This window comes from Actinoplanes regularis (assembly GCF_900188005.1).
GTDB classification, from domain to species: Bacteria; Actinomycetota; Actinomycetes; order Mycobacteriales; family Micromonosporaceae; genus Actinoplanes; species Actinoplanes regularis.
Genome location: NZ_FZNR01000010.1, coordinates 167,615 through 282,957, shown reverse-complemented (window position 1 = coordinate 282,957; position 115,343 = coordinate 167,615). Strand labels below are relative to the sequence as shown.

103 protein-coding genes (2 of these 103 running past the window's edge) are annotated in these 115,343 nt (G+C 71.5%); 47 read left to right on the top strand and 56 right to left on the bottom strand.

Annotated features, from left to right (window positions below; all coding sequences use genetic code 11):
- Positions 1-256, bottom strand: partial view of a GNAT family N-acetyltransferase gene (locus CHC09_RS26020; protein WP_089295801.1) — the 5' portion only. It extends 155 nt beyond the left edge of the window; the window shows 256 of its 411 coding nt (coding positions 1-256); its start codon is at positions 254-256; the stop codon falls past the left edge of the window.
- Positions 257-359: 103 nt separating this feature from the next.
- On the opposite strand from CHC09_RS26020, the gene CHC09_RS26015 reads away from it, so the two are divergent.
- Positions 360-1,886, top strand: a complete 1,527-nt coding sequence (locus tag CHC09_RS26015) for a hypothetical protein (RefSeq protein ID WP_089295800.1) — start codon at positions 360-362, stop codon at positions 1,884-1,886.
- On the opposite strand, the gene CHC09_RS26010 is transcribed toward CHC09_RS26015, so the two are convergent.
- The 26 genes from CHC09_RS26010 to CHC09_RS25890 all read right to left on the bottom strand — a co-directional run bounded on the left by CHC09_RS26010 (position 1,840) and on the right by CHC09_RS25890 (position 34,884).
- Complete coding sequence (locus tag CHC09_RS26010) at positions 1,840-3,321, bottom strand: GGDEF domain-containing protein (protein WP_089295799.1); 1,482 nt, start codon at positions 3,319-3,321, stop codon at positions 1,840-1,842. The two genes, CHC09_RS26015 and CHC09_RS26010, sit on opposite strands and share 47 nt — an antisense overlap.
- A gap of 71 nt (positions 3,322-3,392) precedes the next feature.
- Complete coding sequence (locus CHC09_RS26005) at positions 3,393-4,115, bottom strand: ZIP family metal transporter (protein ID WP_089295798.1); 723 nt, start codon at positions 4,113-4,115, stop codon at positions 3,393-3,395.
- Positions 4,116-4,145: 30 nt separating this feature from the next.
- The gene (gene ppk2, locus CHC09_RS26000) at positions 4,146-4,982 is read right to left on the bottom strand and encodes a polyphosphate kinase 2 (RefSeq protein WP_089295797.1); all 837 of its coding nucleotides are present in this window, start codon (positions 4,980-4,982) and stop codon (positions 4,146-4,148) included.
- 265 nt (positions 4,983-5,247) lie between these two features.
- Positions 5,248-7,047 carry a hypothetical protein gene (locus tag CHC09_RS25995; RefSeq protein WP_089295796.1) on the bottom strand — a complete coding sequence of 600 codons (1,800 nt, stop codon included), beginning with the start codon at positions 7,045-7,047 and terminating at the stop codon, positions 5,248-5,250.
- A 26-nt stretch (positions 7,048-7,073) separates the two neighbouring features.
- Entirely contained in the window at positions 7,074-8,987 is a 1,914-nt protein-coding gene (locus CHC09_RS25990; RefSeq protein ID WP_089295795.1) for a hypothetical protein, read from the bottom strand.
- The gene (locus tag CHC09_RS25985; RefSeq protein ID WP_179277287.1) at positions 8,984-10,348 is read right to left on the bottom strand and encodes a phage tail protein; all 1,365 of its coding nucleotides are present in this window, start codon (positions 10,346-10,348) and stop codon (positions 8,984-8,986) included. The genes CHC09_RS25990 and CHC09_RS25985 overlap by 4 nt, the downstream gene beginning before the upstream one ends.
- Positions 10,345-11,289, bottom strand: coding sequence for a hypothetical protein (locus tag CHC09_RS25980; RefSeq protein ID WP_089295793.1), 945 nt, complete (start codon positions 11,287-11,289; stop codon positions 10,345-10,347). The genes CHC09_RS25985 and CHC09_RS25980 overlap by 4 nt, the downstream gene beginning before the upstream one ends.
- A complete protein-coding gene (locus CHC09_RS25975; RefSeq protein ID WP_089295792.1) occupies positions 11,286-12,074 on the bottom strand; it encodes a hypothetical protein in 789 nt (262 codons plus the stop codon). Before CHC09_RS25975 ends, CHC09_RS25980 begins: the two co-directional genes overlap by 4 nt.
- The gene (locus tag CHC09_RS25970) at positions 12,071-14,329 is read right to left on the bottom strand and encodes a baseplate J/gp47 family protein (protein WP_089295791.1); all 2,259 of its coding nucleotides are present in this window, start codon (positions 14,327-14,329) and stop codon (positions 12,071-12,073) included. The genes CHC09_RS25975 and CHC09_RS25970 overlap by 4 nt, the downstream gene beginning before the upstream one ends.
- Position 14,330: 1 nt before the next feature.
- Positions 14,331-18,623, bottom strand: a complete 4,293-nt coding sequence (locus CHC09_RS25965; protein ID WP_089295790.1) for a baseplate J/gp47 family protein — start codon at positions 18,621-18,623, stop codon at positions 14,331-14,333.
- Positions 18,620-19,057 carry a GPW/gp25 family protein gene (locus CHC09_RS25960; RefSeq protein WP_089295789.1) on the bottom strand — a complete coding sequence of 146 codons (438 nt, stop codon included), beginning with the start codon at positions 19,055-19,057 and terminating at the stop codon, positions 18,620-18,622. The genes CHC09_RS25965 and CHC09_RS25960 overlap by 4 nt, the downstream gene beginning before the upstream one ends.
- Position 19,058: 1 nt before the next feature.
- Entirely contained in the window at positions 19,059-19,337 is a 279-nt protein-coding gene (locus CHC09_RS25955) for a PAAR domain-containing protein (protein WP_089295788.1), read from the bottom strand.
- Between the two features lie 9 nt (positions 19,338-19,346).
- Positions 19,347-20,003, bottom strand: a complete 657-nt coding sequence (locus CHC09_RS25950) for a phage baseplate assembly protein V (RefSeq protein WP_089295787.1) — start codon at positions 20,001-20,003, stop codon at positions 19,347-19,349.
- A 9-nt stretch (positions 20,004-20,012) separates the two neighbouring features.
- Positions 20,013-21,239, bottom strand: coding sequence for a phage late control D family protein (locus CHC09_RS25945; protein ID WP_089295786.1), 1,227 nt, complete (start codon positions 21,237-21,239; stop codon positions 20,013-20,015).
- Complete coding sequence (locus CHC09_RS25940; protein ID WP_089295861.1) at positions 21,236-21,934, bottom strand: CIS tube protein; 699 nt, start codon at positions 21,932-21,934, stop codon at positions 21,236-21,238. Before CHC09_RS25940 ends, CHC09_RS25945 begins: the two co-directional genes overlap by 4 nt.
- On the bottom strand, positions 21,931-22,545 hold the full coding sequence (locus CHC09_RS25935) for a hypothetical protein (protein WP_089295785.1): 615 nt from the start codon (positions 22,543-22,545) through the stop codon (positions 21,931-21,933). Before CHC09_RS25935 ends, CHC09_RS25940 begins: the two co-directional genes overlap by 4 nt.
- 6 nt (positions 22,546-22,551) lie before the next feature.
- Positions 22,552-22,686 (bottom strand): DUF6760 family protein, encoded by a 135-nt coding sequence (locus CHC09_RS48495; protein WP_275407890.1) that lies wholly within the window; start codon positions 22,684-22,686, stop codon positions 22,552-22,554.
- 8 nt (positions 22,687-22,694) lie between these two features.
- Positions 22,695-23,054, bottom strand: a complete 360-nt coding sequence (locus tag CHC09_RS25930) for a hypothetical protein (RefSeq protein ID WP_203833194.1) — start codon at positions 23,052-23,054, stop codon at positions 22,695-22,697.
- 25 nt (positions 23,055-23,079) lie between these two features.
- Positions 23,080-23,523: a phage tail protein gene (locus CHC09_RS25925; protein ID WP_089295783.1), complete on the bottom strand. Its 444-nt coding sequence runs from the start codon at positions 23,521-23,523 to the stop codon at positions 23,080-23,082.
- 40 nt (positions 23,524-23,563) lie between these two features.
- On the bottom strand, positions 23,564-25,558 hold the full coding sequence (locus tag CHC09_RS25920; protein ID WP_089295782.1) for a phage tail sheath subtilisin-like domain-containing protein: 1,995 nt from the start codon (positions 25,556-25,558) through the stop codon (positions 23,564-23,566).
- 24 nt (positions 25,559-25,582) lie between these two features.
- Positions 25,583-26,491: a Pvc16 family protein gene (locus CHC09_RS25915; protein ID WP_089295781.1), complete on the bottom strand. Its 909-nt coding sequence runs from the start codon at positions 26,489-26,491 to the stop codon at positions 25,583-25,585.
- Positions 26,488-29,409: an eCIS core domain-containing protein gene (locus CHC09_RS25910; protein ID WP_089295780.1), complete on the bottom strand. Its 2,922-nt coding sequence runs from the start codon at positions 29,407-29,409 to the stop codon at positions 26,488-26,490. Before CHC09_RS25910 ends, CHC09_RS25915 begins: the two co-directional genes overlap by 4 nt.
- The gene (locus CHC09_RS25905; protein WP_143232545.1) at positions 29,406-31,331 is read right to left on the bottom strand and encodes an ATP-binding protein; all 1,926 of its coding nucleotides are present in this window, start codon (positions 31,329-31,331) and stop codon (positions 29,406-29,408) included. Before CHC09_RS25905 ends, CHC09_RS25910 begins: the two co-directional genes overlap by 4 nt.
- 186 nt (positions 31,332-31,517) lie before the next feature.
- Positions 31,518-32,180, bottom strand: coding sequence for a LuxR C-terminal-related transcriptional regulator (locus CHC09_RS25900; RefSeq protein WP_089295778.1), 663 nt, complete (start codon positions 32,178-32,180; stop codon positions 31,518-31,520).
- Positions 32,181-32,443: 263 nt separating this feature from the next.
- On the bottom strand, positions 32,444-33,346 hold the full coding sequence (locus tag CHC09_RS25895) for a hypothetical protein (RefSeq protein ID WP_089295777.1): 903 nt from the start codon (positions 33,344-33,346) through the stop codon (positions 32,444-32,446).
- 320 nt (positions 33,347-33,666) lie between these two features.
- The gene (locus tag CHC09_RS25890) at positions 33,667-34,884 is read right to left on the bottom strand and encodes an ROK family transcriptional regulator (RefSeq protein WP_089295776.1); all 1,218 of its coding nucleotides are present in this window, start codon (positions 34,882-34,884) and stop codon (positions 33,667-33,669) included.
- Positions 34,885-35,046: 162 nt separating this feature from the next.
- On the opposite strand from CHC09_RS25890, the gene CHC09_RS25885 reads away from it, so the two are divergent.
- Entirely contained in the window at positions 35,047-35,703 is a 657-nt protein-coding gene (locus tag CHC09_RS25885; RefSeq protein WP_203833195.1) for an RNA-guided endonuclease InsQ/TnpB family protein, read from the top strand.
- Here the strand turns inward: CHC09_RS25885 and CHC09_RS25880 are convergent.
- The 3 genes from CHC09_RS25880 to CHC09_RS25870 all read right to left on the bottom strand — a co-directional run bounded on the left by CHC09_RS25880 (position 35,700) and on the right by CHC09_RS25870 (position 39,014).
- Positions 35,700-36,539 (bottom strand): DUF6807 domain-containing protein, encoded by an 840-nt coding sequence (locus CHC09_RS25880; protein WP_089295775.1) that lies wholly within the window; start codon positions 36,537-36,539, stop codon positions 35,700-35,702. The two genes, CHC09_RS25885 and CHC09_RS25880, sit on opposite strands and share 4 nt — an antisense overlap.
- 53 nt (positions 36,540-36,592) lie before the next feature.
- On the bottom strand, positions 36,593-38,095 hold the full coding sequence (locus CHC09_RS25875) for a glycoside hydrolase family 43 protein (protein WP_089295774.1): 1,503 nt from the start codon (positions 38,093-38,095) through the stop codon (positions 36,593-36,595).
- 73 nt (positions 38,096-38,168) lie between these two features.
- Positions 38,169-39,014, bottom strand: coding sequence for a DUF6807 domain-containing protein (locus CHC09_RS25870; RefSeq protein WP_089295773.1), 846 nt, complete (start codon positions 39,012-39,014; stop codon positions 38,169-38,171).
- A 154-nt stretch (positions 39,015-39,168) separates the two neighbouring features.
- Here CHC09_RS25870 and CHC09_RS25865 point away from each other — a divergent pair, with 154 nt between their 5' ends.
- The 19 genes from CHC09_RS25865 to CHC09_RS25765 all read left to right on the top strand — a co-directional run bounded on the left by CHC09_RS25865 (position 39,169) and on the right by CHC09_RS25765 (position 60,777).
- Positions 39,169-40,491, top strand: a complete 1,323-nt coding sequence (locus tag CHC09_RS25865; RefSeq protein ID WP_203833196.1) for an ABC transporter substrate-binding protein — start codon at positions 39,169-39,171, stop codon at positions 40,489-40,491.
- Complete coding sequence (locus tag CHC09_RS25860) at positions 40,488-41,369, top strand: carbohydrate ABC transporter permease (RefSeq protein ID WP_089295772.1); 882 nt, start codon at positions 40,488-40,490, stop codon at positions 41,367-41,369. Before CHC09_RS25865 ends, CHC09_RS25860 begins: the two co-directional genes overlap by 4 nt.
- Before the next feature lie 10 nt (positions 41,370-41,379).
- Positions 41,380-42,240, top strand: coding sequence for a carbohydrate ABC transporter permease (locus tag CHC09_RS25855; RefSeq protein WP_179277285.1), 861 nt, complete (start codon positions 41,380-41,382; stop codon positions 42,238-42,240).
- 43 nt (positions 42,241-42,283) lie between these two features.
- Positions 42,284-43,660: a pectinesterase family protein gene (locus tag CHC09_RS25850; protein WP_089295770.1), complete on the top strand. Its 1,377-nt coding sequence runs from the start codon at positions 42,284-42,286 to the stop codon at positions 43,658-43,660.
- A 2-nt stretch (positions 43,661-43,662) separates the two neighbouring features.
- A complete protein-coding gene (locus tag CHC09_RS25845) occupies positions 43,663-45,069 on the top strand; it encodes an RICIN domain-containing protein (RefSeq protein WP_089295859.1) in 1,407 nt (468 codons plus the stop codon).
- Between the two features lie 816 nt (positions 45,070-45,885).
- Positions 45,886-47,013, top strand: coding sequence for a PLP-dependent cysteine synthase family protein (locus tag CHC09_RS25840; RefSeq protein WP_089295769.1), 1,128 nt, complete (start codon positions 45,886-45,888; stop codon positions 47,011-47,013).
- 56 nt (positions 47,014-47,069) lie between these two features.
- The gene (locus CHC09_RS25835) at positions 47,070-47,996 is read left to right on the top strand and encodes a metal ABC transporter substrate-binding protein (RefSeq protein ID WP_089295768.1); all 927 of its coding nucleotides are present in this window, start codon (positions 47,070-47,072) and stop codon (positions 47,994-47,996) included.
- A 1-nt stretch (position 47,997) separates the two neighbouring features.
- The gene (locus tag CHC09_RS25830) at positions 47,998-48,753 is read left to right on the top strand and encodes a metal ABC transporter ATP-binding protein (RefSeq protein ID WP_089295767.1); all 756 of its coding nucleotides are present in this window, start codon (positions 47,998-48,000) and stop codon (positions 48,751-48,753) included.
- Entirely contained in the window at positions 48,750-49,589 is an 840-nt protein-coding gene (locus CHC09_RS25825) for a metal ABC transporter permease (RefSeq protein ID WP_089295766.1), read from the top strand. Before CHC09_RS25830 ends, CHC09_RS25825 begins: the two co-directional genes overlap by 4 nt.
- Positions 49,590-49,620: 31 nt before the next feature.
- Positions 49,621-50,451, top strand: coding sequence for a metal ABC transporter permease (locus tag CHC09_RS25820; RefSeq protein ID WP_089295765.1), 831 nt, complete (start codon positions 49,621-49,623; stop codon positions 50,449-50,451).
- Between the two features lie 114 nt (positions 50,452-50,565).
- On the top strand, positions 50,566-51,573 hold the full coding sequence (locus CHC09_RS25815) for a terpene synthase family protein (RefSeq protein ID WP_143232543.1): 1,008 nt from the start codon (positions 50,566-50,568) through the stop codon (positions 51,571-51,573).
- 3 nt (positions 51,574-51,576) lie between these two features.
- Positions 51,577-52,107 (top strand): DUF309 domain-containing protein, encoded by a 531-nt coding sequence (locus CHC09_RS25810; RefSeq protein ID WP_218827173.1) that lies wholly within the window; start codon positions 51,577-51,579, stop codon positions 52,105-52,107.
- 940 nt (positions 52,108-53,047) lie between these two features.
- Positions 53,048-54,043, top strand: coding sequence for a cation diffusion facilitator family transporter (locus CHC09_RS25800; RefSeq protein ID WP_239138497.1), 996 nt, complete (start codon positions 53,048-53,050; stop codon positions 54,041-54,043).
- Between the two features lie 340 nt (positions 54,044-54,383).
- The gene (locus CHC09_RS25795) at positions 54,384-55,721 is read left to right on the top strand and encodes a YcaO-like family protein (protein WP_089295762.1); all 1,338 of its coding nucleotides are present in this window, start codon (positions 54,384-54,386) and stop codon (positions 55,719-55,721) included.
- 17 nt (positions 55,722-55,738) lie between these two features.
- Entirely contained in the window at positions 55,739-56,392 is a 654-nt protein-coding gene (locus tag CHC09_RS25790) for a TOMM precursor leader peptide-binding protein (RefSeq protein ID WP_179277284.1), read from the top strand.
- On the top strand, positions 56,389-58,032 hold the full coding sequence (locus CHC09_RS25785; RefSeq protein ID WP_089295760.1) for a nitroreductase family protein: 1,644 nt from the start codon (positions 56,389-56,391) through the stop codon (positions 58,030-58,032). The genes CHC09_RS25790 and CHC09_RS25785 overlap by 4 nt, the downstream gene beginning before the upstream one ends.
- On the top strand, positions 58,029-58,775 hold the full coding sequence (locus CHC09_RS25780; RefSeq protein ID WP_089295759.1) for a nitroreductase family protein: 747 nt from the start codon (positions 58,029-58,031) through the stop codon (positions 58,773-58,775). Before CHC09_RS25785 ends, CHC09_RS25780 begins: the two co-directional genes overlap by 4 nt.
- A gap of 468 nt (positions 58,776-59,243) precedes the next feature.
- On the top strand, positions 59,244-60,362 hold the full coding sequence (locus CHC09_RS25770; RefSeq protein ID WP_089295758.1) for a hypothetical protein: 1,119 nt from the start codon (positions 59,244-59,246) through the stop codon (positions 60,360-60,362).
- 202 nt (positions 60,363-60,564) lie between these two features.
- A complete protein-coding gene (locus CHC09_RS25765) occupies positions 60,565-60,777 on the top strand; it encodes a hypothetical protein (RefSeq protein ID WP_143232541.1) in 213 nt (70 codons plus the stop codon).
- A gap of 484 nt (positions 60,778-61,261) precedes the next feature.
- On the opposite strand, the gene CHC09_RS25755 is transcribed toward CHC09_RS25765, so the two are convergent.
- Positions 61,262-62,818 (bottom strand): pectate lyase family protein, encoded by a 1,557-nt coding sequence (locus CHC09_RS25755; protein WP_089295756.1) that lies wholly within the window; start codon positions 62,816-62,818, stop codon positions 61,262-61,264.
- A 125-nt stretch (positions 62,819-62,943) separates the two neighbouring features.
- Between CHC09_RS25755 and CHC09_RS25750 the strand changes: the two genes are divergently transcribed.
- On the top strand, positions 62,944-63,330 hold the full coding sequence (locus CHC09_RS25750) for a cupin domain-containing protein (protein WP_179277283.1): 387 nt from the start codon (positions 62,944-62,946) through the stop codon (positions 63,328-63,330).
- Positions 63,331-63,367: 37 nt separating this feature from the next.
- On the opposite strand, the gene CHC09_RS25745 is transcribed toward CHC09_RS25750, so the two are convergent.
- On the bottom strand, positions 63,368-63,667 hold the full coding sequence (locus CHC09_RS25745) for a helix-turn-helix domain-containing protein (RefSeq protein WP_089295754.1): 300 nt from the start codon (positions 63,665-63,667) through the stop codon (positions 63,368-63,370).
- Between the two features lie 65 nt (positions 63,668-63,732).
- On the opposite strand from CHC09_RS25745, the gene map reads away from it, so the two are divergent.
- The gene (gene map / locus CHC09_RS25740) at positions 63,733-64,551 is read left to right on the top strand and encodes a type I methionyl aminopeptidase (RefSeq protein WP_089295753.1); all 819 of its coding nucleotides are present in this window, start codon (positions 63,733-63,735) and stop codon (positions 64,549-64,551) included.
- Positions 64,552-64,662: 111 nt separating this feature from the next.
- Here the strand turns inward: map and CHC09_RS25735 are convergent, their stop codons facing one another.
- Both CHC09_RS25735 and CHC09_RS25730 read right to left on the bottom strand, forming a co-directional pair.
- Positions 64,663-65,229 carry a P-loop NTPase family protein gene (locus CHC09_RS25735; protein ID WP_239138498.1) on the bottom strand — a complete coding sequence of 189 codons (567 nt, stop codon included), beginning with the start codon at positions 65,227-65,229 and terminating at the stop codon, positions 64,663-64,665.
- Between the two features lie 103 nt (positions 65,230-65,332).
- The gene (locus tag CHC09_RS25730; RefSeq protein WP_089295752.1) at positions 65,333-66,253 is read right to left on the bottom strand and encodes an AraC family transcriptional regulator; all 921 of its coding nucleotides are present in this window, start codon (positions 66,251-66,253) and stop codon (positions 65,333-65,335) included.
- A gap of 92 nt (positions 66,254-66,345) precedes the next feature.
- Here CHC09_RS25730 and CHC09_RS25725 point away from each other — a divergent pair, with 92 nt between their 5' ends.
- Together CHC09_RS25725 and CHC09_RS25720 are read left to right on the top strand one after the other, a co-directional pair.
- Positions 66,346-67,167: an NADP-dependent oxidoreductase gene (locus CHC09_RS25725; RefSeq protein WP_307833941.1), complete on the top strand. Its 822-nt coding sequence runs from the start codon at positions 66,346-66,348 to the stop codon at positions 67,165-67,167.
- Positions 67,168-67,288: 121 nt separating this feature from the next.
- On the top strand, positions 67,289-68,476 hold the full coding sequence (locus tag CHC09_RS25720; protein WP_089295750.1) for an alpha/beta hydrolase family protein: 1,188 nt from the start codon (positions 67,289-67,291) through the stop codon (positions 68,474-68,476).
- Between the two features lie 10 nt (positions 68,477-68,486).
- On the opposite strand, the gene CHC09_RS25715 is transcribed toward CHC09_RS25720, so the two are convergent.
- A complete protein-coding gene (locus CHC09_RS25715) occupies positions 68,487-69,071 on the bottom strand; it encodes a hypothetical protein (RefSeq protein WP_089295749.1) in 585 nt (194 codons plus the stop codon).
- Between the two features lie 92 nt (positions 69,072-69,163).
- Complete coding sequence (locus CHC09_RS25710) at positions 69,164-69,760, bottom strand: TetR/AcrR family transcriptional regulator (protein ID WP_089295748.1); 597 nt, start codon at positions 69,758-69,760, stop codon at positions 69,164-69,166.
- An 86-nt stretch (positions 69,761-69,846) separates the two neighbouring features.
- Here CHC09_RS25710 and CHC09_RS25705 point away from each other — a divergent pair, with 86 nt between their 5' ends.
- Entirely contained in the window at positions 69,847-70,059 is a 213-nt protein-coding gene (locus tag CHC09_RS25705) for a hypothetical protein (RefSeq protein ID WP_089295747.1), read from the top strand.
- 86 nt (positions 70,060-70,145) lie between these two features.
- Here CHC09_RS25705 and CHC09_RS25700 read toward each other — a convergent pair whose 3' ends face one another.
- Positions 70,146-70,589 carry a hypothetical protein gene (locus CHC09_RS25700; RefSeq protein WP_143232539.1) on the bottom strand — a complete coding sequence of 148 codons (444 nt, stop codon included), beginning with the start codon at positions 70,587-70,589 and terminating at the stop codon, positions 70,146-70,148.
- Between the two features lie 361 nt (positions 70,590-70,950).
- On the opposite strand from CHC09_RS25700, the gene CHC09_RS25695 reads away from it, so the two are divergent.
- Both CHC09_RS25695 and CHC09_RS25690 read left to right on the top strand, forming a co-directional pair.
- Positions 70,951-71,976, top strand: a complete 1,026-nt coding sequence (locus tag CHC09_RS25695; RefSeq protein WP_089295745.1) for an alpha/beta fold hydrolase — start codon at positions 70,951-70,953, stop codon at positions 71,974-71,976.
- 81 nt (positions 71,977-72,057) lie between these two features.
- Positions 72,058-72,750, top strand: a complete 693-nt coding sequence (locus CHC09_RS25690; RefSeq protein WP_089295744.1) for a methyltransferase family protein — start codon at positions 72,058-72,060, stop codon at positions 72,748-72,750.
- Positions 72,751-72,763: 13 nt separating this feature from the next.
- Here CHC09_RS25690 and rox read toward each other — a convergent pair whose 3' ends face one another.
- The 11 genes from rox to CHC09_RS25635 all read right to left on the bottom strand — a co-directional run bounded on the left by rox (position 72,764) and on the right by CHC09_RS25635 (position 86,042).
- Complete coding sequence (gene rox / locus CHC09_RS25685; RefSeq protein WP_089295743.1) at positions 72,764-74,188, bottom strand: rifampin monooxygenase; 1,425 nt, start codon at positions 74,186-74,188, stop codon at positions 72,764-72,766.
- 133 nt (positions 74,189-74,321) lie between these two features.
- Positions 74,322-75,362 (bottom strand): LLM class flavin-dependent oxidoreductase, encoded by a 1,041-nt coding sequence (locus CHC09_RS25680; RefSeq protein WP_089295742.1) that lies wholly within the window; start codon positions 75,360-75,362, stop codon positions 74,322-74,324.
- A gap of 2 nt (positions 75,363-75,364) precedes the next feature.
- Positions 75,365-76,333, bottom strand: coding sequence for an aldo/keto reductase (locus CHC09_RS25675; protein WP_089295741.1), 969 nt, complete (start codon positions 76,331-76,333; stop codon positions 75,365-75,367).
- 11 nt (positions 76,334-76,344) lie between these two features.
- Complete coding sequence (locus CHC09_RS25670; protein ID WP_089295740.1) at positions 76,345-77,544, bottom strand: acyl-CoA dehydrogenase family protein; 1,200 nt, start codon at positions 77,542-77,544, stop codon at positions 76,345-76,347.
- Positions 77,545-77,596: 52 nt separating this feature from the next.
- The gene (locus CHC09_RS25665; protein WP_089295739.1) at positions 77,597-78,523 is read right to left on the bottom strand and encodes an LLM class flavin-dependent oxidoreductase; all 927 of its coding nucleotides are present in this window, start codon (positions 78,521-78,523) and stop codon (positions 77,597-77,599) included.
- Positions 78,524-78,596: 73 nt separating this feature from the next.
- Positions 78,597-79,805 (bottom strand): LLM class flavin-dependent oxidoreductase, encoded by a 1,209-nt coding sequence (locus CHC09_RS25660; RefSeq protein WP_089295738.1) that lies wholly within the window; start codon positions 79,803-79,805, stop codon positions 78,597-78,599.
- Positions 79,806-79,814: 9 nt separating this feature from the next.
- Entirely contained in the window at positions 79,815-81,473 is a 1,659-nt protein-coding gene (locus CHC09_RS25655; protein WP_089295737.1) for an ATP-binding cassette domain-containing protein, read from the bottom strand.
- Positions 81,470-82,288, bottom strand: a complete 819-nt coding sequence (locus CHC09_RS25650) for an ABC transporter permease (RefSeq protein WP_089295736.1) — start codon at positions 82,286-82,288, stop codon at positions 81,470-81,472. Before CHC09_RS25650 ends, CHC09_RS25655 begins: the two co-directional genes overlap by 4 nt.
- Positions 82,285-83,247 carry an ABC transporter permease gene (locus tag CHC09_RS25645; RefSeq protein ID WP_203833199.1) on the bottom strand — a complete coding sequence of 321 codons (963 nt, stop codon included), beginning with the start codon at positions 83,245-83,247 and terminating at the stop codon, positions 82,285-82,287. The genes CHC09_RS25650 and CHC09_RS25645 overlap by 4 nt, the downstream gene beginning before the upstream one ends.
- A complete protein-coding gene (locus tag CHC09_RS25640; RefSeq protein WP_089295734.1) occupies positions 83,244-84,962 on the bottom strand; it encodes an ABC transporter substrate-binding protein in 1,719 nt (572 codons plus the stop codon). The genes CHC09_RS25645 and CHC09_RS25640 overlap by 4 nt, the downstream gene beginning before the upstream one ends.
- A gap of 33 nt (positions 84,963-84,995) precedes the next feature.
- Positions 84,996-86,042, bottom strand: coding sequence for an LLM class flavin-dependent oxidoreductase (locus CHC09_RS25635; RefSeq protein ID WP_089295733.1), 1,047 nt, complete (start codon positions 86,040-86,042; stop codon positions 84,996-84,998).
- A 242-nt stretch (positions 86,043-86,284) separates the two neighbouring features.
- Between CHC09_RS25635 and CHC09_RS25630 the strand changes: the two genes are divergently transcribed.
- The 10 genes from CHC09_RS25630 to CHC09_RS25585 all read left to right on the top strand — a co-directional run bounded on the left by CHC09_RS25630 (position 86,285) and on the right by CHC09_RS25585 (position 96,559).
- A complete protein-coding gene (locus CHC09_RS25630) occupies positions 86,285-87,361 on the top strand; it encodes an ABC transporter substrate-binding protein (RefSeq protein WP_203833200.1) in 1,077 nt (358 codons plus the stop codon).
- Positions 87,362-87,368: 7 nt separating this feature from the next.
- Positions 87,369-88,187, top strand: a complete 819-nt coding sequence (locus CHC09_RS25625) for an ABC transporter ATP-binding protein (RefSeq protein WP_089295731.1) — start codon at positions 87,369-87,371, stop codon at positions 88,185-88,187.
- Positions 88,168-89,007: an ABC transporter permease gene (locus CHC09_RS25620; RefSeq protein WP_179277282.1), complete on the top strand. Its 840-nt coding sequence runs from the start codon at positions 88,168-88,170 to the stop codon at positions 89,005-89,007. Before CHC09_RS25625 ends, CHC09_RS25620 begins: the two co-directional genes overlap by 20 nt.
- On the top strand, positions 89,004-89,618 hold the full coding sequence (locus CHC09_RS25615; RefSeq protein WP_089295730.1) for a YcnI family copper-binding membrane protein: 615 nt from the start codon (positions 89,004-89,006) through the stop codon (positions 89,616-89,618). The genes CHC09_RS25620 and CHC09_RS25615 overlap by 4 nt, the downstream gene beginning before the upstream one ends.
- Before the next feature lie 3 nt (positions 89,619-89,621).
- Positions 89,622-91,076, top strand: coding sequence for a copper resistance CopC/CopD family protein (locus CHC09_RS25610; protein WP_089295729.1), 1,455 nt, complete (start codon positions 89,622-89,624; stop codon positions 91,074-91,076).
- Positions 91,077-91,090: 14 nt separating this feature from the next.
- Positions 91,091-91,951 carry a MetQ/NlpA family ABC transporter substrate-binding protein gene (locus CHC09_RS25605; RefSeq protein WP_089295728.1) on the top strand — a complete coding sequence of 287 codons (861 nt, stop codon included), beginning with the start codon at positions 91,091-91,093 and terminating at the stop codon, positions 91,949-91,951.
- Between the two features lie 2 nt (positions 91,952-91,953).
- Complete coding sequence (locus tag CHC09_RS25600; RefSeq protein ID WP_089295727.1) at positions 91,954-93,048, top strand: acyl-CoA dehydrogenase family protein; 1,095 nt, start codon at positions 91,954-91,956, stop codon at positions 93,046-93,048.
- Between the two features lie 163 nt (positions 93,049-93,211).
- Positions 93,212-94,375 carry an acyl-CoA dehydrogenase family protein gene (locus CHC09_RS25595; RefSeq protein ID WP_089295726.1) on the top strand — a complete coding sequence of 388 codons (1,164 nt, stop codon included), beginning with the start codon at positions 93,212-93,214 and terminating at the stop codon, positions 94,373-94,375.
- A 10-nt stretch (positions 94,376-94,385) separates the two neighbouring features.
- Positions 94,386-95,633, top strand: coding sequence for an acyl-CoA dehydrogenase family protein (locus CHC09_RS25590; RefSeq protein ID WP_089295725.1), 1,248 nt, complete (start codon positions 94,386-94,388; stop codon positions 95,631-95,633).
- Complete coding sequence (locus tag CHC09_RS25585) at positions 95,630-96,559, top strand: TauD/TfdA dioxygenase family protein (protein WP_089295724.1); 930 nt, start codon at positions 95,630-95,632, stop codon at positions 96,557-96,559. The genes CHC09_RS25590 and CHC09_RS25585 overlap by 4 nt, the downstream gene beginning before the upstream one ends.
- Positions 96,560-96,620: 61 nt before the next feature.
- Here CHC09_RS25585 and CHC09_RS25580 read toward each other — a convergent pair whose 3' ends face one another.
- The 3 genes from CHC09_RS25580 to CHC09_RS25570 form a co-directional block, all read right to left on the bottom strand.
- Positions 96,621-97,925 (bottom strand): NtaA/DmoA family FMN-dependent monooxygenase, encoded by a 1,305-nt coding sequence (locus CHC09_RS25580; RefSeq protein ID WP_179277281.1) that lies wholly within the window; start codon positions 97,923-97,925, stop codon positions 96,621-96,623.
- A gap of 11 nt (positions 97,926-97,936) precedes the next feature.
- On the bottom strand, positions 97,937-99,352 hold the full coding sequence (locus CHC09_RS25575; protein WP_089295723.1) for an NAD(P)-binding domain-containing protein: 1,416 nt from the start codon (positions 99,350-99,352) through the stop codon (positions 97,937-97,939).
- 103 nt (positions 99,353-99,455) lie between these two features.
- Positions 99,456-100,388: a LysR family transcriptional regulator gene (locus CHC09_RS25570; RefSeq protein ID WP_089295722.1), complete on the bottom strand. Its 933-nt coding sequence runs from the start codon at positions 100,386-100,388 to the stop codon at positions 99,456-99,458.
- Between the two features lie 232 nt (positions 100,389-100,620).
- Here CHC09_RS25570 and CHC09_RS25565 point away from each other — a divergent pair, with 232 nt between their 5' ends.
- Entirely contained in the window at positions 100,621-101,103 is a 483-nt protein-coding gene (locus CHC09_RS25565) for an NADPH-dependent FMN reductase (protein WP_089295721.1), read from the top strand.
- Here CHC09_RS25565 and CHC09_RS25560 read toward each other — a convergent pair.
- Complete coding sequence (locus tag CHC09_RS25560) at positions 101,096-101,725, bottom strand: HAD family hydrolase (protein WP_089295853.1); 630 nt, start codon at positions 101,723-101,725, stop codon at positions 101,096-101,098. The two genes, CHC09_RS25565 and CHC09_RS25560, sit on opposite strands and share 8 nt — an antisense overlap.
- Before the next feature lie 193 nt (positions 101,726-101,918).
- Between CHC09_RS25560 and CHC09_RS25555 the strand changes: the two genes are divergently transcribed.
- Complete coding sequence (locus tag CHC09_RS25555; RefSeq protein WP_239138499.1) at positions 101,919-102,335, top strand: hypothetical protein; 417 nt, start codon at positions 101,919-101,921, stop codon at positions 102,333-102,335.
- A 192-nt stretch (positions 102,336-102,527) separates the two neighbouring features.
- The gene (locus CHC09_RS25550) at positions 102,528-103,901 is read left to right on the top strand and encodes a S28 family serine protease (protein WP_089295720.1); all 1,374 of its coding nucleotides are present in this window, start codon (positions 102,528-102,530) and stop codon (positions 103,899-103,901) included.
- A 38-nt stretch (positions 103,902-103,939) separates the two neighbouring features.
- Here the strand turns inward: CHC09_RS25550 and CHC09_RS25545 are convergent, their stop codons facing one another.
- Positions 103,940-104,788, bottom strand: a complete 849-nt coding sequence (locus tag CHC09_RS25545) for a helix-turn-helix transcriptional regulator (RefSeq protein ID WP_089295719.1) — start codon at positions 104,786-104,788, stop codon at positions 103,940-103,942.
- Between the two features lie 87 nt (positions 104,789-104,875).
- Here CHC09_RS25545 and CHC09_RS25540 point away from each other — a divergent pair, with 87 nt between their 5' ends.
- Both CHC09_RS25540 and CHC09_RS25535 read left to right on the top strand, forming a co-directional pair.
- A complete protein-coding gene (locus CHC09_RS25540; RefSeq protein ID WP_089295718.1) occupies positions 104,876-105,637 on the top strand; it encodes an SDR family NAD(P)-dependent oxidoreductase in 762 nt (253 codons plus the stop codon).
- Between the two features lie 128 nt (positions 105,638-105,765).
- A complete protein-coding gene (locus CHC09_RS25535) occupies positions 105,766-107,349 on the top strand; it encodes a xylulokinase (RefSeq protein WP_239138501.1) in 1,584 nt (527 codons plus the stop codon).
- A 130-nt stretch (positions 107,350-107,479) separates the two neighbouring features.
- Here CHC09_RS25535 and CHC09_RS25530 read toward each other — a convergent pair whose 3' ends face one another.
- On the bottom strand, positions 107,480-108,064 hold the full coding sequence (locus CHC09_RS25530) for an RNA polymerase sigma factor (protein ID WP_089295851.1): 585 nt from the start codon (positions 108,062-108,064) through the stop codon (positions 107,480-107,482).
- A 59-nt stretch (positions 108,065-108,123) separates the two neighbouring features.
- Between CHC09_RS25530 and CHC09_RS25525 the strand changes: the two genes are divergently transcribed.
- The gene (locus CHC09_RS25525; RefSeq protein WP_179277280.1) at positions 108,124-109,635 is read left to right on the top strand and encodes a serine/threonine-protein kinase; all 1,512 of its coding nucleotides are present in this window, start codon (positions 108,124-108,126) and stop codon (positions 109,633-109,635) included.
- Positions 109,636-109,768: 133 nt separating this feature from the next.
- On the opposite strand, the gene CHC09_RS25520 is transcribed toward CHC09_RS25525, so the two are convergent.
- The gene (locus tag CHC09_RS25520; RefSeq protein WP_143232538.1) at positions 109,769-110,062 is read right to left on the bottom strand and encodes a helix-turn-helix domain-containing protein; all 294 of its coding nucleotides are present in this window, start codon (positions 110,060-110,062) and stop codon (positions 109,769-109,771) included.
- A gap of 242 nt (positions 110,063-110,304) precedes the next feature.
- Here CHC09_RS25520 and CHC09_RS25515 point away from each other — a divergent pair, with 242 nt between their 5' ends.
- The 3 genes from CHC09_RS25515 to CHC09_RS25505 all read left to right on the top strand — a co-directional run bounded on the left by CHC09_RS25515 (position 110,305) and on the right by CHC09_RS25505 (position 115,101).
- On the top strand, positions 110,305-110,526 hold the full coding sequence (locus tag CHC09_RS25515) for a hypothetical protein (protein ID WP_203833202.1): 222 nt from the start codon (positions 110,305-110,307) through the stop codon (positions 110,524-110,526).
- A gap of 232 nt (positions 110,527-110,758) precedes the next feature.
- Positions 110,759-112,744, top strand: coding sequence for a beta-1,3-glucanase family protein (locus tag CHC09_RS25510; protein WP_089295714.1), 1,986 nt, complete (start codon positions 110,759-110,761; stop codon positions 112,742-112,744).
- 149 nt (positions 112,745-112,893) lie between these two features.
- Positions 112,894-115,101, top strand: a complete 2,208-nt coding sequence (locus CHC09_RS25505; RefSeq protein ID WP_089295713.1) for a ricin-type beta-trefoil lectin domain protein — start codon at positions 112,894-112,896, stop codon at positions 115,099-115,101.
- Between the two features lie 66 nt (positions 115,102-115,167).
- On the opposite strand, the gene CHC09_RS25500 is transcribed toward CHC09_RS25505, so the two are convergent.
- On the bottom strand, positions 115,168-115,343 hold the end of the coding sequence (locus CHC09_RS25500) for a ketopantoate reductase family protein (protein WP_089295712.1). 769 nt of this gene lie beyond the right edge of the window; only the last 176 of its 945 coding nucleotides appear in the window; the start codon falls outside the window, past its right edge — the gene reads right to left on this strand; it ends in the stop codon at positions 115,168-115,170.

The following is a 115,343-nucleotide window of genomic DNA, read 5'->3' as shown; positions in this document are numbered from 1 at the left end:
TCCAGTACGTGACCTCGGTGTCGCCCTCGATCACGAAGCTGGCGACACTACCGACGAGCCGGCCATCGAGCGTGATGACGCGGTGGGTGACCTCGGGTGATGCCCTGATCCTCGCCATGTGGGCGTCGAAGGCGGCGCGATCGTCGGGATCCTTGTCGGTGAACGCCGCCATCCGGACCGACTCGGGATCCCGCGTCTGCTCGAACAGCGCGTCGAGGTCGGAATCGCCGATCGGCCGCAGCGTCACCTCAGCCACAAGCGCCTCCACACTGGTCCGGCATCCATCAGTGGGCGAACCTACCAACAGGGTCCGACATTCTGTGGAGCTCCAGCTTGACCAGCCACCTACGCTCGTTGCCGTGCAGCGGGATCTTGTTCTGAAGGGGCTGGCGGAGAACCCGGCAGTCCCGGTCGACGTGCTGACGCGCCTGCTATGTGACTGGCCGCACCCCGTCGTCGCGGGACTCCGGGCCCGTGCTGACCTGCCCGTGACGTTGCAGGAGCAGATGGCCGGGCACGAGTCGCGCCAGGTTCGGTCTGCCGTCGCCAGCCATGAGCCGTTGGACCCGGGGATCCGGGAGACGCTGCTCAGCGACCCGGACTGGCATGTTCGTACCTGGGCTTTCGCATCGCGCGAGCACCCGCTGCCGGAAGAGGCTCTGATCCGGGTGATGACGGACCTGCTGGACCTGCCGGACGACATGCCGTTCCTGGATCACGAGCTTTTCGAGGAGATGTTCTTCGCGGACCGGAACCGGATCCTGGTCGTGGCACGGCACCCTGACCCCCGGGTGCGCCGATTCGCGGTGCCCTACGCCGGGCGGAACCGTCTGCGGTTTCTGGTGACTGACCCGGACCCGCAGGTGGCGGCGGCGGCCGCCGCGTCGGTCGCGGAGCACGAGCGGCTCATGCAACCGGCCGACCTGCCGAAACAGCACTGCCACGCATTCTGGTGGGTCCTGCAGCGGCCGCTCTCCCAGGCGCTCGCGGAGCAGGTGGCCGCCTCGGGTGACGTCGAGGCCATCCAGTCCATCACCGTCAACCCGACGCTCCCGCCGAACCTCGTCGAGATTCTCGCTCGTCATCCGGATCCGGAGGTCCGGGACGGCATCGCCGCCCGCGCGGACCTGGACGCCGATCAGGTCGCGGCGTTCGTCGCCGATCCGGACCCGGCTGTTCGTGCCGTGGTCGCCGGACGTGCCGGACTCACCCGCGAGCAGATCGCCGCCCTCGCCGCCGACCCCGACGATGCTGTTCGAACGACGATCGCGACCTACGCGTACCTCTCCGAGGAGGAACGGGCGATCCTCGACGGCAACGCCGACCTGGCCCCGGACCGGGCCCCGCAGTGGGCGCGTTCGAAGAACCCGCGGCTTCGCCGCCGGGCCGCGCAGTGCCCGGACCTGCCTCCCGAACTCACCGATCTCCTCACCACCGACCCCGATGCGACGGTACGAACGAACCTGGCCCTGAATCACCCGGGCGCCCCGAGCGAGTTGTTACTGAGCTGCTTCCTCGACGACCGGCACCGAACCGAGCTGCTCGCCCGGCCACAGTTCCCGCGGACCGGCCTGTCCCGCTTCGCCGACCACGACGATCCGCGGGTACGACTTCTGGTCGCCCGCGACCCCGACCCGGATCCGATGGTGATCGGCCGCCTGACCGCCGACCCGGATCGACGCGTCCGCGAGGCGATGGCCCGCTCCCCGCACCTGCCCGCCGACCGGCTGACCGCCCTGCTCGACGACGCGGAACTGGCGGCCGACGCCGCCGCCAACCCTTCCCTCGACTGGGAACCGGTCATCGAGGCGTTGCGACAGACCGCACCTCACGGCACGGTCACGCAGGATGCAGGACGGCGTGACGACCAGGGCGAGTGGACTTGACCGCATACATCAGCGCGTCCGCGCGGCGCAGCACCGCGTCCACATCCAGGTCTTCCGGTGCCCGCATGCCGACGCCGACGCTCGCGCCGATGACGACCCGGTGGCCGGAGATCGTGAACGGGCGGGCGAGGCGGTCGGTCAGGCGGGCGCCGACCTCCTCGGCCTCCGCGCGGTCCGTGACGCCGGGCATGAGAACCGCGAACTCGTCGCCGCCGAGCCGCGCGACCAGGTCGCCCGTGCGGGTCTCGGCGCGCAGCACGTGGCCGACCTCGACGAGCAGGGCGTCGCCGACGGCGTGCCCGTGCTGGTCGTTGACCGGTTTGAAGCCGTCGAGGTCCAGGTAGAGCAGCGCGAGGGGACCGTCGAGGGCGTCCTCGGCGCGCTGCACGAACAGGGAGCGGTTCGCCAGCCCCGTCAGCGGGTCGTGGTAGGCGAGGTGGTGCAGTTCCTGCTCCCGGACGCGCAACTGCGCCACGACCCGGTGCAGGTCGCGGCTCAGCGCGGTGTTGTCCCGCAGCGCCACCATCTGGCGGATCAGGACCAGCAGGATCACCGTTCCGAGCAGGACGGCCAGGAACGCGGTCAGTTGCTCGCCCCGGGCCAGCAACTCGACCGCGGAAAGGACCGCGACGGCGAGCGGCACGTAGGGCAGCCACGGCAGGAACGGCGCGCTCTGCCCGGAGTCGCTGGGCCGGCCCGACGGGGCGCGGTGCGCCGCGAGGGCGACGAGGATGAACCCGGCCACCCAGCCGGTGTCGATCGGCGCGCCGCAGGTGTAGGTGCTGTGCTGGTTCAGATACGCGAACCCGAGATCGCCGACGCTCAAGGCGACCGCGGCGGCGAGCATCAGCGTCGCGGTCCTCCGGTGCCCCGCCGTCGCCCGAGGCAGCAGGATCAGCGCCACCGCGGCGAGGAGCACGTCGCTGAGCGGGTACGCCAGCGACACCGCCTTCGCCGCGGCCGTGAGGTTGCCGGCCTGGTACACGGCCTCCAGGACGAACACCCAGCTGAGAAAGAGCAGCGACCCGGCGATGATCAGCCCGTCCAGCACCACGCGCAGCAGGCCCCGGCGTACGCCCAGCACCGCGACCATGCCGGCGACGGCGGCCGGCACCATCGTCAGGAAGCCGAAGTCGCCAAGGTTGGGAAACGGCGCGATGCCCGCCCGGAACGTCACGTAGTACGCCCACACCGACTCGCCGAACGCCCAGCCGACCATGCCGACGGCAAGAACCGCCCAGCCGTATCGGGCCCGGCCGGCGCACCGGCGGGCGGCGCGGGCAGCGCTCGCCGCGGCGATCAGCGCGCAGAGGATCAGCATCCCGACGCTGAGGTTGGTCGCGGCCTGCGAGCCCGCGGGCAACAATCGCAGCGCGAAGAAGTGTGTGACCACCAGGCCCGCGCCGAGCAGCACCACACGTACCTGATGTGACATGGGCACACTGTCCGCGCGGCTGGTTGCCGGCGCGGTGCCGTCAGGGTGCGGGGCGGTTGCGCGGCGGCTGCTCAGAGCGCGGAGAGCCCCAGCGACGCGGCGAACCCGGCGACCACGAACGGGCCGGTGAGCAGCCCCTCCACCTCGTACGCCTCCGGCAGCATCGTGTTGGAGAGCATCGCCAGCAGCGCTCCGGCCGCGAACGCCTGCGCCAGCGCACCCGCCCGCCCGTGCGCCGGGTCGAGCAGCCCGTACCCGGCCGCGGCGGCCAGCGCCGACACGAGCACGACCGCTGACCACATCAGCAGGACCCGGCTCTGCCGCCACCTGGCCACCCGAAGGCCGGCCGAGGAGGCCATCCCCTCCGGCAGGTTGGAGAGCACGATCCCGGCGAACAGCGCGATGCTGACCTGGCCCTGCAGGACGGTGAGGCCGAGCACGAACGACTCGGGGATGCCGTCCAGCACCGAGCCGAGCACGATCGCCAGGGGCGAGCCGGCCGCCTGAGCGCCCGCGGAGTCCTTACGGTCACCGCCGCCGCGGCGGCTCAGCAGCCAGTCGCCGAGGGTGAAGAGCCCCGCGCCGATCAGTACGTACAGCCCGACAATGCCGACCGTCCGGGTCTTGAGCGCCTCGTCGATCAGCTCGAACGAGATCGAGCCGAGGAGCAGGCCGGTGCCGAGCGCCATCACCACCGCGATCAGCCGGCGTCCCGGGCGCAGCTGGTACGCGATGACGGCGCCGACCAGGAGTGCCGCGGAGCTCAGCGCGCCCCAGAGGAAGGCCTCAGCCATCGACGCTCCCTGTCGTACGGATGAGGGCAGTCAGGCGAGTTCGCCGAACGGCGTCGGAATGTAGCGTAGCGGCAGCTCCGGCTCCTGGTAGCCGTTCGCCTCCTGACGCCGGGGCAACTTGACGTCGCGCGGCTTGAGCGGCTCGTACGGGACCCGGCTCAGCAGGTGGCTGATGATGTTGAGACGGGCACGCTTCTTGTCGTCGGTGTTGGCGACGTACCACGGCGCCCAGTCGGTGTCGGTGCGGGCGAGCATCTCGTCCCTGGCCCGGGAGTAGTCGTACCAGTGCCGGTACGACTTGAGATCCATGTCGGACAGCTTCCACACCTTGCGCGGGTCGTCGATGCGGCTCTGCAGTCGCCGGGTCTGCTCCTGCTGGCTGACCTCCAGCCAGTACTTGAACAGCAGAATCCCGGAGTCCGTCATCGCCTTCTCCCACGAGGGGATGATCTCGATGAAGCGCTCGGTCTCCTCCGGGGTGCAGAATCCCATCACCCGCTCGACCCCGGCCCGGTTGTACCAGGACCGGTCGAAGATCACGACTTCGCCACCGGCCGGGAAGTGCGCCATGTACCGCTGCGCGTACATCTGGCTCTTCTCCCGCTCGGTCGGCGTGGGGAGCGCGACCACCCGGAACACCCGCGGGCTGACCCGCTCGGTGATCCGCCGGATCGTGCCGCCCTTGCCGGCGGTGTCCCGCCCCTCGAAGACGACACAGATCTTGGCGCCGGTGGCTTTGACCCACTCCTGCATCGCCACCAGCTCGCCGTGCAGATGCCGCATCTCCTTCTCGTACGGCCCGCTCTTCATTCTGATGGTGGTTCGTGACTTTTCGTCCTTGGCGTGGTGTTTTTCCTTCTTCGACATGGTGTTTGTTCTCCGGGTACGGGTTCAGGCTGTGCCGCGGTGCGGCAGCCACCCTCGTACTCTTCCCGAACTCCCGATGGCGGTGCCTCATCCGCGTGGAATGAGGGCGGAATCGCGACGGGCACCGCGCTCGGATCGCCGCGGGGCGGCGACAGATTCAATTTCCCCGGTACGACCGGTGGGGCGCTGTGGCCAGGCTCGAGCCGGGGTCCTGGCTCTGGGCTGAACCACGACACATCACCACCCAAGCCGTGCGGGCATCAGATCAGCCGATTCCGAAGATGAACATCGTGAACGTGAAGTCGCCGCCCTCGGTGCCGTTGCCGGACGGGAGGCCCGTCGGCTCACCGTCGAGGCGCCGGCCGCTCTCGGCCGCGGAGATCGCCGGGCGTCCGGTATCCGGCTGTGGGTCGCCGAAGGCCGTCACCCGGTACGAACCCGGCGGCATCACTCCGCCGACTCCCACGCCGGCGTACCGCCAGAACCCGACCGTGGCGCTGTCCAGGCTGAACTGTCCGGACACCGGTGTGGTGGTTCCGTCTACATTGACCAGGTTCACCAGCAGGCTGCTGGCCTCAGGCGGCGCCGACTCGAAGGTGGTGACGCTGTCGCCGGCGACGGCGCGGTCGAAGCCGATCCGGAAGCCGATCGGAAACTGGTTGACGTTGACCACGATCTCTTCGGACGGGTCCGTCAGCCGGGCCTCCGCGTCGGAGTCGAACGCAATGGTCACCTCTGTGATGCGCAACGGCGGCGGCGTCGCCTTGGGCACGGACACGACCAACAGGCGCGCCCCGCATGAGCCGGTGAAGCCCACCACCTGGTCCGGCTGCCGATTGCCGGCGAACGTCGCGCCGTCCAGGATCGCCGTCGCTGTGGAGTCCGCGACCACCTTGCCCTGCCCGCTGCGCTCCGGCCAGCTCTCGGCCAGCCACATGATCGAGTCCTCGGCGACCCGGTTCTGGACGATGTCGAGGACCTGGGACGTGACCTGCTGGACGGCAGCCGCGTCCGGGCCGTCGACGGACAGTGGCACCGTGCCGAGCACGCCCAGCCCGGTGGCGATCAGTTTGTCGACGGCGGCGGTGTTGCCGGCCATGAACGCCTCCACCAGGGCCGCTTCCGGCCCCTCCTGGTTGCGATTGATCCGGATCACCTCCATGCACCCCAGCGATCGCGGCGGGCAGAAGAAGCCGTAGTTGCCGAAGGACGCGAGGAAACGGCGGTTTGCCAGCTGGTCCACCGTCACCGCGCCGCGTCCGGTTACCGTGATGTCGGCCAGGACGACCCACGGCGAGCAGGCGCAGTCGGGGCACTGCCGGCTGCCGTGCTCCCGGATCGACGCGGTGCAGGCGACCGCCTCTTGGAGCCGGTCGTCGGCACTGCCGCCCGCCTGCTTGGTGTAGGCCGGGGGCAGGGCGTCGAGCAGGGCGAACGCCGCTCCCTCGGCGATCCGGCTGTACTCGCAGGCGGTCTCGTCGTCACATCCGCAGCCGCAGGACGCGGTCCGTACCGGCCGGGTCATCGCCTCGTCGTAGCGGACGGCCAGGTAGTACGTCGCCCCTGGGTCGCGCCGTTGCCGCACCGGCGCGCACCAGGGGTCGAGCGGGCCGCCGCCGGCGCCCGGTTCGCCGGCCCGTACGTCGACGGTGGTGGCCGTCTCCACCAGGATCTCGTCGCCGCCGGGCGCGAGCGCGTGGCCGGCGGTCACCTTGACCTGCCACGGCACCGGCCGGCCCGCGGTGTCCAGCGCCGGCGCCACGGTGAGGCCGCAATCCACGCCCCACCCGTGCAGCAGCCGGTTGTGGCGGCGCATCCGCTCGAGCACCCAGACCTGCGTGTCGGTCAGATCGCGCGGGCCAACCAGTTGCCCGGCGAACCACCGCGGGCGCTCGCGCGCGGCGGCGGAATCGCATCCGCCGCCACAGCCGCCGCTGCTGCCGCCACAGCCGCAGGCTGCCGGGTACAGCTTCGCAACCGCGCCGGACGATGTGCCCTCGCAGCCGCAGTCCCCGCTGCGCCGTACCGCTTCTCGCGCTGCCGTCATCGTCTTCTCCGTGGTCATCGCCGTCGTCCTTCGGGTCGGGCCGGTCAGAGTTGGTGGATCTCGGTCACGGCGAAGCCCCAGTGGGCCAGGCCGCCGGCCACGCCGTCGAACAGCGTCCGGCCCGCGGAGTTGATGGCGTGCAGGGTGGACAGCTGGTTCGGGACGGCGCCGGACCAGATGGTGAACAGGGTCTGCGAGTCCAGTCGGGTGCCGGTGAAGTCCGCGTCCAACAGCACCTGGGGATCCGCCTGCCCTATCGGCGACTCCGTCTGGATCGGCGGGGTGGCGCGGAGCTGGGCCAGGATCTCGCTGTTCGCGTCCCAATGGATCTCGCCGGCGATCGCGAAGGTGTAGCGTGCGCTCCCGTCGTCCAGCACTTCCTCCTCGCCCGGGAACAGTTCCAGCTCCCGCGGGCCGTACAGGAACTCGCCGTCGGGTGAGGCGGTCCAGGTCCTGAGCCAGGCCCGGGGAGCGGCGATCGCCTCGGCGGTCAGCGGGCGAGACACCACGACGATCACCGCGGGCCGTTCCTGGAACCTGAGCCGGAGCGCGGCGTTCTCCGGGGTGTCGTCGTTGAGCACCGATCCGCTCGGCGGCCAGATCTCCAGCAGGCGCGGTGGTTGCGGGGTCTCGGTGACCGGGCGGAGCACGACGTGCAGCTCGCCGCCGGCCGTGCCGTCGCCGCTGGGCAGGAACGGCGGTGGCCCGGGTACGGCGGACGGGTAGAGCGCGGACCCGAGGGCGGCGTGGTTGCTGCCGTCGGCGGTCAGGGCCCAAAGTTGTTCCCGCTGGGCCTGGTCCAGGCCGGTGGCGGCCAGATCGGCGTCCAGCGCCAGATGCGGGGGGTCGGCGGCCTGGATCGGGCCGCCGGCAACCGATCTCGCCATCACCACGATGAGCGTGGTGGACCTGATCCAGGCGTCATCGATCTCGACTCCGAAGGCGGCGCCGTCCCCGGGCACGGGTGCGGCGACGTGTTCCAGGGCACCGGGTGACCGGGTGACCGGCACGCGGCGGGCGAGCCTGGGTCCGAGCAGCCAGACGCCGAGCCACGTCTCCGGGTCGTCGAGTCCCTGCTCGGCCATGTCGTGGTCGAAGGCCAGTTCCAGCCGGTGGTTCTCGGCCAACTCGGCACGGCCGGTGCCGTCGCTGTCCGGCCATGGCCAGAGTGCGGTCACCCGGGGGGCGGCGGTCACCGGGGGCCGGCCGCAGCACTTGTCGACCCGCTCGGCGAGGCACAGGATCAGGTCGAGCAGTTGCCGGTTGGACCGGATCACCACCCGTGCCGAGGTGTCCAGCGAACTGTCGTCCGGCGTGCCGGCGAGATCGACCACCACCAGCGGGACGCAGTCCTGCTCGCGTTCGCAGCGCCGGGGATCGAGCAGGTCGAGCAGGGCATGCCGATCGACGCCCGGGGAGTCCGTGGGGTCGGCCGGAGCGAACAGCGCGGTGCAGACCTCCTCGGGCAGATGCTGCGGGCCCGGCAGGGTGCGGGTGACCGAGACCGCGAAGGCCTCCCGGGTCATGGACGCGATGCACGAGACCTCGTCCGCGCACTGCTCGGGCGGCATCGGCACCAGGTCGGTTCCGCACTCGTGAAAGCACAGGGATACCGCGACACTTCCCTCCGTCACCGGGTCGCCGGCCGGGCGTCCGCAGTCGTCGGTCAGCCGCGTCACATCCACCTCGACGTCGTCCGGGACGATCACGATCCGTCCCGCGCCGTCGACGGCCGCGCCGCTCCCGATGATCAGCGTGCCCTCGGGGGTCCGGGCCACCTCGAGCCCGCAGAGCACCCCCCGGCCCAGTCCGAGCCGGGCCAGGAGCTCACGCGAACGGCGGTGGTAGGACTGCTCGGCCTGCCAGTGCCGCACCTCCATCAGTTTGCGGGGAAAGAAGCGGTTGCGCTGCAGGGAATTCGACCGGCTGGGATACCCGTCGGCCAGTAGGTGGGTCATGGCAGGTCTCCAGTCGGTTCGCTGTCGTGGGCCGGGTGCTCAGGGGTGGCGGCCGGTAGGCGCGCGCCGCCGATGCGCTGTCCGGGGCCGTCGATGTGCGGGTGCCGGGCGGTGTCGTTCGGCAGCCCGCGGCGACGCGGGTCGGGTCCGGGCACGGTGCCGACGCCGACCCGGAGCGGGATGCGGGAGTCCTCGGTGGTCGCGCAGGTCCGCGCCAGGACGTGTGCCGGTCGTTCGCGCTGCACCACCCGGTCCACCGCGGCGATCTGGCCCGGCGTGCCTCCCGGCACGTGCACGCAGATCCGGTGCGCCGAGCGCGCGTGGACCGGCAAACCGGCGTCCGCACTATCGATCAGCATCGACGCGTCGAGTACGGCGTTGCGGTCCAGCACCGGCGGCCCCTGGTCGGCGGCGGCCAGGCCGGTGCTCAGCCCGAGCGCGCTGGTCCCGGGCCGCTGGTCCAGGCGCCAGACATGCTCTGCCGCCAGGGGCTCGACGATGTCCACGGCCAGCCCGGTCTCGCGCCGGACCTGGTCCAGCAGCCCGCGCCGGGTGCCTCGCCAGCCGTGCCGTTCCGCCGCCGTGGCCACCGTCTCCCGGCGGCCGGCCTCGTCCTCCGGCAGCTGCTCGGGATCGACCGCCACCCAGCGGGCCAGCCGGTCCAGCCAGGGCGCGTCCGCCCGGTCGGAGGTGGCCCACGGGTCCAGCAGGGCCGGGAGCTCGGTCAGGATCGACGAGGTCCGGGTGAGCTGATCCGCGAGCAGCCCCAGGTAGCGGCCGAGCAGGCCGTCGCCGCCGTCGGTCTCGCGGTCCGCCGTCCCGGACGCGAGCGCGGTGACCCGGCGGTAGACGACCGGCAGCTCCGTGACCGGTCCGTCGTCGCCGGTTGCGGCCTGCAGATCGCTGATCCTCGGCGTGGCGGCGCCGGTGCCGCCGAGCTCGACGGCCACCCACAGGGATCCGGCCGCCGGGCAGAGCACCCGCGCGTCCAGGGCGGACAGCGCGGCCGCGCGCCAGCGCCCGGGCGGGGTGGGTACGGCCCCCCGGTCGTCGTCCGCGCTGACCGGATCGGGCGGCGCCGGGACGCCGGATCCGGCCGTCGGATCGACGAGCAGCCAGATTCGCAGCCAGCACCCCGGCGGCAGCGGGTCGGCGATCCGCAGATGGACCGCCCGCCACCGGTCGGCCGAGGTGCTGTCGATCTCCGCACCCGACGGCGCGCCGGCCGGCACCATCGCGAACCCGTGCCGGGCGAGACCCGGTGCGGCGGAGGCGAGCCGGAGCGCCGCGCCGTCCACCTCGAGCCCGTCCAGGTGGGCGGTGGACCAGTCACCCCCGGACAGCCAGCGGCGCGCGCTCACGACTGCACTCCGATCCATTCGACGTACCACGCCCGGTCCGTGGTGAGCCGGTCGGCGAAGCCCGCGGCGGCGATCACATCCGGCGGGTTGACCGCGATCGCCGCGCCGGTCTGCTGGGCGGTGCCCGGGACCAGCGGCACGACCAACCGGAACCGCCCGGTCTCCGGCTGGTCGACGTACGGCGCGCCGTCGACCAGCGCCGCCCGGCCGGATGGCGACTGCCCGGCCGGCCACACGCGATCCCCGCACAGCCGGGCCAGGTAGACCGGGATGTCGCCGAAGCCGGCCTCGGCGGTGTCCACCTCGGCGGACACCGCCCAGCCCTGGCCGCTCGCCGTCGATTCCAGCGTCCACACGGTCTCGCCGGGCACGGTCGCACCGCACGCGGCGAACGGCGCCGGCGGCGGGTTGAGCAGTCTGCGCCGAGTCGGATCTGGCGGCGCCGCCAGGCGGCAGCCCTGAACCAGGACGTCGGCCAGCACCACGTCGAGGCCGGCCCGGATCGCCGGCGGATCGAGCCAGGCCACGGTCGGCACGTCCGACCGGCGGACCGAGCCCCGTGCGCCGCAGTCGCCGTCGCGGCTCTGCACGACGGCGTCGGCGTCCTCGGTCCAGCGCAGTGCCAGGACGAAGGGGACCGGGCCGCCCGACGGCCCGGCCGCGATCGGCGGTACCGGCACGGTGAGCGCCTGACCGGCGATCAGTTCCCGTCCGGCGGAGTCGATCGCGTACCCGGCCTCGAGCACCACCGCCGTTTCACCCCGTTCCGCGGCCACGGCCAGCCCGGACGCGATGCCCCAGCCGTGCAGCATGCGGTGGTGCAGCTGCCGCAGCTGGGACTCGAGCGTGTGCTGGGCGCCCAGGTCGGCGGCGGTCAGCAGTTGTCCGGCGAAGAACACCGGCCGGTCCGGGGAGGGCAGCGGGACCGCGGACGTCGTCATGACAGCTCCTGGGGTGACAACACGGGGCGGGACGCGCTCAGCAGAGCGATCCAGGACAGGCCGTGCGGGGCGGACGCGATCGGGCTGCTGCCGCCCGCGGCGGTGGCGCCGGCCGGGCGATGATGCCGGACGACCAGATCGAACCCGCCCGGGCCGAGCGCGCTCACCTCGACCGTGGTGAGCGTGACGGCCGCGCCGGCGGGTGGGCCCGCGGGCAGTGCCACCACGGCCGGGGCATCCTCCAGCCGGTGATCGGACAGGTCGGCGTGCGCCGTCCAGGTGAGTGCCGTGCCGGTCACCGGATCACCGCGGCGGACCGTCCCGGTGAACCAGCGTGCGGGCCCGGGTCGCCGCAGCCACCGGCGGTCGCCGTCGCCGCTGTGCACCCGCCGCTCCGGATCCACCGTCGCGAGCGGCACATCGAGGGGCCGCAGTCGCCCGTGCGGCCGCAGCCGGACCTGTGCGGCCGGCCCGTCCCCGCGGATCTCGAGGACGACGCTGAGCGCACCCGCCCGGCCCGCGATCGAGCAGCGGACGGCCGAGGCCAGCACCCCGATCCGCCCGCAGCGGTCGATCCCGGCGCCCGGGCTCACGGTCAGCTCGTCACCGAGCGCGGTCACCCGCAGACCCACGGCGCAGCCCCAGCTGCGGTGGGCGGCGATCTGGTGCTGGGCCAGCCGTACCGATGCCAGCCGGGGTGTGTCCCGCAGATCCCGGGCGAGCAGCCAGCCGCCGGGCACGGCTTCGAGGCGCTGCTCGCGGGCGCCCGCCGGCCGGCCGGTCACGACCCGCTCCCGGCCGGCCGCGGGGTGAACCGGATCGTGCCGGCCAGCGCGAGCTGGGTGCGGCCGATGGTGATGTCGCCGCAGCTACCCGGGTGGGGTTCGCAGGACAGCACCAGCCCGTCGACGTGGTCCACGCCCGGCACCTGGTCCAGCAACTGGAGCACCTCGCTGCGATGTACCGCACGGCCGAACGGCCACCCCCGGCCGCCGGGGCCGCCGGTCACCGGATGCAGGAAGCCGCGGATCGCCGCCTCCGCCGCGGTGGTGGTGGCGTCGGGGTCCGCACCGGGGACCAGGACCAGGGTGGCCTCGGCGCCGACGACCACGTAGTCCGGCCCGGTGACGAACACCCGGGTGCCGAGGGTCCGGGTCTTCTCCAGTTGCGCCCGGATCCGCGCGAGCAGCCCGGGTGCGGGCGCCGGGCGCGCGAGCGGTAGAGACGGGACGACCACCACGGTCACGCAGCCGGCGGCGCGCAGGCCCGGCAGCCGCGGGTCGACCTCGGGGAGGGCGCGGGCACGCCACAGGGCGGTCCCGGGAGTGGCGAGCGCGATCCGTTCCACGTCCGGGCCGGTCACCGCGCGCTCGGGCACGCCGAGCGCCCGGACCGTGGCCAGCGGGAGATCGTCGAGGCTGGCCGCCCCGGCGTCCCGCACCGCCTGCAGGATCACGTCGTGCACCCACAGCCGGCTCTCGGTCCGCGCGGCCAGCTCACCGACGTCCTCGGCGGGCTGATCCGGTGCCAACCCGTCCAGGAGGGTGGTCCGTACCGTGGCCGCCGCCGGTCCGGCCAGCGCGGCGGTCCGCTCGTCGTCCGGGACGGTCAGCGGCATCGGCGGCAGGACGGCGCCCACTCCCGGTGGGCACGCGGTCCCGGCGGCCAGGACGGTGGCGCCGGGTGCCGGTGTACGCCCGTGCCGGCCGTCGCCGAAGCGCACCGTGACGCCGTCGGGATCGAACGTGGCCGCCAGGTCGCGCGGTCCCGCCACGGCGAGGTCGGCCACCGCGCGCACCGGCAGAGCGGTGCCGTCGGGCTCGGTCACCCAGATCAGAGGTGCCGCGCCGCACCACATCGCGGGCAGCCGGAAGGCTTCGCCGGGGATCCCGGCCGCCACGCCCAGAACGGTCAGGCCGGCTACCAGCCGGCCCGGGTCGCCACCGGACGGCGGGGTCCAGCGCAGGACGTCCACCGCCGGGGGACCGCCGGTCGCCGCGGGTGGATCGAACCGGATGGCGGCGACGTCGCCGCTCGCGGTGACCACGAGGGAGACCACGGCCCGGGACGGCGCCGGCGGCGGCGCTCCGGCGATCACGGCGCCGGCCGGGACCGGCAGGGCCGACGAGTACGGGTGCGCGGCCACGGCGGTCGCGGCGTCGGGGTGGAGCGCGGCCAGGGCGGGCGGGGCATCGTGCCGGCCGCCGGTCAGGCGGCAGCGCAGCCAGGCGCGGGACCGGCCGGCCAGCACGCCCGTGGACTGGTCACCGAGGGTGGTCATGGTGAGGGCGGCCGGCAGCCGCAGCCGCACCCGGCCGGTACGGGTCAGCGCGGCCGTGTCGTCGTCGGCGTCGCCGTCCGCGAATTCCTGCCAGGCCGCGCCGTTCCACCATTCCCAGCCGGTGACCGCGCTGTGGTGCGCGCCGCCCGATGCGGTCTCAGGCGCGAGCAGCCCGCCCGCGGCCACGGCGAACAGGTCGAGCGGGCCGGGTGGACCGGCCGGCGGCAGGCCGAGCCCGAGCAGCAGGGCGGATCCGGGCCTGGGATCGTCGCCCAGCGGCGGGACCGTCCGGCCGGCGGCGAGGTCGTGTGTCAGGTCCGCGCAACCGGAGCGGTACCCGTCCGCGGCCGCGGACGGGGCCGCGGAGGCCAGGACGGTCAGCGTCACACCGGAGATCACCAGGCTCGAGGTGAGCGTCAGCGGGAGGTGCCGGCCGTGCCGGGTCCCGGTCAGCACCAGCCCGGCCGGCAGCACCGTCCCAGGATCCCCGGCCGCGGTCACCAGGCATCGGGCCGGCTGCGGTGGCCGCGGCGTGGAACCGGCCAGGGCCAGCAGGATCCGGCGTTCACGGTCGGTGACCGCACCGGAGCGGAAGCCGGCGGACTCGACCAGCCAGGCCAGCAGTTCCAGGACGGCGATCCCCGGGTCACTGACGTTCTGGTCCGTCCACCCGGGCGCGACCAGCGGCAGTTGCGCACGGCCCTGTCGGACGAGATCGTCCCAGCGCAGGGTGTCGATCAGCGGGGGCGGCAGGGTCATCTCAGGCTCCCATCCGCAGTACGAGACGGCCGGCGCAGACGACCTCGTCCGGGCCGATCGTGGCCGCGTCACCCACCGGCGTCCCGTCCCGGGTCAGCACCATGTCGCGCAGCGCGTCGACCCCGGCAACGGCCTCCAGCGCGCGGGCGGCGTCGGAGAGGTGGACGGCACGCCCGAGGTCCCAGCCGCGGCCGTCCGGCCCGCCGCGCAGCGGATGGAGGAACCGTTCCAGCGCGGCCAGGACGGCCTCGCGCACCGGTCCCGCCTCGCCCGCCCGGACCGGCAGCACGGTGACGTCCACCCCGACCGGCGTGTACACCGGCCCCTCCACCGTGACTCCGCCCGCGGCCACCAGTGGCGCCGCCGACGACACGGCGCCCCGCACCCGGGCCAGCAGCGCGGGCCCCGGCTGCGGCCGGTCCGTCCCGTCGCGCGGAACGATGATCACCCGTACGGCCCCGGGCAGGGCCCGGCCGAACCGGTCCCGGGCGCCGATGGCCCGGGCGCGGACCACGGCCGGGGACGCTTCGACGGCGATGGCCGCCACATCCCGCTCGGTCAGCGCCAGGCGGCGGTGCCGCAGCAGGGCCGGCCCCCGGGCCAGCACCCGGTCGAGGGTCTCGATGCCGGCGCCGCCGGTGGCGGGTTCGGGATTGCCGACCTCGCCCGCCACCGCCGAGCTCAGCAGTTGGGTGATGGTTCCGGAGCCGACGTTGCCGGTCGTGCCCTCGCAGATCCGGTAGGTCGTGAGCCGGACGTTGTCGCGGCCCTCGGGCAGCGGACGGCCGTGGCCGTTGCCGCCGAACCGGATCCGGCCCTGTGCCGGGTCGGCGACGAAGGCGCGGTCCGCCGGACCGGCCTGGCCCAGGGACCGGACCGGGCGCCAGCGCACCCACACCTCCCGCACCCGTCCCGAGCGGGGATCCCGGACGACGCGGGCGTCGCCGGCGTTGATGCCCTCGGCCTCCAGCGTGCGGGTGAGTACGTCGGCGTCGAGATCGGCCCGGTCGCCGTCCAGTTCACGGACCTCGAGCTCGGGGTCGCCGGCGAACGGGAAGCGCCGCGCGACCAGGACCTGCGCGGGCGATCCGTCACCGGACCCGAGCACCTCGTCGTGCAGGGTCTCGGCCTGGGCGACCTCCACCGCGTGCGCCGCCACCGAGTCGAGGGGGAGCGGGGCAACCGGCTGCTCCGGATCGAAGACGGCACGGATCCAGGTGCGCGGCGTTCCGAACCGGGACGGCGGCGCCGCTCGCATCTGCGACCCGGAATAGGCGCGTGACAACGGGTTGCGGCTGATCACGGTCCGGCCGGTCGCGCTCTCGACGTTCACCGGTTCCTGGCCCTGCAGGTCGGCCAGCACCAGCCGGTCGCCGGGGGTGAACCGCTGGGCCGCGCCCGCGCCGAGCAGCGTGATGGTCCGGCCGATGGCCCCGGTCACGGTGACCCCCGGCGTGCCCTCGGTTCCCGGCCAGAGCAAACCCACCACACCGGTACGCCGCAGGCCGTCGGTGCCGTCCTGGGACGGCAACCGTACCCACCCGCGGCCGTCGAAGCCCTCCCAGACCGGCCGCAGCGCGGAGGTGGGCTCCGATCCGCGGGTCAGCTGGAGGTAGAGGCCGATCCGATCGGCCGGCAGGTCGCCGTCCAGCCCGAGATAGACCGTGGGCGCGGTCTCGGCCATCGGCCGGAACGGGGTGGCGCCGGGACCGGGCCAGGTCACGTCCCGGGTCAGGTCTCGCCACTGGTGGTCGTCCTCGACCTTGACCGCCAGCGGCGCCCGGGCCGGCGAACGATGCTGGTAGAACACCTCGATCCGGTCGATCATCGGTGCCCGCGGCTCGACCACCGGCAGGAAGTTGAGCACTCCGGACGTGTCGGTCCAGCTCACCAGGCGCAGGTGGGCGTACGCCCCCTCGGACAGCCGGGCGCGCATCCACCGCCGTACGTCGCCGCCGATGTCCACCTCGGCGATGTCGTCCGGCACGGTGAAGCGCACCGAGCCGGAGTCCTGCAGTGACAGGACCTGGGTGTCACCCTCGGCGCCGAGCGGCCGCCAGCGCTCGCCGTCGTGGTACTCCCAGGCGATCCGCGGCGGATCGAGCTGCCGGGACAGATCCGGGGCCGCCGCCTTGACCAGGTCGGCGGGATTGAAGTTCTTGAGCTTGGTGAACGCGGTGGCCAGGCCCGTCTGTGCCTGCACGACGCTGTTCTTCGCGGAGGTCAGCTGACTCTGCACAGTGGTCAGGAAGGCGGCCGGGTTCTGGCTGAACACCGGCGGCAGGGCGCCGGCGGGTAGGAACGGCACGGCCGCGGCCAGCAAACCGTCCAGCGCCACATGAAGGGTGGACTCCGCGGCGGCGACCTCGGCGTCCGTCCCGCCCGTGATCGCGTTCTCCAGAGCCGCCCGGGGCCCGCTGAGCGTGGCGCCACCGGCCGCCAGCACCTCCGTGGCGTGCGCGATCGCGGCCAGCACCCGCGCCAGGTCGCGGGGGCTCGGGCCGATCGAGGTTCGGGCCTGGGTGGCGCCGGGTTTCGCGTTGGCGGCCGCGAGCGCCGCGTCGAGCTGCTGGACGGCGGCGGCGACCTGCGTCCAGACCGCGTGGTCGCGCGAGGCCGCGTCCCGCAACTGGCCGAGCGACGTCTGCACGGTGGCGCGCACCGATCCGTACCAGGCGGCCGGGTCCTGGGCGATCAGCGTGGGCAGCGGCTGGTTCAGTGCGGTCAGCGCGGCCGTCAGGCCGGACGCGATGGCGCCGGACTCCAGGGCGGTGATGATCTCGGCGAGCAGTTGCTGTGCCGCCTGGACCGATCCCTCCTGTTGGCCGGTCAGCTCGTCGGCCTTCTCGGCCGAGGTGCGCGGCCGTTCGACCACCAGCGTGACCCGAGTGCCGGGCCGCCGGGTGGCGCTCGCGCAGGCGAACATGAACGCGGCGCCCCGCGCCGGGGACGGTCCCAGCGGCGCGAAGGTGGTGGACAGGTCGGCAGCCCGCTGGTCGGCGATCGCCTTGTCCAGGGGCAGGCCACGGTTCACCGAGATGTCGATCACCGTTCCGGGATCGGCCAGCAGCGGATCGGTCAGCTCCTCGTCCGACGCGAACGCGGCCCGGTGCGGATCGTCCGTACCCGGTTGCGGTGCGGGCGGACTCGGCGGGCGGGCGTCCTTCAGGCTGATCCCGGCGCGGAACACGTGCCCGGTCAGCGTGGCGGGCAGCGGAACGGCGGGCTCGCCGAGGGCGACGTCGGCGCCGGACCTGGTGCCGGTGGTGCCGTCGAGCAGATGCCGGGTGAAGGCCGTCCCCGGCGCGTCCGGCCACCAGATCCGCAGCGAGGCGGTCGGTGACTGGTCACGGGAGCGCCGCACGCGCAGCCGCCGGTGCTCGTTCAACGCCCGCAGCCGCAGCCCGGACAGAGACGGCACCTGACCGGACCGGCTGGTCCCCGCCATGCCGAGCGGCATCGCGACCCGGCCACGGACCCAGTGAGTGGTGCGCCCGTCCAGGGTCAGCGGGACCGAGGCGGCGCAGGGCGCGACCAGGCGGATCGTTCCGGCGCGGGTGAGACCGGAGGTGCCATCGACGGAGTCGTCGTCCCCGGCCTGTTGGGCGGAGGGCGCGAAGCCGGCGAAGTCGCGCCAGGCGGCGCCGTCCCACCAGCTCCACCCCAGCCGCAGCGGCGCCGCTGCCGGTACCGCGACGCCGGTCTCGATCTCGACGACGGCGCGGCCGTCGAACGCGAGGAGCTCGTCGTGCCCGAGGTAGAGGTCACGGGTCACCGCCCGGGGGGAGCCGAACAGGGTGAACGGGCGGTGGGCGAGGTGGTCGGCCGAATGGTCCTGCTCGGCGTCCGCGCCGGGCACCACGCTGTGCACCTCGACGATCGTTGCCGGGCAGATCGCGACGTCCTGCTGGGTCTCGAACACGACCGGCGCGTCCCGGCCGTCGACCTTCGCCCCGATCCGGGTCCCGGCCGGGACCCGGGCGCCCCGCGTTCCGGGTACGGCGGTCAGCAGGATGTGCGTGCGGGCGCCCTGTGCCGGCAGCAGCGCCGCGCCCAGCATGTCCAGCAGCACAGCCTGCCGGTGGTCGGGCACCTGGGCCAGGCGGCGCTGCAACAGTTCCAGGAACCCAGCGAAGATGTCGCACAGGCCCTGTCCTGTCCCGCCCGGCGACAGCACCCATTCGGGCGTGAAACCGGTTCGGCCGCTGAGGATCCCGGCCAGGATGGCGGCACGGTCCCGGGTCAGCAGCAGATCCGACCCGTCCGGCAGCGGCGGGCCTGGCGTGGCGGTCATACCGGGCCTCCTTCGCGCAGGAAGAAGGGGTAGACCAGGTTGTAGAACGTGTTGGTGGACCGGATCCGGTAGCGGACCGTGATGTCCAGTCGGCCGGTCCTGCGCCCGGTCAGCTGGACGGCGACGTCGATCACGTCGATCCGCGGTTCCCACAGCACGAGCGAGGTCTGCACCCGGTGCCGGATCAGGGCGGCGGTCGTGGTCGAGACCGGCTCGAACAGGAAGTCCTCCAGCCCGGCACCGAAGTCGGGCCGCATCACCCGTTCGCCGCGCCCGGTCGCGAGGATCAGCAGGATCGACTGCCGTACCTTCTCCGCGCCGGAGTCGATGCCGAGTTCGCTGTCCGCGCCGAGCCGGACCGGCGCGGCCCAGCCCTGCCCGAGCACCCGGTCGTCGGCCGGGATCCCGGCCGTCCGGCCCGCGTCGACGCTCATCTCAGCCACCCACCACGACGGTGACCGCGCCGGTCACCACGGGCGCCCCGCAGCCGGCCATGTCGCCCATCCGCACGGCGGGCCGGCCGCCGATCAGCACGGTCGCGCTGCCCTTGGTGAACGGGGACGGCGGATGCGCGGCCGGCGGCGGGAACGCGCACGCGTGCATGTCACCCATCACGGCGGCGGGCATCCCGCCGATCAGTACCGTGGAGACCCCGGGTCCGGTGATGCTCCCCGGGTGCCCGGTGGTGTCGGAAACCCTTGCTGCGGGCGGCATGTGCGCTCCCTAGTTGATGGTGACCAGGTTGCCCTTGATCTGGCAGGTGGCATCCGCCTGGAGGCTGGCGGCGGCACCGGAGAGGTCGAGCGTGGTATCGCCCTTGACCGTGGTTTTCTTGGAGCTGACCTCGGCCGACGTGCCCGCCTTCAGGGTCACCGTGCCGGGCTGGGCGAGCTCGAGTGCGGCGGCGCTCTGTGCCAGCTCGATCGTCACGCTGTCCTGCGACAAGGTGATCTTGTGGCCGGACAGGTGGGTCAGGGTGATCTCCATGGTCAGGTCGTCGAACACCAGTTCATGGCCCTTGGGCGTCTTCAGCACCCGCTTGTCGCCCGCGTCGGAGGGCAGGTCGACCGGCGGCCTGTTGTGCAGGTCCCACACGCTGCCGATGACCACCGGCCAGTTCAGGTCGCCGCTCTCGAAGGCGACGATGACGATGTCGCCGACCTGGGGGATGCACCAGAGGCCGTACCCGTCGCCCGCGAAAGGCGCGCAGACGGCGGCCCACGGCTCGATGTCCGGGATGGTGGGGAAGGTCAGCTTGACCCGGCCCTGATGGGTCAGATCGACGTTGTCGGTGACCTCGGCACGCACGATGCCGAGCCGCCGGCCGTTGGCCTGCGCCTGATCGGGCGGAGCCTCGGTGAAGAGATCGAACAGGCCCATGGTGCCTCCTCACAGCCCGGCGGGCAGCGACAGCAGCCCGCCCTGGATCCGGGCGGCGCCCTGCGCCGGCAGCGGGATCGAGTCGAACCAGATTTCCTTGCGTGCCTCGAACGACGTGCGCCAGCCGCCGGCGTCCACGGTGTGGGTCACCGACGTGACCCGCCAGAGACCGCCGTAGGTCTCGCCCACCCCCTCGATCCGCAGCACGTGGCCGGCCCGGACGGCGGCGTCCCCCACGCAGGACCCGGTGGCGGTCATCCGCCGGTTCAGCCGGGGCAGCAGCTTGCCGAGCACCACGCGCGGCGCCGTGGCCGGGGACAGCGGCTCGTCGACCAGCATCACCTCCGTCTCCTTGGTGCCGCCGCGCATGCCGAACCCCGGTGACACGTCGACGTCCAGGCTCTGCCGGTCCCAGTCGTAGCCCACGCTGATCGTCAGCTCCAGCCGGATCGACGGGATCCAGACCCGCGCGGTCACCTTCGCGATCTGGCCCACCGTGCTGAGCCGGGGCGAGAACTCCATCAGGGACGCCCCGTAGCGGAGCGTCCGGTCCGGGGCGAGGTGGGCGCCGGGCGACATCAGCGACAGCATCAGGCCGCCCGGGCCGGCGGCGTGATCGATGGCGATCTCCCAGGCGTTCTCGGCGGCGATCTGCTTGAGGAAGTCGAGGGACGTGACGCCCGCCTGCTTGCGCACGATGCGCTGCCGCAAGGCCGGATCGTTCACCGACGCCGCCGCCTCCGCCGCGCCCAGCGCCGCGGCCAGGATCGATCCGAGCGGGTCGACGACCGGCAGCATCCCGTGCTCGAGGGCGAGCGTCGAGGCGACCAACTGGTCCGGGATAGGCGCCACGCCGAAGTGCGGGATGGACACTCCGAACCAGCGGGAGGGCGATGCCGCGGCCAGCCGCGTCCGCCGGTCCTGGGCCGACACGCTGAGGGTGGGCAGGCCGGAACCGGGGAAGTCCGCCTGGCTGCCGATCACGTCCCCGGCGAAGACCCGCTCGGGCGGGCCGGGGTTGTATCCGAGCCAGAGCTCGGCGGGGGTGTCCAGGCGCAGCAGGTCGTGGTCGAGCCAGCGCAGGGCCTCGTTGGCCAGGCTGAGTTCGAGCCGGTCCGCGTCGCCGAAACCGCAGGTGGCGGAGACCGAGGTCAGCGACGCGCGGAGAGCCGCGGGCACCGGCCTGCCGGCGAGCAGCAGCCGGATCTCCGGCGCGTAGGCGGGTGCGACGGTCATGATGCCTCCCGGGCCGGGCGGGCGGTGTGCACGACGCCGTCCGGATCCGTGTAGGGCAGCCGCGGGATGGACAGGACCACGCCGGGCGCCAGGATCCGGGGATCGGTGATGCCGTTGCGCCGGGCGATCGGGCGCCAGGCGGTCGCGTCCGCGTACTCCCGGAAGGCGATGCCGGGCAGGGTCTCTCCCTCGGTCACCAGGTGGACCTTGGTGTAGTCGGCGGTCTGCCGCTTGATCCGCTTCGCCTCGAGCTCGGGGTTGCTGTACTCGCTGAGACCGACCGACAGCCGCGCCCGAACCGGGGTGCCGTCCGGGCGGAAGTGGATGTAGCGCTGGCTGATCCGGGTCAGCACACAGGTGAACGTGAACCGTTCGCCCCAGGTGAAGATGACCGGCGGCGGTGCGTGCAGGCCGGGATCGATCACCATCAGCGCGGTGATCTGCTCGACCAGCCGGCGTACGTCGCTCCCGGCGGGGCCGGCCGAGCTGGCCTCGGTCGTGTCCACCAGCAGTTCCAGGTCGATGGTCTGTGCATTGCCGTGTGCGAACTGCACGATGGGCGCCGACAGCCCGGGCACCGCGAGCTGGCTGAAGGTCGTCTCCCGGTTGAGCGTGTACTCCTCGGGATTGAACTGCACGTGGACGGCGACGCCGGTCACCGTGTTGACCAGGCTCGCCCGTTCCAGGCCGCTCATCCGGCCCACCCCCGGCGCTCTCGGGCGGCGACCAGCCGGCGGTCGATCTCGCGGACCACCCGGTCCACCATGACCGGCATGTCCTGAGCGGTGAGGGCGGCAGGCAGGCGCCGGTCGGCGGGCTCGGGCGGGCCGGGGCGGTCACGCCAATGGATGGCCGGCGCGGATTCGGACCGGCCTGCCGGTCCGGCGGCGCTGCCGGGCGGCGAGGGTTGGTGGTGGACCTGGGGTACGACGGCCGGACGGCGGCTGGGGACCGGAACCGGAGCACGGTCCGGCCGGGGTGGCCCGGTGAACGGCACGGCCCCGGCCGGCGCGGAGGGCTGGTGATGGCTGTGCTGGTGGTGGCTGTGCTGGACGGTGGCCCGCTGCACCAGCGCCGGAAGCCGCTGCGGAGGGGACGGAACGGAGGCGCCTGCCTGGGACACCGTCGCGGCCGGGTGCCGCGCCGCCGGCGGCAGGGTCGTGAGACGCCGGTGTACGGCGGCGACGGCCCGGATGTCCCAATGCAGGTTCAGCGAGCGGCGCGCGTCCCAGTGGTGATGGGTCACCGGCCGGATCGGTTCCCGCAGAACCATCGCCACCGGGCGGCGGAAGTTGCTGCCGATCACGTCGTCTCAGCTCCTCTGCGCGGCCTGGTTCAGGGTGGTGTTGATCGCCGACACCTCGGCCACCCACGACCGCCGCTCCCGGTGCGGCAGTTCCATCAGCTCGGTGAGTGGCCAGTGCAGGTGGTACGCCAGGAATGCCATCTCGCTCCTCAGCTGAGCGATCGGATAGCCACGGATTCCCCCAGGCGGTCATGGCCCGGGCTGACCGCCTCCCCGCAGGACGGGCAGACCATCTCCGGTTCGCCGTCGTCCACCGTGTTGATCCGGTTGTAGAGGTTCTGCAGGTACGCCAGGTCGGCGGCGAACAGCGACTCGATGGTGCGAGGCGTCACCGGCTCCACCCCGTCGAGCCGGACGATCACCCGACTCAGCAGGATCACCGTCAGGTAGGCCTGGTTGCGTGCCACCCGCGGGTCCTGCAGCGGGAGGATCTCGTCGGCGGCGGTCGCCATCCGCATCGTGCCCTCGCGGTGCAGTGCGCCGTCGTCGCCGAGAAGGCCGACCGGCAAGCGGAAATCATGCTCGACCTGCATCTCAGCTCACCCGGTCCAATCCCTCGTGGACGAGCTCGACGCTCTCGATGGCGACGTCCGATGCCTCGGCCGACAGCGACGGCGCCGTGTACTTGCTGGGCCAGGCGCGGACGAAATTCCACCGGGCCACCTCCTGCCCCCGGCGATCGAGCAGCACGACCGAGCCGTTGCGCCGGTCGAGCCGGCCGTCGGCCGCCCCGTCCACAGCGGACTTGTGCCACAACCACAGCTGGTTGTCGATCGTCATTCCCCAGCGGAGAACGATGTTCGCGTACTTGGTCTGCCCCGGGAGCTTGTACGGCGTGGTGTTGGCGCCGCCCTCCCGGTGCTCGATCACATCGATGGTCGAGTCGAGCCCGTTGACCTCGTGGAACGCGCCACGGGCGATGCCATCGATCTCGACCAGATAGTTGAAGTTGACGTACGGGTCGACCGGGCCGGTCATGACGAAATCCCTTCTGCTGCGGTGACAGCGGCGGCGGGGCTCAGGACTCGGAGACCTCCGTGCCGCCGTCCCAGATGCCGATCCGGACGACGATGAACTCGGCCGGATACACCGGCTGGACGCCGATCTCGATGGTGAGCCGGCCGAGCTTGCGGGTGGACGGCGGATTCAGCGCCTCGTCGATGCGTACGAAGAAGGCCTCTTTCGCGGTCGCGCCGAAGAGCGCGCCGTCCCGCCAGGTACGGGTGAGGAACTCGGTGATGGTGCGGTTCAGCTTCTGCCAGAGAGCGCGGTCGTTGGGTTGGAAGACGGCGCCGGCGATGCCCTCCTGGATGGACTCCTCCAGATAGAGGAACAGCCGGCGAATGTTGATGTACTGCCAGTTGCGGTCGTTCGCGGTGGTCCGCGCGCCCCACACCACCGGGATGCCCCGGCCGGGAAGGATCCTCAGGGCGTTGACCCCGTCCAGGTTGATGAACCCCTGATCGGCGTCGGTCAGCCTGCGCTCCAGCGACACCGCTCCCGCGATCCCGACGTTCGCGGGCGCCTTGTGCACACCTTGGCTGTTGTCGGTCTTGGCGTAGATGCCGGCCACGTGACCCGACGGCGGTTGCGGGACGACGATCCCGCCGCGGGCCGGGTCCTGGATGGTGATCCACGGGTAGTAGAGCGCGGCGAAGCCCTTGTCCAGGTTGCCGGTCAGGCTCGAGCGCTGCGCCTTCACCGTCACCAGGTCGATGCCCGGTCCGGCGTCCAGGATCGCGAACCGGTCGAACATCCGCTCGCAGTGCTCGATCACGGCTCGCTGGGCGGTGATGTCGGTCAGTCCGGGTACGGCGACGATGCTGATCTCGTCGATCGGCTCCAGCACCCGAAGGTGGGTGGTGATGTCCGAGGCGACCTTCGCCCACGAGGCTGCGGGGTTGTCGGCGGTGGCTCCGGTGACACTGGCTGGCGGCCGGGGAAGAACGGTGGAGGTGGTGGGCCGGGGGTCGCCGGTCACCGCGACCGTCGGTTCGAGCGCGATCCGTGCGTAGGGGTCCTGCACCACGGTGCCCCACCACCGCGGATGACTGGGCCGGACCGACAGACCGGTGTAGTTCCGCGTGACGTTGGTGACCGGATCGGTGATCCCGAGGTCGAACTCGGCGGTGGTCAGGGTGGTCTGGGCGATGTCGAACGCGTCGGCGAGCGGCTGGTCCAGGGTGACGCTGTCGGCGCCGACCGCGGTCGCCGTCCGCCAGTTGGTGTACGTGCCGTCGTTGATCCGCACGGTCGAGCCCGGCTTGACGTGCGCCTGCAGGCTGATCGCGGCGGGGACGTCGAACCGGAGCACGGTGCCGCTCGTGTCGAGCGGCGCCGTCCGCAGTGACGCGCCTTGGAAGGCGTTGTTCCCGGAGACATCGGCGGCCAGGCGCACCGTCCCCGGGCCGGTCGATGCGACGCTGACGGCCGCGCTGGTCGTACCGCCCTTGACCAGGACGACGCGGTCACCGGGCGCGAACTCGTCGGCGTCCGCGGCGGTGACCAGAGTGACCACGCGGCGGGTGGCGTCCAGCGTCGCGCCGGTGTTCGCGGTGGCGAACCGGTGCACCGGAACGGTGGTCCCCGCGCCCGCGGCGGTGAGTGCCGTCTCCAGCGAACTGGTGTCCGTCACGGTCACCGTCCCGCCCTCACCCGCCGGTCCGTCCTTGACCGCGACGACCCGCGCCAACGGGGTGTTGGCGCCGTCCCGCGTGATCAGCGTCGCCGAGGCGGCCACCGCCGTGCCGACCCGGGTGATGAAGGCGGTGGTGCCGCCGTTGCGGAAGAAGCCCTCGACGGCCAGCGGCAGGTAGTACGGGGTCGGATCGTCCCGCGGCCCGCCGAAGGTCTCAGTGAAGGCATCGAGGCTGGTCACCAGCGTGGCGGTGTTCATCGGCCCGCTCGCAGCGATGCCGATGAACGCGGCGATGCTGGTGGAGACACCCTCGATCGGAGCGGCCGGGGTGTACTCCTCGATGTAGACGCCGGGGTAGGAGACCTGGATCGCCATGACTGGGTTCCTTTCGCTGCCGCTTCAGGTGAACTGGAGTTCCAGCGGCCCGGGTGCGGCCAACGGGACGGTGACCGGCGCTGGTGCCAGCGGGGCATGGGAGGCGGACCGGGCCGAGATCCGGTAGTCGCCGGGCCGGAGGCCGGAGAGCACGAAGTGCCCGTCGGCCGTGGAGATGTCGCGCGCGCAGAGCTGGCCGGCGGGGTTGGTGACGGTGACCAGCGCACCCATCAGCGGCACCGGGGCGGCGGCATGGGCCCCGGTCGCGTCCAGCACGAGCCCGCCCAGGTCGATGAGGGTCTCGCCGAAGGTCTCGGTGCCGAGGCCGGTGACGATGTGGGTCACGATCCCGCCGAGCTGGATCGGCGACGGCGTGACCGGGACCGTGACCGCCAGCCACACCGACGGCCGCCAGCCGGCGGTCCGTCCCTGGTTGCCCCAGAACTCGGCCAGCTTCGGAAATCCTTCGGGCGGAAGCACCTCGGTGTCGAACGAGGCCTCGCGCCAGGACTCCGGCAGGGTGGCCAGGTCGACCGGCACCAGGATCTCGGCCGGGGTCAGCGGCGCGTTGTCGAGCAGCGTGCTCACCGCGCTGCCGAGCAGCGCGTGTTCGGCGCCGGTGGCGTCGATCTGAGCGCCGTTGGTCCCGGTGCCGTCCTTCGCGCTGTTCCAGGCACTGATCAGGTAGTGGCAGCGCATCCGGAAGGGCGCGCGGATGCGGCGCAGGGTGTCCGGTTCGATGCGGCTCTCGGTGGTACGCCGGTGCCGGTCCTCGCGCAGATCGACCAGCGCGCAGCTCAGCCACAGCCCGACCCCGCCGGCCACCCGCTGCTGCCAGTCCTGGTTGGGAGGCTGAAAACTCAGCTGCGTTGCCGGAACGGGAACCCCCGACAGCAACACCTGCCGCAAAACGAGGTCCAATCTGTCGATCACGGGACCTCCCAGGGCGCTGCCGCGCGGTTGCGGAACTTGTAGTCCCGCAGAGCGGATCGCAACCGCTCACCCGACGGGGTGTTCAGATTCACGCCCGGTCCCTTGAGGCTCTCAACGATGGCCGCCACTTCGGCCGGGCGTGCACTGGCGAGAGGATTCTCGAGCCGGTCGTCCAATGAGACCTTCAGGGACTTGTTGCGCGAAGGATTGATGAGGCGCGCGACTGCGTCGTTGATCGCATGGAAGTTCTTGTTCGTTGGAAGCAGGTTGTTGGAATCGCCGAGACCCGAGAGCCGCCGTGCGGTGTCCCGGCCGACTCCCACGTCCTCGAGCATCCGTCCGACCCGCTGGGGAATGGGATCGTGCTCGATCTCGGCCTCGACCCTCTTGGGCATCTTTCCCGTCTTGACCACCTGTTTGAGTTGAGCGTCGCTCAACTCGCGGGCGGGGTCGATCCCGGGCTTCCGGGTTTTCACGGATCGGCCGGCCTGCCGGTCCGCCAGCTCCTCGGTCGCCACGGACCTCCAGACCCGTGTCCGGATGGTGTCCCATCGGGGATAAGCGCCCGAAGGGCTCGGCATGTCCACCGGGTCGCCCGGCTTCCAGCGTCGATTCGGGCCATAGGGGTTCGCGGCGTGGTCCCACGGCGGAGGAAGGTTGTTCTTCGCGTTGGGGTGCTTTTGAGGGGCGGGCCCGGCAGGCGCCTTCGGCGGGCGGCCGATTCTGCGAGCCGCGTCTTGAGCCTCGCGCACGTTGCCGCGGGCACGGACGAGATCCTGATGGCTCTGTGCCGCGCGGTTGCGCGCCCCGGCCACGGTCTTATAGGCGGCCTCAAGCTCGTTCTTGGCTGCTTCGGCCTGTTTCCGGGCAGCTGGTTGCTGCCCCTTCGGAGCGTCGGTGTGGGCCTGTTGCGCAGCGTCCGCTGTCTTGCGAGCTTTACGTGCCGCCCACTCCGCATCGAGGAGCGACTTCGCTGCATCGGCATGTTCCTGCTCCGCCAGGGCGCGTTGGGCCTGTGCCGCATTCGTTCGCGCGGCGGCCGCCTTCTTCGCTGATGCGAGCTGCTTCGGCGTTGGTGTCGACGTACTGGTCGTCGGCGTCGTGGTCGGTGCCGGAGTCTCCGGTGCGCTGGCCGGCGCCGGCTTGGTCGCGAGTTTCGGGGAGGGGGTGGTCCCGGCGCCCTCGGTGTCGGGAGCCTGTTTCGGTGGTGTCGTCGGGAGCGGCTCTTCGCCCTCGACCGCGCGCTTTCCTCCGGTGAGCAGAGCTCCCATGGATTTCCACTCACCCTCGAGTGCGAGATCCACCGCTTCCTTGTGCTGCGAGACCGGAGTTCCGGTCGGCTCCTGCTCCGACTTCGGCGTCGCCGGCTGGGTCTTGCGCTGGGTCTGGGGCCGAGTCGATGACGTGGTTGTCGAGTCGCCCCACACCACGGTGGAGCCCGTACCCGATGTCGTCGTTGTCTGCGCGCCCCCGGCGGTTGAGGTGGCGCCGGGTGTCGGAGGCGTCGTGGAGGAAGTCGACGACGTCGGTTCGGGTGGGCCGGACTTCGTCTCCTGGCCGGTGTTTCGATGGTTGGCCGGCGCCGATTCGTCCTGCACACCGCCGCCGGCCGTCTTCTTCAGGGTCTGGTGGTGGGTGAGGGCTTGACGGATGGCGGAGATGACCGCCTTGACCAGGCCGAGCACGTCCTTGCGGAGTCTCTTGGTGCGTTCCTCGCCGGCCGGCAGCGCCCAGTCCTCCCGCAACTGGGCGATCTCCGAGCCGGTGGACAGGGTCACGCCGATCACGTCGATGACCAGCGTCACGATCTTCTTGCCGGCGGACGCGGAGGCGAGCCCGGCAAAATGCAGGACGCCGTTGGCCACGGCGGTCCAGAAGCGTCGGTCGGTGGCGAAGCCGGTGGGATTGTGTTCGACCGCGTCGGAGACCGCCTTGATCACACCCGCTGCGGACACCACCTTGAGCAGGAGCTGGACTTCTTCGACGCCGACGAGCGCCAGAGCGACCTGCGACCCGAGCGCTGTCACGAGTTGGGCCGCCTCGCGCGAGGTGAAGAAGCTGTCGGGATCCTCCGGACCGCCGAAGGTGTCGTTGATCGCCTTCTCGCCGCGGTCCGCCAGTTGGGTCAGCTTTTCCGAGACTATCGGCGCACCGGTCTGCGGATCGACCATCCCGGCCTTCTTGGCCGCCTCGCGCATCGCCTTGAAGCCCGGTTCGTTGAACTGCTTGATCAGCGTGCGGGTCTCCTCCGAGACGCCGGTCCTCTGGCCCGCCCAGTCGATGGCGTCGTCGACGAGGTCCACCTTCTTGGACTCCACCCAGGCGACGGTGTCCACGATCTGCCCGGCCTCGAGCGCGAGCCCTTCGACCGCGCCCAACGTCATGAGCGACTTCTCGCGGAGCTCCCGCTTGGCCTTCGTCCAGAGCCTGTCCCGCCAGCTGAGCTCGCTGTCCTTGTCCTCGCGAGCCACCCCCGCCGGAGCGGCGCCCGCCACCGGCGCGGACATGCCCAGCGCGGCCTGGGCCGCGGTCACGCCGGCCGCGTGTTCGTGGGTGCCGCCCGCGCCGGTGGACCGGGAGCGCGACAGCGACTCGGCCGGCAGGCTCTCGGCCGCCTCGATGCCGCCGCCGCGGCGTTGCTGCACCACGTGAGCCAGTTCGTGCGCCAGCAGCATCCGGCCACGGACCGATCCGGGGTCGTAGGCGTGCGGACCGAACACGACGTGCCGGCCGAACGTGAAGGCTGCCGCGTGGGCCTGGTCGGCCGCCGCCGCGCTGGCCGCGCCGGTGTGCACGACGACGTCGCCGAACGGTGCGCCCAGGGAGCGTTCCATGTCGATGCGCGCCCGCGCGTCGAGGCCCCGGCCCTCGTGGCGCAGCGGGTCCAGCAGAAGCGGGCCCGGTGCCGCCGGGGTCACGAGGCCACCCCGATGCGGTCCGGGGCGACGCCGAGTTTGGCGTACTCCCGGTCCAGCCCTCGCCGGATGCACCCGGCGTCCACATCGTGCCCGGCCGCCCTCGCGAGGCTGGCCGCGGCCAGCGCGACATTGCGGATGTGCCCACCCGAGAGGGGGTGCAACGCCGCGAGCCGATCGAGATCGACGTCGTCCGCGAGGGTGATCTGCGGGGGCCACACCGCCCGCCAGATCTCGGCACGCTGCTCCTGCTCGGGGAACGGGAAGTGCAGGCAGAAGGACAGCCTGCGGGCGAACGCGCCGTCGAGATGGCCCAGCAGGTTGGTGGAGAGGATGGCGACGCCCTCGTAGTCCTCCATCCGCTGCAACAGGAAGGCGATCTCCAGGTTGGCGTACCGGTCGCGGGCGTCCTGCACCTCGCTGCGCTTGCCGAACAGCGATTCGGCCTCGTCGAACAGGAGGATCGCGTCGGACTCCTCGGCGGCCGCGAACACCGCGTCCAGGTTCTGCTCGGTCTCGCCGATGTACTTCGACACCACCCGGGCGAGGTCGACCCGGTACAGCGGCAGGCCGAGGTCTCCGGCCACGAGCCGCGCGGCGAACGTCTTCCCCGAGCCACTGGGGCCGGCGAACACCGCGGTGATGCCGTGCGGCTGGCCCGGCAGTTCGCCGAATCCGGCCTCGGTCAGCAGGGACGAACGCTGCGCCGCCTGATCCACGAACTCCGCCAGTTCCGTGCGCAGGGCCGGCGGCAGGGCGATCCGGTCCCAGTCACGCGATGTGCGCAGGGGCGAGGCCAGGCGGGTCAGGTCGCGGCCTACCACGCCGACCGCGACCGAGGTCACGTCCTCGGAGGTCACCCGGCGGGCGGACGGCTCGTCATCCTCACGCCCGGCCGCGCGGGCCGCGAGCGTCGCCGCGAGCCGGCCGACGTCCTCGGCGGGCAGGTGGGACCAGCGCTCCAGCCGCTTGGCTTCGGCCGGCGCGACCAGCAGGCCACGGGTACGCAGCACGTCGACCAGGTGCCCACCCGCCGAGGCGGTGGACCAGCCGCGCACCAGCAGCGACCGCACGGTCCGGTCCGGGTCCTCGGGAAGCACCGGATGTTGTCCCGCGACCACAGCCGTAGCGAACGGCTCCCAGTGCGCGGGCGGGACCAGGTCGGCCTCGCCGGTGACGATCAGCACCGCCTGCCGGAGCAGCGCCTCGGCCGCCACGCGCTGGGCTGACGCCGGCGCCATCAGCGCGTCCGCACTGACCACCAGCGCCGGCCGGCGACTGCGGGCGACGGCGACCAGGGCGGTGCTCAGCGCGTCCGTGGCCCGGTCCGCCTCGAGCGAGGTCAACGATGGCGCCGGCAGGCGCAATACGGCGAGCAGCGCCGCGGCGGCGTCCGGGTCCGGCGGGCGCTCGGGGGCCAGCAGGTCGTCGCGTACCAGAGGGAACAGTGCCGGATCGAGCCGGAACACCCCGAAGGCCCAGCGCAGCAGGGCCGTGCTGGCCACGCAGGTGGCCAGCATCGAGGGTCCGCGGGGCGGATCGCCCGCCACCCGGGTAGCCGGGTCCGGCACGATGTGGATCAGGCCGACCCGGGCCAGCGGCCCGCCGGGGCTCAGCCGCGCGGCCGCGGTCGCCCGTGCCGGACCGGTGGCGCCGGTCAGATCCGCGATCAAGGCGAGGGTCGGGTGCTGGGGTCCGGGGCCGTTCGCGCCGGCGGTCAGGGCGGATGTGGCGACGGCCAGGACGGGATCGAGGTCGGGCGCCATCGCGAGCGCGATGACCGTCTCGTCGAAGGCGTCGAAACCACTCTTACGCAACGGTTTCCGAAGGTCGGCGGAGAGCGGGGGTGCAGTCGTCGCGGTCGGTCGTACGCCGTCGATGGCCCGCTCCAGGACGCGCCCGCACCAGCGCGACAGCGGTTCCACATCGATCTGCTTCTGGCGCCCGTGGGAGTTACCTGCGGCGCGAGCGGCGGACGACGCGGATCCACCCGGAGCAGGCCCACGCGTCGATCCCATGGAGCCGATTGTGTTGCCCGGCCGTCTGACCCGGCATCGGCCGCGGCGGGTGGAAGGAGGGTGGAGAACCGCGGTGGAGGTGCCGCCTCCACCTCATCTCAACCGGTGGAGGTCCTCGACGCCGAGCAGGATCTGATCGCGCCGCGCGACCCCGAGTTTGCGCAGGACCGAGTGGATGTGCGACTTGACCGTCGCCTCGCCCAGCACCAGGCGGCTCGCGATCTGCCGGTTGGTCATGCCGAGGGCCGCGAGCTCGGCGACCACCCGTTCGCGCGGCGTCAGCCCCGGGCTGCCGTCCGCGGTGGGGGGAGCGGGCAGTTGCGGAGGCACCGACCGTCGCTGGAGGGCCCGGAGCAGGAGCGCGGCGATGCGGGGGCTGCACGACGACTGGCCGCGCACGGCCAGATGGATCGCGCCGACCACGTCGCCCAGCGGCTGATCGGCGTCCACGAATCCGGAGACGCCGGACTCGGCCGCCCGGACCAGGACCTCGGCCTGGTCCGGTCCCGTACCCACACCGATCCCGATCAGGCGGGTGGACGGCGCGGACCGTTGTAGTGCGATGAGCCCGCCCAGCGCCTGCGCGTCACCCATGTCCAGCAGGGCGACTGCCGGGATGCGCGGGCTCACCCGGGCCAGGGCCTCGTCGCTGGACGACGCGTGAGTCAGCAGATGCAACCCGATCTCGGCCGTGATCATGGCGGCGAGCGCATCGCGGTATGCGCGCACCGGTGCGATGAGGACAAGATCGATCACGGCGGCCGTCCGTACTGATATTGAGTGCGTCTGCCAGTCTTACCCTCTGGGCTGGCTGGCCGTCAGCGACCACCATTGGTAGATGAGGGTGACAGGCCGGTCGGTGTCGAGCTCATCGCGTCCCCGGGAGACGGACCGGCGCGCCGCGGCAATTCCCGTTACCGCTGCCTTGCGGCAACGGTCAGTGGACCGTAAGCGGTTCTCCCGCCACACTGTTCTGTCCTTGATTTGACCGATTTCTGAGCCTGGCGGCCCGGTTGGGGCTACATGACGAGCGGTGCGGCAGCAGCCCCGATCGCCGCCGACCCGACCGCGGCCGAGACCGCTGCGGCGACCGGCCCGATGACCACGGCGGCGCCGGCATTCGCGGCGACGATGAGTGTCCCACCCAGGCCGAACGTCACCAGCTTGCGCCACCTGAGGCGTTGCGGAGGCTGATTTATCACGAAGGGGAGCACCGTCTCGGCGTGGGCGATCGCGCGTTGCACAGCCTCGATCCGGTCCAGGACCTGGTGCAGGTCGACGGCGGCTCGAGCTGCCCCGACCCTTTCGTACTCGGCGATGGCGGCGTCGACATGCTTCTCGGCCAACGACCGACGCAGCCCAGCCAGCTGCAGGACCGCGATCTCGGCGACCCGAAACGGGACGGTCCGGTTGCCGCCGACAGGGACGGTGAAATTGTGAAGCCCGGGAGGTGGTGGCAGCGGCGAGTCGGGCGGGGTCATCGACGTGACGAGGTTCTCCCGCAACTCGGCGTCCGCCACCGAGGCTCGGAGTGCTGCCGCTGATCGACGGGTGACCAGCAGCGCTGTATCGACGGCGGAGGCACTCTCACCCGCGGCGGCAAGACGTTCCACGTCGTCCACCTGGTCCTCGACGAGACCCAGGGTGTGCGCGAGCATCGCCGCCGCCGAGGCGGGAGCGGCCGTGGCCGGATCGGATGCGGGCCCGATGGAGGGAACCGCGTCGGTGGACGTCCCTGGGGCCGAGGCGAGGTCGGGGGCGCCGCCCAGCAGCGCACGAAGCTGCTCGTTGTCGAGCTCCAACTGCCGCGCGTAGCGCTCCATCAGCAGCTCTCGGTCGCGCTCCAGGGCGGCGACCCGGCGTTCAAGAGCGTCCAGCGGGGATGGAGACGACCCGGAGACCTTTTCCCGAGCGGTTGCCATATGCGCCTCCCGACATCCCAGGCTGATCTCCTGGCGGGCGGCTGACAAGGTCCGTGTCAGACACCCGACCAAGGCCGTCGCGACCCGGGATCGAAGGAACAAGCGGGCGCCGCGGCGAGTCAGCGCCGACGCCGGTGGCGTCGTCGCTCTCGACGGTGACGCCGGACGCACGCTCGGCGTCGGCGAACCCAACAGGTACGGCGCGGCTGGACGTCAGAGCCCGATCGGCGGTGCTGATAGGACTCTGGATGCCAGCCGGGTTTCCGGACGCGACGCGGGCGTCGACGCGGACCGCGCGGTCGGCCACTGCGGCGGCGGGGTCACGGGCGGGTGTGGGCGAGCCAGCGGTTCGGGTCGCGGCGGACCTGATCGATCGAGTTCAGGGCGGCGCCGATCACGGCGGCGTCCGGCCCCAGCGGTGCGGGCCGTACCTGCACCGGCGACCAGCGGGCGCTGAGCACCCGCTGCGAGATCTCCCGCTCGACGCCCTCGATCAGCCACGAAGCGAGCAGCGAATAGCCGCCGCCGAGCAGAACCGTGTCCACCTCGACGAGGTTGAGCAGCGCGGACACCGCCACCCCGAGCGCGGTCGCGGCCCGGTCGAGTGCGGCCAGGATCGCCGGGGACCCGGCGGAGACCAGCGCGTCGATCGCCACCGCCGGTGCCACCGCCGGGTCGTCGGCTCCGGCCGCGGCGAGGATCTCGCGCAGTCCCGCGTAGCCCTGGAGACAGCCGGTCGCCCCGCAGGCGCACGGCGGGCCGTCGCCGTCGACCATCACATGGCCGAGGTGGCCCCGGGTGCCGTGCAGCGGGCCGCCGGCGAGCACGACGCCGGCGCCGATGTCGAACTCGCCGCTCACGCAGACGAAGTCGCGCAGCTCGGCCGAGCCGGCGTACAGCTCGCCGAGGGTCGCCAGCGCGGCGTCGTTGCCGACCACCACGGTCGAGCCGGTCAGGGCGCTGAGCGTCGCCCCCGCGTCGACGTCACGCCAGCCGAGCGCGGGTGCGAACCGTACCAGCGAGTCGTCCTGGACCGGGCCGGGCGCCGCGAAGGTCGTGCCGACCACGGTGAGACCGTCGGCGGCCGCGGCCCGTACCGCCTTCCCGGCCAGGGCCGCGAGACTCGCCAGGGTCTCACCGGGCGGCACCTCGCGGCCGGCGTGGGCGGCGAAGTCCAGATGGCGTACGGCGCCGGCGAGGTCGACCACGCACGCCGAAAGCGCGCCGGCGCGGAGGTCCAGGCCGAGCCCGGCCGGTCCGGTGCGGGCCAGGCTCAGCCCGACCCGGGGGCGTCCGCTGCTGCCGGAGCGGGCCGGCCCGGCCTCCACGATCAGGCCCGCGGCCAGCAGCTCGTCGACGATCCGGGAGATGGTCGGCCGGGCCAGGCCGGTCCCGGTCGCGAGCTCGCTGCGGGAGATCGGCGCCTGCCGGGCGCCGACGATCTGCTGGAAGGTCAGGATCAGGTTGTGGGCGCGTAGCCCGTCCTGCCGGATCGCGGTGTCCGTGGTGGGCGCGACCCGATGCACCGGGCGGGTCATCGATTTCCTTCCGTGGAACCCCCCGGCCTCAGCCGCGGGGAGGAAACGGAGCCTTGCGTAGCAGGTCAGGGAATAGCCGATCCGCCGTCAGGGCGGATGGGCGTCTGCCGTGATCGCCTCGGGGCCTGATGTGCGGAAACTCTTGGCACGGCAGTCTGGGGCGTGAAGACCACTGCCTCCACCACCGACACCGCATTTGACCTGCCGCACCTCGGTTACCGGAAGCGCTGCGCGGCCGAACGGGCGAAAGCCCAGCGCAGGATGGCCCGCCGCCGGCGCCCGAAAGGCGCCGTGCCGTCGAAGGGCTACCTGCGGGCGAAGCGGCAGGCGGCTCGGATCGAGAAGAAAGCGGCCCGGCAGAACACCCACGATGCCCGCGAGTGGGCCGCTCATGTGGTTGATGCGCATCATCTGATCGCGGTGGAGGATTTCAAGCCGAAGTTCCTGGCCAGGTCCCGGATGGCCGGTAAGGCGGCGGATGCGGCGATCGGGGCGTGCAAACGAGAGCTGATCTATCGGGGTACGCGGGCGGGCCGGAAGGTGGTGCTGGTGCCGCCCGCCTACACCACGATGACCTGTTCCGAGTGCGGCGCGAGAGCCAACCGCCGCCTCGGCCTGGGTATCCGCATCTTTGACTGCGCGGCCTGCGGCTACAGCGCCGGCCGCGACGTCAACGCCGCGAGGACGATCCTCGCCACGGCAGAACGAGACCGTGCCAGTGCCGACGACATCAGACATTCGATCGCCTCCCTCCGGGACGGTGGATCGGGTGCGGTCCGAGCTGGGAATCCCCTGGATTCATCCGTGGGGAGCCGTTAAGAGGCCAGTTCGGCGGTGTACGCGGCGGCCTGATCGACGTCCACCGCACCGTCGGCGATCACGGTGACGACCCGCCGGGTCAGCGTCGCGCCGGGGGCGAGCAGCAGCGGCTGCTCCCAGGTGAGCGCGGATCCGATGCCCAGGTAGTCGCGGGTCCGGACGAACCACGGGTCGTCGCGGGTCTCCGGGTTCGCGGCGATGAAGAGCAGGGTCCAGCCGTCACCGGTGACCGACAGCCAGGGTGCGCGCCGGCCGTGGACGGCTTCGACGCCGGTGCCGTCCGGGCAGGTGATCCGGTGGTCCCCGGCCGGGGCGCGCCAGAAGAAGCCGCCGTAGCCCGCGCCGGTGCGGCCGTGGGCGGCCGGACTGCGGATCGGCAGCTGTCTGTCGGTGGCGTTGGTGAGGGTGAAGCCGTAGCTCAGCGCCCAGGCGTCCGGCCCGGCGAGCCGGCAGGACAGGTCGCGGCGTTCGGTCAGCAGCGGCCGGCCGTCGATCGACGTCCAGCGCAGGGTGTGGCGCAGCTGGGTGTCGGCCCGCCGTACCCAGCGGACGTGCTCCTGGGTGCCCTGGTTGTCGAGCCAGGCGGGCCCGTGTCCGGGGATGAAGGTGCGGCCACCCCAGAAGTTCGCCCCGTCGACCTCGGCGACCGCGACGCTGACGCCGAGGTGGTGGCGGTGCGAGTCCGGCATCAGCTCGGTGACGGTGGTGCCGGCGAGGGTCCGGACCGGATGCAGGTACGGCCGGGGTGACAGCGCGACGGGCAGGTCCGGGCGCCACGCGTACTCGGCGACGGCCCGGTCGGCGAGACGCAGGACTGCTGTGGCGTCACCGGTCACGGGTGCCTCCGGGCGGGTCGGGCGATTCCTGAGCAGGATAGTCATCTGCGTGCTCAGCGGTGGGGACGGACGACGAAGCGGTCGAAGTCCGCGTGGCCGCCGGGCCCGGTGGCGAAGAGGCCGAGGGTGGCGCCGATCCAGGCGCCCGGGGTGGCGGTGAACGGTGGGCCGCACTCCCACCGTTCACCGCCGATCTCCGCGGCGAACCGGACCACCGCCGGTTCGGTCACGGTCACGGCGAGCCGCACCCCTGCGCCCGCCGGGACCGCGACCGGGTCCGCCGCATCCTGTTCCGCCTCGCCTTCGGCTTCGGCGAAGCGGCAGGTCAGATAGGTGCCGCCGGGCCGGTTGACCAGGCCGATCCAGGCGTACGTCCGGCCGTGCACGGTCAGCCCGGCGCGCGCTCCGGCAGGGGCGTCGAGCCGTAACCCGGTCTCGGCGCGCAGCCGGGGGCCGGGCAGCCGCTGGCCGAGTACGTTCGGCAGTCGGCGCAGGTCGTCGCCGCCCGGCCGGCAGGCCAGCCGCAGCCCGGCGCCGGGATGCGGCAGCACCTGGCCGGGCCCGGGGTTGGCCGGCCAGCTCCACTGCGGACCGGGCCGGCCGTCCTCGAAGGTGTCGCCGGTCGCGGGGGCGACCGGGTCGGCCGGGCCGGGTGCCGGTTTGCGGTGGGTGGCGACCGGGGCACCGTGGTCGCCGATCTCCGGCCAGCCGTCGGCGGTCCAGCGCATCGGCTGCAGGTGGACGACGCGCCCGTGCGCGCCGAGATCCTGGAAGTGCGCGAACCAGTCCGTGCCGGCCGGGGTGTCCACCCAGGCGCCCTGGTGCGGGCCGTTGACGTCGGTGCCGGCCTGGGCGAGCACCACCCGGGGTTCGTAGGGGCCGAACACCCGGCGGGAGCGCAGGGCGTACTGCCAGCCGGTGGCGACACCACCGGCCGGGGCGAAGAGCCAGTACCAGCCGTCGCGCCGGTACCACTTGGGTCCTTCGAGGGTGCGGCAGCCGGGGATGGCGTCACCGTCGACGACCAGAACCCCCGGTCCGGTGGGCCCGGTGAGATCGGATTCCATCGGGTACGCGGTCAGCCGGTTGTTGAAGCCGCACCGGCTGCGTGCCCAGGCGTGCACCAGATAGGCCCGGCCGTCGTCGTCCCACAGCGGGCAGGGGTCGATCAGCCCTCGGCCGGGAAGGATCAGTCGCGGCTCGCTCCACGGGCCGGCCGGGTCGTCGGCGGTGGTCAGGAAGATGCCGTGATCCGGGTCCGGGTAACAGATCCAGAACCGTCCGGCGTGGAACCGCAGCGCGGGCGCCCAGACCCCGCATCCGGGTCGCGGGGTGGCGTGTCCGGCCGGGAGCCGGTGCAGCGCGTGCCCGATGATCCGCCAGTTGACCAGGTCGGTGGAGTGCAGCAGGGGCAGGCCGGGCACGCGGTTGAAGCTGGAGGCGGTGAGGTAGAAGTCGTCGCCGACCCGGATGATGTCCGGATCGGACCAGTCGGCGTACAGCACCGGGTTGCGATAGGTGCCGTCCCCGTTGTCAGCGACCCAAACCTCGCTCATGACGCCACCTCCGCTTCGCTCCGGCGTCGGCATGAGCCGACAACTGAGCTTGCCGATTCGCTCGCAAGCTCGCTCATGACCACGCCTCCGCGGCCGCCGCGATGGTGGCGGGGTCGGGTGGCCCGTCGGCGATGACGACCCGCAGCCGGCGGGTGAACACCTCGCCGGCCGCGACGACCAGCCGCCGGTCCCAGGCGATCGCCGAGCAGACCCCGGCATAGTCGTCGGACCGCACGAACCAGGGGTCCGCCTCCGGGCTGCTGGCCAGGAACAGCAGGGTCCAGGCGGTACGGCCGGGCCGCCCGCCGCTGAGCACGATCCACGGGTCGCGGCTGCCGTGCACGTCACCGCCGGCACGCTGCCCGAACGCGTGGACCGGTTCCGGACCGGCCGGGGCGCGCCAGAAGAACCCGCCGTAGCCGGCTCCGGCCCGTCCGCGCAGGGCCGGGCTGTCGATGGTGAGCGGCGTGCCGGTGGCGCTGCTGAGCGCGAACTCCACGCGCAGCATCCACGCGTGGTCGGTGAGCTGGTGGACGGTCAGGGTCCGCCGTTCCCGGGCCAGGGGGACGCCGTCGTGTCCGGTCCAGCGGAGTTCCTGCTCCACCCGGTCGCCGGAGCGGTGCAGCCAGCGGTCGTGCTGCTGACGTCCGTGGTTGTCCAGGTGGGTCGGCCCGTGCCCGGTGACGTAGGTGCGCCCGCCCCAGAAGTTTGCCTCGTTGAGGACCGGTACGGCGATGCTCACGCCGAGGTGGTGCAGGTGGTCGGCGGGCATGAAGCCGGTGACGGTCGTCCCGGCGAGCGTGGTGACCGGGTGCAGGTAGGGCCGGGGGGAGACGGTCGCGGGTAGCTGCGGGTCCCAGACGTAGCGGGCGACGACACGGCCCGCGCAGCGCAGGTCGTGCGCCTGGACGTTCGGCATGAGCGGCAAGTTATCGACGCCGTGCCAGTTACGTCAACCTCTGTAACAAATTCGCAGGTGATGCGAAAGCCGAGCTAGACGAGTGGTTGACATGGATGCAACTCGATAGATAAAACACTGAAACAAATCTGCGAGCCGCTCGGAGGGATCGACCGTGAACCATCTCGACAGTGCTGCCGGACTCGGCCGGCGTCAGATGTTCAAGTTGGCCGGCCTGGCCGGGCTGACCGCCGCGCTGCCCGCCTGCGGGCGCGGGTTCGGCGGCGGGGGCGGCGACTCCGGCAAGATCGAGATCAACATGGTCTGGTGGGGTGACGCGCAACGCGCCGAGCTGACCCAGAAGTCCCTCGATCTGTTCCAGACCGCCAACCCGGGCGTCCGGGTGCGCACCGAATACCAGGACAGCAGCCCGTACAAGGACAAGCTCGCCGCCCGCTTCGCCGCCGGAGACCCGCCCGACCTGATGGCGATGCGCTTCGACAGCCTGCGCGAGTACACCGACCGCGGCACCCTGCTGGACCTGAGCGCGCACGCCGGCCGTCTGGACCTGTCCGGGCTCACCCCGCAGGCCAAGGCCCTCGGCCAGGTCGGGGAGAAGAGCTACGGGGTGCCGTCCGGGCTGAACACCATCGGCTTCGTAGTCGACAAGACCCTCACCGACAGGTACGGCGTCGCCGTGCCCGACGGCGACAGGTGGAGCTGGGACGAGTACGCCGCCTTCGCCGAGCAGATCACCAAGGCCAGCCGTGGCAAGGTGTACGGCTCCAACTTCGAACCCTGGACGGTCGCCAATCTCCTGGTCTTCGCCCGCCAGCGCGGCGAGGACTTCTTCACCGCCGACGGCCGGCTGGGCGCCACCGCGGCCACCGTGACCGCCTGGTTCCAGCTCACCGTGGACCTGCGCGCCCGGGGTGGCCTGCCGCCGGCCGGGTTCATCGACCAGAACAACGGCTCCTCGCCCGCGCAGTCGTACCTGGCCAAGAAGTCGATCGCCTCGCAGATCATCCCCACCAACAACCTGCTCGGCTACAACCAGGCGTGCGGCGGTGGCCTGGCCCTGCTGCGCATCCCCGGCGAATCCCAGGCCAAGCGGCGCGGGCAGTCCGTCGACACCCCCGCGCTGTGGTCGATCGCGGCGAAGGCCAGGCATCCGCAGGAGACCCTGGCCCTGCTCAACTTCCTGATCAACGACGCCGAGGCGGCGAAGGTCGCGGGCGCCACCCGGGGTGTGCCGCCGAACCGGACGCTCGCCGAGCAGACCGCGCCGGCGCTGGACCCGGACAGCCGGCGTTCCGCGGAGTTCCTGACGAAGCTGCAGGGCGAGCAGCTACCGCCGTCGTACCCGTACCCGGTCGGCGCCAGCAAGCTCACCAACATCCTCAAGGTCATCAGCACCGAGGTCGAGTTCGGCCGGACCAGCCCGGCCGACGCCGGACAGCAGTTCATCACCGAGGCGCGCAAGGCGATCACGACATGACCGTGGCGGTTCGGCGGCAGGACCGGGCCGGCTACCTCTTCCTGCTGCCCTGGTTCGGCGGAACGCTCTTCATGATCGTCCCGTTCTTCGCGTCGCTGTACCTGGCCTTCACCGACTACGACCTGCTCACCCCGCCGCGCTGGGCCGGCCTGGCCAACTTCCGGACGATGCTCGGCGACGCCACCCTGCACCAGTCGCTGCGGGTCACGCTGATCTACACGCTGGTCTCGGTGCCGCTGTCCCTGGCCGTCGCGCTCGCCGTGGCCATGGTCCTCGACCGCGGCGTCCGCGGCCTGGCCATCTACCGCAGCGTCTACTACCTGCCGTCGCTGCTGGCCGGCAGCGTCGCCATCGTCATGCTCTGGCGCTACATCTTCGGCTACAACGGCGTCGTCAACGGCTTCCTGGCCTGGTTCGGCGTCCAGGGCCCGGGCTGGGCCAGCGACCCCCGCTACGCCCTGAGCACCCTGATCCTGCTGCACGTCTGGACCTTCGGCTCACCCATGGTGATCTTCCTGGCCGGGCTGCGGCAGATCCCGGCCATGTACCACGAGGCGGCGGCGGTGGACGGCGCCTCGTCGTGGCGGCGGTTCCGTTCGATCACCCTGCCGCTGCTGAGCCCGATCATCTTCTTCAACCTGGTGCAGTCACTGATCGCCTCGTTCCAGACCTTCACCCAGGGGTACGTGATCAGCAACGGCAGTGGCGGGCCGGGTCAGTCGACGCTCTTCTACAACCTGTACCTGTACCAGAAGGGCTTCGCCGAATTCGACATGGGCTACGCCTCGTCGATGGCCTGGCTGTTGCTGACGGTCATCGCCGGCTTCACCGCGATCAACTTCCTCGCCGCGCGCTGGTGGGTCTTCTATGACAACTGACGAGGCCAGGATGACGTTCACCGTCGTCCGGGGGCAGGCGCCACCGGCGAGACGGCCACGCTTCGGGCGGCACCTGCTGCTCTGCCTGATCGGCCTGGTCATGATGTATCCGTTGCTCTGGATGATCTCCAGCTCCGTCAAGCCGAGCATCACCGTCTTCACCGACGAGTCGCTCTGGCCGGCCGCCTGGGACCTGGGCAACTATCCGCGCGGCTGGACCTCGCTCAGCGAACCGTTCGAGGTCTACCTGGTCAACTCGTTGATCATCGTCACCCTGAGCATCGTCGGCAACCTGTTCTCCTGCTCCCTCGCGGCGTTCGCCTTCGCCCGGCTGCGCTTCGCCGGCCGCAAGCTCTTCTTCGCGATGATGCTCGGCACCATGATGCTGCCCGGCCACGTCCTGGTCGTCCCGCAGTACGTCCTGTTCGACAAGCTCGGCTGGCTCAACACCTACTACCCGCTGCTGGTCCCGCACTTCCTGGCCACCAACGGCTTCTACATCTTCCTGATGGTCCAGTTCATGCGATCCCTGCCGACCGAACTGGACGACGCCGCCCGGATCGACGGCTGCGGCCCGTTCCGGACCTTCTGGAAGGTGATCATGCCGCTCTGCCGGCCGGCGTTCGCGACCACCGCCATCTTCACCTTCATCTCGGTGTGGAACGAGTTCTTCGCACCCCTGCTGTACCTCACCGACCCACGGCTCTACACCGTCCCCCTCGCCCTGCGGCAGTTCATGGACTCCGAGGGCCAGAGCCAGTGGGGCGAGATGTTCGCGATGTCCTTCGTCTCCCTCGCCCCGGTCATCGGCTTCTTCATCGCCGGCCAGAAGCACCTGGTGAAGGGCATCGCCACCACCGGACTGAGGTAATCGGAGCCTCCCGATCCCCCGTACGAGGAAAGGACCCATCCCCATGCGAAGATTCGCCGCGCTCGCTCTCGCGGCGGCTGCCGTCCTCGGCATACCGTCCCCGGCGTCCGCCGCTCCCTCCACCGGCGTCGCCTATCAGCTCAAGGTCACCAAGTCCGGTCTGTGTCTGGACGTGCCGGGTGCTTCCACGGCCAACAGTGTGTTGTTGCAGCAGTGGGGTTGTACGGCGAATTCGACGTGGCAGCAGTTCACGCTGGTCGCGTCCGGTTCGAACTATCTGATCAAGAATGTGAACAGCGGTAAGTGTGTGGACGTGCCGGGCTTCTCCACGGTCTCCGGGGTTCAGGTCCAGCAGTACACGTGTGTGTCGAGTCAGGCGAATCAGCAGTGGCGGCTGACCGCCAGTGGCAGCGGCACCTATCAGGTGATCAACGTCAACAGCGGCCTGTGCCTCAGTGATCAGAACGCGTCCACGTCGTCCGGGACCGCGATCATCCAGGAGACCTGCACCGCCAACACCAACAAGCAGTGGGCGTTCGCGAGCACTGTCTCAGCGACCGTGGCCGCCGACGGCAGTGGCCAGTACACCACCGTCCAGGCGGCGATCGACGCGGTGCCGGCGAACAACACCTCCCGCCGGACCATCACCATCGCGCCCGGCACCTACCGGGAGATCGTCACCATCCCGTCCAACAAGCCGTACATCACCCTGCAGGGCCTCGGCTCCACGGCCGCCCAGACGGTGATCGTCAACAACCACAGCTCGGCCGGTGGGTACGGCACCTCGGGCAGCGCCACCGTCTTCGTCAACGGCGCCGACTTCGCCGCGACGAACCTGACCCTCTCCAACGACTACGGCGAGGGCAGCCAGGCGGTCGCGGCGAACCTCAACGGCGACCGGTCGATCTTCGACAACGTCCGCTTCCTCGGTGCCCAGGACACCCTGCTGGTCAACAACTACCGGACGTACGTCAAGAACTCGTACGTCGAGGGGACCGTCGACTTCATCTTCGGCGGCGGCACCGCGGTCTTCAACAACTCCTCGATCTACGAGAAGCGCAGCACCGGCGGTCCGATCACCGCCGCCAAGACCGACGCGGCCAGCACGTACGGATTCCTCTTCTACAAGTGCACGATCACCGGCGCCACCGGCAACACCACCCAGCTGGGGCGGCCGTGGGGCGCCGCCGCCCAGGTGCTGTTCCGTGAGTCGAGCCTGAGCGCGACCATCGCCACCGCCCAGCCGTGGATCGACATGTCGTCGAACTCGTGGAAGAACGCCCGCTTCCTGGAGTACAAGAACTCCGGATCGGGCGCGACCACCAACAGCAACCGTCCGCAGCTCGCGGACTCGCAGGCGGCCAGCTACACCCCGCAGAAGTATCTGGCGGGCTCGGACAACTGGAACCCGGTGGGATGATCATGCGAAGAATCGTCACCGTTCTGCTCCTCGTCGCGGCCACCCTGGTCGGCGCCGCGCCGGCGTCCGCCGCTCCCTCCACCGGCGTCGCCTATCAGCTCAAGGTCACCAAGTCCGGTCTGTGTCTGGACGTGCCGGGTGCTTCCACGGCCAACAGTGTGTTGTTGCAGCAGTGGGGTTGTACGGCGAATTCGACGTGGCAGCAGTTCACGCTGGTCGCGTCCGGTTCGAACTATCTGATCAAGAATGTGAACAGCGGTAAGTGTGTGGACGTGCCGGGCTTCTCCACGGTCTCCGGGGTTCAGGTCCAGCAGTACACGTGTGTGTCGAGTCAGGCGAATCAGCAGTGGCGGCTGACCGCCAGTGGCAGCGGCACCTATCAGGTGATCAACGTCAACAGCGGCCTGTGCCTCAGTGATCAGAACGCGTCCACGTCGTCCGGGACCGCGATCATCCAGGAGACCTGCACCGCCAACACCAACAAGCAGTGGGCGTTCGTCGCGGCCGGCGGCCGCACCTGGCCCGCGACCCCCGACGGCTTCGCCGGCACCGGTGGCGGCACCACCGGGGGAGCGGGTGGCACCACGGTCACCGTCACCACCCAGGCCGACCTGGCCAGGTACGCGGCCGCGTCCGGGGCATACGTGATCCGGGTGGCCGCGGCGATCACCATCAGCCCCAAGGGCACCGAGATCCCGATCAGCTCGAACAAGACGGTCGTCGGGGCCGGCACCTCCGGCCAGATCGTCGGCGGCGGGTTCTTCCTGGGCACCGGCGTCACCAACGTGATCATCCGGAACCTCACCATCCGGGACACCCAGATGGCCGACGACGACCCGGACGACAAGGTGTACGACTACGACGGCATCCAGATGGACACCGCCGACCACATCTGGATCGATCACAACACCATCGAGCGGATGAACGACGGGCTGATCGACTCCCGCAAGGACACCACGTACCTGACCGTGTCGTGGAACGTGCTCGCCGAGAACAACAAGGCGTTCGGGATCGGCTGGACCGACAACGTCACCGCCCGGATGACCATCCACCACAACTGGATCCACGACACCAACCAGCGCAACCCGAGCACCGACAACGTCGCCTACGCCCACCTCTACGACAACTACCTGCAGAACGTCGCGTCGTACGGCAACTACTCCCGGGGCGCGACGAAGATGGTGCTGGAGAACAGCTACTTCGAGAACGTCAAGGACCCGTACTACCCGGACTCGACGGCACAGCTCAAGCAGAGCGGCAGCATCCTGGTCAACTGCACCGGCAGCCAGGTGACCAGCGGCTCCGCGTTCACCCCGAGCAGCTTCTACTCCTACACCCTGGACGCGGCCGCCGACGTGCCCGCCATGCTGCGCCAGTACGCCGGCCCGCAAGCGAACATCGGCGTCTGACGCCTCCGGGAATCGACGGGCTCCCCGCACCCGGCGGGGAGCCCGTCAGGCGGTGGTGAGCCGACGCCGAAGCATCGGTGTGGTGCTGAGCATCGATCTCCTCGCCCGGCGGTACGACCGGAACGGAGCTCAGGCCACAGCGGCGGCGCCGAAGTGATCGACTCGGCCGGGGGAGTTGAAAGGGGCATTGCCGGACCAAACAACCACACTTTCGGTACAATTGCCGCTTACGTGAACGGGCAATGTCGTCCGGGAAGTCCTCATGCCTCGACTGATCAAGCGACTCCTGGCCCTGGCGCTCCTGCTGCTCTGCGCCTCGGCCATCGATCACTGGATGGAGCACGCCGCTTATGGCCCACAGGGGATGAGCGGCTGCCCCGCCATGGCGGGCTACACAGGACACACCGGCCACCTGGCCCACCACCGGACGAGCGGCACGGCGCGCGCCGAGCCCGGGCGCGTCGATGCCTCCACGGGAGGTGGCCGGCCCTGTCTCTTGATGGCCGCCGGCGCGAGACCCGGACCCGCCGGTGCCGAATCGAGCCCGAACCCGGTGCTCGTCGCGGCGCCGGTACCCGCTGGCACCCCGCTCACCTGTGACACCGCACAACCGCGCGCGAGTCCGCGCGGCGTGCTTTCCGTGACGTGTGTCAGCCGGACGTGACAGAACCCCGGCGAGGCTGCTCCAGTCGCCCGGCACGGCGACGGTGCCCCGCCGCCACCGTCTCTGTCCACGCCTGAAACCCGGCATCGCGTGCGACCGGCTCGGCCGGCCCGCCGCCGGGTGGCGAAACACGTCCCGGAACGGATCCATCAATGATCGACGTCGTCTCCGCACCACTCCCGGCGCGCCCCGCGCCCGTCCGGCTGATCTCCAGCTCCACCTGTTACACCCTCGACCACCTGGTCGGTAACACCCCGGTGCTGTGGACGCCGGACCTCCACGCGACCCCGGGCCGTGGCTTCTGGGCCAAGCTGGAGGGCCACAATCCCGGTGGAATCAAGGACCGGCCCGCTCTGCATCTGATCCAGCGGGCCCGTGAGCGTGGCACGCTCGCGCCGGGCGCGCCGGTGGTGGCGTCCACCTCGGGCGCCCTCGGACTGGGGCTGGCGCTGGCCGGCACGGTGTACGGGCATCCGGTGACCCTGGTGACCGATCCGGGCATGGAGCCGTTCATCCGCAACCTGCTCACCGCCTACGGCGCCCGCGTCGACGTCGTCGACCGGCCGCACCCCGAGGGTGGCTGGCGGCAGGCCCGGCTCGAGCGCGTCGCGCGGCTGCTCCGCGAGGATCCGAGCGCGTTCTGCCCCGACCAGGACCACAACCCCGACAACGCCGACGCCTACCAGCAACTGGCCCGGGAGCTGGCGGTGCAGCTCGGCCAGATCGACGTCCTGGTCTGCGGGGTCGGCACCGGCGGGCACAGCGCCGGCACCGCCCGGGCGTTGCGCGAGTTCCTGCCGCGGCTGCGCCTGGTCGGCGTCGACGCGGTCGGTTCGGCGATCTTCGGGCAGCCGGCGCGGACCCGGTTGACGCGCGGGCTGGGCAGCGGCATCCAGCCCCGCAATGTGGACTACCCGGCCTTCGACGAGGTCCACTGGGTGGCCCCGGCCGAGGCGGTCTGGGCGTGCCGGCGGCTGGCCGCGTCCCACTACGTCAGCGGCGGCTGGAGCGTCGGCGCGGTCGCCCTGGTCGCATCCTGGCTGGCGCGCACCGAACCGGACGACACCCGCATCGCCGCGGTCTTCCCCGACGGGCCGCACCGCTACGTCGAGACGATCTACAGCGACGAGTACTGCGCCCGGCACGCACTGCTCGACCATCCGCCGGCGCGGGACCCGGATGAGCTCGGCCACCCCCGCGAGCGGGAGGTCGCCCGTTGGACCCGCTGCACCCGCGTCGTGGATCCGGCCGGCGTCGACGCATCGTCAGTTTGCCATTAGACCATAATAATTGAAAACGATTATCGTTTCACTCCTCAAGGGCAGGAGTGAGAATCATGAACAGGCCGAGCATCCTCGGGGCCGCCGCGATCGCGGTGGCCCTCGCCGCCATCGCCGGATGCGGCGCGAATCCGCCGGACACCGCCGCGGCGTCCGGCGGGCAGACCCTCGCGGTGGTCGCCACCACCCCGGAACTGGCGGACTTCGTCCGTGAGATCGGCGGTACGGCGGTCGCGGTGACCCAGCTCATCAAGCCCAATGTGGATCCGCACGAGTACGAACCCACACCGGCCGACCTGCGCGCCATCGGCTCGGCCAGGGTCGTCGTCAAGAACGGCGCCGGCCTGGAGGAGTGGCTCGACGCGACCATCGAGGCGGCCGGTTTCGACGGCGCGATCGTCGACGCCGGCCAGGGCGTCACGCTGCGCGAGGGCGAGGACGGGCCCGACCCGCACATCTGGCACGACCCGCGCAACGCCAAGATCATGGTGGCCGGCATCGAGCGCGCCCTCGCCGCCGCCGACCCGGCCGGTGCCGCGACGTTCCGGGCGAACCTCGGCAGGTACACCGCGGAGCTGGACGAACTGGACGCCGAGAACGAGGCCGCCTTCGCGAGGCTGCCGGCGCGGGACCGCAAACTCGTCACCGACCACGACGCGTTCGGCTACTACGTCGCACGGTACGGACTGGAGTTCGTCGGCTCGGTGATCCCGAGTCTGGACACCTCGGCGGAGCTCTCCGGCCGGCAGCTCACCGACCTGGTGGCGAAGATCAGAGCCACCGGGACGAAGGCGGTCTTCACCGAGAGCTCGCTGCCGCCGAAGACCGCCGCGGCCATCGCGCGGCAGGCCGGCGTCGCGGTGGTCGCGGGCGAGGACGCCCTGTTCGGCGACAGCCTCGGCGCCCCCGGCACGCCCGAGGGCACCTACCTCGGCGCCGAGCGGCACAACACGCGGGTCATCGTCGCGGCCCTGGCCGGCTGAGATGGCGTCCGCCGCACTGCGATACACCGGGGTCAGCGTCGGCTACCAGGGCGTACCCGTGCTCACCGGCGTCGACCTCGACCTGCGCGCCGGTCAGCGCCTGGTCCTGGCCGGCCCGAACGGGGCCGGCAAGTCCACCCTGATCAAATCGATGCTGGGCCTGACCCAGCTGCTCGGCGGGACGGCGACGGTGCTGGACCGGCCACCCGCCCGGGCGCGCGGGCTGGCGGGCTACGTGCCGCAGACCGGCACGCTGGACGCCGACTTCCCGGTCAGCGTGCGGCAGGTGGTGATGATGGGCCGCTACCGGGAACTCGGCTGGTGGCGGCCCGCCCGGGCGGCCGACCGCGACGCGGTGGACCGGGCGCTGGACCGTGTCGGCCTCGCGGACCGGGCCCGGCACCGGTTCGGCGCGCTCTCCGGCGGCCAGCGGCAGCGCGTGCTGCTCGCTCGCGCGCTCGCCGGGGAGCCCCGGCTGCTGCTGCTCGACGAGCCGTTCAACGGTGTCGACGCGGTCAGCCAGGAGGCGATCGTCCGGGTGCTGCGGGAGGTGAGCGCGGCCGGGACCGCGCTGGTGATCAGCACCCACGACCTGGCGGTCGCCCGGGAGCTGGCCGACCTGATCTGCCTGATCAACGGACGGCAGTGGGCGGCCGGCCCGGTCGGCGAGACGCTCACCGCCGAGACCTTGCGGCGGGCGTACGGCGGCGCCGCGATCGAGGTGGCCGACGGGCGGCTGGTCGTGGTGGAGCCGTGATCGAGCCGTTCACCGTGCCGTTCCTGGGCCGCGCCCTCGCCGAACTCGTGCTGCTGGCGGTGATCTGCGGCCCGATCAGCGTGTTCGTCCTCGCGCGTGGCCTGTCGTTCGTCGCCGACGCGCTGACCCACACCGTCTTCCCCGGCGTGGTCCTCGGCGTCGTCGCCGGTGGACTGGACGGCCTGTTCGCCGGTGCGCTGGTGGCCGGGCTGGTGACGGCCGTGCTGCTGACCGTGCTGACCCGCGGCGCCCGGTTGTCCGACGACGCGGCCACGGCGGTGGTGCTCACCGCGATGTTCTCGATCGGCGTGGTGCTGGTGTCGCGGCGTTCCTCGTACACGGCCGATCTGACCTCGTTCCTGTTCGGCCGGTTGCTCACCGTGACGCCGCGCCACCTCGCCGAGACCGCGGTGCTCGTGGTGGTGATCCTGGTGGGATTGCTGGTCGCCGTCCGGGCGCTGCTGTTCCGGTCGTTCGACCCGGCCGGGGCGGCGGCGGCCGGGCTCCGGATCGGCCGGCTGGACCTGTGGCTCAACGTGCTGCTCGCGCTGGTCGTTGTCGCGGCCGTCCGCGCGGTCGGAACGATCCTGGTCCTGGCCCTGCTGATCATCCCGGCGGCGGCCGCCCGGATGGTGACCGACCGGCTGGTGGTGATGGCGCTGCTCGGCACCGTGCTGGTCGTCGTCGCCGGGTACGCCGGCCTGCTGTTGAGCTGGACCGCGTCCGTGCGGTACGGCCTCGCCTCGACCTCGGGCTCCTCGGTCGTACTGCTGCTGGTTCTCTCCTATCTGATCCTGATCCCGGTCCGTCTGTGGCGCGGGCGGACGCGGCGGTGAGCGAGCTTGCGAGCGAAGCGGAGGTGGCGACATGAACTGGTGGGATGACGTCTTGCATCGTGCTGTCACCGAGGTGGTCCTGGTCGGTGTGCTGGCCGGTCTGATCGGGGTGCGGGTGGTGCAGCGCCGGCTGTCGTTCCTCACCATGGCGCTGACCCACGCCACCTTTCCCGGCGTGGTGGCCGCCTCGATCATCGGAGTGAACATCCTGGTCGGGGGCGCGGCCGCCGGAGCCGTGGTGGCGCTGGGGGTGGCGGCGCTGAGCCGGCGCCCGGGCCAGGACGCCGCCGCGGCGACCGGGGTGCTGCTCTCCGGCGGCTTCGCGCTCGGCTCGGCGCTGGTCGCCACGCAGAGCGGCTTCAGCCGCGACCTGTCGTCGTTGCTGGTCGGCTCGATCCTCACGGTCGACGCCACCGATCTGATCGTCACCGCGGTGGTGCTGGCCGCCGTGACCCTGCTGCTCACCCTGTGCGCCCGGCCGCTGCTGCTGACCGGCTTCGACCGGGCCGGCGCGCGGGCGGCGGGCCTGTCGACCGGGCTGTGGGACGTGGTCCTGCTGCTGACCGTCGAGGTGGTCGTGGTGACGGTGGTACCGGCGGTCGGCACGATCCTGGCGCTGTCCCTGATCGTCGCGCCCGCGGCGGCCGCTCGCCTGTGGTCGGACCGGCAGCCGGTCGTCACCGGCCTGGCGGTGCTCTTCGCCGTGGCGAGCGGGCTCATCGGCCTGTCCGTCTCCACCCGGTGGAACGTCGCGGCCGGCGCGGGCGTCTCGCTGGCCGCCACCGGCGTCCTGCTGGCCTCCTGGCCAATCGCGCGGGCCCGGGTACGCGGCGACGCGGCGCGCAGTCATCCCATCGGGTGAGCCGGGCGGTGATGATCGTGAACCCGCTACCTTCCGATGATCCCGTTGTGGTGACCACCGTCGGTGACAGCACAGGGGGACGTGAAATTGGCAGCGCACGCGGTGGAGTTCGCCATGCCGTGGCCCTTGCGGGGCAACCCGCATGTCTTCGCGGCCCGGGACAGCGCCATCCGCTGGATGACGGAGTTCGGGCTGCTGCGCGACGACCGCTCGATCGAGGACTTCGCCGACTGGCGGCTCGCCGAGGTCGGCGGGTTCTTCTTCCCCGACGCGGACGCCCGGCAGTGCGCGCTGGCCGCGCAGATGATGGGCTGGTCCTTCCTGCCGTTCGACGACCAGCTCGACGGCCCGCTCGGACGCGACCCGCTGCGGGTGGCCCGGATCTGCACCGCCCTGATCGGCATCGTGCACGGGGAGGCCCGCGGGGACGCCACCGATTCGCCCACCGTCCGGGCCTTCGCCGATCTGTGGGGCCGGATGGTGCAGGGCGCGTCGGTGACCCTGCTGCGCCGGCTGCGGCACCACTGGGCGGCCTACTTCTCCTCGCAGGTCACCGAGGCGATCGACCGGGTCGACGGATTCCGGTACGCGGACCTCGACGACTACTTCCGGCTGCGCGTCGCCAGCACCTGCGCGTTCGGGCGCAACGATCTGGGCGAGCTCTGGGGCGGCACCGAGGTGCCGGCCGTGCTCTGGCACCACCCGCTGCTGGAGCAGATGCGACACCTGGCCGCGGACCTGGTGGCGCTGCGCAACGACTCGATGTCCACCACGCACGAGGACGTCTCCGGACTGCACAACGCGATCTTCATCATCGAGCGGGAGCGGGCCTGCGACCGGGAGCGCGCGGTGGCGGTGGCGTCGCGGCTGGCCCAGGCGAAAGTGGACCGGCTGATCGCACTGGAGCACCACTCCGTGCCGCGGCTGCTGCGCCGGCTGGACGGCGCAGGTCAGCAGGCGGTCCTCGGGTACGCGGACATCCTGCATCACTGGATCCGCGGCGACTACGAGTGGGAGCGGCTGTCGGGCCGGCACAAACAGCACCGGGTACTGCCGGAGTGGGCCACCACCCTGCTGGCCGGGACACACGGGCGCGCCGCTGGTGCGGGCGGCAGTATGTAGGGCATGGAACCAGGTACGCCGTCCGGCGCCCCCTCGATGTCCGGTGCCCCGGAGCCGCGTGTCACCCGGGACCGGGACGCGGCTGGGCGGGCGCGCAACTCCCGGCCGAGGGACGGGCTCGGGCGTCCGTTGCCGCACGGCATGACCGGCGTGCCGACCACCCCGGAAGATCTCGTCCTGCCGCCGGACGAGGCGTTGCGGGAGGCGGAGCGCCTGCTGGCCGCGGGCCGGCCGTTCCACGCCCACGAGGTGCTCGAGGGGGCCTGGAAGGCCTGCGACGACGACGCTCGCGAACTGTGGAAGGGGCTGGCGCAGCTGGCGGTCGGCGTCACTCACCTGCGGCGGGGCAACGAGGTGGGCGCGGTCCGGTTGCTGACGCGCGCGGCGGAGCGGATCTCGCCGTACGCCGGGAACGCCCCGCACGGGATTCCGGTCGCCGCGCTGACGGTCTGGGCCCGGGATCTCGTGGCGCGCATCGGAGACGGCCCTGTCCCGGAGGAGTTGCTGGCCCCGCGCCTGAGCTCCGGGGGATAGGCACTTCGGGGCCGCGGACGCACCGCGACCCCGAAGCTGCGCCGGTTCAGCCCCTTGGCGGGCGAAGCGGCATGACGTGCGGCTGTCCCGGCGCGATCGGCAGCATCGGCCGGTTCATGTTGGCGGGCCGGACGGGCTCCTGCATGATCGGCAGCTGTGCCGGGCCCGCGGGGAGCTGTGCCGGGACTGCGGGGAGCTGTGCCGGGCCGGCGGGGATCTGTGCCGGGCGGGCGGGCAGCTGGACCGGACCGGGTGGCAGCGCCGGGCCCGCGGGCAGTTGTGTCGGGCCGGGCGGCAGTCCGGGGCCGCCGGGTACGACCGGGCCGCCGGGCAGGACCGGGCCCCCAGGTGCGCCCGGGCCGCCGGGCCTGACCGGGCCGACGGGACCGCCGGGCCTACCCGGCCGGTTGAGGCGGTAAATGGTCAGAGTCCAGAGGTTGGGATCGAACGCCGAGCGGTCGCAGTCGAAGACTCGCCATTTACCGAACGCTCTTCCGGTCTTGCCGACCCAACGGCAATTTTCCTTGCTCTTGAAATGACCGATGACATCCACGTTCAAGCGCCCCGGCTGCTCTGCAGCCTGAGCAGGAGCGGCACCCAGGGCGAATCCGGAGACAACGCCAGCGGCCACCATGAGCAGGCCCTTTGCCTTCTTCACCTTTCAGCCTTTCTGTTCGTGGGTCTTACCCGGTCGAGTAGAGCAGAGGCGTAGGTGCGAAGGACGTCGTCCGGCGTTTCCGCCCGGACCGCCGGGTCGGCCTGAAAGAATCCCTCGATTCAGGGCTGCCCGCGTTTGTGCGGAGCGTCAACGAAAGCCGGCGTGAACGGAACCGATGGCGAAGTTGAAATGCCGGCTCGGGGCAGTGTGTGCTGTCTCACACCCTGGGCGGGGTGTGGCCGGCGGGTGTGCGTACCGGGGAACCCGGGTACCGCCGTTGTCGTGGACGACACCGCCGTGAACGAGGGCCCCGAGGGCCGGACCGCCGTGGACGATGGCCGGGCGCAAGCGGGCGGTGGTCGTACCGCGGAAAGGTCTGAGAAGAAGGAGGGCAGCGCCTGGACCGTGCTGGTCGCGGTGATCGCCAATCTGGCGATCGCCATCGCGAAGATCGTCGCCGGCCTGCTCACCGGGTCCGCGTCGATGTGGGCGGAGGCCGCCCACTCCATCGCGGATACCGGCAACGAGGTGCTGTTGCTGGTCGGCTTGCGGCGGTCGCGCAAGGGGCCCGACGGCAGACATCCGTTCGGGTACGGACAGGAGCGCTATTTCTGGACATTTCTCGCCGCCCTGGGCATCTTCCTGATCGGCGGCGTTCTCTCGATCGGCGAGGGGGTGCGCAGCCTGCTGGCGCCCGAGCCGGTGCAGTCCCTCTGGGTCGGGGTGGGCGTGCTCGTCGTCGCCGCCGGTTTCGAGGGCTACTCCTGGCGCACCGCGCACAAGCAGCTGCGCGAGGAGGCCCGGGAGCGGGACCGGTCGATGCGGCATCACCTGCGGCACGCCTCCGACCCGAGCGCGACCACGGTCTTCCTGGAAGACACCGCCGCGCTGATCGGCCTGGCCGTGGCCCTGACCGCGCTGATCCTGCACGCGCTGACCGGCTGGGCCGGCTGGGACGCGGTCGGCAGCATGACCATCGGACTGCTGCTGGTCGGCGTCGCGTTTTTGCTGGCCCGCCGGTCGAAGGCACTGCTGCTGGAGGAGTCCGCGCCGGCCGATGTGCTGGAGCCGATCCGTGAGCGGGTCGGGAGTCAGGATTGGGTCGCCCGGATCGGGGATCTGCACGCGGTCTGGGTCGGCCCGTCGCAACTGCTGGTAAACCTGTGGGTGACGCCCACCGACGGTGCCGACCTCGTCGACCGGGTCACCCGGCTGCGTCGTGGCCTGCTCGCCGACGACATGATCGCTCAGGTCACGGTCACCTTGGAACCCGGCTGAGCGACTCCCGTTCGAGTGGCGGTCGATCGCTGGGAAGGATGACGGCCGAACGTACTACCCGCACTTCGCCGGTTCGGACCTGGGCGACCTAATGAAAATGGTTATTTATAGCGTCGCGATCTCTCCGGGATCGCCTCGAACTCCGGTAGAAACGATCGGCTGAGAAGGGCGTTACGCGCTCACCAGGGTGTCGGAACGTTGCTACCAAGCGCGCATTACTTTATCCACGCCGCATTTTGCGTAAATCCCAGCGAAACGGGCACCTTCCGTTCAAGGTTGTTTAGTGCCCCGGGCTTCCCCGGGACAGCGAACCGGCAGGGTATACGAGAGGGCGCGCGGGATGAGTGCGGTTGCCGGAGAGATGGCGCAGCGGAGCACAGCCCCGGCCGGGCCCGCCCGGCTGACGGATCTGGTGTCGCCGCTCGGCGGCCTGATGACAAACGTGATCCAACTGCCGGTCGAGCCCTCGAACCCGCCGCTCCAGGTCTTCAACGCCGACCTCGGCGACGTCTCGACGGTGATCTCCAGCGCCTGCGGCTCGGACTGCCTGGGCTCGCTCGACGGCACCGGAACCGGGGTCGACCCGGGGCACGCGACGATCGTCGGGATCGCCGAGGCGCTGGAACGGTACGCGAACACCCTGTACGACGAGCGCCAGTTGCGCTGGGCGTCCGCGGACGAGCTCGGCGACGAGGCGCTCGACCTGGACACCCTGCCGCGCTGCTCGGCGACCGAGCTCGCGGACCCGGACTGCCCGCTCGTCGACCCCGACAAGTCGGCGCGGATGCGCTGGGTACGGGGCATGAACCTGCGTACCGGCAGGCTGTCCTGGGTGCCCGCCGTGCTGGTGTACATGCACATGCCCGCGCACGGTGCGGAGAGCATCACCAACTCGATCTCGACGGGGGCGTCGGCCTACCCGGACCCGGTCCGGGCGATCACCGGAGCCCTGTGCGAGGTGATCGAGCGGGACGCGATCAGCCTGGTCTGGCTGCAGCAACTCGCCCTGCCACGGATCGAGCTCGACACGGTCGGCCCCGAGCTGCAGCGCTACCTCGACCTGTGTGCCGACCGCGATGTGACGATCCAGCTTTTCGACGCGACCACCGACCTCGGCATCCCCACCGTGTACGGCGTCTCGGTCGCGCCGAACCACCCGACCTGCCGTACCGTCGTCTCCTGCGCCACGAGCCTCGACCCGCAGGTCGCGGCCGCGAAGGCGATCTGCGAGACGGTGTCGGTACGGATCGCCCTGCACGGCGAACAGCCACCCGGCGACGACGTGCGCGACTTCTCCGGAGTGTCCGACGGCGCCCTCTACATGTGCGCCCCGGAGCGGGCGGCCGCCTTCGACTTCCTGCTCGACAGCCCCGCGCGTCGCCGGCTCTCCGACATGCCGACCCTGAGCACCGGTGACTCCGCCGCCGACCTGCGCCTGGTCCTCGGCCGCCTGGACGCCTGCGGCCTGGACTCGTACCTGGTCGACCTGACCCCGGACGAGGCGCTGCGGGTCGGGATGACCGTGGTCCGCGCCGTCATCCCCGGGCTGCTGCCGCTCTCGTTCAAGTACCGCGCGCGCTTCCTCGGCCATCCCCGGCTCTACCAGGCGCCGGGCCGGATGGGGTACCCGACCCGGCCGGAGTCGCAGTTGACCGACTGGCCGCAGCCGTTCGCCTGATGTCACCAGGAGCCAGCATGTATCACCTGATCGTCACCCCCGTCGGCCCGTTCGGCTACGCGGTCGCCGAACGCCTGCGCGATCTGTGCGACGACGTCGAGATCGCCGGCGCCGACGCCACCAGCACGCTGGCCCGCCCCCGCGTCCCCGATCTGTCGCGACCACCGGCACCCCGGCTGAACCTGCTCGTGACCTGGCGGCGGATGCCCGAGCTGGAGCTCGAGTTCGACGAGGAGTCGTTCCGGTCCGGCCGGCCCTGGCTACCCGTGGTCCTGGACCATCCGATGCTGGAGATCGGCCCCGCGGTAGTCCCCGGCGCCGGCGCGTGCCACGGCTGCTACCGCCGCCGGATCGCGCAGCACGACAACGCCAGGGTGATCCGGGCCGCCATCGACGACTACTACGAGGCGCATCCCGAGGCCGGTCCGGACGGCTTCCTGCCGTCGACGGCGTTGCTGGCCGCGGCCACCGCGGCCGAGGTGGTCGGCCGGCTCCGGGCCGATCCCGCCGAGGAGGCCGGCCGGGTGCGCCAGATCGAGGTGCCGGTCCAGCAGCTGCGGACCGGGCGGGTGGTCGGTGTGCATGGCTGCCCACGGTGCGGGCTGGGCCGGGACGAGACGACGCGGTCGTACGCACGGCTGCCCGAGATGCTGCAGGGGGTGCTGGGATGATCCAGGTCGAGGAAGCCACCCGGAACGACGGACGACTGACCGCGACGAACATGGCGTACGCGGTCGCCGTCGACCCGCAGTTCACCGTGCCGGTCCGGCCCTGCCTGGCACCGGGCCTGGTGCAGGTCCCGCTGGTCGACGGCATGGCGTTCGTCGGCACCGGGAACCGGCAGACGGTGCTGCGCGGCCGGGCCGCGGTCCGGCTGATCCCCCGGCTGCTCCCGGCGCTCGACGGCACCCGTACGGTCGCGCAACTGACCGAGGTGCTCCCCGACGTGCGCGAGAGCGACCTCAGCGCGTGCGTCTCCCTGCTGTACGTGAGCGGACTCCTGCAGGACGGCCCGGCGGGCACGGTCCTGGAGGTGATCCCGCCCGAGGTCGCCGGCTATCTCGGCCGCAACCTGGACACCACCCGGGTCAACCGCAACCGCGACGAGGCGTGCGAGCGCCTCGCCCGCACCCGGGTCCTGATCGCCGGCCCCGAGCCCCTCGCCACCCTGCTGCGCACCGAGCTGACCGGAGCGGGCGTCGACGCGCACTCCTGGAACGGTCCGGCCGGCGCCGCCGGGGAGGGCGACTTCCTGGTCGCCGTCGACGACGGGGACCCCGCGGCGATGGCCCGGGTGGACGAGGCGTGCCGCCGCGCCGGGATCGGCTGGCTGCGCACCGCGGCCGGCGAGCGGACGGCCGAGATCGGGCCGCTCTTCGACGCCCGGTACACCGGCTGCTACGACTGCTTCGCGAAGGCCCGGTCCGCGCCGGCCGGGGTGCCGTCACCAGCCCGGACCGCGACCTGGGCGGCGCTGGCCGCCACCGAGGTCGTGCACCTGCTGTCCCGGGTCGGCCAGGTGCCGTCGATGTCCGCCTGCACGTCCTTCGACCTGGAGGAGTGGACACAGTCGGTGTCCGGCGCCTACCGGCGGCCAGGTTGCCCGACGTGCCTGCCCACCGGTGCGCCGTCGGCCGTGGACGGTCCGGCCCTGGCCCACCGGTACGAGCAGTCGGTGGCGTTCCCGCCGCGCGAATGGCTCAACCCCAAGGAGCACCAGGCGCACTACCGGCCGGCGAACCACGCCCTGCAGAAGTACAACAAGGAGTACAGCGCCGCCCCGCGGATCCCGCTCGGCGACGGGACCCTCCCGCACCTGTCCGGGCTGCTGCTGCGCACCGCCGGACTGCGCGACCTCGGCGACGAGGCTTTCCCGGGCCAGGTGAGCCGGTGGGCGCCGACCGGCGGGAACCTCGGCTCGGTGCAGGCGTACCTGCTCGCGCTCGACGTGCCCGGTCTGGACCCGGCCTGGTACTTCTACCAGCGCGGTGATCACAGCCTGGCGCGGATCCGTCCCGCGTCGGCGGGGATCAGCCCGGTCGTCGGGGATCCCCGGCCCGCGGCCCTGCTGGTGCTCACCGGCGGGCTCCAGGTCGTCGCGGCCAAATACCACGACTTCGCCTACCGGATCCTCTGCCTGGACGCCGGGGTCGCCCTCGCCCAACTGTCCGCGCTCGCCGACGAGTACGGCCTGACGGCCACCTTCGCCGACCGCTGGGACGACACGGCGATCAACGCCGCCCTGCGCCTGGACCCGGACGCCGAACCGGTGACCGCGGTGGTCGCACTGAGCCCGAGGAACGAACGATGACCACGACGACCGAGACACCCGTCGGTGACGACCGGCTCCGCCTGCTCGAGAACCTGATGGCCGACACCCGGCTGGACGCCGAGACGGCCCGCCGGCCGCTGTCGCCGGTCCCCGCGCACCTGCTGCCCGCGCCTGACGAGGGCCCGCTGACCGCACTGCCCGCGCCGGCGTCCCCGCGCGTGGAGCTGGACGACGCGCTGTTCGCCCGCACCTCGGTCCGCGAGTACGCGACCACGCCACTGACCGGCGCGGAGCTGTCCGCCCTGCTCGCCGCCGCGGACCGGATGGACGCGCGCGGGTGGCCGGGGGAACGGGCCGCCGGCCTGGACCTGGAGTTCTACCTCGCGGCCTGGCGGGTCACCGGGGTCGACACCGGACTGTACCGATACCTGCCCGGCGAGTCCGCCCTGCGCCGGGTGGCGGACATCCCGGACGGCCCCGAGGCCGAGGAACTCGTCATGCAGCGGGAGTTCGCCCGGTCCGCGGCCGTCCTCGTGATCACCGGGAACCTGGCCGGCGCGCTCACCCGGCACGGCAGCCACGGCCACCGGCTGCTGCTGACCCGCGCCGGCGCGGCCGGGCACGCCGCGTGGCTGACCGCGGTACGCCTGCGGCTCGTCGGCACCGTCTTCGCCGGTCTGCTGCCGCACGTGCTGCGGGAACGCGCGGGTGCCGACGGCTATCACCGGGCCGCGCTGTTCGCGTTCGCCGCCGGGCACCCGGCGCCGGAGTCGACGGCGTAGCACCGGTCCACAGGCTGGGGTCCGCGCTCGCTCCCGAGTTCCCGGACCCCGGCCGGACGGCCCATCGACCGTCCGGTGTCTGCATGTTTCGACACATCGAAGGAGCTGAGTCGCATGCAAAGTGAACTGAGCGGACCAGAGGTGCACGAGGAGCTCGACCTCTGGCTCGAGGATGACCTGACCGCCGAGCAGCTGCCGACCGTCATCAGCGCGTCGCTGCTGGGGACCGGTGGCTGCGGTGGTTGCGGTGGCGGTTGTGCCGGCTGTCGTGGCTGCCGTGGTTGTGTCGGTTGTCGTGGTTGCCGTGGTTGTGTCGGCTGCCGTGGCTGCGTCGGTTGTCGTGGTTGCCGTGGTTGTGTCGGCTGCCGTGGCTGCGCCGGCTGCAAGTGACGGTCATCGCGGATTGATCACGTCAGGGGGGCGTGCCGTCCGGCACGCTCCCCGGCCGGCACGCCAGATGGGAACACGATGTCCACCGAAACCGCTGTCGCCGTGCCCGACTGGCTGGACCAACCCCTCGGGTTGGCGCCCCAGGTCACCCTGGTCGCCGGGGCCGACGGGAACCCCCTGCTGTTCGACGCCGCGACCGGCATCTACGTCCGGTTGAGCCAGACCGGCGCGCGGGTCGTCCCGCTGCTGGACGGCAGCCGCACCGGGACCGCGCTGCTGGAGGCGGCGCGCCGGTCGCGCGGGCCGGAGGGGGTCTGCGACCGCTCCTCGATCCTGCTCTCGTTCCTCACCGACCTGCGGGCGGCCGGGGTCCTGTCCGTGCCGCCCGAACCGAGGCACGGCCGCGACCTGGCGATCGACCGGCTCTTCAAACTCGCCCCCAAGCTCCGTGTTCCGGCGGGCCGGCTGAACCGGCTGCTGCGGCCACCGTCGATGGTGCTCGCCCGATTCCCCCGGACCGCGACGGCCCTGGCGATCATGATCTCCGTCGCCGCTACGGTCGCTGTCGTGCTGGCGGTGACGCTGCCAGGACCGGAGATCTTCACCAGCCCGCCCTGGGTCGTGCTCGTCGTGGTGCTGTTCGTGCAGGCCACCCTGCACGAGATCGCTCACGCGTCGGTGTGCCAGGCGCTGGGCGTGCCGGTCCGGGAAGCCGGTGTGAAACTCTTCTTCCTGCTCATCCCGATGACCTATGTGGACCGGACCGATGCCTACCGGGTCCGGTCCCGGTTCGGCCGTGGCGCTGTCGCGCTCGCCGGTCCGGTGGTCGACCTGGCCGCCACTGGAGTGTGCAGCCTGCTGATCGTCGCGGACCCGATGCGGTACGGCGAACTGCGATGGCTGCTCGGGATGCAGCTGTTCGTCATCGTCACCAACCTCAACCCGCTGCTGCCGGTCAGCGACGGGCACCATGCGATGGAGGCCGCCCTTGGCGAGCTGAACCTGCGCGACCGTGCCTTCCGCTACCTGGGACACGTTCTGTTCCGGGTCCGGCTGCCCGCCGCCCAGCGCTCGGTCTCGGCCGCCCGCCGCCGGCTCTACCTGATCTACGGCCTGGTCAGCGCGACCTTCCTGATCATGTTGCTCAGCATGATCTCCATGAACTACTACCGCCTGATCGTCGACTTCCTGGACTGACGGTCATGCGGTGGGAACCGACGGACATCACCGGTCGCGCCGCTCGCGCTCGCCACCGGGCACCCGGCGTCGAAGCCGACGGTGTTGCACCGGTCCACGGACTGGGGTCCGCGCTCGCTCCCGAGCTCCCGGGCCCCGGCCGGACGGCCCGACGACCGCCCGGCGTTTGCATGGTCACGACACATCGAAGGAGCTGAGTCGCATGCAAAGTGAAGTGCGGGAGCCCGAGGCGCTCGAGGAGCTCGACCTCTGGCTCGAGGATGATCTGACCGCTGAGCAGCTGCCGACCGTCGTCAGTTCGTCGCTGCTGCTCACCGGTGGCGGGTGTGGTCACTGCCACAGCTGCCACGGCTGCCACGGCTGCCATCACTCGCACAGCTGTCACCACTGCCACGCCAGCCACAGCTGCCGGTGACGGTTCTTGCAGGTTGATCCCGTCCGTGAGGACGGGACGACCGGTGTTCGCGCGGATACGACACATCGGGGGAGGAGCTGAGTCGTATGCAGAGTGAACCGAACAGGCCGGAGGAGTTCGAGGAGCTCGACCTCTGGCTGGAGGAGGATCTGACGGCCGAGCAGCTGCCGACCGTCGTCAGCGCGTCGCTGCTGGGAACCGGCGGTTGCGGCGGAGGCTGCGGTGGTTGTCACGGTTGCGGCTGCCGCGGTTGCGGCTGCCGTGGTTGTGGCGGCTGCGGAGGCTGCGGTGGCGGTTGTCACGGCTGCGGCGGTGGCTGCCACGGTTGTGGTGGTGGTTGCGGTGGCTGTGGCGGAGGATGCCACGGCTGCAAGTGACGGTCACCTTCAGGTTGATCACGCCGGAGCGGTGAGTTGCTCATCGCCCGGGCTCCCACGGCACCGCAAGGCCGGCGGCGCGGCTCACGTCGCGCCGCCGGTCGTGGTCACGCGGCGTAGGTCTCGAACTCGGCGACCTTCGGCGTACCGGAGGCGGAGCTGATCCTGAATGTGATCTTGGTGGTGGAGGTGGCCGCGAACGTGATCGTGCCGGCCCCGGTGCCCGACTTCAGGACCGCGCCGGTGGCACCGTTGAGAATCTGGTAGGACCCGATGACCCCGCTGGTGACCTCGCGGAGGTTGACGCGCGAGACCGTCGTGGCCGAGCCCCACTTGATCGAGATGTCCCCGGTGGTGCCGCTCGGGGACCAGTACGTGCTCAGATCGCCGTCGCGGACGTTGCCGTAGCTGGTTCCACTGGCCTTGCTGGAGCCGTCCGCGCCCGCGCCGGAGGCCAGGCTGAGGTTGGTGCCGCTCGGCGACGAGGTCGGCGAGCTGGTCGGGCTGCTGGTCGGGCTGCTCGTGGGGCTGCTGGTCGGGCTGCTCGTCGCCGTCGGGGACGTGGTGGAGCAGGTGCCGGTGGAGGTCTTCAGGCCGGTGCCCGAGCCGGCGGTGGCGCGCACGATCGCCGGGACGCAGGAGGCGCTGTCCAGGGCGTACGAATAGGGGATGCTGACGGTGGTGTTGGAGACCGGGTTCGGGCCCGCCGGGTTGTTCTCGTCGCCCGCGGCCGACCAGGTCACGTTGTCGAAGGTGTTGCCGGAGACCTGCCAGTACCCGGGCAGGTCGGTGTAGAACGTACCGAGGACGTCCTTGGAGTTCTGGAAGTAGTTGTTGTCCACCTTGGCCTTGCCGCCGGCGCGGGCGTTGATGCCGGACTCGTTGAGGCTGTAGTAGAAGTTGTTGTAGATGTGCGCGGTCGCGCCACGCAGCAGCGGGGTGCGGGAGTCGATGTTCTCGTACCAGTTGTGGTGGAAGGTGACCGGGCCGTTGGCGAGGTCGCTGTCGCTGGAGCCGATCAGGCCGCCGCGACCGGAGTTGCGCAGGATGCTGTAGGAGAGCGTGACGTACTGCGTGTTGTCCTTCATGTCGAACAGGCCGTCGTAGCCCTCCGACTCGCCACCGGAGGCCAGCAGGGTCGCGTGGTCGACCCAGACGTTGTGGACGTCGGTCTCCATGCCGATCGCGTCGCCGCCGTTCGAGGTCGGCGAGCCGGACTTCTTCACGTTCCGGACCGTCACGTTCTGAATGATGATGTTGCTGGCGTTCCGGAGGTGGATGCCCAGCTGGTCGAAGACGGCGCCGCTGCCCACGCCGACGATCGTGACGTTGCTGACGTCCTTGAGCTCGATCTTGTCGGCGGCCGTGTTGCAGCTGTCGCCGGAGACCTTCGTCGTGTTGCCGTGGTTGATCGTGCCCTGCACCTCGATCGTGATCGGGGTGCTGCTGCTGGCGCGGCTGCAGAGCGCCTGGTGGATCTGGGTGCCGGTGCTGGCCTGGACCGTGGTGCCGCCGGAACCGCCGGTGGTGCCACCGTTGACACTCGCGTAACCGGTGGCGCTTCCGGTCGCGGCCGCCGAGGCCTGGGGGAGGGGCAGTGCGATGGCGATGACACCAGCGGTGACGGCGGTGCCCGCCGCCGCGATGAACCGTGCTCTTCTCATGATCGGCGCTCCTCGGGGATGGGGTGCAGGAAAGCGCTTTCCCTCACGTCTTTCCGCGAGCATAGGAGGGCGTCGATTAACGCACAAGAAACTCCGGCGTTTGCATTTTGTTGCAGTGTGAGGGGGTGAGCGGATATTTCAAGGTCGTCCCGGAGGCGTCGGTGCCGTCGCCTGCGGCGAGCGCGGACAAGTTCGACGGCGAGGTCTGGCAGGCGGAGATCCTCACCCGGCAGCGGCCGGACGGGCTGCGTGGTCACCGGTTCGCGTACGCGCCGGGTGGCCGGTCCCACTGGCATGTGCACACCGGGGAGCAGGCGCTGATCGTGGTCTCCGGCCGGGGGTTGATCCAGTGGGAGGGGTTGGCGGAGCCGATGGCACTGAAGGCCGGCGACTGGGTGCACGTCGAGCCGGGAGTTCCACATTGGCACGGGGCGACCGACGACAGCGTCTTCGTCCACCTCGCGGTGACCGCCACCGGCGGCACCGAGTGGGGCGAGCCGGCTCGCCCCTGATCGGCCGGGTCAGGGTGTGTGACGTGAGGTGACCTGGTCAGGTGCAGTTCGGGACGTACCGGAGATCTCCCGGTTTCTGGCGTTCGTCGGCCATGCCGGTCAGCCAGGCGTCGGCCAGTTCGCCGAGGGGGACGCCGAGGACCTCGCCCAGGCACACCACGGTGCCGAACGCGGGTGCCGGGAGCCGGCCCCCCTCGATCTTGCGCAGGGTCTCCGGGGAGATGCCGGCCGCCAGTGCCACCTCGACGAGGCCGCGAGTGCCGCGAGCCGCCCGGAGCGCGACGCCGAGGCGCTGGCCCGCGGCGATCTGTTCGGCGGTGAGTGGTGGGCGAACCATGTCAGCAGGATAGCCCGGGAAGGCGGGTGGTATAAATATACCGCCTGGAGAGGGAAGGAACCGCCGTGATCGAGATGAAGTCCTCGGAGGAGATCGAGCGAATGGCCGTGACCGGCCAATTCGTCGGCGAGCTGCTCGCGGAACTGCGCGACAACGCCGAGGTCGGTGTCAACCTGATGGACCTCGAGCACCACGCGCGCCGCCGGATCAAGGAGCGCGGCGCCGAGTCCTGCTACTGGGACTACGCTCCCTCGTTCGGCCGGGGTCCGTTCCGTAACGTGCTGTGCCTGTCGGTCAACGACGCCGTCCTGCACGGACTCCCGCGGGACTACGTGTTGCGCGACGGTGACCTGGTCAGCGTCGACATGGCGGTCGCCATCGACGGTTGGGTCGCCGACTCCGCGGTCTCGGTCGTCGTCGGGACGCCCGACCCGGCCGACCTGAAGCTGATCGAGGCCACCGAGGTCGCGCTCGAGGCCGGCATCGCGGCGGCCTGCCCCGGCGGCAAGCTCGGCGACATCTCGGCCGCGATCGGCGAGGTCGCACATCGTTACGGGTACGGCGTCAACGTCGAGTTCGGTGGGCACGGTCTCGGCCGCACCATGCACGAGGCGCCGCACGTGCCGAACAACGGGCGCCCTCGGCGTGGCATGAAGCTCGAGCCCGGTCTGACGATCGCCATCGAGCCCTGGTTCTGCGCCAGCACCGACAAGATCAAGTTCGATGAGGACGGCTGGACGATCCGGTCGGCCGACGGATCCCGGACGGCGCACTCCGAGCACACCGTCGCGATCACCGCGGCCGGCCCGCGGGTTCTCACCCGTCGCCCCGCCGGCGCCGACCGTCCCACGATCCGCGACGAGAAGTCGGCCGTAACGCCCTGACCGCCGCGCCCCGGCCGGCTTTCACCGTCGCATCGACGCCGCTGATACCACCGGCGTGTCCAGCCGGTGCTCGTGCGGGCGCGGTGCAGCGAACCTCCACGAGTGCGGAGACTACTGCCGATCGCGGGGGAGTGTGGCCAGCCAGGCACGGACTGCGCGCGGGGAGCGCAGCAGCAGCACCGGTGGCAGCGCCGGGTCGGCCGGCCAGGCCCGCATGCGGCGGCGCTTGCGAGGGTACGAGCGGAACTGCTGGACCACGATCGAGTCGCGAGTGAACAGGTCACGCAGGGATTCGGTGTTGCCGTTGCAGGTCGGCGTGCGCCGGATCGCCTGGATCACCGAGCGCCTGAGCAGGCGTGCCAGGCACAGCCAGTGCGGGAGGTCCAGGGCGACGACCAGGTCGGCGCGGCCCATCGGTACGTCGATCCAGGACAGGTAGGCGCTGTCGAGAACCCAGGCGTCACCGGCACAGATCGCGGTGATCCGGTCACGCTGGACGGCCGGCGGCACCTCGATCCACCCGGGCTCCCAGGTCAGGTCGTCCACCGCGTGCCAGGGCAGGCCCGTGCGCTCGCTGATGCGGCGAGCGAGGGTGGTCTTGCCCGCCCCGGTCACCCCGTAGACGACGATCCGTCTCGCCGTTGTCAGCGGGTCACCTCCGGTCTCCGCGTCCGGCACGGGGCTTGGCCCGCGAGGGCTGGCCACGGGGCCCGATCGGTCGTACCGGAGAAGAATCAAGCGGAACCACCCGCGGCCGCAAGCGTTCCGCCGGGGTTTCGTCTCATTCGAGGGCCTCGGCCCGGCGGTATCGTCCCGGGGGAGTGCCGAAGCGGCGCTTGAACGCCGCGGCGAAGGCGAACTCGGACGTGTAGCCGACCTCCCCGGCGATCGTGCCCAGCGGTGCGTCCGAAGCCTTCAGCAGGCGAGCCGCCGTGGTCATCCGCCACCAGGCCAGGTACGTCAGCGGCGGCTGCCCGAGGAGGTCGGTGAAGCGGCGGGCGAACGGTGTACGCGACATGCCGGCCTCGGCGGCCAGTGCCGCGACGGTCCACTGCCGGCCCGGAGCGCGATGCATCGCCTGCAGGGCGGCGGTGATCGGTGGATCGTTGAGCGCGGCGGCCCACCCGGTGCCCGTTCCGGCGACCGGGGCCTGGTCGAGCCAGGCGCGCAGGATGTGCAGCAGCAGCGTGTCGAGCAGCGCCGGAACGATCGCGTCGGTGCCGTGCCGGGGGTTCTCCAGTTCGCCGGCGAGCAGGTCCACGGTGGCTCGCAGCGATGGGTGCCGGCCCAGGTGCGCGGGCAGGTGGATCAGCTCGGGCAGCCCGGTGAGCAGCGGATGCGTGCGCCCGGCGGCGAGCTCGTAGCCACCGCACAGCACGACCGTGGCCGGCTCGTCCACGGCCCGGTTCGCGAAGCGCTCCACCGAGCGGGGATCGCAGGCGGGCCCGGCCGGCACGGTCGCCGGGCTGTCCGCGAGAGTGTGGCCGCGTCCGTGCGGCCGGAACACGACGTCTCCGGCGGACAGCCCGATCGGCTCGCCGTCCGCCCTGGTCAACCAGCACGGCCCGGCGAGGATCACCTGGAATCCGGCGGCGCCGGGGACGGCGGCGAACTCCTGCGCCCACGGTGCCGCCCACTCGACCCGGGCCGAGCGCGGCTCGCCGGTCCGCATCACCGCGATCACGTCGCTGAGCACGTCCATCCCTCGAGTCTAGGGACGATCGCGTATAAAACCAGGTCAGCGACGCATGGTTCGTCCCGCGCAAGGCGCATACCGTCATCTCCATGCGAGCCATGCGAATTCACCGTCACGGCGGGGCCGACGTGATCCAGGACGACGACATCCCGCGGCCCGCGCCGGGCCCGGACGAGGTGCTGATCAAGGTTGCCGCCACCTCGTTCAACCCCTCCGACCTGGGGGTACGGCGTGGGCTGCTCCCCGTCGAGCTGCCGTGCACCCTCGGCTGCGACGTCTCGGGAACCGTCGTCGCGACCGGCGACCGGGTGATCGGCCGGGTCCCGGACGCCTCCGCCGAATACGTGGTCGCGCCGGCAGCCGACCTGGTCCCCGCCCCGGCCACGATCCCGCTCGTGAACGCGGCCGCCATCCCGGTCGCCGGCCTGACCGCCTGGCAGGCCGTCTTCGAGCACGCTGAGATCAGGCCCGGCCAGCGTGTGCTGATCAACGGTGCGGGCGGTGGGGTCGGTGGGTTCGCCGTGCAGCTGGCCAGGTACGCCGGTGCTTACGTGATCGCGACCGCCTCGCCGCGCAGCGCCGGGACGGTCCGGGAGCAGGGGGCCGACGAGATCGTCGACTACACGACCACGCCGCTGCCGGCCGGTGTGGACGTCGTGCTCAACCTCGCCCATCTCGAGCCGCCGCGGGTGGCGGAGATCAGCTCGCTGGCCCCGGTCCTGGTCTCCGTCACGGTCCCGGTCGGTAGGCACTTCGTCGCCCGCAACGACCCCGGCCAGCTGGCCGAACTGGTCGCCCTGATCGACGCCGGCGTCGTGCGGGTGGATGTCGCCGGGTGCCGCCCGCTGACCGAGCTGGCCGCCGTACACCGTGACGCCGAGGCGAACCGGCTACGCGGCAAGACCGTTCTGACCCCGTGATCCGGTCCGCGTCCGGGTCTCGCATCGGCCCGTGGACGTACGACCACGGGACACAGCCGCCCGCCGCGATTGTCGCCTGTGGACCGATGCGGGGGAGAAGGCCGGGCGGCAGTCTTGGGGCATGATCGAAATCAATGAGCTGACCCGTCGACGCCTGCTCGCAGCCGCGCTCGCCGCCGGAGTCGCCGTACCGCTCGGCGCCGCCGGCCGGGGGAGTCCGGCCCGGGCCGCGTCCGGTCCGGCCCGGCTCACGCTGCCCCCACCCACCGGCCCGCACCCGGTCGGCACCGTGTCCCTGCACCTGATCGACGAGTCCCGCCCGGATCCGGTCGCCGGCCCGGGACACCACCGCGAACTGATGGCCGGCGTCTGGTATCCCGCCACCCGGGACGCCCGGCGTCATCAGGTGGCGCCGTGGATGGCCGCCGCCCCGCTGCGCGCACTGCTCGGGTCCGCCGGGTTCGATCCCGACGCCGTGGCGGCGCCCCTGACAGCCGGTCACGAGGGCGCCGCGGTGCTCCGGGCCCCCGGTCGCCTGCCCGTGATCGTGTACTCCCACGGCGCGGGAGGCTACCGCTCCGAAACCACCATCGTGGTCCAGGAACTCGCCAGCCACGGCTACGTCGTGGTCACGGTGGACCACACCGACGACGCGTTCGTCGAATTCCCCGACGGCCGGCTCGCCGTCCCCGCCGACGCGCCGTTCACACCCTGGGATTCCGCGTACGACATCCGGTTCGTCCTCGACCGCATCGAGGACCTCGCCGCCGGCCGCAACCCTGACGCCGAGCGTCGCCGGCTGCCCGCCGGCCTCGGTGCCGCCCTCGACCCGCACCGGATCGGCATGTTCGGCTGGTCGAAGGGCGCTACCTCGACCGCGCTCGTCATGAACCAGGACCGGCGTGTCCGGGCCGGGCTCGGCTTCGACGGCCCGATGCAGTCGCGACCGGCGGCCACCGACCTCGACCGGCCGTTCATGCTGATGACCGCGGACTTCACCCGGGCCGCCGAGCCGAGCGTCGCCCAGTTCTGGGATCACCTGCGGGGATGGCGGCTCGATGTGCACGCCGACGGCGCGGTCCACGGGGCGTACTGCGACCTCCAGTGGCTGATGCCGCAACTGGCGAGCATCGTCGGGATGAGCGACGAGGACCTCGCGGGCTGGATCGGCACCCTCGATCCGGTCCGGGCGGTGCGGATCCAGCAGACCTATCCGCTCGCCTTCTTCGACCTGCATCTCCGCCACCGGCGGCAGCGTCTGCTCGAGGGCCCGAATCCGGCCTTCCCGGAGGTGCGGTTCATCCCCTGACCGCCCAGGCTTACTCCTGGTCGGGCCAGGCGACGACGCTGCGGGCCGCGGCGTCGCGGATCACCTGCCCGTCCATCTCGGCGCGGGCCTCGGCGATGCCGAAGGCCGGCCACTCGCAGACGAACGTGACCGGTCCGGGCGGAGGCAGCGGCCACACCCAGTACCGCATCTCGTACCGCCGTCCGCCGCCGCCCCCACTGTCGTGGGTCAGGATCGGCCCCGCGGGTTCGTCCAGCGGATCGAAGAGCGCGTACTCGTTGAGGTTGGTCGCCACGCCGCCGTCCGCGAACTGGACACCGATCCGGAGGAACTCCGGGGCGGGCGGCTCATTGGGCGACTCCCGGTGGAACCCGAGGTGGAAGTACCTGCCATCGCGATCCTCCTGCCGGAGGACCGCGACAAGATTCACATCGAAGCCGTTCGTGTACGCGGTGATGCCGCGCAACCCGATCACCGCCCGATCCGAGCCGGCCAGCAGCAACTCCGCCGCGACCACCCCACCGACCTCGGTCTCCGGCTTGATCCACTTCGGCCGTGGCCGCTCGGGCGGCGCGGGTCTGGCGGGCGGCGGCGGAACCCGATCGAAGAAGCTCACCCCAAGCACCCTGCCACCATCCGCGGTCCACCGCACCACCCGCACCGGCTCGCAGGTCTCCTGCGCCGGTGCTCAGTTCAGCCGCTTGTCGCCTACGGGAACAGGCGGTTGAGCTGCAGGTCGATCAGTTCGACGGCCCGCGCCGGCTCGCACTGACCGAGCAGGACGGGCGGCTGCAGGCCCTGTGCGCCCGCGACCAGGAACGCCGCCTCGGCTTCCGGGTTCATCGCATCCGAGGTGTGTCCCAGGTCCTGACCGTGCCGGAGCAGGGACGCGACGAGTTCCTCGAGGGCGGGTGGGCTGTCCCGCACCGAAGCGGCCAGTCCGGGGTCGGTGAGGAACCGGACGAAGTAGGCCGCGTGCACGACCTGCGCCTCGCGTCGCGCGTCGTCCAGGGGGAGGAGTTCGAGCAGGACCGCCCGCACCAACGCGCGCGGTGACGGATCCGCACCGAGTTCGTCCATCCGCTCGGCGGCGCGGCGTTCCGCGTCCGCGTTGAGGATCTCCAGGGCGCCGAGAAGCAGGTGCTCACGCGCTCCGAAGTAGTACTGCAGCTGTCTCGGTGGGACGCCCGCCTCGGTCGCGACCTGTCGCAGCGTCACGGACTCCAGGCCACCTCGCGCGGCCAGTCGCCAGACGGCCCGGGCGATCCGGTGCCGGCGTTCCTGGTGATCGACCTGTCGTGGCAAGGCGGCTCTCTTGTCGGCATGGGGAAGTGGTGCGATCGTACCAAACCTTGTTATGGTTCGATCGAACCAAAAAATCGGAGGTAGCGATGAAACACGTCGTGATGCTGGTCCTACTGGTCGTGGGCGTGCAGGGCGGCATCCGCCTGCTCCTCGACCATGACAACGCCGGCATCCTCGGCTGGGTCCCGGGCGGCTTCCCGGCCCACCTGGCCTGCTATGTCGTAATGGCTGTCGTCGGTGGCGCCCTCGCTGCCCGCGGTGGCGCGGACACCCGCACGGCCGGTGACCGCGACCGTTGATCCGCGGGATACCCGACCGGCCGGATCCGAGGCCCGGCGGGACGCGGAGCAGAGGCCGTCGATGAGGGCAGCCGGCCCGGGAGCGGTCAGCGGGCCACCCAGCAGTAGAGGCGGTTCTCCGTGCCCGCCGCGACCCGTGCCAGCTCAGCGATCCCCGACATGAGGACCACCGCGGTCTCCACATCGATCTCCGTGCCATCCGCCACCACCGCTGGAACCCACACCTCGGCAACCTCACGCAACCGGACGGGCGACGCCTTGATCAGATCGACGACGAGCTCGTCCGGCAGGGCGAACACCGCGCTGCCGTCGTTGACGAAGTCCGCCACCATGTGCGGGTCGTCCTGCCCGGACACCAAGGGACCGGCGCGCCCGGCCAACAGGTTCCGCCAAGCGATCACCGCGTCATCGGCACAGAAGTAGATGTCACTGGCGTCCACAACCGCATACCTCTCGGCGGCGCCCCTGTTTCGGACGGCAGCCGCGGCCGCGTCACTGGGAGCGGCAAAGAACTCGATGTACCTACTCACCCGCGCATCCTTCCGCACCGGGTCGTGTCCACGCGACCTCCACCAAGGCACCTCAGCCCCTTCGGCCGAGTCCCGGGAACGGTGTCGTTCTTCCGCCGATACCGGCGCCGTGACCTGGTCGGACTTTCGCTGGGAAAACGGCTTCACCGAGCCGAGCCCGGTGGAACATCGGACCGCGCCGATCACCTTTTGGCCGTGCCGGGTACGAGGCCGTCTTCGCCGACGCGTGTGAGCGGGTGGCCGAGTTCCCCTATGACGAGCTCGCGCATCACGGGCGGCGGTTCCGCCGGCCCTGGCAGTGGAGCTGGCGGCTGCCGGGCAGATGATGCCCGGTCGGAGCGGGTTGACGCACAATGTGGCGATGGGCCAGCGCATCGCGACGACCGTCTCACCGGCCGGCGCCACGATCGCGTACGCGACGGCCGGGTCCGGGCCACTACTCGTCTACGTTTCCGGCTGGCTCAGTCATCTCGATCTGAGCTGGGCGCTCCCCGCCGAGCGGGCGTTCTACGAGACGCTCGCCGACGGCCGCCGGCTGATCCGGTACGACAAACCGGGCTGTGGGCTCTCCGGACGCGCGACGCCGGAGCCGTACACGATGGACCGTGAGCTCGACGCGCTGCGGGCGGTGCTCGCCACGACCGGTGCCGGCCGTTTCGATCTGATGGGCGTCTCCAGCGGTGCCGCGGTCGCGGCGGCCTGGGCCGGTCGCCACCCGGAGACGGTGTCGCGGCTGGTGCTCTACGGCGGCTGGCCGCATGGCCCGGCCGTCGCCGCGCCGGAGATCCAGCGCCATGTGCTGGGGCTGGTGCGGCAGCACTGGGGGCTCGCCTCCGACCTGCTCGCCGACCTCTTCGCGCCGGACGCGGACGCCGGGACGCGGGCGGCGTTCACCCGCTACCAGCGGGAGTCGGCGAGCGCGGAGACCGCCTGCGCGATGCTGCTGATGGCGTACGGGACAGACGTTCTTGATCTTCTCGGCCGGATCGCCGCGCCGACGCTGGTGGTGCATCGGGAGCGGGACCGCGCCGCGCCGATCGCGCAGGGGCGGCGGCTGGCGGACGGCATCCCGCGGGCGCGGTTCGTGGCGATCCCGGGACGATCGCATCTGCCGTACGTCGGAGAGGTCGAACCGCTGGTCCGGGAGATCCGGCGGTTTCTCGGCCTCCCCGTCCGGCGGCGCGGCGTGGCACCGGCGCTGACCGCGCGTCAGCACGAGGTGGCGGCGCTGGTCGCGCGGGGATGCACGAACCGGGAGATCGGCGAACGTCTCGGCATCGCGGAACGTTCCGCGGAGGCCCACGTCGAGCGGATCCGGTTGCGGCTGGACTTCCGCTCACGGGCGCAGATCGCCGCCTGGTACGTGGCGGCCGGCGGCGCGAACTGAGCGCCCGTCCACCCGGCCGGCGGCGTGAACTGAGGTATTTTCCCGCCTGTCCCACGGTCGCGGCGTGGCGACGATGAGGGGATGAAAGTCTTCGGCTACGCCGTGATCGCGTACGCGGCATTCCTGTCCAGCACCGTCTGGGCGATCGTCTTCCTGACCGGCCCGATCGACGGCCCCGCGACCCGGCCGGCCTGGGCCGCCCTGCCGATCGACGCGGCACTCCTGCTCGCGTTCGCGGTGCAGCATTCGGTGATGGCTCGTGCCGGATTCAAACGCCGACTGACCCGGCTGATTCCGCAACCGGCGGAACGCGGCACGTTCGTACTGGCCGCGAGCCTGTTGATGGTCGCGCTGTTCGCCTGGTGGCAGCCGGTGCCGCGAGTGATCTGGCAGACGGGATCCTGGCTGTGGGTCGTTTACGCGGCCGGCTGGGCGCTCGCGATCGGGTCGACCTTCATGGTCGACCACGCGGATCTGGTGGGTTTGAAACAGGCGTACCGGCACCTGCGTGGGCAGGAATACCGGCCGCCGGAATTCAAGGAACGCTGGCTCTACCGGTGGTGCCGCCATCCGATGATGCTCGGCCTGGTGGTCGCGTTCTGGGCGACACCACGGATGACGGCCGGCCACCTGTTCTTCGCGGTTGCGGGAACCGCGTACATCATGGTCGGGATCGAATTCGAGGAGCGGGATCTCCGATCCCGTTTCGGGACCGATTATCCGGCGTACGAGAAGCGAGTCCCGTCGCTCGTGCCGTGGCGAAGCCGCCGCTGAGGCCCGCGCGGGTTCAGGCGGCGGCGCCGAACCAGCGCGGCAGGTGCGTGACCAGTTCCTCCTGATCGTCCCCGGCCCAGGCCACGTGCCCGTCCGGACGCAGCAGGACGGCGGGCACGTCCAACTCCTCGCTGACGTCGACCACGTGATCGACCCGGTCGGCCCAGCCCTCCGCCGACAGCCGGCCGGTCTGATCGAGCAACAGGCCACGGCCGGCGCGCATCAACTCGTAGAGGCGCCCGCGCTTCAACCGCACGTCCCGCAGCCGCCGCCCCAGCAGCTCATGCCCTTCCCCGAAGTCGTAGTGCACCCCGAGCGCCGTGATCTTCTCGATCAGATACCGGTTCACCTCCTCGAACTCCATCAGCTCCGCCAGCAGCCGGCGCACCGCCTGCGGCCCCGCCTCCAGCGACATCACCACCGCCTGCGCCCGGGTGTTGTCCAGCACCCCGGCGGCGACCGGATGCCGCTCGGCCTGATAGCTGTCGAGCAGACCGTCCGGCGCCCACCCGGCCACCTCGGCGGCGAGCTTCCAGCCCAGGTTGTACGCGTCCTGCAGCCCCAGGTTGAGCCCCTGACCACCCAGCGGCGGATGGACGTGTGCCGCGTCCCCGGCCAGCAGGACCCGGCCGGACCGGTAGCTCTCGGCCAGCCGGGTGGCGTCCCCGAAGCGGGACAGCCAGCGCGGCGAGTGCGCGCCGAAGTCGGTGCCGGCCGTGGCCCGCAGCTGCCGCCGGAACTCCTCCAGGGTCGGCTGCACGGAACGGTCCTCATTCACCCCCGCCGCCGGGACGACGACGCGGTACGTCCCGTCCCCGAGCGGCCCGGCGCCGAACCGGAGCTGCGTCCTGCGGACCTCGGCCATCACGGCGGCCACCTCCTCGGCCGGTGCGGTCAGCTCCATCACCCCCAGCAGCGTCTCGATCCTGCTGGGCTCGCCGGGGAAGGCGACGCCGAGCAGCTTGCGCACCGTGCTGCGGCCACCGTCGCAGCCGACGAGGTAGCGCGCCGTCAGCCGCGTCCCGCCGGTGAGTTCCACGGTGACGCCGTCCGGGTCCTGGCTCAGCCCGGCCACCTCGCTGCCGCGCCTGATCTCGGCGCCGAGTTCGGTGGCGCGCTCACTGAGCAGCCGGTCGGTGATCGGCTGCGGGATGCCGAGAACGTAGCCGTGCGCGCTGTCCAACCGCTCCGGCCACGGCTTGGTGATGCCGGCGAAGTAGCCGCCGATCTGGAACTTCTTCCCGTGTGCGAGGAACCGCTCCAGCAGGCCGCGCTGGTCCATCAGCTCGATGCTGCGCGCGTGCAGGCCGAGCGAACGGACGATCTTCGTCGGCTCGGCGTCCCGCTCCAGGACCACCACCCGTACCCCGTGCAGCCGCAGCTCGCAGGCGAGCAGCAAACCGGTCGGCCCGCCCCCGGCAATGATCACGTCGAACATGAACCCCCCAACTCGTTCGTAGGTTCGTGCTCCGGCCGACGATTCTGCGACGCGGAGGGGGCCTTGCCGCAAGACCCCCTCCCCGCGATACGTTGGTAGTGGCGGGAGTGCGACCCACACGCGAAGGGCCAGGTCAGGCCGCGGGCCGCCAGCCGAGCACGGGCGCCAGGTCACGCGCCGTGGTCTCGAGCAGCCGCAGATGCTCGGCGAACGAGGGAACGCCCGGCACGAAGCTGATCAGCAGATCGGTCACGAAACGCAGCGCCGGGTCGGTCGCGAGCTCGCCCGCCAGCCGGGACGGCGGGCCGAGCAACGCGTGGTCGGCCGTCAGGTACTCCTCGACGCTGAGCCCGGCCACCTCCCGTTTCGACGACAGCCAGCTCTGCCACCGCCGGACGCCCGGCGTGACCAGCCGGACCGCCTCGGCCGGGTCGGGGTGCGGATACACCGCCCGGGACACCTGTACCCGAGGCTCCCGGGTGGCGGCCGCCCGGTAGGCGTCGATCCAGGACGCCTGCTGGGACTGCGCGTCCGCCGGGGAGGCGGAGCGCCACGCGGTCGCCCGGGACAGTTGCAGACCGTCACCGGCTTTGCCGGCCGCCACCGCGGCGTCGCGGGCCAGTTCCGGGTCGCTGGTGGTCGCCTGCCACAACCGCTGCCGTACGCCGGATCCGGGCGGATGCAGCACCTCGCCCAGACCGTTGAGCGCCACCCCGTCGAGGACGTCGTGCAGCCGTGCCACCGCGGCGTCGTAGAGCCGGTGCCGTTCCCCGAGGTCGCGGCCGAACGCCTCCCATGCGCCGGGGAACGGCCCGGACCCGACTCCCAGTTCGAGGCGTCCACCGCTGAGCGCGTCCACGGTGGCCGCGTCCTCGGCGACCTTGAGCGGATCCTCCAGCGGGAGCACGAGCACGCCGGTGCCGAGCCGGATCCGCCGGGTGTGCCGGGCGATCGCCGCGAGCAGCACCAGCGGCGCCGACACGTGCTCGCGGCCCTGCCGGAAGTGCCGCTGGATCACCCAGCCGGAGTCGTAGCCGAGCGCCTCGGCGGCCTGGAACAGTTCGACCGCCTGCTGGTACGCGTCGGCCGGGGGCAGATCCCCGTCGAGGTGCAGGAGGAAGCCGAGCCGGAAGGGCCGGCCGTCGGCGAGACCGGCCCCGATCCTCGTGCCCACCGTCAGACGCCGTCGATCAGCGCGAGCTCGTCCGCGGTCAGCGGCGGGAAGTCGAGCGCCCGGACATTGTGGTCGAGCTGGGCGGGTGAGCTGGCGCCGAGGATCGCGGAGGTGACCCGTGACTGCCGTAGCACCCATTGCAGGGCGAGCTGGGCGAGCGACTGGCCCCGCTCCGTCGCGATCTTGTTCAGTACCCGAGCCCGCTCCCGGTAGGTGTCGTCGATGGCGTCCGGTGACAGGAACGCGCTGTTGAGCGCGCGGGCGCCGGCCGGGATGCCGGTCAGGTACTTCTCGGTGAGCAGGCCCTGCGCCAGCGGGGAGTAGACGACCAGGCCGAACCCGTCGTCGTCGGCGAGGTCGAGCAGCCCGTTCGTCTCCGGTGTCCGATCGAAGATCGAGTATCGGGGCTGGTGGACGAGGAGCGGCACCCCGGCCGCGCGCAGCAGCACGGCCGCCTGGTGCGCCCGCTCGGGGTCGTAGTTGGAGACGCCGACGTACAGCGCCTTGCCCTGCCGCACCGCGCTGACCAGTGCGCCGACCGACTCCTCCAGTGGCGTCTCCGGGTCGGCCCGGTGGTGGTAGAAGATGTCGACGTAGTCGGTGCCCAGGTCGCGCAGGCTGTGGTCGAGCGAGGCGAGCAGCGACTTGCGCGAGCCGCCGGTCAGGTAGGGGCTCCTGCCGATCGGGTTGCCGGCCTTGGTGGACAGGATCAGCTCGTCGCGGTGCGCGGCCAGGTCGCGGCGCAGCACCTCGCCGAAGAACTTCTGCGCCGCGCGGTGCGGCGGGCCGTACCGGTCGGCGTTGTCGAAGTGGGTGATGCCCAGGTCGAACGCGTGCAGCACGATGTCGCGCTGGTTGTCGTAGGGGTAGTCGGTGCCGAACTTCTGCCACAGCCCGAGCGAGAACGCCGGCAGCTTCAGCCCGGAGTCCCCGGTGCGGCGGTATTCGAGGTGGTCGTAGCGGTCGGTCATGTCGGTTCCTCTCAGAAGAGCCCGGTGGTGGGCGGTTCCTCGCCGGTCAGGTGGAAGGCCCCGGCGACGGCCGCCTTCCACTGCCGGGGGTTGTGGTTGGCGACCGTCCGGGCGTTGCGCCAGTGCCGGTCGAAGGCGAGGTCACGGTTCGTGGCGGACCCGCCGCCCACGTCGAACAGCAGTTCGGCGGCGCGCAGCGCGGACTCCACGGCGATCACGCCGGTCTGCGCGACGGTCACCGCGGCGGCCGCGGCGGCGGCCCGTGCCCGGTCACCGGAGTGTTCCCGTACGCCGGTGAGCGCCTCCGCCGCGAGCAGCACCACCGCACGGGCCGCATGGGCACGGGCCGCGATCTCGCCCACGGTGTGCCGGACGTACGGATCCTCGACGCTCGTCGCCGCCGTGCTGTGCTTGATCGGCCGGGCCCGCTCGCGCGCGAACCAGAGCGCGTCGTCGAGCGCCGAGGCGGCGATCCCGGCCTCCACCGCGGCCAGGTAGAGCTGGGCGAACGAGCCGAGCCACGGGTTGTCCGCCGGCCCGCCGTCCCGGGCCACCACCTCGTCGCCGGTCACCCGCACGCCGGTCAGGCGGGTGGTGCCGCTGGCGGTGAGCCGCTGGCCGATCGCGTCGAAGTCGTCGAGCCGCTGCACGCCGTCGCGGTCGACCGGGACGGTGAAGCCGTACACCCGCCCGTCCTCGCCGGTGGCCGTGCCGGTGAACCAGGAGGCGTAGAGACCGCCGGTCGAGTAGTACTTCTCGCCGTCGACGACGTAGCCGTCGCCGTCGCGCCGCAGCGTGGTGTGCACCGATCCGCCGGCGCCGCCGCCGCGCTCGTTGGCGGTGCCGGCGAACAGGTCGCCGGCGCGCAGCCGGGCCAGGGTGACCGCGCGGTGCGGCAGGCCGGGCCGGGTCGCCACCTGATTGGCGGTCAGGAAGCTGCTGCGCAGGGCCTGTGCCACGTTGGAGTCGGCCCGGGCGATCTCGATGACCAGGTCCGCGACGTCGCGCACGGTGCCACCCGCGCCGCCGTCGGCCCGGGCGATGCCGAGCAGGGTGATCCGCTGCTCGGCGAGCGCCCGAACCTCCCGGTGCGCGTAGGCGCGGGTCAGCTCGCGATCACGGGCGCCGTCGGCGAGCCGGCGCAGGACGGGCTCGGCGCCGGCCCGGATGCCCTCGACGGTCCAGGTCGTCTCGATCAGTTCGGCCGTCATCCGCGGGCCTCCGTCCGTATCGGGGTGGGGGAGCACTGCTCGGCGGCGCCGGTCATGCCGGCGTCACCAGTTGCCCACGCAGGCCGAGGGCGCTGCGCAGGGTAGGGGCCAGCGGCCGGGGCGGCAGCGCCCGCAGCACGGCGACGATGTCGGCGGCGCCGCCCTCCGGGAGCAGTTCGATGCCGTCGAGCAGATGTTCGTCCGCCGCGTCGCGCAGGCGGGCGGCGAGTTCGCCGGTCGCGTCCGCCCGGGTCACCCTGACCCGGCCGAGCAGCGCCACCTCGCGGCGGTCGCGACCGGCGAGGCCCAGCGCCCGGGTCAGGGCGGTGTCCGCCCCGCCGGCCCGGTCCAGGTCGGCCACGACGACGTCGGCCACGGTGGCGGCCGCGGTCACGCCGACCGCGTCCAGGTCGGCGACGACGACCGGCCGGCCCTGCGCCGAGGACGGCCCGTCGAGGGGGCCGGCGACCCGGTAGAACGTTCCCTCGTGGTGGATCGGGTCGATCAGGGTGTCGTCGGCGACCACACCGGACCTCTGGTCGCCGATCAGGGCGGCGCGGGGGAACGAGTCCCAGAGCCGGGCCAGCACCCGGGCGTACTCGGTCCAGCGGCGTACCGGATCGGTGGCGCCCGGATCCGGGACGTTCCGCTCGCTGACCTCGTCACCGTGGCCGGGCCGCAGCGCGACGCCGGTCCGGCCACCGGTGGCCCGGTCCAGCGACAGCAGCCGCCGCGCCGCGTTGTACGGGGCGTTGCCGGTGGTCGGCAGCACCGGCACGTAGCCGATGGCGCCGTGCCGCCCGGCCAGGTACGCCGCGACCACGGTCGGGTCGAGGACGGGACCGTGCGCCGAACGGTCGGCGAGCCGGATCGCGGCGACCCCGGCCGCCTCGGCCGCCGCGGCGACCGCCTCGGCGTCGCCGAGGGAGATCAGCCCCAGCCCGCCGACCGCGACGGCCAGTTGAATCGGCAGGCTCATGCCGCCACCTCCGCTTCGCTCCGGCACCGACATGAGCCAACAACTGAGCTAACCGATTCGCTCGCAAGCTCGCTCATTGAGTTACCTCCGGTACGGCGGGAAGGCCGAGACCGAGGTGGGCGCGCAGGGTCGTCCCCTCGTACTCGGTGCGGAACAGTCCACGGCGCTGCAGTTCGGGCACGACGTGGTCGGCGAAGTCGTCGAAGCCGGACGGCAGCACGTCCGGCATCACGTTGAAGCCGTCCGCGGCACCGGCGCGGAACCAGGTCTCGATGTCGTCGGCGATCTGCTCGGGCGTGCCGGCCACGATCCGGTGCCCGCCCCCGCCGGAGAGCCGTTTCAGCAGCCGGCCGAGGGTCGGCCGCTCCCGGTCGATGATCTGCTTCACCACCCGGTAGAACGTTTGCGATCCACCGGCCTCGTCCGGGTCGACGAGCAGGCCCGCGGGGATCGGCTCGTCGTCGGAGAGCCCGTCGAGCGAGATGCCGAGCTGCCCGGCCAGCCGGCCGCGGGCGTACGCCGGCGGCAGCAGTTCGTCGAGCAGTTCCCGCCGGGTCTTCGCCTCGGCCTCGGTGCCGCCCACCACCGTGGAGAGCCCGGGCAGCACCACGACCTCGGCGGGATCACGCCCGAGCGCGGCCGCCCCGGCGCGGATCTCCCGGCGGAACGCCCGCGCGTGGTCGAGATCCTGGTCGGCGGAGAAGATCACCTCCCCGACCCGGGCGGCCAGCCGCCGCCCATCGGTGGAGCCGCCGGCCTGCACCACCACCGGCCGGCCCTGCGGCGAGCGCAGGCCGGAACGCTCCTCCCAGGTCGCCACCACCTGAGCGGTGAAGCGGGCCGCCCGCTCGTAGCGCCAGGCGTGTTCCGGCTCCACGTCGTGGCCGAAGTTGCGGGCGGCCGCCGCGCCGGCCGTGGTGACCACGTTCCAGCCGAACCGGCCGCCCGAGACCTGGTCCAGGTCGCCGAGGCGGCGGGCCAGCTCGACCGGATCGTTGTAGGTCGACGACAGTGTCCCGATCAGCCCGATCCGCTCGGTCCGCGCGGCGATCCGGGCCAGCACCGTGGTCGGCTCCAGGTTGTTGCCGGGCCGGTGCCGGATGCTCGGGTCGAGCACCGGCCCGTCGGCGAGGAAGACCGCGTCCAGCTTCGCCGCCTCCGCCTTGCGGGCGATCTCGGTGTAGTGCTCGATCCGGTAGCTCGCCGTGCCGTCGGTCCCCGGGAAGCGCCACGATCCGCCGAAGACACCGGCGTTGAGGATGTTGACGTTCAGATGCAGCAAGTTCGCTCCTTAGACCAGGGCGCCGGGGACCGCGTCCAGCAACTGCCGGGTGTACTCGTGCCGGGGCGCGGTGAGGATCTGCTCGGCGGGGCCGGTCTCGACCACGGCGCCGCTCCTCATCACCGTCACGTCGTCGGCGATCAACCGGACCACGCCCAGGTCGTGGGTGACGAACACGTAGCTGAGGCCGCGTTCGGCCTGCAGGTCGACCAGCAGCCGGAGGATCTGGGCCTGCACCGACACGTCGAGGGCGCTGACCGCCTCGTCCAGGATGAGCACCCGTGGGGCGAGGGCGAGGGCGCGGGCGATCGCGACCCGCTGCCGCTGGCCGCCGGAGAGCTGGCTGGGCAGCCGGTCCAGGTAGGACCCGTCGAGCGCGACGGCGGCGAGCAGTTCGGTCACCCGATCGCCGGCGGGCAGCCCGAAGGCACGCAGTGGTTCCGCGATCAACCTGCGCACGGTGAATCGCGGGTCCAGTGACGTGAACGGGTTCTGGAACACGAATTGCAGGTCCTTGCGCAGCTCACGCAGCCTTTTGCGGGGTAGCCCGGTCAGCCGCCGCTCGCCCAGGTGCACGGTTCCGTGGTCGGCGGCGACGAAGCCCGCCAGGATTCCGGCCAGGGTCGACTTGCCGGCACCGGACTCGCCGACGATCGCGTGCGTCGTCCCCTCCCGGACGGTCAGGTCCGCGGTGTCCAGGGCACGCAGCACGGCGCGGTTGCGCAGCCGGTACGTCTTGCTCAGCCCTTCCGCGCGCAACGCCACCGCGCCGGGACGCGGCTGAGGTCGTACGGCGGAATCGGCGGTCAGGCGCCCGGCGTGCCGCGACGGCGCCGCATCGAGCAACCGGCGGGTGTATTCGCTGGTGGCGCCGGCCACCACCCGCTCGACCGGGCCCTCCTCGACGATCTCGCCGCGCCGCATGACCAGGATCCGGTCGGAGCGTTCGAGGGCGATCCCGAGATCGTGGGTGACCAGCAGGATGCCGATGCCCAGCTCCGCGCGCAGCCGCACCAGATGGTCGAGGATCCGCTTCTGGACGGTGACGTCCAGCGCGCTGGTCGGCTCGTCGGCCACGATGATCCTGGGTCGGCCGGCCAGCGCGATGGCGATCAGGGCGCGCTGCTTCATGCCGCCGCTCAGTTCGTGCGGGTACTGGTGGAACACCCGCTCGGTGTCGGTGAGCCCGGCGGTGCGCAGGCTCTCCAGCGCGGCCTCCCGGTACCTCGCGGCGGGCGTGCCCCGGGGCCGGTTGAACCGGACCGCCTCGATCACCTGCTGCCCGACCCGTTTCACCGGGTTGAGCGAGGTGTTCGGGTCCTGCGGGATGAAGCCCACGTAGTTGCCGCGGACCAGGGCCATCCGCCGGTCGTTCCAGCCGGTGACGTCCACGTCGGAGTAGGCGATGGAGCCGGACCGGATCCGGGCCGCCGCCGGCAGCAGCCCGAGCGCGCCCTGGATCAGGGTGGTCTTGCCGGAGCCGGACTCGCCGACCAGCGAGACGAACTCACCGGGCTCGACGTGCAGGTCGACGCCGCGGACCGCGGGTGTCCACTCGCGCCCGGTCCGGTAGTCGACGGCGAGGCCCCTGATCCGCAGCAACGGGTCGCTCACCGGGGGTGCTTCGGTGCTCGCCGGTGTCTCCGCGTTCACCGGGGGCGAGGTCATCGGTGGTTCTCCTTCCGGAACGAGGTGCTGATGCGATGGGTGGCGATGACCACGGCCGCGAGGGCCAGGCCGGGCAGGATCGAGGCGTACGGGTGCACGGCCACGTAGTCCCGCCCCTCGGCGACCAGCAGCCCCCACTCCGGTTGGGGTGGCGGCGCGCCGTACCCGAGGAAGCCGAGCGACGCGACCGCGAGCACGCCGGTCCCGACCTCCAGGGCGGCGAGCGCGATCACCGCGCTGAGCGAGTTCGGCACGACGTGCCGGGTCATCACCCCGAGGCGGCCGACGCCGAGGCCGTACGCCGCCTTGACGTAGTCCTGGTTGACCACCGTCAGCACCTGGGCCCGCATCACCCGGGCGAACGAGGCGATCGAGGAGATCCCGACGGCCAGGGCGATGTTGTTGGTCGAGTAGCCGAGCACCGAGACCACCACCATGGCCAGCAGCAGGCTCGGGATCGCCAGGAAGACGTCGACCACCCGCATGATCGCGGTGTCGGCGAGCCCGCCGGCGAAGCCGGCGATCAGCCCGACCACCGCGCCGAGCCCGAACGCGATTAGCACCGCGAGCAGGGTGGCGGTAAGGGTGGTCCGGGCGCCGTAGACACTGCGCGCGAACAGGTCGCGGCCCAGCCGGTCGGTGCCGAACCAGTGCTCCGCGCCGGGCGGGGCGAAGCTCGCCGAGGGGTCCCCGGTGAACGGGCTGTACGAGGTGAACAGGTGTGGGGCGACCGCCCAGCCGATCGCGACCAGCACCACGAGCCAGGCGACGACGAGAACCGGCCGCCGGGCCCAGCCCGAGGCGAACGCGGTCATCCGGGATTTCCCGCCGTGAGCGTGGCCCGCAGGCGCGGGTCGAGCACCGGAAAGATCAGATCGACAGCCAGGTTGATCACGGCGAAGCTCACCGCGACGAGGACCACGATGCCGGCGACCAGCGGAAGGTCGAGGGTGTTGATCGCGGTCTGGGTCATCCGGCCGACGCCTTTGCGGGCGAAGACGGTCTCGGTGATCACCGCGCCGGCGATCAGGTTGCCGAACGTGACGCCGGCGATGGTGAGTGCCGGCAGGGCGGCGTTGCGCAAGACGTCCCCGACGATGATCCGGCCGCGGGTCGCGCCCTTGGCCCAGCTGGTCGTGACGTACCCGGAGTGGAACTCACCGGCGAAGCTGCGCACCAGCAGCTGCGCGATCGGTCCGGCGACCGGAATGGCCAGGGTGACCAGCGGCAGGACGAGGCTGCGCCAGCCCTGGTCGCCGAAGGACGGGAACCAGCCCAGCTGGAACGAGAAGATCTGCAGCATCAGGACGCCGGAGAGGAACACCGGCACCGACACGGCGCCCGAGGGCAGGGTCTCGACCAGGTTGCGCAGCCAGGCCCGCCGGGTCGCGGTCGCCACCAGCGCGATGCCGAAGGCGATGAGTACGGCCAGCGCCAGCGCCCCGGCGGCCAGGGCCAGGGTGCTCGGCAGTACGTCGAGGACGGCGCCGACCACCGGCTTGCCGGATTGGACCGAGTTGCCGAAGTCACCGGTCAGCGCGTGCCCGAGCCGGTCGAGATACTGCAGCACGACCGGCTCGTTGAAGCCGTAGTTGTCGGCGACCTGTGCCTTGACCTCGGGTGGGATGGCGTTCAGCTCGGCCGGGTCGAAGAGCAGGTCGACCGGGTTGGCCGGCAGGACGAAGAGCAGGACGAAGGTGACCGTGAAGGCGGCCCAGACCACGAACAGGGCCCGGCCGGTCTTCAGGGCGATGTAGTGCAGCACGGGAGTCACTTGCCGTTGCTCTTCCAGGCGTTCACGAAGTGGTTGCGCGACTGCGCGTCGAAGACGATCCCGTGCACGTGGTCCGCGTGGGCGATCACCTGCGACGGGTTGTAGATCGGGTTGACCAGGGCGTACTTCTCCACCAGCAGGTCCTGGGCGGTCTTGGCGTAGGCGTCGCGCTCGGCCGGGTCGAGAGTCGTCTCGAGGCTGTCGAGGGCCGTGGTGACCTCGTTCACGTCGACGCCGGTGGAGTTCGCGTCCAGGAAGCTGGAGTTGCCGAGCTTCGGGTTGTAGACCAGGTTCAGCGCCGCCGGGTCGTTGCGGGACCGGTTGGCCGCGGTGACGTTCCAGTCCGTCTTGGCCTTGGCGACCTGCGCCGAGTAGTCCGGGATCGGCACGACGGTCAGCTGCAGATCGATGCCGATCTTCCGCAGGTCCTGCTGGACCGACTCGTACGCAGGCTTGTTGACCACCAGGTTGCTGATGCCGAGCAGCTTGACCTCGAGCCGCTTGCCGTCCTTGACCCGGATGCCGTCCGCTCCCAGCTTCCACCCGGCGTCGTCGAGCAGCTTCTTCGCCTGCTCGGGGTCGTACTTGAGCACCGAGCCGCTGTAGTCCACATAGCCCCGCACCGACTTGTTGAGCACCGAGGTCGCGATCGAGTACGAGTCGGTGAGCACCGTCTTCTCGATCGATTCGCGGTTCCAGCCGAGCTGGATGGCCTTGCGGACCGCGATGTCGTTGGTCGGGAAGAGCCGCGAGTTGAAGTTGAAGTAGATCGCGGTGCCGGAGACGCTGCGATGAATGATCTTGAAGCCCTTCGCCCGCAGGGGCTCCTCGTCGGTGGTGCCGACGTCCAGGGTGGCGTCGATGGTCCCGGAGGCCAGCGAGCCGGTCCGGACGCTGGCCTCCGGGATCGTGTTGAACACGATCCTGTCCAGGTACGCCTCGCCCTGGTGCCGTAGCGCCGGCGGCGCCCAGTTGTAACCCTTGCGCTTGACCAGGACCGTCTTGACCTGCTCCTCCCACGACTCGTAGACGAACGGGCCGGTGCCGATCACCTTGGTGGCGTCGGTCCGCTGCTCGGCGCTGAGCTTGAGGGTGGCGAGCGAGAGGAAGCCCGGCTGAGCGTTCGCGGTGAACGAGGAGGCCTGCAGGAAGCTGGCGAGCGGCTTGGCGAAGCGGACCACGGCGGTCCAGTCGTCCGGGGTCCGGGTCTCGACGTAGCCCGAGAGCAGGACCGCGCCGTTCGGGTTGATGCCGAGCTTCTGGTCGCCGTGCACGTACTGGTCGAAGTTGGCCTTGACCGCCGCGGAGTCAAACCGCGTCCCGTCGCTGAACGTCACGTCCTTGCGCAGGTGGAAGGTGAACTCGGTGAGGTCGGCGTTGTACTCCCAGGATTCGGCGAGCCACGGGGTGATCTCGCCGGTGTCCGGGTCCTGCCAGGTCAGTTTGTCGGTGACGTTGTTGCCGATCAGCGACTCGGCGTAGTTGGTGCCCCACTGCGGGTCCGGGCTGCGCTGATAGTCGATCAGGGCGAACTGGAGCGTGCCACCGCGGGCCGGCGACCCGTCACCGGCGGCCTTGGCGCCGGAGTCACCGCGGGCGAGGGCGACCGTGATGCCGGCGGCGAGCAGGACCGCGAGCACGGCGCCGCCGGCTATCCACGGCCATCGCCGGCGGCCTGATTCGGCGTTCTCGATGGAGCTGCGAAGGTCGGACACGGTTGTCTCCCGAGCTTGAAAGGTGGGGGAAGGTCAGGCGCCGGCCCGCAGCAGCGGCAGCAGTTGTCTGCCCTGCCGCTCGATCTCCGGCAGGTACGGGGTGTCGGAGAGGACGAAGTGGGTGATCCCCAGGTCCTGGTATTTCCGCAGTGACTTGGCCACGTCCTGCGCGGAGCCGACCAGCCAGGTGGTGCCGGCACCGCCGCCACCGAAGCGGCCGGGCGCGGTGTAGAGGTTGTCGTCCAGCACGTCACCCCGGGCGGCCAGGTCGAGCAGCCGCTGCTGACCGACCGCCGGGTGCCGGTTCGGGTCGAGCTTGGCGCCGCGCGCCATCTCGGCGACCTTCGCCTCGGCGTCGGCCCAGGCCAGCTCGGTGGTGTCGCGGACCAGCGTGGTGATGCGCAGACCGAATTCCAGTGGCTGATGTTCACGGCCCAGCTCGGCGCTGAGCCTCTTGAGACGTTCGATCCGCTCCTGTACGCCCGCGAGCGGCTCGCCCCAGAACAGCTGCACGTCGGCCTCGGTGGCGGAGACCCGCTCGGCGGCCTCGGAGGCGCCGCCGAAGTACAGCCGTGGCGGCTCGGCCAGTCGCGGCACCACGGTCGACCCGGTCACCCGGAAGTGTTCACCGTGGTAGGTGACGTTCTCCTCGGCCCAGAGTTTGCGCACGATGCGCAGGAACTCGCGGGTCCGGCCGTATCGCTGAGCCTGATCTCCCTCGCTGTCGCCGTAGGCGGCGAGGTTGTCCTTGCCGGACACGATGTTGATCAGCACGCGGCCGCCGCTGAGATGTTGCAGGGTCGCCGCCGCCGACGCGAAGTGCGCCGGCCGCCAGTACCCGGGCCGGGCCGCGATCAGCGGCTGGAACGTCGTGGTCCGCGCCGCGAGAGCGGTGGCGACGGTGAACGTGTCCGGGCGGCCCCACCCGGTCCCGAGCAGCGCACCGTCCCAGCCGTGCTCCTCGAGGGCCAAGGCATGCCGGGTCAGCGTGTCCAGGCTGTTGTGGTCGTTCACCACGTTGTCGCCGCGATGCCCTGGGCGGTCCTGGTTGGGGATGTACCAGAGGAATTCGAGACCCATCAGTGTGTCCTCCCGGCCGGTGCCAATCTATACCTCCCCTATAGCTAATCCATAGATTCGGAGATTTTTCAAGGTGTGCTCGGACCCTGAAGCTCAGCTACCGGATTCGTGAAGCCAGGCAGCGTTGTTCCGCCGCTTTCAGCCGCCCAACACTGATCGGACGTCGGCCTTGAGAGAGGAACACCGCCATGAGCGGCAGTACGGGAACACGCTCCTCAGAGCGAAAGCGCCTGGTCGGAAGGGTGCCGCGACTGACCGCGACGGTGGCCGCCGTCGTCGTGGCCACGTCGCTGGTGGCGGGCTGCGGCACAGGGGGCGGTGGCAAGGACTACGTGAGCTTCCGGTTCGCGAACTCGCCCACGGCGCTGTCGCTGGTCCGGATCGCGGACGAGCTCGGCTACTGGAAGAACGCCGGGGTCCGGCCGGAGTACGTCGGCCCGGCGACCACGGTGCCCGCGACCCAGCTGCTCGACCAGAACAAAGTGGACATCGCGACCGGCATGCAGAGCGACAACATCACCGCGTACTCGAAGGGTGTCAGGGGCTTCACGCTGATCGCCTCCAGCATGCTCGACCTGCCGGAGGAGCCACACATGGCGTACTTCGTGAAGGCCGGCTCGAACATCACGCTGAAGAACCTCAAGGCCCTGGAGGGTCACCGGGTCGGCGTCTCCGGTGTCAACAGCTGCACCGACCTGGTCATCAAGCGGTTGCTGAAGAAGAACGACGTGGACCTGAACAAGATTCAGTTCGTCGAGCTCAAGGCCGAGCTGGTGGCGCCCGCGCTGGAGAAGGGCGAGATCGAGCTCGGTGTCTTCCATCCGCCGCTGGTCGGCGTGCTGCTGAGCCAGAAGGACAAGTTCACCGAGATCGCGACGTCCTTCGACGACTGGGGCGAGTTGGGCGGCCAGGCGCCGTACAAGGCCAGCAACGTCTGGCTCAAGCAGCATCCGGAGGCGGCGCGCGAGTTCGTCGGCATCATCGCGAAGACGGCGAACTGGGCCAACGAGCACCCGAAGGAGTCGGCGGAGATCGCCGGCAAGACCACCGGTTACCCGGTGGAGCAGACCACCAACTGGCACTACGCGCCGAACGCGCTGCTCGACAAGGCCAGCCTGAACCTGTGGTGGGACCTGGTCGAAGAGGTCGGCGAGGTCACCCCCGCCTGGCGTCAGGTCAAGATCGAGGAGATGGCGACAAACGCCTACAACCCGTACGCGAAGACCGCCGATCTGCTCGAGTCGCAGACCGACAACAAGTCGATCATCCAGGCCGAGCAGAACAGCGGGATCCTCGACAGCCCGCTGGTCCGGAAGTAGGCGCCCGATGAGCGCACAGGTGCTCAACCGGACCGCGAAGATCGAGGCCAGGAACGTCGCCAAGATCTATCCGGACGCGCATGCCGACGGTGGCTTCCACACCGTGCTGGAAGACTTCGATCTCGATCTGCGGAGCGGGGAGTTCGTCTCCCTGCTCGGGCCCAGCGGCTGCGGCAAGTCGACGTTCCTCAACATCCTGGCCGGGCTGGAGACGTACGACGGGGGCGACGTCCTGGTCGACGGCCGGCACGTGGAGGGGGTCAACTCCGACGTCGGCGTGGTCTTCCAGAGCTACGCGCTCTTCCCCTGGCTGACCGCGCAGAAGAACGTCGAGGCCGGCCTGAAGATCCGCGGCGTGCCCCGAGCGGAACGACGCGAACGGGCGGCCGAGGTGCTACGGACCGTCGGCCTGTCCGCCGCCGCGAACCGCCTGCCGCATCAGCTCTCCGGCGGCATGCGCCAGCGCGTCGCGATCGCCCGGGTCCTCGCCTACGAGCCGGAGATCCTGGTCTTCGACGAGCCGTTCGCCGCCCTGGACGCGCAGACCCGCGAGTTCCTGCAGGGCGAACTGCTGCGCATCTGGGAATCCGGCAGGACCAGGAAGACCGTCCTCTTCGTCACCCACTCGATCGACGAGGCGATCTTCCTGTCCGACCGGATCGCGGTGATGACCCAGTCGCCGGGCCGGGTGAAGGACCACATCGAGGTCGACCTGCCGCGACCGCGTACCAGCCAGTCCCGCAGCTCCACCGGGTTCGCCCGGATCCGCGCGCAGGTCGCGCGGATCCTCGAGGAAGAGGTGCACATTGGCAACGGCGACGACTGAGGCGGTCCCCGCCGAGGTCGCCATCAGGCGGCCCAAGCGCCCGAACGCGTTCCTCGTCAAATACGACAGATACCTGTACGGCGCCGCCGGCCTGCTCGGCTTCCTGGCGCTCTGGTGGCTGGTGATCAACCGCGGCCTGATCGACTCGCTCTACCTCGCCACCCCGCAGGACACCGTCAAGGCGTTCCTCAGCGGCCTCGCGGACGGCTCCATCCCGGCCGACGCCGGACCGAGCATCCAGCGGGCGGTGATCGGGTTCTCGCTCGCCCTGGTCGCCGGGATCGTGCTCGGCATCCTGGTCGGGTCCATCCCGGCGTTCGGCAAGTTCGCCGAGCCGGTGCTGCTCTTCTTCCGCAACCTGTCGCTGCTCGCCCTGCTGCCGGTCTTCGTGGCCTTCCTCGGCATCGACGAGGAGTCGAAGATCGCCATCGTGGTCTGGGCCTGCTTCTGGCCGATCTTCATCAACGCGGTCGGCGCGGTCGGCGGGGTGGAGCGCATCCTGATCAACTCGGCCCGGACCCTCGGCGCCGGGCGGCTCTACATCTTCACCCAGGTGGTGCTGCCCGCGGCGCTGCCGTCGTTCTTCCCGGGCATCCGGCTGGCCGCGGCCAACGCCTTCACCGCCCTGGTCGCGGCCGAGCTCGTCGGCGGCGCGCAGGGCCTGGGCATCTACATCAACAACGCCAGCTACCGGATGCAGACCCCGCAGATCTACGCCGGCATCCTGACCCTCGGCCTGCTCGGGGTCCTCGTCAACGCGCTGATGGCGGGCGCGGAGCGGTACCTCACCCGGTGGCAGAGGGGGCTGACCACCCGATGAAGCTCATCGCGGCAACGGTGTCGGCGGCCGCTGTTCTGCTCATCGCGGCGCCGGCACGGGCACACGTGCGGGTGGACGGGGGCGACGCGCCGGGCAGGGGTGGCTACGGCACGGTCCGGCTGAGCGTGCCGACCGAGAGCGAGACGGCCTCGACGGTCGGGCTGACCGTGACCATCCCCGGCGACGTGACGCTGACCTCGGCGAAGGTGCTGCCGATCGCCGGCTGGACGGCCAAGGTGGAGACCGCGGAGGGAAGGGTCACAAGGATCGTCTGGCGCGCGTCCGGCGCGGGTCTCGGGCCGGCGGAGTTCGGCGTCTTCGCCTTCTCCGGCGGCCCGTGGCCGCAGGACCGGAGCGCGGTCCCGCTGCCGGCGACCCAGCAGTACAGCGACGGCTCGGCGGTGGCCTGGGACGAGGTCGCCCTGGACGCCTCCGAGCCGGAGCACCCGGCACCGATCGTGGTGCTCGGCGAGGCCCCGGCGGGCCATCACGGCGACGCGCCGGTGGCGGAGCCGGAACCGGAACGGAGCGGGTCCCAGATCACCCAGTGGATCCTGATCGGGCTCGCGCTGGTCCTCTCGGTCTCCGCGACGCTGCGCCGGGCGAGGTAGCACGTGGGACGGCGGATCGGCGCGGTGATCGTACTGGCGGTGCTGGTTCTGCTGTCCTGGCCGGCGCCCGCATCGGCCCACGCCTCCCTGGTCGCGACCACGCCGGCCGAGGGCGGCCACCTCGATCAGGGGCCGGCCGACGTGGCCTTCACGCTCAACGAGGCGGTGTCGGTGGTGCCGGGCTCGCCCCAGGTCATCGACGGGGAAGGCAAGCGGTACGGGGTCCGGGCAGTCGCGCTGAACGCGGACCGCACCGTGGTGACGGTGCGGCTCGCCACCGCCCTGCCGGACGGCTCCTTCCTGGCCACCGCACGCCTGCTGTCGGTGGACACGCACGTGGTCTCGGTGTCGGCGGCGTTCACCGTGGGCGCGGCCGAGGGTCTGCTCACCGCTCCGGAGGCCGAGACCGACGGCCTTCCGGGGTACGTCGCCAGACTGCTCGTCCACACCGGCGCCGTGCTGTCCGCGGGGGTGCTGCTGACCACCGCCCGGCTCTGGCCCCACCTGCGGGAACGGCGCCGCTGGCGGGTCACCGTCCGGTGCGGGAGCGCCCTGCTCGTCGCCGGTCTCACGGCCCGGCTCGGGCTGGTCTTCGCAGAGACCGGCTGGACGGTGTTCACCAGCGGCTTCGGGATCGCCTCGCTCGCCGCCGTGGTGGCCGTGGCCGTCCAGCTCAGACTCCCCGGCCGGTGGCTCGCGGCGGTGCCCACGGTGCTGGCCGTGACGTACGGCGGGCACGGCGCCGACCCGGGGCTTTTCCCGTTGCCGCTCGCGCTGACCACCCTGCACGTCTACGCCGTCCTCGCCTGGCTGGGTGGGGTGGTGGTGATCGCGGTCGAGCTGCGCCGCGACGTCCCGATCGCGGCCTGGCACCGCTATGCGCTGATCCACGCGGCGGTGGTGGTCGGCACCGGGGCCGGGCTGGGGCTGCTGCGCATCCCGGCGCCCGACGCACTGCTGAGCACGACGTACGGCCGGGTGCTGATCGTCAAAATCGGTCTGGTGGCGCTGGTCCTGGCCACGGCAGCGGTCGCCTACCGCCGCCTCGGCCGGTTCGTGGGGGCCGAATTGCTGCTGGCCACGGCCGTCTTCGGCGCCACCGGCGTGCTGTCGTCGGTCGCCCCGGCCACGGCCGATTACGACCCGCCGGTACGAACCACTGTCGACTTCGGCCCCGGCTCGGCCCTCGCCGTCACCATCCCGTCCACCCGCCGCGGCCCGCAGCGGCTGATCGTCGAGGCGGCCGGTGACGCCCCGCTCTCGGTGGACCTGTCGTCGCGGGAGGCGAACGTCGCCCGCCTGCCGGTCCGCTTCGGCGGCACCGAGACCACCGGCACGGGCGTCCGGTGGAGCAGCCGCGATCTGGTCGTGCCGGTCGCCGGGAACTGGCAGGTGACCATCACGTTCGGCACCCCGGCGGGCCCCCGGGTCGCCTCGTTCCGTTACGACGTCCGCTAGGGATGTGAACCGTCATGAAGAAGGTACTCGCCGGGCTCCTGGCACTCGCCGTGCTCGCCGGTTGTGGGTCGCGCCCCGATGTCACCTACCAGCGGACCGACGAGAGCACGCTGCTGGTGTACGTGGGGCCGGGCGACTATCGCGAGGCTCTGCAGTACACCGTCGACCACCTGCTCCCGAAGACCGCCAGGATCCAGCTCGCGGACGCGCCGGGCGACGCGGACCGGAGGATCCAGGCCGGTGACGCCGACCTCGGCTTCTATCAGGAGGGCCCGGCCGCTTCCCCCGCGCTCAGCGTCGTCGCGAAGGCCAACCTCGTCCCGTACGGCCTCTACTCGTTGAGATGGACGGACCTGAAGGCGACGAGCTCCTGGGTCAACGCGGGCGTCGTCGAGGACGAGGTGCACGGCAGGAGCCTGCCGCACGGCTCCAAGGTGGTCCTGCCCGGCGCCACCGAGGGCTTCGCCCGCGGCCTCTACCTGCTGCAGAGCGCCGGCCTGGTGAAACTCGACCGCCCGTTCGGCGGCGCCACCCCGGCCGACCTCACGATCAGCGAGGCGAACGTGAAGGAGTCGCTGCGGCACCTCACGCTGCTGGGCTCGTACTCCGACGCGCACCTGCGCGAGGTCTACCAGCAGTACGACGCGATCGTGCTCACCCCGCGGCAGGCCACCACGCTCGGACTGCACCCGGCCTCGGACGCCCTCGCCGTCGAGCCGGGCCCGCAGAGCCCCTGGTCCTCCGTGCTGGTCGCTCCGCCGCGACTGGCCGGCGACCCGCGGGTGCTCGAACTGGCCCACGCCCTGGAGAGCCCCGACCTGGCGAAGCACCTGAACCCGGCGTCTTCGACCGGCACCACGTCGCAAGGAGGTTGACCATGACTGTCGCCACGCCCGCCAACCCGCGCTCACACCCGGCGTACCGGGAGTTCGCCGAAGTGGTCGCGGAGGTGCTCGCCCCGGCCGCGGCGCGGGTCGACCGCACCGAGGTGCCGCGCTCGCATCTGGAGGCCCTGCGCGCGGTCGGTTACCACCGCTGGTTCGTGCCCGAACAGTACGGCGGCCTGTCCGTTCCACCGCAGGTCAAGGCCGCCGCCGACGATCTGCTGTTCGGTGTCGATCCGTCCACGGCGACGATCGTCACCCAGCACGGCGCCCCGGTCGGGCCGGCCATCCAGGCCGGCAGCCCGCAGACCCTGGCCCTGCTGCCGAAGCTGGCGGCGGGCAAGCTGTACGGCGGGGCCGGGATGGGGCACGTCCGCTCCTGGCCGCAACGGCGCGGCACGGTCGCCACCCGGGTGCCCGGCGGCTACCGGATCGACGGCGTGATCGGCTGGCACTCCGGCTGGGGCCTGACCGACGTGCTCTGGCTGGGCGCCGTCGACGAGGCCCGTGCGGAGTACGTCTTCGGCCTCGCCGACCTGCACGACGCGAAGATCAGTGGCCGGGTGCTGCCGCTGACCGCGGTCTACGGCTCGCGCACCGCCGAGCTCACCCTCGACGGCTACCTGCTGCCCGACGCGTACGTCTCCGAGGTGATCCCGGTCGCCGACTGGAAGGCGCGCGACGGCCGGATCAGCCTCGACGTCCGGCGCGCCCAGCAGATCGACCCCGGCACCGACCCGGCCGGCGTCCCCGTGGTCGCGCCGCCCGGCCCGTACGGCCTGGCCCGCGCCGCCCTCGACGACGCCCTGCGCCGTTACCCTGACGAGCCATCCCTGCTGGCGCTCTCCGCCGAACTCGAACACGCGGTCGCCACGCCGCTGCCCGACCCGCACTGGCGCGCCGTGCTCGACGAGATCGCGGTCCGCGCCACCACCGCGGGCGTCGTGGCCCGCGGCGGCGCCGGCCTGCTCGACGGCGACATCGCCCAGGTCCGGGCCCGGGCCGCCGTCTTCTTCCAGGTCCGGGGCCTGGCGCCGGTGGTCCGCGCCGCCCACTTCGCGACCTACACCCGGCCAACTTCCGCTTAACGAACCTCGTAGTCGCACCGCGTTGATCGCCCGCCCGGGCGTCACCAAGCTGAAGACAGTCACTCGAGGATCGGACGAGGCAATGAATCACGACATCGCCGACACCCGCCGACGGCCCGCGACATGACCGGCCTGCATCTGGGGATCAACTGAGGAGCCGTCCATGACCGTCACCACCAGCACGGCCCGTCCACCCGCGCTCGACTCCGCCGAACTCGCCGGCGTGCTCGCCGAGATCGCCGCCGACGCCCGTCGCCGACGCGCCGAGGCACCCGGCGAACAACCGCTGCTCGCCCTCGACCTGGTCCGCCGGCACCGGCTCGGCGCGGTCCGCGTCCCGCTCGCCGACGGCGGCGCCGGCTACACCCGGCGGGAGTCGTTCGCCCTGTTCATCCGGCTCGCCGAGGCCGACCCGGACGTGCCGCACATCCTGCGCCTGCACTACGGCTTCGTCGAGGAATTGCTGCGCGACCCGGGCGCCTACGCCGACCGGCCCTGGCTCGCCCAGGTCCTCGACGGCAGACTGTTCGGCGGCGCCGCGGCCGAACTGGGCAACCGCGCCGGCGTCTACACCTTCGACACCACCCTGGTCCCGGACGGACCGGCGTTCCGGCTCAACGGCCGCAAGTTCTACAGCACCGGCGCGCAGTACAGCGACTATCTGCGCCTGGTCGCCAGCGACGGCGACGGCGAGCGGGTCAGCGTGCTGATTCCCGCCGACCGCGAGGGTGTACGCCACGAGGACGACTGGGACGGCATCGGCCAGCGGCACACCGGTAGCGGCACCACCGTCCTCGACAACGTGCTGGTGCACCCGTCCGAGGTGGTGTCCTTGCCGTTCCCCGGCCCGCAGTCACGCAGCGGCGCCCAGGCACAACTGCTGTTGTACGCGATCGCCGCGGGCATCCTGCGCGAGCTGACCGCCGACACCGCCGAACTGATCCGCACCCGTTCCCGCTCCTACTCGTGGGGCAACCACGACGAGTCCCGGCACGACCCGCAGATCCTGCAGATCGTCGGGGAGCTGTCGGCCGCGGCGTACGTCGTGGAAGCCGCCGTTCTCACCGCAGCCGAAACCCTCGAGAGCGACGACGCCTCCCTGCGGGCCTCGCAGGTGAAGATCGGCGTCGAGGAGATCGCGCTGCGCGCCGCCGGCGTGGCCTTCGGCGCGCTCGGCGCCTCTGCCACCCGCTCCGCGCAGCACCTCGACCGGCACTGGCGCAACCTGCGCACCCTGTTCAGCCACAACCCGACGGTCTTCAAGGCACGCGCGGTCGGCGACGTCGTTGTCAACAGCGCGTCGCTGCCGGCCGTCGGCTACTTCTAAGGGGGATGTCGTGACGACAACAGCGGTCCCGACCGACCTGCTCACCCGTTTCCGGCCGCTTCTCGATCGGATCGCCGCCGGGGCCCGGGAGCGGGAGGCGACCCGTCGCCTGCCCCTGGCGGAGGCCCGCGAGCTGGCCGCGCTCGGCCTGGGTGCGCTGCGCGTGCCGGAGGAGTTCGGCGGGTCCGGCGCCAGCCTGCGCCAGCTGTTCGAGCTGCTCGTCGAGCTCGGCGCGGCCGAGTCCAATCTGGTGCAGGCGTTCCGGGTGCACTTCCGCTTCACCGAGGACCGCTGGGAGGAGCGTGACACCGCCCGCGGCCGGCTCTGGCTCGGCCGGATCGGCGAGGGCGCGGTGATCGGCAACGCCACCAGCGAGCGGTCCGGCAACGTGCGTGGCCGCACCAACACCACGTTGCGCGAGGCCGGCGGCCGGCTGCTGCTCAACGGCACGAAGTACTACAGCACCGGCAGCCTGTACGCCGACTGGATCTCGGTCGCGGTCCAGCGCGGGGAGGGCGACCGGATCACCGCCCTGGTCCCGCGCGACGCCCCCGGCCTGGAACTGCTCGACGACTACACCGGGTTCGGGCAGCGGCTCAGCGGCAGCGGCACGACGGTCCTCACCGACGTCGAGGTCGACCCGGCCCACGTCATCCCGCAGGTCCGGCGGCACGCCGGAACGACCTCGATCGTGCAGCTGGTGCACCTGGCCACCCTGGCCGGCATCGCCCGCCGCGCGGTCGACGAGGCCGCCGAGTTCGTCCGCCGGCGCCGCCGCTCCTACGGCCACGGCAGCGCCGACCTGCCGGCCGAGGATCCGCTGGTCCAGCAGGTGCTGGGCCGGGTCGACGCGATCGCGCACACCACCCGGCAGATCGTTCTGGCGGTCGCCGACGACCTGGACACGGCCAAGAACGCCCGCTGGGCCGTCAAGGCCGACCCCACGCCCGCGGCCGAGGAACAGGTGCGTGAGCTGGAACAGCGGGCCGAACTGGGTGTCCTGCGCGCCCAGTCGGTCGTCATCGACCAGGTCCTGCACGCCACCACCGAGATCTTCGAGGTGGGCGGGGCGTCCGCGGTCGAGGAGAACCTGCGCCTCGACCGGCACTGGCGCAACGCCCGTGTCCTCTCCTCCCACAACCCGGCCATCTACCGGGAGCGGCAGATCGGTGAGCACCTGCTCACCGGCGTCCTTCCGGTCTCCTTCCCGTCCGTCGGCGTCGCGCCGAGCCTTCTCGCAGAGGAGCTGTCCTCATGACCACCATCAGCCAACCCACGGTGACCCTCGACGTCACCCCGCTCGCCGGTTACATCGGCGCCGAGATCGGCGGCGTCGACCTGCGGGAGGAGCTGCACCACGATGTGATCGAGGAGATCCGTACCGCGCTGCACACCTACAAGGTGGTGTTCTTCCGGGATCAGCAGATCGGTCACGCCGAGCAGGTCGCGTTCGCCCGCCGGTTCGGCAAGGTCACGCCCGCTCATCCGCACGAGGAGAACCCGCCGGAGGGCTTCCCGGAGATCCTTCCCATCGACAGTCGCCGCTACGAGGAGAACCTCGGCCGCAAACGCACCTCCTACGACAGCTCCTGGCACACCGATGTGACCGCACTGGTCAACCCGCCGGCCGCGTCGATCCTGCGCTCCGACATCCTGCCGCCCTACGGTGGTGACACTGCCTGGACGAACCTGGTCGCCGCGTACGAGAACCTGCCGGCGGAGCTGCGCGACCTCGCCGACAGGCTGGACATCAAGCACCGGTTCAGTACCAGGGCCACCTCGGGCAGCCAGCGTGAGCGGAAGGTCCGTGAGGCGAACCTGGTCGCCTGGCATCCGGCGGTCCGGGTGCATCCGGTCACCGGCGAGCGGGCGCTCTTCGTCAGCCCGGGCTTCACCCGTGGGGCGCGGGAGATCCGGGGCTTCACCCCGTCGCAGAGCGAGCGGATCCTGAAGCTGCTCTGGGAGGAGGCGACCCGTACCGAGTACACGGTGCGCTTCCGCTGGGCCGCGGGCAGCGTCGCGTTCTGGGACAACCGGGCGACCGCCCACCTGGCGATCTCCGACGCCGGGCATCTGGGCCACGACCGGGTCCTCTACCGGGTCACCCTGGAGGGCGACATCCCGAAGGGTGTTGACGGCCGCGAGTCCGAACTGGTCTCGGGCGAGCCCTTCCACGGGATCTGACGACGTCACTGAACACGACGCGGCGCCCCGGCCGGTGGCCGGGGCGCCGCGTCGTGCCGGGTCACCGGTTGCGCGGGTCGGGCAGCTTCAGGCGTTCCCGGAGGGTCGAGCCGTCGTATGCGGCGGGGAAGGCGCCCGATTCCTGGAGCAGCGGGATGACGTGCCGGTTGAACTCGGCGATGCCGTCCGGCAGGACCGGGATGTGGATGTTGAAGCCGGCCACCGCCCCGGAGCTCCACCAGTCCAGGATCGTGTCGGCGACCTCGCGCGGGGTGCCGACCGCCAGCCGGTGCCCGCCCTCCACCCGCCGGACCAGCTGTCGCGGCGTGATCTCCTCGGCCGCGGCCAGTTCCGCGAACGACCTGACGAACCCGACCGGCCGCTGCTGGTCCTCGGTGTGCGCGAACAACGCCGGGTCGAGCGGCTTGTCCGGGTCGATCCGGTCGCCGAGATCGACGGCCCAGTTGCGGTGCAGGAAGTCGGCGATCAGCCCGTCCTCGCCGCGATGCCCGTGCAGCGCCTCGTGCTTGCGGTACGCCTCCTCCCGGGTCTCGCCGAGGATGACGGTGAGGCCGGGAAGCAGCCGGAGGTCGCCGGGGTCCCGGCCGTGCGCCAGGGCCCGTTCGCGCAGCCGGGCCTGGTAGTCGAAGGCGGACTGCTTGTGCAGCAGCGACGCGTACACGATGTCGGCGTGCTTGGCCGCCAGGTCGACGCCGGCCTCCGAGGCGCCCGCCTGCGAGATGACCGGATGCCCCTGTGGCCCGATCGGCACGTTCAGCGGCCCGGTGACGTCGAAGAACTCGCCGTGGTGGTCGATGCGCCGGGCGGTGGTCGCGTCCCAGAGATCTCCGGCGGGCGGGTCGTCGGAAGGGGTGTCCCAGCTCAGCCACAGGTCCCTGACGACCTGCACGAACTCGTCGGCTCGACGGTAGCGCTCGGCGCGCGACGGCAGCGGCGCCGCGCCGAAGTTCGCGGCGATGTCCGGGTTGAAGCTCGATACGACGTTCCAGATCACCCGGCCGCCGGAGATGTGGTCGAGGGTGGCCAGCCGGCGCGCCAGGTTGTACGGCGAGTTGTAGGACGAGGACGCGGTCAGCAGGAAGCCGATGTCCGGGACCGCCGCGGCCACGGCGGAGAACAGCACGGTCGGGTCGAAGCTGTGGATCGGCCGGGAGGTGTTGTCGCGCTGCAGCGCCGGATGATCGGAGACGAAGACGATGTCGAAGACGCCCTCGTGTGCGAGCTGCGCGGAACGCAGGTAGTGGCGCCAGTCGCTGAACCGGTTCCACCTGGTCCCGGGCGCGGCCCAGGAGCGGGGTGCGGAGCCGGTGCTGTTCAGGGCGACACTCAGATACAGGCGGTTCATGGTTCTGCTCCTCAGGCGGCGACGGTTTCCGGCTTCCAGACGGCGTGTGCGTACTCCTCGCGGGAGGCGGGGGCCGCGGGGGAGGGCTTGGTCCTCGGCAGGTCCGCCAGGACGAGGTCGCGGACGATCGCGTCGACCAGGCGGGGAACGCCGGATCGCAGGCTGGGCACGTCGCCGATGGGTAGCCCGAAACTCTGGCTCGCCCCGGCGTTGAAGACGTGGATCGCGGAGAGCCAACCGGCGTCCTCCGGCCGGCGGGCGGTCAGCTCGTAACCGGGGCCGACGTACGGGAAGGAGCTGAGGTGTTCCGAGCGCAGCTCCGCCGGCGGCTGGTACCGGTCGCGCCACAGCGCGATCCGCCCGGCGACCGCGGCCAGCTCCGGCCGGGTCCGGGGATCGTGCTGGTACCCGGTGCCGGCGATGACGAAGTCGAACCGGTGGGTGCCGTCGGCCGCCCTGACCCGCACCTTCGAGCCGGCCTCGGTGGCCTCCTGCCAGGGCGCGGCGAGGTGGATGTGGAAGTTCGGGTGAGCCGTGGCCCGCTGCACCGAGTCCAGCGGGGTGCTGCCGGCGAAGGCGAACCGGCGACGCCATCGTTCGGCGTCGGGCAGCCGGTGGAAGACGTCCTGCACGGCCGGGCTCGGCGGGTTGCCGCCGGGCCTGGCGACGACCAGGTCGCCGCGGCGGGAGAAGAGATGGACCTCGGCCGCGTGGGCCTCGAGCGCGGTGGCGGCGGCGTCGAACGCCGAGGCCGCGGCGCCCACGACGGCCACGGTACGGCCGCGCAGGGCGGCGAAGTCGATCTGCCGGCCGGTGTGCGCGAACACCGCGGGCGACAGTTTCGCCGTGGTGACCGGGATGCGTGGGCCGCCGGTCCCCTCGACGCCGTTCGCCAGCACCACCTTGCGGGCGGTCTCGACCGTGTCGGTCCCCGCGCGGCGCAGGTGTAGACGGATGCGGTCCTGGCCGTCCGGTTCGATCCGGAGCACCCGGACACCACGCCGGACCGGCACCCGCACCTGGCGTTGGAACCAGGTCAGGTAGCTGATCCAGTCGGCGGTGGGGATCCGGTCCAGCGCCGTCCAGGCCGCCGTTCCTTCCCGGGCCTCGTACCAGGCGCGGAAGCTGAGCGCCGGATTGCCCAGCTCGGGACCGACGAGCGTCTTGGCGGTCCGGAGCGTACGCATCCGGGCCTTGGCGGCCCAGCCGCCGACGTGGGACTCGCTCTCGGCGGCGTCCAGCACGGCGACCCGGGTGATGCCGGCACGGCGCAACGCGTACCCGATGGTCAGTCCGCTCTGGCCGGCGCCGACGATCGCCACGTCGTGATCGACGCCGGCGGTCGGTGGCACCCATCCGGCGGGGTCGGCCCCGAGCAGCCGTAGTGATTCGCTCGCCGCGAGGTCCGGGTTGCCCCGCCGGCTCATCGCTCGGTCCACAGGAAGGTGTTCACGGTTCGGGTCCTCTCGCCGGGTTGTGGGCAGGGTTCGCCGGACGGACGCGCCGCGTCCGTCACCGGTGGGTGCGATCTCAGGAGGCGATCTTCAGGCGGTTCCCGCGGACCACCGGGGTGTTCTCCTCCGCGATCAGGTGCAGAGTCCGCAGGATCGAGGCGATGTTGGGGTCGCGCTGGCGTCCTTCCCGGACCACCGCGCTGATCGTCCGTCCACCCAGATCCAGCCCGTCGATGATCAACTCCGCCAGGTGCGCCGGGACGGACCGCTGGGGGACGAGGGCGGCGGCCGCCTCGGTGGCCGCCAGATCGCAGACGTTCGGCGCGCCGATCACCCGGTGCTTGACCTGTGGGGTGAAACCGGCCGACCGGCCCGCGCGCAGGACCGCGTGGTCGAGGCCGGAGTCGCGCTGGCCGGTCACCCACGGCTCGCCGGCGAGCGCGCTCAGGCCGCGGCCGCGTACACGCAGGTGCAGGTGGGACGGTGCCATCAGGACGAGCGGCTCGTGGAGCAGGTGCTCGGCGGTGAGCCCGTTCCACGATTCGTCGGCGTCGAAGTCGTACCGGCAGGTGATGGCGATGTCGACCTCGCCCTGGCGCAGCAGTCGTGCGGCGGCCTGGCTCGGCGCCTGCTGGATCTGGAGATGCAGGTCGGGTTCCGCCAGGCGCAGGCGCCGCATCATCGGCGCGGCCAGCATCGAGATGCCCATGTTGAACGACGCGACGGCGATCTGGCCGGAGACCGTCCCACGGGTGGCGGCGACCGCGCTGATCGCCTCGTCGACGGCGCCCAGCACCCGGCGCACGTGCTCGACCAGCACGTGGCCGCTGCGCGTCAGGCTGAGCGTCCGGCCGTCACGGCGGAACAGGATCGCTCCGGTCTCCTTCTCCAGGACCCGTAGTTGCTGCGACACCGCGGAGCTGGTGATGCACCGTCGTTCCGCGACGGCTGTCACGGTGCCGAGGTCGGCGAGGTCGGTGAGGAGCATCATGCGCCGCAAGTCGATCATCACGCACCGCCGTTGTCGCTGGTGAGGCTGGTTGCTGTCACGAAGTCCAATATGGCACAGCGGGGCGGGATAACCTAGTTAACCTATGTAAATGGTAGGTTATAGATCACTCGCGAGGGAGGATGTGATCATCGATCGGTCGCAGAGCGTAGTTGAACTTTCGACGGATAGCGCAGCTGATTTTGGGGGTTGGATGATGACCTGAAGTAGTTGCCGCGCGAGGGAGGGCCGCATGTCGGAGGTTGTCGTGATCTCAGGCCATCCGAGCCCCGGATCGTCCACATTGCAGCTGGCCACCGCGGTGGGGGAGCGGATCGCGGCGAGCCGTGGCGACAGCACGTTCGATATGGTCGACGTCGCCGAACTCGGCCCGGGGCTGCTCGTGACCGGCGACCGCGCCACCGGCGAGGCGTTGCTGACCGTGCAGGACGCCACGTTGCTGATCGTGGCGACCCCTGCCTGGCGAGGCACCTTCTCCGGCGCCCTCAAGGTCCTGCTCGACCAACTGCCGGCCAACGCGCTCGCCGGGGTGCTGGCCGTTCCGGTCGTCACGGCCGACGTCCAGCCGCAGGCCGACACGGCCGAGGCGTTCCTGGCCCGGCTGCTGAGCGAACTGGGGGCCGACGTCGTCGACTTCGGCCTGACCGCGGTCGGCCCGGAGCTTGCCGAACCGGTCGCCGTCGCCGACCTCTACGCGTCCGCGATCATCAGATGATCCGGCGTATGGCGGTGGCGACGTCGCCGGTGATCTCAGTGGGTTCGTAGGCGTCCTGACTCCAGGTCCGGCCGTTCGAAACCCACACGCTGTTGAGGCCCAGCGCCACCGCTCCCGCGATGTCGGCCTCGGCGGAGTCGCCGATCACCCATGCCTCCCGCAGCGAGGTCCGGCCGATCCCGGCGGCCGCGTGGAAGATCTCCGGGCCGGGTTTCCGGTGGCCGACCGCTTCCGAGACGACCCAGCCGTCGACGAGCCGGTCAAGTCCGGTGTTGCGAATCTTCGCCTCTTGCTGCGCGGTGCGGCCATTGGTGACGATGACGCGGGTCCAGCCACGTGCGCGCGCGGCGATCAGCGCGTCCTCGGTCTCCCTCGCCAGCACCAAGCGGTCGGCTGCCCCGTTGTCGAGCAGGGCGTGGATCGTGGACCCGGGCGCGGTGCTGCCGTACCTGTCCACCATGGCCGCTGCGACCACGTCACGTGCGGTGTAGCCGCCGGCGTCGAGACTCATGATCCAGCCGAGATCGGTCCCAGGTAAGCCGTGCTCAGCCAGGAACGAGGCGACAGCGGACCGGAAGGCCGAGTCCCGGTCGATCAAAGTGTTGTCGAGATCCACCAACATCAACGGCACGGGTGTAGTAGATCATGGCTTCCGGCATGCGTCGGCGCTCCGCCGCGGTGATCGTGCTGGCAGGCACAAGTCCGGCCAGGCGGGCACACCACGAGAACTGCCCAACGGCAGCCTCGACTACCGTGCAGGCGTGCCCAACTCTGTGAACCTGTCGGATCCGGCTGCGCGCAGGGAAGCGCTGCGGATGGTCGACGTCGACGACCCTCGTCCGCACCACGCGATGCTGCGGGAGATCTTCGACCTCGAAAGGACCTGGCGTGAGGGCCCGGACAACGGCGCGAGCGACGAGTTCGAGCAGATCTACCTGACCGCCTTCCTGCTGTTCCTGATCGGTGATCCCGCGGACTCGTACCGTCTGTACGGCGCGAAATTTCGCACAGGCGACATGGATCTCGGCATCGGCTTCGACGCCCAGGCCATCTTCGGAGCGGGCCGGCGGGAAACGTTGCGGTGGCTCTCGGAGAACGGGCACACCGACGAGTGCGCGCATCTTTCCGATTGGTTGTCGCAAACGGAAGACCCGGAGATCGAAGACTGGGCCCGGCAGGTACGCGACTACTTTTACTCGCCGGACGGCGTTCTGCTCCTGGATGAGCTCTGATCGCGGCGAATAGGGTCAGGCGGCGAAGGGGGATCCTCGGTCACCGTCCGAGGGATCTGGCGGGGATCGGCCCTGATCGCGCGCCCGATGCGGCGCGGCACCCCGTAAGCCGGGAACCGGGGGCGCGGCCGTCCACATCGCATCGATGGACGCCGCCCCCATGCGATAGCCGCGCGTCGATATTGTGGCGCGGTGAGATATCGAATTGGGGCTATCCTCGCCTCCCTCCTGATGGTTCTGTCGCCGGCCACCGCCGCGCGCGCCGCCGACGACCCTCTGCTGGACCAGCTCAAGGCCGTCCCCGGACTCTCCGTCGTCTCCGAGACCCAGGGCACCGGCTACCGGTTCTTCGTGCTGACCTACCGCCAGCCGGCCGACCACCGCCACCCCGGACAGGGCAGCTACGAGCAGCGCCTGACCCTGCTGCACCGATCGGCCGGCTCCCCGACGGTCCTGTACACCAACGGGTACGGCCTGGCCGCCAGCCCCCGCCCGACCGAGACGGAGCCGACCCGGCTGCTCGGCGCCAACCAGGTGTCGGTCGAGCACCGCTTCTTCACCCCGTCCCGCCCCGCCCCGGCCGACTGGTCGGATCTGAACATCTGGCAGGAGGCGAGCGACGAGCACCGCATCGTCACCGCGCTCAAGGGCGTCTACTCCGGACGCTGGATCCAGACCGGTGGGAGCAAGGGGGGCATGACCTCCGTCTACCACCGGCGGTTCTACCCCGGGGACGTCGACGGCGTGGTCGCCTACGTGGCACCGGACGATGTGATCAACGCGGCCGACAAGGCGTACGACGGGTTCTTCGACACCGTCGGCACGGAGTCCTGCCGCGCCGCCCTCGCCGACGTCCAGCGCGAGGCGTTGCTCCGCCGCGACCGGTTCGTCGCCCGGCTGCAAGCGGACGCGGCCGCGAACGGATGGACGTTCAGCACCAGCATCGGCACGGCCGACCGCTCGTTCGAGATGACCGTCCTGGACACGGTGTGGGCGTTCTGGCAGTACAGCTCCGCCGCCGACTGCGCGACGGTGCCGGCGAGCACCGCGACCGACGACGAACTGTACGACTGGATCGACGGCGTCGCCGGGTGGAGCTTCTACACCGACCAGGGCCTCGAACCCTACTGGCCGTACTACTACCAGGCGGCCGGTCAGCTGGGCTGGCCGAGCCTGCGCTTCGAGCACCTGCGCGGGCTGCGCGCCTACCCCGGCCTGTACACCGCCAACTCGTCGCTGCCGGCGGAGCTGCGCCGCGCGTACAACCCGGTGCCGATGCTCGACGTCGACCTCTGGGTCCGTACCGCCTCGGAGCGGATGCTCTTCATCTACGGACAGAATGATCCGTGGAGCGCCGAGCGCTTCACTCCCAGCAGGCACGACTCCGCCCTGTACGTCGCGCCGGGCGCCAACCACGGTGCGAACATCGCCAAGCTGACCGCGGCGGACGCGGCCGAGGCCACGGCGATGCTTCGGCGCTGGGCCGGCGTGCCGGCGGCGCTCAGGTCCGTACCGTCGTCGGATCTTCCCCTCGACGACATGATCGGCCCCCGCCGGCGTCCCTGATCGACCGAGCCTGACGGCCCGCCGGCACCGGCGGGCCGTCAGGTGACGCCGAGGCGCTGGGTGCCGATCACCGACAGCAGGCGCAGCGCCTGCTCGGAGGGGGAGCCGGGCACCGCGGTGTAGATCACGAGCCGCTGATCCCGATCGGTCATCTCCAGGACGTCACAGTTGACGGTCACCGGACCGGCCATCGGGTGCTGGAAGGTCTTGCTCGGGGTGGACTCCTCGGCGACATCGTGGGAGGCCCACAGCTCCCGGAACTGCGCGCTGCCGGTCAGCAGGTCCTGGACCAGCCCGGTCAGGTCCGGGTCGCCGGGATAGCGGGCGGCCGCCGCTCTGAGCCGGCGGGCCGCGCCGCGGGCGAACCGATCGGCGTCGGAGACACCGTAGAGACGCCGCCCGTCCCGGTGCGGGCCGAGGAAGACGCGCCGGACCAGGTTGCGGTCGCGCCGGTCGAGCGCGGAGAAGTCCTCCATCAAGGCGGCGGCCAACTCGTTCCAGGCGATCACCTCGAAGTCCGCCGCGATGACCGTCGCGGCCGCCTGGGGCAGGCGGGACAGCAGGTCGAGGATGCTCTGCCGCACCTCGCGCGACGGCCCCGCGGCCGGCAGCGGCGACTCGCCGGCGAGGTGGTGCAGGTGGGCGCGCTCCGCGTCGGTGAGCCGCAGGGCGCGGGCCAGGCCGGCGAGCACCTCACGCGACGGTCGTGGCCCGCGGGCCTGTTCCAGGCGCGTGTAGTACTCGGTGGAGATGAACGCCAGCCGGGCCGCCTCCTCGCGGCGCAGCCCGGGCGTGCGCCGGCGCCGACCGGCCGGCAGGCCGACGTCGGCCGGGCTGATCCGCTCGCGCCGGCTGCGCAGGAAGGCGGCCAGCTCTCCTCGATCCACCCGCCCATTCTGCGCGGCCGTCGCCGGGCGTAGCCAGGTACCGTCGAGGCCTGGCCGGCCGTCCGGCGGCCATCCAGGCTTGGCCGCATGACCGATCTGCTCACTGACAAGGTCGCGTTCGTCAGCGGCGCCGGCCGTGGCATCGGCGCCGCCGCGGCCCGGCTGTTCGCCCGGGAAGGCGCACGGGTCGTGCTCGCCGCCCGCACGGAGGCTCAACTCGCCGCGGTGACCGGGGAGATCCGCGAGGCGGGCGGCACCGCCGCGTACGTCGTCTGCGATCTCGCGGACCCGGCGGCGATCCGCGCGGCCGTCGCCCGGACCGTCGACCTGCACGGCCGGCTCGACGTGGCCTTCAACAACGGCGCGACCATCACACCGCCCGACCCGATCGACCGGATCGGCGAGGACGACTTCGACCGGCTGTACGCGGTGAACCTGCGCGGGGTCTGGCTGGCCATGGTCGCGCAGGTGGCGGCGATCCGCGCCACCGCGGGCACCGGGGCGATCGTGAACAACTCCAGCGTCGGCAGCCTGACGGGCAACCCGGCACTGCCGGCCTACGGGGCGATGAAGCGGGCGGTCAACAGCCTCACCGAGTCCGCCGCCGTCACGTTCGGGCCCGAGGCCATCCGGGTCAACGCGATCGCCCCGGGCAACACCCGTACCGAAATGATCGAGACCTGGGAGTCGAGCTCGCCGGGCCTGACCGCACGCCTGGTCGCGGCGACCCCGCTGGGCCGGCAGGCCGACCCGGACGAGATCGCACAGGCCGCGGCGTGGCTGCTCAGCGACCGCGCCTCGTTCGTGACCGGCGCCGTGCTGCGGGTCGACGGTGGCGCCCGGGTCTGATCCTCGGCGGCCGCCGATTGTGAACGACAACTTTTCGGGAGTTTCGGCCGCACCAGAGGTACATCCATCTGCGTGCCTGAGGTAGAAACATGACCATGACGGATACGGGTGAACGCTCACATGCTGGCGTGCGCGAGGCGATCGAGCAGGGGCGCACCGCGCTCGGGATCGAGCTGGGGTCGACCCGGATCAAGGCGGTGCTGACCGGCCCGGACCACGCGGCGATCGCGGTCGGCAGCCACGACTGGGAGAACCAGTTCGTCGACCGCACCTGGACGTACTCCCTGGAGGCGGTCTGGTCCGGGCTGCGGGCCTGCTACGCCGCGCTGGCCGAGGACGTGCGCGAGCGGTACGGGACCGAGCTGCGGACCACCGGCGCGCTCGGCGTCTCCGCGATGATGCACGGCTACCTGGCCTTCGACGCCGACGGTGAGCTGCTGACCCCGTTCCGTACCTGGCGCAACACCAACACCGGCGCCGCCTCCGAGCAGCTGAGCGAGCTGTTCGGCTACAACATCCCGCACCGCTGGAGCATCGCCCACCTGTACCAGGCGGTGCTGAACGGCGAGGAGCACCTCGGCCGGCTCGCCCACCTGACGACCCTCGCCGGGTACGTGCACTGGAAGCTGACCGGCCGGCAGGTGCTCGGCGTCGGCGACGCCAGCGGCATGTTCCCGATCGACGTCGCCACCGGCGGTTACGACACCGGCATGCTCGCCAAGTTCGACGACCTGGTCGCCGGGCGTGGTCTGCCGCTGCCGCTGGTCGAACTGCTGCCCGCCGTGCTGCCCGCGGGCGAGGCCGCCGGCTCGCTCACCGAGGCCGGGGCGAAGCTGCTCGACCCCAGTGGCGCCCTGCGGCCGGGTGTCGCGCTCTGCCCGCCCGAGGGTGACGCCGGCACCGGCATGGTGGCCACCAACTCGGTGGCCCGCCGCACCGGCAACGTCAGCGCCGGCACCAGCATCTTCGCGATGATCGTGCTCGACGGCCCGCTGAGCCGGATGCACCCCGAGGTCGACCTGGTCACGACGCCCGCCGGGGACCTGGTGGCGATGGTCCACTGCAACAACGGCGCCAGCGAGCTGAACTCGTGGGCCGGGCTCTTCGCCGAGTTCGCCGCGGCGCTCGGCGTCGAGCGGGACAGCTCGACCATCTTCGAGACGCTGTTCCGGGCCGCGCTGAACGGCGCCCCGGACGGCGGCGGGCTGATGGCGTTCAACTACCTGTCCGGCGAGCCGATCACGAAACTGCACGAGGGCCGGCCGCTGTTCCTGCGCGAACCGGGCAGCTCGCTGAACCTGGCCACCTTCATGCGGACCCAGCTGTACGCCGCGCTGGCCACGCTGCGGATCGGCATGGACGTGCTGCAGAAGGCCGAGTCGGTCAAGCTGGAGCGGATGTTCGCGCACGGCGGCCTGTTCAAGACCGAGGGGGTGGCGCAGAACCTGCTCGCCGCGGCGATCAACACGCCCGTCTCGGTCGGCGATCTCGCCGCCGAGGGCGGCGCGTGGGGTATCGCGATCCTGGCCGCCTATCTGGCCCGTGGCAAGTCCGGGCAGAGCCTGGACGAGTTCCTGACCCGCGAGGTGTTCGCCGGTGCGAGCCTGGACACCGCGGCCCCGGACCCGGCCGACGTGGCGGGCTTCGACGCGTTCATGCGGCGGTACGTGGCCGCGCTGCCGGTGGAGCAGGCGGCCGTGGAGAACAGCTGAGCAGGAAGCGGCACCGGGCGACGACCCGGTGCCGCCGTGGACGACCGGCCGCATGGAGTGGCCGTGTCGATCATCGCCTGTCGGGGGGCGCCGGCCGTCGAATACCTCCCGAAGGCGCCCGGACAGCCGATCAACTGATGTTCAGATAGATGCCGACAAGGCGTCGGGCCCGGGATATCCGCGACCGCACGGTCCCCACCGGGAGCTGCAGAAGATCAGCAATTTCTTCGTACGATCTCTGCTCGAACTCCCGCAGCAGCAAAGCCTCCCGATATTGTTCGGGCAATCGCCCCAACGCGTTCTCCACGTCGATCCGGGTGGCCGCCATCGAGCTCATCCTGCGCAGCGTCCCGCCGGCCGGATCGGGCTCCGGCGGCTCGTCGGTGGGTGCCCCGGCACGGTTCCTGCGCCGCACCACCTCGAGCGCCGCGTTGACCGCGATCCGATGCAACCAGCTGGTAAAACGTGAACGTCCTTCGAAGGTGCCGATACCGCGGGCCACCGCGATCAGCGTCTCCTGAGCGGCGTCGTCGACGTCCGTGGCGTCGGCCAGGATCCGCCGCGCACCGCCGTGCGCGAGCCGCCGGACGTGGATCTGGTGCAGCAGTTCCTGCAGATCGCGGCGGGAACCGGTGGCGGCCCGCAGCGCCAGTTCTTGAAGATCTTCGTGCGATTCCGGAGTCCGATCGGGTGATCGCTCGAATGGTGGCGACATTCCGAAATGGTATAACCGGCGGGACTCGAAAAGCCGACGGGGGAATGGTGGACCGGCCAGTGGCGGAGATCGAATTCATCGGTCGTTACCGGATCATGCGCAAGCTCGGCAGCGGCGCGTTCGCCGACGTGTATCTCGCCGTCGACGAGCAGCTCGAGTCGCCGGTCGCGATCAAGGTGCTGGCGAACCGGTGGGCGCTCGACCAGGACATCCGGGAACGCTTCCTGAACGAGGCCCGGCTGCTGCGCCGGATCGGCGGGCCGCGCCTGGTCAACGTGCACGACATCGGGGAGACCCCGGACCGGGGGCCGTACTTCGTGATGCCGTACGCGGACCGCGGCACCCTGGAGGACCGTCTCGCCGACCTGGCCGGCGCGGGGCGCGAGGTCGAGCCGGCCGCCGCCTTCGCGGTGGCCCGGGACGTCGCGCTCGCGTTGCGCCGGGTGCACGAGGCCGGCGTGGTGCACCGGGACGTGAAGCCCGGCAACCTGCTGATCTTCTCGGACCCGGACCCGGACCCGGGCCACGGCCGGGAGGCGGCCCACGGCGACGCGGCACCGCTGGTCGAGCCGGACGAGCGGCTGGTGCTCGGCGACTTCGGACTGGCCAAGGACCTGAGCATCCGCGCCAGCGGGCTGAGCCTGCCGGTGGGTACACCGGGCTACATGGCACCGGAGCAGTCCGACGCGACCGCCGCGGTCGACCAGCGCGCCGACGTGTACGCGTGCAGCGCCCTGCTGGCCCGGATGCTGGTCGGCCGGCCGCCGTCGGCCGGAGTGCTCGACGAGCAGTCGCTGCGCGGCGCCGTCGGTCCGGCAGTGCGCCGCAGCATCCTGTCCGGGCTCGACCCGGCGCCGGCCGCCCGCCCGGCGTCCGCGGCCGAGTGGCTGACCAACCTGGACAGCGCCGTGGCCGCCGACCGGTCGTCCGGCCCGGCCCGCACCCGGCGGTTCGCGGCGCCGGTGCTCGGCGGGGTCCTGATCGTCGCGCTGACCGTCGGCCTGCTGGCGGTGCTGCGCCAGGACCGGCCGCAGGCGGCACCGGCGGTGGCGGCCAGCGCGCCGCCGGTCCCGTACGAGCAGGTCTTCGACGACACCCGGACCATCTCGGTGTCGGTGCCCGCCGCCTGGAGCCAGCACTGGGGCAACGGCTGGCACCCGGGGCAGAGTCCGTTCTACGGCAAGATCAACGTCGGCCCGGGGATGAACGCCTCACCGAACGTCTCCGACTGGTTCACCGACGCGGCCGTACCCGGGATCTTCGTCGGCGCCTCCGCGAAGGTCGTCAAGGAGGGCAGGTTCTCCCCGGAGTACATGCGGCAGTACTTCGGTCCGACCGGTTGCACGGCGGCCGGCAGCGAGGATTTCCGCCTGGACCGCCTCGGCCTCACCGGGGTGCAGGGCCGCTGGACGTGCCCGGGCGGGGTGTGGTGGCGGTACGCATACGGCTGGCCGGCGCACCACCGGTACGTGGTCGCGCTGGAGATCAAGGTCGTCGCGCCCTACGACGGCGGGACCTGGGACGCGGCCCTGAACAGCGTCACCCTGCACGCCGAACCCCCGAACGGGTGACCCGGGAACAACAGCGGCACCGACATCTGGGTGGTCGACGACAGCGGCTGGCGGGAGACGTGGATGGGCTGCCGCTCCGCCGGTCGTCCGCCGGCGGCCGTGGCCGCCTGCTGACCTCGCCCGGGCCCGGAGGTCAGTCCGCTGCGGACTTTCCCGCGGCGGGCTTCTTCTCGGTCGGCTTTTCATCGGCCGGCTTCCTGTCGGCAGGCGAGATGCTGACGCAGCAGCGGTCGGGGCCGGGGTCCAGCCGGGCGGACAGCCCGGTGGCACCCACCGCGTCGAGCAGCCCGTCGATGAGGTCGAGATTCATCCCGCAGACCAGCTCGGTGTGTTGCCGCGCGAGCCGGTGGAACGGGCAGTTCGCCAGCGTGATGCCGTCCTCTGTGGTGCGCGGCTCGTAGCCGTTGGCCTCCAGCGTGGTGATCACCACCTGGTCCGCCGTGGTGTGGCCCGAATCCTGATCCTCACCGAGGCCACGGCCGGTCGCCCGGGCCGCGGTGCGGATCGCCGCCTCGACCGGAATCCGGTCACGCCCGGCGATGCCGATCGCCTCGGCCAGGATCTCCCCGGCCAGGTCGTAGCGGCGTTCGGGGAGGGTGACCGCGATGTCCCGGCCGGCGCGCCGGTAGAACTTGGCTGCCCGGGACCGCGCACCAGGCGATGCTCGCCGTGGGGGTCGTCGAGATCCTCGCCGGTGTGGTCGTCGCGCTCCTGCCCCGATTCGGCGGCTACCTCGTCGCGGCGTGGCTCGGCGGCATCATCGTCAACCTGTTGCTGCTCGGTAACTTTTATGACGTTGCGCTGCGTGACGTCGGCCTGCTGATCGGCGCGCTCGCCCTGGCCAGGCTTGCCACGGCTGTCGCGCCGCGCGGGCTCGAGCACCGCGACTGAGTTCGGACGGCGAAGGGGGCGGCGCACCGGTGCGCCGCCCCCTTCGCCGTCCTCATCGGAGTGTCCAACTGTTATCAGTGTTAACAAAGCATTGACAGGAACGTTCGCTTTTGGACATCATCTGAGAGCGCTCTCCCCGCTGTACGCCGAACGGTTTCCCCACGTCGATGGGCCTATCGTCCATTGGCCGGCCACGGCGGATCGAGGGCTTCCCCTTTTCCCAGGAGCCCCTATGTCGACACGTAACAAGCTGCTGAGCGCGCTCGCCGCGCTCGTAACGGCGATACCGATCGGCGCGACCGTCGCCGCGTCGGCCGCCCAGGCCGTCGGACCCAACCTGCTGCCGTTCACGGTCACCAACAGCACCGGGCGCGGCGACGCGGCCTACCTCTACGTCATCGGGGTCAACCTCACCACCGGCAGGCTGGGCTACGTCACCGCCGGCGGCACCTTCAACGCCTGGCCGGCCGGCTCGCTGCCCCCGTCCGCCGCGCCGGACGTCGCCATCGGTGGCCCGGGCAACGGTGGCAGCACCACCGTCCAGCTGCCGCGCAACTTCTCCGGCCGGCTGTACATGTCGCTCGGCCAGAAGCTGAAGTTCTTCCTCACCCCGGACGGCCTGGTCCAGCCCGCGCCGTGGGCCTCCGGCGACCCCAACCACGACATCCTGTTCGACTGGAGCGAGTTCACCTACAACGACTCCGGGCTGTGGCTCAACAGCTCGCAGGTGGACATGTTCGCCCTCCCGCACGTGGTGACCGTCTCCGGCAGCGACGGCACCAAGAGCACCGGCGCCGTGGTCGCCAACGGCCGGCAGAACGTCATCGACCAGATCAGGGCACAGTCCGGCTGGGCGAACACCGTGGTCACCCGCTCCGACGGGACCGTGCTGCGGGTGCTCTCGCCGGGCAAGTCCGCCGACGCGGGCCTGCTCAGCAGCACCTACCTCGACTCCTACATCAACTCGGCCTGGAACGCCTACACCGGCAAGACGCTCACCGTCGTGCCCTTCGGCGACCAGCCCAACACCAAGTACTTCGGCCGTACGTCCGGCAGCACCATGGTCTTCACCAACAGCTCCGGTGCGCAGGTCGCCTCGTTCAACAAGCCGTCGAGCGCCAACGTCTGGGGCTGTGACGGCAACCTCGCCGCCCCGAACGACCTGGTGGTCGGCCCGATCGCCCGCACCCTGTGCGCGGCGCTGAACCGCGGCACCCTCGGCACCCTGGACACCCAGCCCGGTGGCACGGCGGCCGACTTCTACAAGAGCAACCCCACCAACCAGTACGCGCGGATCATCCACGCGAACATGGCCGACGGCAAGGCGTACGCCTTCGCCTTCGACGACGTGCAGAACCAGGAGTCCCTGGTCTACTCGAACAACCCCACCTCCGCGGGCGTCATCCTCTCCCCGTTCGTCGGCGGTACCGGCGGCGGTGGCGGCTCGACCACCGGATACACGGTGGCTGGCCCCGGCGGCAAGTGCGTCGACGTCGCCGGTGACGACTCCGGCGGCAACGGCGCCGCGGTCCAGCTCTGGGACTGCCAGGCGGCCGCCAAGGACCAGCACTGGACGCTCAAGAACGGCACCCTGCAGACCCTGGGCCGCTGCCTCGACATCGAGGGCAACAGCACCACCTCCGGCGCCAAACTCGAGCTCTGGGACTGCAACGGCGTCGGCGGCCAGCAGTGGGTCACCCAGGCCGACGGCACGATCCGCAACCCGCAGTCCGGCAAGTGTGTCGACTCGCCGTCCGGCGCCACCGCCAACGGCACCCGCCTGCAGATCTGGGACTGCAACACCTCCGGCGCCCAGAAGTTCGCCTACAACAACGGCGCGACCAACCTCACCGCCCCCGGCGGCAAGTGCGTCGACGTCGCGGGCGACGACGCCGGTGGCGACGGCGCGGCCGTGCAGCTCTGGGACTGCCAGCTGACCGCCCGCGACCAGCACTGGGCCTGGACCGGTCAGTCGCTGACCACCCTCGGCATGTGCCTGGACATCGCCGGCGGCGGCACCGCCAACGGCGCCCAGCTCCAGCTGCACAACTGCACCGGCAACGCGGCGCAGACCTGGGTCGTCAACAGCAACGGCAGCATCAGCAACCCGCAGTCCGGCCGCTGCGTCGACGCGCCCTCCGGCAACACCGCCAACGGCACCCGCCTGCAGATCTGGGACTGCAACGGCTCCGCCGCCCAGAAGTTCGCCAAGGCCTGACCGGCGACGACCCGGGCCCGGGACCCGGAGCCACCGCCTCCGGGTCCCGGTTCTGTTCCACCACCGGAACCAGTTCGGTTCCGGCCCGGCTGGATCTCCTGCCCATTCCCCTGCACCGCGGGCAGCCGACAAGGAAGGTAGGACAGCACATGAGAGTTGTCCCTCGACGGCGCCACCGCGGCCTGCTCGCGGTGCTCGTGCTGGCGGCCGCCACGCTCGGCGCGGCCGGCGGCGGCCAGATCGCCTGGGCCGCCGTCACCGGTGACACGATCGCCGGCCCCGGTGCCAAGTGTGTCGATGTCAGCGGCGACGACACCGGCGTCAACGGCACGCCGGTCCAGCTCTGGGACTGCCAGACCAACAGCGCCGACCAGCACTGGACCTGGAGCGGAAGTGCGCTGACCACCATCGGCCGCTGCCTGGACGTGACGAGCGCCGGCACCGCCAACGGCACCAAGCTCCAGCTCTGGGACTGCAACGGCACCGGCGCGCAGCAGTGGGTCCAGCAGACCGACGGCAGCCTCAAGAACCCGCTGTCCGGTCGCTGCATGGACTCTCCGAGCGGCGCCACCGCCAACGGGACCCGCCTGCAGATCTGGGACTGCAACGGCTCCGGCGCGCAGAAGTTCACCGTCACGACGACGCCTACGAACCCCGGTACCTGCCCGACCTACTCCGACACCCCGGACTTCGGGCCCAACGTCCACATCTACGACCACTCGATGTCGGACGCCGCCATCCAGTCGTCGCTGGACAGCGTCTTCAACGCGCAGAAGGACACGCAGTCGGCGCAGTTCGGCACCCGCCGGGACGCGCTGGTCTTCAAGCCGAGCACCACGCCGTACAACGTCGGCGCGAACATCGGCTTCAACACGTCGATCCTCGGTCTGGGTCAGAACCCCGATGACGTACGCATCAACGGTGCCGTCACCGTCGACGCGTTCAACGCCAGCGACGCCGGCAACGCGACCCAGAACTTCTGGCGGTCGGCCGAGAACATGTCGATCAACACGCTCGGCGGCACCAACCGCTGGGCGGTCGCGCAGGCCGCGCCGTACCGTCGCATGCACGTGATCGGCGGTCTCAACCTCTTCCCGGCCAGCTACGGCTGGGCCAGCGGCGGGTACATCTCCGACTCGAAGATCGACGGGAACGCCGAGTCGGCCTCCCAGCAGCAGTGGTACACCAAGGACAGCACGCTGGGCTCCTGGAGCGGCTCCAACTGGAACATGGTGTTCTCCGGCACCAACGGCGCCCCCGCCAACAACTTCAACACGAACCCGGCCGGCGGGCCCCGCTACACCACCCTGGCCAGCACGCCGATCTCGCGGGACGTGCCGTACCTGTACCTCGACCCGGCCGGCAGGTACCGGGTCTTCCTGCCCTCGCTGCGCACCAACGCCACCGGGCCGAGCTGGGCGGGCGGCAGCACTCCCGGCACCTCGCTGCCGATGAGCAACTTCTTCGTCGCGCGGCCCAGCGACTCGGCGGCGACGATCAACACGGCGCTGGCCAACGGGTGCAACCTGTTCTTCACCCCGGGCGTCTACCACGTGAACCAGACCCTGCACGTGACCAAGGCCAACACGGTCGTGCTCGGCATCGGTTACCCGACCATCATCCCGGACAACGGCGTGAACGCGATGGACGTGGCCGACGTCGACGGCGTACGCCTCAAGGGTCTGCTCTTCGACGCCGGAACCACCAACAGCGACACCCTGCTCAAGGTCGGCCTGGCCAAGTCGGGTGTGTCGCACGCGGCCAACCCGACCACCGTGCAGGACGTGTTCTTCCGGATCGGCGGCATGGTGGCCGGCAAGGCCACCAACAGCCTGGTCGTGAACACCAACAACACGATCATCGACCACACCTGGGCCTGGCGTGCCGACCACGGCGCGGGGATCGGCTGGACGGTGAACACCGCCGACAACGGTCTCACCGTCAACGGCGACAACGTGCTCGCGACCGGCCTGTTCGTCGAGCACTACCAGAAGAACGAGGTCGTCTGGAACGGCGCCAACGGCAGGATCATCTTCTTCCAGAACGAGATGCCGTACGACCCGCCGAACCAGGCCGCCTGGATGAACGGCTCGCAGAACGGCTACCCGGCGATCAAGGTGGCGAACGGTGTCACCACGTTCGAGGCCTGGGGGCTCGGCAGCTACTGCTTCTTCAACGTGAACAACTCGGTGTCCTCGCTCCGCGCGTTCGAGGTGCCGGCGGTCTCCGGAGTGAAGTTCCACAACATGGCGATCGTCTCCCTCGGCGGCGTCGGCACCATCTCGCACATCATCAACAACACCGGCGCGGCCGCGAACCCCAGCAACAACAACTCCTACCTGGTCAACTTCCCGTAGGACCACCAGGCATCACCTGATCGGTACGACCGGCGGCCGGGCCCGAGCGACGGGGGGCCCGGCCGCTCATCCTGCGGTGAAGTAGGGCTCGGCCGCCTCCAGCCGCGGCACGGACACGCCCAGGCGGCGCGCCTCGGCCAGGGTGTCGCGGCAGACCGCGCGCAGTTCCTCGGTGTTGGCATGGGCCTCCATCACCGTGCGCATCGGCGGGAAGTGACGGAAGAGCCAGGCGAGCGCGGGCG

Bases quoted from the DNA above. Each gene is read 5' to 3' on its own strand.
- CHC09_RS25690 (WP_089295744.1), top strand. From the start codon at position 72,058: ATGAAAGTCTTCGGCTACGCCGTGATCGCGTACGCGGCATTCCTGTCC.
- CHC09_RS25755 (WP_089295756.1), bottom strand. From the start codon at position 62,818: ATGAGAAGAGCACGGTTCATCGCGGCGGCGGGCACCGCCGTCACCGCT.
- CHC09_RS25785 (WP_089295760.1), top strand. From the start codon at position 56,389: ATGATCCAGGTCGAGGAAGCCACCCGGAACGACGGACGACTGACCGCG.
- CHC09_RS25875 (WP_089295774.1), bottom strand. From the start codon at position 38,095: ATGAGCGAGGTTTGGGTCGCTGACAACGGGGACGGCACCTATCGCAAC.
- CHC09_RS25815 (WP_143232543.1), top strand. From the start codon at position 50,566: ATGCCGTGGCCCTTGCGGGGCAACCCGCATGTCTTCGCGGCCCGGGAC.
- CHC09_RS25810 (WP_218827173.1), top strand. From the start codon at position 51,577: ATGGAACCAGGTACGCCGTCCGGCGCCCCCTCGATGTCCGGTGCCCCG.
- CHC09_RS25765 (WP_143232541.1), top strand. From the start codon at position 60,565: ATGCAAAGTGAAGTGCGGGAGCCCGAGGCGCTCGAGGAGCTCGACCTC.
- CHC09_RS25580 (WP_179277281.1), bottom strand. From the start codon at position 97,925: ATGAACCGCCTGTATCTGAGTGTCGCCCTGAACAGCACCGGCTCCGCA.
- CHC09_RS25560 (WP_089295853.1), bottom strand. From the start codon at position 101,725: ATGTTGGTGGATCTCGACAACACTTTGATCGACCGGGACTCGGCCTTC.
- CHC09_RS25745 (WP_089295754.1), bottom strand. From the start codon at position 63,667: ATGGTTCGCCCACCACTCACCGCCGAACAGATCGCCGCGGGCCAGCGC.
- CHC09_RS25675 (WP_089295741.1), bottom strand. From the start codon at position 76,333: ATGACCGACCGCTACGACCACCTCGAATACCGCCGCACCGGGGACTCC.
- CHC09_RS25950 (WP_089295787.1), bottom strand. From the start codon at position 20,003: ATGGGCCTGTTCGATCTCTTCACCGAGGCTCCGCCCGATCAGGCGCAG.
- CHC09_RS25705 (WP_089295747.1), top strand. From the start codon at position 69,847: ATGAAACACGTCGTGATGCTGGTCCTACTGGTCGTGGGCGTGCAGGGC.
- CHC09_RS25960 (WP_089295789.1), bottom strand. From the start codon at position 19,057: ATGAGCGTCGACGCGGGCCGGACGGCCGGGATCCCGGCCGACGACCGG.
- CHC09_RS25940 (WP_089295861.1), bottom strand. From the start codon at position 21,934: ATGAGCGGCCTGGAACGGGCGAGCCTGGTCAACACGGTGACCGGCGTC.
- CHC09_RS25770 (WP_089295758.1), top strand. From the start codon at position 59,244: ATGTCCACCGAAACCGCTGTCGCCGTGCCCGACTGGCTGGACCAACCC.
- CHC09_RS25730 (WP_089295752.1), bottom strand. From the start codon at position 66,253: ATGGACGTGCTCAGCGACGTGATCGCGGTGATGCGGACCGGCGAGCCG.
- CHC09_RS25845 (WP_089295859.1), top strand. From the start codon at position 43,663: ATGCGAAGAATCGTCACCGTTCTGCTCCTCGTCGCGGCCACCCTGGTC.
- CHC09_RS25820 (WP_089295765.1), top strand. From the start codon at position 49,621: ATGAACTGGTGGGATGACGTCTTGCATCGTGCTGTCACCGAGGTGGTC.
- CHC09_RS25790 (WP_179277284.1), top strand. From the start codon at position 55,739: ATGTATCACCTGATCGTCACCCCCGTCGGCCCGTTCGGCTACGCGGTC.
- CHC09_RS25920 (WP_089295782.1), bottom strand. From the start codon at position 25,558: ATGGCGATCCAGGTCTCCTACCCCGGCGTCTACATCGAGGAGTACACC.
- CHC09_RS25600 (WP_089295727.1), top strand. From the start codon at position 91,954: ATGACTGTCGCCACGCCCGCCAACCCGCGCTCACACCCGGCGTACCGG.
- CHC09_RS25895 (WP_089295777.1), bottom strand. From the start codon at position 33,346: ATGGCAACCGCTCGGGAAAAGGTCTCCGGGTCGTCTCCATCCCCGCTG.
- CHC09_RS25595 (WP_089295726.1), top strand. From the start codon at position 93,212: ATGACCGTCACCACCAGCACGGCCCGTCCACCCGCGCTCGACTCCGCC.
- CHC09_RS25565 (WP_089295721.1), top strand. From the start codon at position 100,621: ATGTCGGAGGTTGTCGTGATCTCAGGCCATCCGAGCCCCGGATCGTCC.
- CHC09_RS25605 (WP_089295728.1), top strand. From the start codon at position 91,091: ATGAAGAAGGTACTCGCCGGGCTCCTGGCACTCGCCGTGCTCGCCGGT.
- CHC09_RS25955 (WP_089295788.1), bottom strand. From the start codon at position 19,337: ATGCCGCCCGCAGCAAGGGTTTCCGACACCACCGGGCACCCGGGGAGC.
- CHC09_RS25650 (WP_089295736.1), bottom strand. From the start codon at position 82,288: ATGACCGCGTTCGCCTCGGGCTGGGCCCGGCGGCCGGTTCTCGTCGTC.
- CHC09_RS25530 (WP_089295851.1), bottom strand. From the start codon at position 108,064: ATGTCGCCACCATTCGAGCGATCACCCGATCGGACTCCGGAATCGCAC.
- CHC09_RS25635 (WP_089295733.1), bottom strand. From the start codon at position 86,042: ATGGGTCTCGAATTCCTCTGGTACATCCCCAACCAGGACCGCCCAGGG.
- CHC09_RS25585 (WP_089295724.1), top strand. From the start codon at position 95,630: ATGACCACCATCAGCCAACCCACGGTGACCCTCGACGTCACCCCGCTC.
- CHC09_RS26010 (WP_089295799.1), bottom strand. From the start codon at position 3,321: ATGTCACATCAGGTACGTGTGGTGCTGCTCGGCGCGGGCCTGGTGGTC.
- CHC09_RS25890 (WP_089295776.1), bottom strand. From the start codon at position 34,884: ATGACCCGCCCGGTGCATCGGGTCGCGCCCACCACGGACACCGCGATC.
- CHC09_RS25945 (WP_089295786.1), bottom strand. From the start codon at position 21,239: ATGACCGTCGCACCCGCCTACGCGCCGGAGATCCGGCTGCTGCTCGCC.
- CHC09_RS25850 (WP_089295770.1), top strand. From the start codon at position 42,284: ATGCGAAGATTCGCCGCGCTCGCTCTCGCGGCGGCTGCCGTCCTCGGC.
- CHC09_RS25780 (WP_089295759.1), top strand. From the start codon at position 58,029: ATGACCACGACGACCGAGACACCCGTCGGTGACGACCGGCTCCGCCTG.
- CHC09_RS26005 (WP_089295798.1), bottom strand. From the start codon at position 4,115: ATGGCTGAGGCCTTCCTCTGGGGCGCGCTGAGCTCCGCGGCACTCCTG.
- CHC09_RS25990 (WP_089295795.1), bottom strand. From the start codon at position 8,987: ATGACCCACCTACTGGCCGACGGGTATCCCAGCCGGTCGAATTCCCTG.
- CHC09_RS25615 (WP_089295730.1), top strand. From the start codon at position 89,004: ATGAAGCTCATCGCGGCAACGGTGTCGGCGGCCGCTGTTCTGCTCATC.
- CHC09_RS25670 (WP_089295740.1), bottom strand. From the start codon at position 77,544: ATGACGGCCGAACTGATCGAGACGACCTGGACCGTCGAGGGCATCCGG.
- CHC09_RS25720 (WP_089295750.1), top strand. From the start codon at position 67,289: ATGATCGAAATCAATGAGCTGACCCGTCGACGCCTGCTCGCAGCCGCG.
- CHC09_RS25925 (WP_089295783.1), bottom strand. From the start codon at position 23,523: ATGACCGGCCCGGTCGACCCGTACGTCAACTTCAACTATCTGGTCGAG.
- CHC09_RS25840 (WP_089295769.1), top strand. From the start codon at position 45,886: ATGATCGACGTCGTCTCCGCACCACTCCCGGCGCGCCCCGCGCCCGTC.
- CHC09_RS25870 (WP_089295773.1), bottom strand. From the start codon at position 39,014: ATGCCGAACGTCCAGGCGCACGACCTGCGCTGCGCGGGCCGTGTCGTC.
- CHC09_RS25830 (WP_089295767.1), top strand. From the start codon at position 47,998: ATGGCGTCCGCCGCACTGCGATACACCGGGGTCAGCGTCGGCTACCAG.
- CHC09_RS25835 (WP_089295768.1), top strand. From the start codon at position 47,070: ATGAACAGGCCGAGCATCCTCGGGGCCGCCGCGATCGCGGTGGCCCTC.
- CHC09_RS25860 (WP_089295772.1), top strand. From the start codon at position 40,488: ATGACCGTGGCGGTTCGGCGGCAGGACCGGGCCGGCTACCTCTTCCTG.
- CHC09_RS25965 (WP_089295790.1), bottom strand. From the start codon at position 18,623: ATGACCGCCACGCCAGGCCCGCCGCTGCCGGACGGGTCGGATCTGCTG.
- CHC09_RS25795 (WP_089295762.1), top strand. From the start codon at position 54,384: ATGAGTGCGGTTGCCGGAGAGATGGCGCAGCGGAGCACAGCCCCGGCC.
- CHC09_RS25570 (WP_089295722.1), bottom strand. From the start codon at position 100,388: ATGATCGACTTGCGGCGCATGATGCTCCTCACCGACCTCGCCGACCTC.
- CHC09_RS25510 (WP_089295714.1), top strand. From the start codon at position 110,759: ATGTCGACACGTAACAAGCTGCTGAGCGCGCTCGCCGCGCTCGTAACG.
- CHC09_RS25575 (WP_089295723.1), bottom strand. From the start codon at position 99,352: ATGAGCCGGCGGGGCAACCCGGACCTCGCGGCGAGCGAATCACTACGG.
- CHC09_RS25855 (WP_179277285.1), top strand. From the start codon at position 41,380: ATGACGTTCACCGTCGTCCGGGGGCAGGCGCCACCGGCGAGACGGCCA.
- CHC09_RS25995 (WP_089295796.1), bottom strand. From the start codon at position 7,047: ATGACCACGGAGAAGACGATGACGGCAGCGCGAGAAGCGGTACGGCGC.
- ppk2 (WP_089295797.1), bottom strand. From the start codon at position 4,982: ATGTCGAAGAAGGAAAAACACCACGCCAAGGACGAAAAGTCACGAACC.
- CHC09_RS25655 (WP_089295737.1), bottom strand. From the start codon at position 81,473: ATGACCTCGCCCCCGGTGAACGCGGAGACACCGGCGAGCACCGAAGCA.
- rox (WP_089295743.1), bottom strand. From the start codon at position 74,188: ATGTTCGACGTGATCATTGCCGGGGGCGGGCCGACCGGTTTGCTGCTC.
- CHC09_RS48495 (WP_275407890.1), bottom strand. From the start codon at position 22,686: ATGGCATTCCTGGCGTACCACCTGCACTGGCCACTCACCGAGCTGATG.
- CHC09_RS25980 (WP_089295793.1), bottom strand. From the start codon at position 11,289: ATGACGACGTCCGCGGTCCCGCTGCCCTCCCCGGACCGGCCGGTGTTC.
- CHC09_RS25505 (WP_089295713.1), top strand. From the start codon at position 112,894: ATGAGAGTTGTCCCTCGACGGCGCCACCGCGGCCTGCTCGCGGTGCTC.
- CHC09_RS25695 (WP_089295745.1), top strand. From the start codon at position 70,951: ATGGGCCAGCGCATCGCGACGACCGTCTCACCGGCCGGCGCCACGATC.
- CHC09_RS25665 (WP_089295739.1), bottom strand. From the start codon at position 78,523: ATGAGCCTGCCGATTCAACTGGCCGTCGCGGTCGGCGGGCTGGGGCTG.
- CHC09_RS25555 (WP_239138499.1), top strand. From the start codon at position 101,919: ATGGTCGACGTCGACGACCCTCGTCCGCACCACGCGATGCTGCGGGAG.
- CHC09_RS25540 (WP_089295718.1), top strand. From the start codon at position 104,876: ATGACCGATCTGCTCACTGACAAGGTCGCGTTCGTCAGCGGCGCCGGC.
- CHC09_RS25625 (WP_089295731.1), top strand. From the start codon at position 87,369: ATGAGCGCACAGGTGCTCAACCGGACCGCGAAGATCGAGGCCAGGAAC.
- CHC09_RS25970 (WP_089295791.1), bottom strand. From the start codon at position 14,329: ATGACCCTGCCGCCCCCGCTGATCGACACCCTGCGCTGGGACGATCTC.
- CHC09_RS25725 (WP_307833941.1), top strand. From the start codon at position 66,346: ATGCGAATTCACCGTCACGGCGGGGCCGACGTGATCCAGGACGACGAC.